Here is a 115,343-nt window from a genome sequence, read left to right as displayed (position 1 = left end):
CGGGCCTGGCTGAACTTCCAGGACGCGGCGTCGTCGAAGCCGGCCACCGGCACGTCGGTCAGCCCGACGGTCACCGGCAGCACCGTGGTACGCGTGCCGACCCGTGCGGTGACCAGCGCGGACCCGGTGTCGCCGAGCGCCTTGACGGCCAGGTTGCCGTCGGCGGTGGGGGTGACCGAGAGCAGGTCGTGGTCGTACTCTAGCCGCAGGTCGGCCGGCTCGATCGGCGCGGTGTTCCCCTCGGCGTCGTAGCCGACCACGCCGAACAGGCCGGTGGCGCCGGCGCGGTCGAGGCCGACCCGGTCGACGGTGGCGTCGACCCGCTCCAGCGGGCCGAGCACGGTCAGGTCGAGCGTGCCCCGGGCCCGTCCCCGGGCGGCGGTGACGGTGCTCGGGCCGGGGCTGCCGGCCCGGAACACGCCGTCGGCGTCCACCCGGCCGTGCGTGGCCCGCCAGCGCGGCTCGCCCGCCGCCGGCCCGTACGTCTCGTCATAGCCGGCGGCGGTGAGCCGGCGGGTCAGGCCCGGGAAGACCCGGTCCGGCCGGCCGCCGCGCACCGGGGCGACACCCGGCGCGGCGGTCGGGTCGCTGGCGGTCTCCAGCCAGTAGCCGGTGAGCCGGCCGCTGCCCTTCGGCGCGAAGATTGCCAGCCCGTTCGGCACCGGCCGCTCGCTGCCGTCGGAGGGGCTGTTCTCCACCTGGACCGCCGCCGCGCCCGGCTCGCGGGCGAGCAGGGTGGACGAGCCGCCGCCGTCGAGGTTGAGCGCGTTCGCCGCGCCCAGCTCGGCCATCATCCGACCCATCTCGGTCTGGGTGACGCCCCGGCTGTCGACCTGCCGGCCGTCCACCGTCAGCATGATCATCTTGCGACCGTCGGCGGAGAACCCCACCGAGGTACGCGGGGCCAGCGACTGGTCGGCGATGCTCTGCACCACCCCGTCGCGGACCAGCACGTTGCCGCCGCCGACCGCCGCGCGCAGGTCGCCGCCGTCGGAGGCGCGCGGACGCCAGGACACGTCCACCGCGTCGCCGGGACGCAGCGCGGCGAGCGCGTCCGCGCCGGCCTCGCGGCCGAGCAGCACGGTGCTGCCGGCCGGGATCGGCCCCTCCCCCGCGCTGGTGGCCACCGCGGCCACCCGGCCACCGGTCAGGGTCACCTCGACCACCCGGGCGGCGCCGTCCACCGCCCGCTGCCGGGTGTACGTCCCCCAGAGCGGGGTGAAGACGCCGACGCCGTCGCGCTGCACCATGTTGTTGAACTGGGTCAGCGGCACCGGCCCGGCGGGCAGCGCCGCGGTGCCCTCGAAGCCGACCTGGACCACCCGGCCGATGCCCTGGGCGCTGATCCCGACCGCGTTGGGGTGCCCGGCGACCGGCGACTGGACCAGCTCGCCGGAGCGGATGCCGACGCCCTGCGCCGCGCCGGAGTTGTTGATGTCGAAGAAGTCGCCGTTGACCGCCGCCACCGCGCGGGACCGGTCCACCGCGGCGCGCAGCGGCTCGTCCCGGGTGACCGCGCCGGAGTTGACGTAGTCGACGCCCAGCCCGCCGGACAGGTCGGCGGTGAGCGCGTCGGCGCGCAACCAGCCGGCCGCGTCGTACCTGTCGAAGGAGGTCAGGTCCAGGCCGGGCGCGACCGGACGGGTGGTATTCGCGGTCTCCAGGCCGTCGGCGGGCTCGACGCCGGCCAGCGCGACCGAGGGGTCGGGGCGGGAGGACGCCGCCGGCGCGTCCTCGGCCGGGGTCGCCGGGACCGGCCTCGCGGAGGCCGGCCCGGCGGCGGCGGGGGCCACCGGAGCGGTGAGGGTGAGCAGCGGCGTCAGCAGCAGGACGCCGGCGAGTCGGGCGGATCGCATGGACGACAGTCAACCCGACGGTGAACAGAAGTTTCAATACCCAGCGACTGAACTGTAGAAAAACTTCACCGCTGCCGGCACCCGGAACCAACGACGGGGGGCACGGCCGCCGGCCGTGCCCCCCGTCGTCGAACCCTCAGGTCACTCGCCCGGAGTGGACTTCGCGATCTGCATCAGGAACTCGATGTTGGTGCGGGACTGCTTGAGCCGGTCCAGCAGGAGGTCGAGCGCCGCCTGCGAGTCCAGCGAGTGCAGCACCTTGCGGAGCTTGTGGATGATCGCCAACTCCTCCGGCGCGAACAGGACCTCCTCCTTGCGCGTGCCGGTGGGGTTGATGTCGATGGCCGGGAAGACGCGCTTGTCGGCGATCTTCCGATCCAGCTTCAGCTCGGCGTTGCCGGTGCCCTTGAACTCCTCGAAGATGACCGTGTCCGCCATGGACCCGGTCTCCACCAGCGCCGTGGCGATGATGGTCAGCGAGCCGCCGTTCTCGATGTTGCGGGCGGCGCCGAGGAATCGCTTCGGCGGGTAGAGCGCGGTGGAGTCGATACCACCCGACATGATCCGGCCGGAGGCCGGCGCCGCCAGGTTGTACGACCGGCCCAGCCGGGTCACCGAGTCGAGCAGCACGACCACGTCGTGCCCCAGCTCGACCAGGCGCTTGGCCCGCTCGATCGCCAGCTCGGCCACCGTGGTGTGGTCCTGCGGCGGACGGTCGAACGTGGCCGCGATGACCTCGCCCTTGATCGACCGCTGCATGTCGGTGACCTCTTCGGGCCGCTCGTCCACCAGCACCACCATCAGGTGGCACTCCGGGTTGTTGCGGGTGATCGCGTTCGCGATCGCCTGCAACACCATCGTCTTGCCCGCCTTGGGCGGCGACTGGATGAGCGCACGCTGACCCTTGCCGATCGGCATCACCAGGTCGATGACCCGGGTGGTCAGGATGTGCGGCTCGGTCTCCAGCCGCAGCCGCTCCTGCGGGTAGAGCGGGGTGAGCTTGTAGAACTCCGGCCGCCGGCGCGCCTCCTCCGGCTCCATGCCGTTGATGGTGTCCAGCCGGACCAGCGGGTTGTACTTGTCGCGCCGCTGCTCGCCGTCCCGGGCCGCCCGGACCGCGCCGGTGATCGCGTCACCGCGGCGCAGGCCGTACTTCTTGATCTGGGACATCGAGACGTACACGTCGTTCGGGCCGGCCAGGTAGCCGGTGGTCCGGACGAAGGCGTAGTTGTCGAGCACGTCGATGATGCCGGCGACCGGGACGAGCACGTCGTCCTCGCCGACCTGCGGCTCGCGGCCGCCGCCACCGCCGCCGTCGCCGCCCTCGCCACGCTCACCGCGCCCACGCCGACGGTCCCGGAACCGGCTGCGCCGACCCCGCCGGCCGCCGCCCTCGTCGTCGTCGTCGTCCCGGTCCGCACGCGGGCCCCGGTCGTTGCGGTCGCCGCGATCGTTGCGGTCACCCCGGTCGTTCCGGTCACCCCGGTCGTTGCGGTCGCCCCGGTCGTTGCGGTCACCGCGCTCGGCGCGCTCGCCCCGGTCGTTCCGCTCGCCCCGCTCGGTGCGGTCGCCCCGCTCGGCACGCTCGCCCCGGTCGTTGCGGTCACCGCGCTCGGTGCGGTCACCCCGCTCGGCACGCTCGCTGCGGTCGCCCCGGTCGGTGCGGTCGGCACGGTCACCCCGGTCGTTGCGGTCGCCGCCGCGCTCGGCCCGCTCACGGCCCCGCTCGTCGGTGCGCTCGGCCCGGTCGCCGCCGCGCTCCGCCCGGTCGGCGCCGCGCTCGGCCCGGTCGCCGGTCTCGGCGGGAGCCTCCTCGGCACGCGTCTCGGCCGGGCGCGTCTCGGCGCTCGCGGCGGTGGCCCGGCTGCGGCGACCCCTGGTACGACCCTCGGTCACCTCGGCGGCCGGCGCCTGCTCGGCGGTGCGACGCTCACCCTCGGCCCGGTCCTTGGAGACCTCGGCGTGCACCTCCTCACGGGCGGGAGCAGCCGCGGCAGCGACCTCGGCCCGCGGTCGAGGGGTTCCGGCGGCGGCGCCGCCCTGCCGCTCGGTGATCGCACTGATCAGCTCGCCCTTGCGCATGCGAGCCGTGCCGGAGATGCCGAGCGACGCGGCCAGGCTCTGCAGCTCCGGCAGCAGCATCGCCGACAGGCCGGTGCCGCTGCGCCGACGACGCGTGGGGGCGGCGGTGGTGGCATCGCCAGCGACGTTGGAAACATCCGACGTCACGTCGGTGGTGTCGCTCAATGGATTCCTTCCCTCGATAGGCCGGGACTGCCCGGAGTCGTGGAGCCAGGTGGCCGGGCGGCCTCGGTGCACCCGCCTCGCATGGACGCGTCGCGGGAGTCTTGAACACAGCAGCCGGGCGGTCTCCCGACTCACCAACATCGGTGAGCAGGTCTCGCCGTCTGCGGCGACCTGTGGAAACTGCGGTGCGGCGTAGGCCTTGGGCAGGGGTGACGGGCTTACCGCCGAGAGCTTCGGGGGTGCGCCGAACCGCAGGAAGATCGCATGCTTCGCGGCTGTGCTCGGTCTAGAGCGTAATCAACTCTTCCGACCTGCGGCAACAGGGTCCCGCTCGGCGTGTCAAAGTCTACCCCGGAAAACCCGGGCCCCGCTGACATCTGTCGGCAACTCTCGACGGCGCCAATCTGTTCCCGCCTCGAACCCCGCCGGCACGCCGGACAGCGCCAGCACGGTCGGACCGGCCCCGCTGACCACGGCCGCCACACCAGCCTCACGCAGCTCAGCGACCAGTTTCGCGGTGCCCGGCATCCCCGGGGCCCGCTGGTCCTGGTGCAGCCGGTCGACCGTCGCCGGCAGCAGCAGCGCCGGGTCGGCGGTCAGCGCGTGCACCAGCAGCGCGGCCCGGCCCGCGTTGGACGCCGCGTCCGCGTGCGGCACCACGGCCGGCAGCGCGGCCCGGGCCACCGAGGTCAGGCCACGCTCGCCCGGCACGAAGACGGTGGGCCGGACCGCCGGCGCCACCGGCAGCGACACCGCCCGGGCACCGGTCGGCTCGGTCCAGGCGATCGTGAAGCCGCCGAGCAGGCAGGGCGCCACGTTGTCCGGATGCCCCTCCAGCTCGGCCGCCAGCCGCAGGACCGCGTCGTCGTCCAGCCGTTGCCCGCCGTCGACCACCAGTGCGCGGGCCGCCAGCACCCCGGCCACGATCGCCGCCGAGGACGAGCCCAGGCCCCGGGCCTGCGGGATCCGGTTGGCGCACTCCAACGCCAGGCCGGCGGGCTGCGCGCCGAGCACGTCGAAGGCGGCCCGCATCGCGGTCACGACCAGGTGCCGCTCGTCCGACGGCAGCTCGCCGGCGCCCTCTCCGGTGACCTCCACCCGGACCCCGCCGCCGGTCACCTCGGCGGTGACGTCGTCGTGCAGGCCGAGGGCCAGCCCGAGCGCGTCGAAGCCGGGACCGAGGTTGGCGCTGGTCGCGGGCACCCGGACCCGGACCGGGCCGGAGGCGAGAGTGGTCGGCACCGGCTCATGCTAGGGCCTCGGTACGACGCCGCACCGGACCCGTCCGGAGCCTGGGAAGCCCGCCGTCAGCCGACCCGCCCGGGAGCCGGGGCGCCGGCCGGGTCGGTCAGCGACAGGCGCCGGGTGGCGAAGCGCCAGCCGATCGCGTAGACCACGGTGACCAGGCCGCAGCCGGCCAGCACGGTGCGCTCGTCCACCCGGTCCACCACCAGCGCCACCACCAGTTGGCTGACCGCGATGGCCAGCGTGGCCAGCATCATGTCGGTGGCGAAGACCCGACCCCGCAGCCGGTCCGGCACCTCGCCCTGCAGGGCGTAGTTGGACAGCACCCAGTTGCTGCCGCCGCCCAGGTGGGCCAGGAACACCAGGGCCAGCACCAGCGGGAACCACGACACCGCCGAGGCGCCCAGATAGGCCAGGCCGTAGGTCGACATGGACAGCGCGAGCCCGGTGAGCAGCCAGCGCCGGTTGCTGAGCACCCGGCGCATCAGGATCGGGCCGACCAGCGCCCCGGCGCCCCGGGCGGCGAAGAGCAGCCCGGCGCCCACCGCGCCGACGGAGTAGACGCCGGCGAGCAGCGGGAAGACGGTCAGCACCCCGTTGCCCAGGCCGACCGCCGACTTGACCGTGACCAACGCCAGCACGCGCGGCCGGTGGGCGATGTAGCCGAGCGCCTCGCGGATCGCCGCCAGCGTGCGCGGCACCGTCGCCGCCGGGTCCCGGGGCGCCTGCAGGGGCCGGCGGATCAGCGCGGCCAGCACCGCCGCGCCGGCCAGGCCCGCGGCGGCCACCCAGAAGCTGGCGTACGGCCCGGACGCGGCGCTGAGGATGCCGCCGAGCGAGGCGCCGACCACGGTCATCGTGCCCCAGGCCGAGCCGGCGACCGCGTTCGCCGCGGCCAGGTCCGCCGGGTCGACCACGTTGGGCAGGGCGGCCTGGGCGGCGGGCGAGTAGAACGCCTTCGCCACCGCGACGATCGCGATCGCCGCCAACGCCAGCCACGCCGTCGCGCCGGAGCGGACGCCGAGCAACAGCAGGACTCCGACGAGCGCGGCCACGTTGGCCGCCATCATGACCTTGCGGCGGTCGAACCGGTCGGCGATGGTGCCGGCGTACGGCAGCAGCAGCGCGGTGGTGCCGGTGTCCACGGCCAGCACCAGCGCGCCCCAGACCCCGCTGCCGGTCAGGTCCGGCAGGAGCACCAGCAACGGCACCATGACGAACCAGTCGGCGCCGAAGACCACCAGCTCGGCGAGGAACAGGTTGCGGAAGTCGCGGTTGCGGACGAGGACCGAGAGGGTGGGCGGCACGCCGGCACCCTACCGGGCGGCTCCCGGGCCGGCAGCGCGACGCAGCAGGTCGGAGACCGTGACGAAGGTGTAGCCCCGGGCCCGCAGCCCGGCGATCATGTCGGGCAGGCCGCGCAACGCGACCAGCCGCCGCTCGTCGCCGACGTCGTGACCGAGCAGGATGGTGCCGGGCCGCACGTCGGCGACGATGCGCCGGGCGTGCCCGGCCGGGTCGTGCGGGTATTCACCCTCGACCATCTGCAGTGTCCAGAGCACCACCCGGTAGTCCAGCCGGGCGGCGGCGTGCAGCACCGCCCCGCCCAGGTGGCCCCAGGGCGGACGGAGCAGGCGCGGCGTCGCGCCGGTGGCGGCGACGATCGCGTCGTGGCTGCGGCTCAGGTCGTCGTGCACCGTGTCGGCGTCCATCCGGGCCAGGTCGTGGTGCGCCCAGCTGTGGTTGCCCACCTCGTGCTCGCCCATCCGGCCCCGCACCAGCCCGGCGTGCCGGCGGGCATGCTCACCGACCAGGAAGAACGTCGCCGGCACCCGGTGCTCGGCAAGCGTGTCCAGCACCATCGGCGTCCACTGTGGCCGAGGGCCGTCGTCGAACGTCAGCGCGACCAGCGGCGTGTCGGCCCGGACGCCCCAGACCACCTGCACCCCGCCCCCGCCGACGTCCTGGCGGCGGTTGCCGAGCGTGGCGCTGGCCGGGCCGCCGGCCAGCGGGAGCCGGCGGTCGGCCACCCAGGTGCTCTCCAGCGTGGCCGCGGACCCGAGTGCGGCGCCGCCGAGCACCAGCGCGGACCGGCGCAGCAGTGTGCGCCGATCCCACCGGCCCGCGCCGTCCGCCATCGCGCCCCCGCACCCCGAGTAGGCACCAGCTCACCGAGCGTACCGCCCGATGCGCTCAAGGTGGAGGTGTTAAGCGGGGCCCCCGCCTATGCAGAATGCGTTAAGCGGGGGCCCCTCCTTTCACTCGGTCGGGGGGAGCGGGGAACGGCGGCTCTTCGGGAGGCGGAGCACCTCGAACTGGTCCGTACCGTCGACCAACGCGCCGGACGGGCGGGCCGGCGGCTCGGCCCGGCCCTCCCCACCGCCCACGGTCACCGGCACCGGGGCCTCGGCCGGCTCGACCGGCTCGGTCGCCTCGACCGGCGCCGGCACGCCCCGGCGGCGGTCCCGGCGGGCCCGCAGCGAACCCTTGGTGCGCTCCACCATCGTGTAGAGCGTCGGCACCAGGACCAGCGTCAGCAGGGTCGAGCTGAGCAGGCCGCCGATCACCACGATCGCCAGCGGCTTCGAGATGAAGCCGCCCTCACCGGTCAGGCCGAACGCCATCGGCAGCAGCGCGAACACGGTGGCCACCGCGGTCATCAGGATCGGCCGCAGTCGCCGCCGGCCGCCCTCGACCACCGCCTCGGTGACGCCCATCCCCTGCGCCCGGTACTGGTTGATCAGGTCGAGCAGCACGATCGCGTTGGTCACCACGATGCCGACCAGCATGAGCACGCCGATCAGCGCCGGCACGCCCAGCGGTGTCCCGGTGGCCAGCAGCAGCGCGATCGCCCCGGTCGCCGCGAACGGCACCGAGATCAGCAGGATCAGCGCCTGGGTCAGGCTGCGGAACGTGGCCACCATGATCAGGAAGGCGATCGCGATGGCGGCCAGCACGGCCAGCCCGAGATCCGCGAACGCGTCCGCCTGGTCGGCGCTCACCCCGCCGATCACGGACGTGGCGCCCGGCACGTCCAGCGCGTCCAGCTTCTTCTGCAGCTCCTGGGTGGTGGCGCCGAGGTTCGAGCCGGTCGCCGTGCCGGTCACCGAGACGCTGCGCTCCCCGTCGATCCGGGTCACCTGCTGCGGGCCGTCGACCTGGTTGACGTCGGCGATCGCGTCCAGCGTCAGCGGCCCCACCCGCAACGCCCGCAACTCGGCCACGCTCACCGGCGGCCGGGCCCCGGTGCTCAGCACCACGTCCTGCGCGGCGCCGTCCAGCGTGACCTGACCCAGCGGCGCCCCCCGGTACGTCTGCGCCACGAGCTGCCCCACGGCCGCCTCGGTCAGACCGGCACGGGCCGCCGCGACCCGGTCCACGCTCACCTCCACCCGGGGCACCCGGGTGGCCAGGCTGGTGGTCACGTCCTCGACGCCCGAGGTGCCGGCCATCGCGGCCCGGACCTCCTCCGCCGCCCGGGTCAGCGTCTCCTGGTCGGCGGCCTGCACCACCACCTCGACCTGGTTGGCGGAGGCGTTCTGCCCGCCGCCGAAGGTCAGCTCGCCGACCTCCGGGCCGAGCGCGTCGAACTCCTTGCGCAGCGCCTCCCGCACCGTCTTGGCGTCGGTGTCGTCGGCGAGCGCCAGCGACCAGGAGGCGCGGTCGCTGCCGCCACCCCCGGCGAACGGGTTGTCCCCGCCACCGGCGCTGACCTGGTAGGTCTCCACGCCCGACGTGCGCCGCAGCACCTCCTCGACGCGGGCGGCGGCCCGGTCGGTGCCGGCGAGCCCGGTGCCGGCCGGCATCTCCTGCCGGATGGCGAGCGTGTCCTGACCGGAGTCGTCCAGGAAGTTCGTCTCCAGCTTCTGCGCCAGGCCGAACGTGCCCAGCAGCACCAGCAGGCCGAGCGCCACGGTCGCCCACCGGCTCCCGCGGGACCGGGTGGCGAACCCGATCACCGGCAGGTACGCCCGCTGCAACGGGCTGCGCAGCTCCTTCTCCTCGGCGGCCCGGCGGGCGGCCTCGTCGTCCGCGCCGGCGCGCGGCCGCAGGAACCAGTAGGCCAGCACCGGGATGACGGTCAGCGACACCAGCAGCGAGGCGAGCAGGGCCACCGTCACGGTGATCGCGAACGGCGCGAAGAGCTGCCCGACGAAGCCGCCCACCAGGGCGATCGGCGCGAACACGGCGACCGTGGTGAGGGTGGAGGCGGTCACCGCGCCGGCCACCTCGCGGACCGCCGCCAGGATCGCCGCCCGCTTCTCCTCGCCGTACTCCAGGTGCCGTTTGATGTTCTCCAGCACCACGATGGAGTCGTCCACCACCCGGCCGACCGCGATGGTCAACGCGCCGAGCGTGAGCAGGTTCAGCGAGTAGTCGCCGGCCCAGAGCACGATCAACGCGACCAGCACGGACAGCGGGATGGAGACCGCGGTGACCACCGTGGACCGGATCGAGAGCAGGAAGACCAGGATCACCACCACCGCCATCAGCAGGCCGAGCAGGCCCTCGGTGGTGAGGCTCTCGATGGACCGCTCGACGAACGGGGCCTGGTCGAAGACCACGGTCAGCTCCGCGCCGGAGGCGGCCTTCAGCTCGTCGAGCCGGTCCCGGATGTCGTGCGAGATGCCGACCGCGTTGCCGTCCGGGCTGGCGGTGACCGCGATGCCGAGGCTCGGCTTGCCGTTGGTGCGGGTGAACGACGTCGCCGGGGCGAGCTGCTGCTCCACCCGGGCCACGTCACCGAGGCGGACCGGCGCGGCCGGCGCGGTGCCGAGCACGATGCCGCGCAGGTCGTCCACGGTGCGGATCGGCGTGCCGACCTGCACCGGCAGCGACCGGTCGCCGTCGGCCAGCGCGCCGGCCGGCACGGCCACCCCGTTGGTCTTCAGCGCCTGGGCGATCGCGGTCGGCGCCACCCGCGCGGCGGCCAGCTTCGCCGGGTCCGGCGTGATCGTCACCACCTGGTCCCGGGCGCCGGTGACGTCCACCGAGCGGACCCCGTCCAGCCCCTCCAGCTCCGGGACCACGGTGGCGCGCAGCTTCTCGGCCAGCGCCCGCTCGTCGCCGTCGCCGGTCGCGGCCACCACCACGGCGGGCAGGTCGTCGGTGCTGCCGGCGATCACCTGCGGGTCCACGCCCTCGGGGAGCTGGGCCCGGTTGATCGCGGTCTCCATCTTGCTGACCACGTCGTCCAGGTCGGTGCCGAACTCGTACTGCACCTGGACGGTGGCCGCGCCCTCGCGGGACGTGGAGGTGACCTTCTCCAGCCCCGGGATGCCCTGGAGGCTGTTCTCGATCGGCTCGGCGACCTGCGACTCGACGATCTCGGGCGCGGCGCCCGGATACGGCGCCACGATGAACGCGGCGGGAAACTCCAGCGACGGCAGGAGCTGCTGCTTGAGCGACGGCACGGCGAACACGCCGAACACCGTGGTCACCAACGCGATCAGGGCGATCAGGCCCCGGTTGGCAAGACTGAATCTGGCGAGCAACGACATGGGCGTTGGTCACTCCTGAAGAGGGGTCTGCGGGGTGCCCTGAGTCTGCCGCACCCGCTCGCGTCGCCCGCTGTCGGGGCGGGCGGGTTCAGGCCAGGTCGAGGGCGCGGGCGGCGGCGATCGGGTCGTTCGCCACGGTCAGCGGCGCGGGAGCGGTCGAGATGGCCCACTCCGGGTCCTTCAGGCCGTGCCCGGTGACCGTGCAGACCACCCGCGACCCGGCCGGCACCCGACCGGCGTCGGCCTGCTGGAGCAGACCGGCCACGCTGGCCGCGCTGCCCAACTCGACGAAGACCCCCACCTCGCGGGCCAGCAGCCGGTAGGCCGACAGGATCTCCCGGTCGGTGACCGCGGAGATCAGCCCGTCCGAGGCGTCCCGCGCGTCGACGGCCTTGGTCCAGCTCGCCGGGTTGCCGATCCGGATGGCGGTGGCGATGGTCGACGGCTCGGGCACCATCCGGCCGGTGACGATCGGGGCCGCGCCGGCCGCCTGGAAGCCGTACATCCGGGGCGCCCGGGTGGCGTTGCCGGCGTGCAGGTCCTCCGAGTAGCCCATCCAGTAGGCGGAGATGTTGCCGGCGTTGCCGACCGGCAGGCAGTGGATGTCGGGCGCGTCGCCGAGTGCCTCGACGATCTCGAAGGCGGCGGTCTTCTGCCCGTGCAGCCGGTAGACGTTGACGGAGTTGACCAGCCCGACCGGGAAGTCCTGGGCGAGCTTGCCGGCCAGCGCCAGGCAGTCGTCGAAGTTGCCCTGCACCTGGAGCAGCTTCGCGCCGTGCACCAACGCCTGGGCCAGCTTGCCCAGCGCGATCTTGCCCTGCGGCACCAGCACCGCGCAGGTGATCCCGGCGCGGGCCGCGTACGCGGCGGCCGACGCGCTGGTGTTGCCGGTGGAGGCGCAGATGATCGCCTTGTCGCCGGCCTCGACGGCCTTGGAGACCGCGACGGTCATGCCCCGGTCCTTGAAGGATCCGGTCGGGTTCGCGCCCTCGACCTTGAGCCACACGTCGGCGCCGACCCGGGCGGAGAGCACCGGCGCCGGCAGCAGCGGCGTGTTCCCCTCGTGCAGGGTCACGACGGGAGTGGCCTCGGTGATCGGCAGCCGGTCCCGGTACGCCTCGATCAACCCTCGCCACATGTCGCGCTCCTCGCCTCCGTCGCCCCGGTCACGGGCCCGCCACCAGCGTGGCCCAGCCTGCCCCGCCGGTCACCGCCACACCCTGCCTTAACCATCAGGCGGGACGGCGGGGTTACGCGTCGCCCTCGACCCGCAGCACGCTGGTGACCGAGCGGACGGTCTCCAGCCCGCGCAGTTCCCGCACGGTGGCCGCGAGCGCGGCGTCCGGTGCGACGTGGGTGACGATGACCAGCTCGGCGTCGCCGCCGGCCGGCCCCTGCCGCACGGTGGCGATGGAGACCTCGTGCCGGGCGAACACCCCGGCCACCGCCGCCAGCACACCCGGCCGGTCGGCCACGTCGAGGCTGATGTGGTAGCGGGTGAGCGCCTCCCCCATCGGCCGCACCGAGAGGCCCGCGTACGCCGACTCGCTGGCCGCGTGTACCCCGGCGATGCGGTTGCGGGCCACCGCCACCACGTCGCCGAGGACCGCGCTGGCGGTGGGCGCGCCGCCCGCGCCGCGGCCGTAGAACATGAGCTGCCCGGCCGCGTCGGCCTCGACGAAGACCGCGTTGAACGCGTCACCCACCCGGGCCAGCGGATGGGTCAGTGGGATCATCGCCGGGTGCACCCGGACGTTGACGGTCTCGCCGCCGGCGGCGTCGACGCCCCGGGCGGCGATGCAGAGCAGCTTGATCGTGCAACCCATCGCCTTGGCGCTGGCCACGTCCGCCGCGGTCACCTCGGTGATGCCCTCGCGGTGCACGTCGGCGGCGGTGACCCGGGTGTGGAACGCCAGCGAGGCGAGGATCGCGGCCTTGGCGGCGGCGTCGAAGCCCTCCACGTCGGCCGTCGGGTCGGCCTCCGCGTACCCCAGCTCGGTGGCCTCCTCCAGCGCCTCGGCGAAGCCGGCGCCGGTCGCGTCCATGGCGGAGAGGATGAAGTTGGTGGTGCCGTTCACGATGCCGGTGACCCGGGTGATCCGGTCGCCGTGCAACGACTCCCGCAGCGGGCGCAGCAGCGGGATGGCCCCGGCGACGCTCGCCTCGTAGTAGAGGTCGGCGCCCCCCTCGGCGGCCGCGTCGTGCAGCGTGGCGCCGTCCTCGGCGAGCAGCGCCTTGTTGGCGGTGACCACGCTCTTGCCGGCACGCAACGCCTCGACCAGCCAGCCACGGGCCGGCTCGATGCCGCCGACGACCTCCACCACCACGTCCACGTCGTCCCGCTTGATCAGCCCGAGCGGGTCGGTGGTGAACAGGGCCGGGTCGACCGGCAGGTCGCCGCGGTCACGCCCGAGCCGGCGTACGGCGATGCCGGCGATCTCCAGCGGCGCGCCGATCCGGGCGGCGAGGTCGGCCGACTGCTCGTGCAGCAGGCGCACCACGTCGCCGCCGACCGTGCCGCAGCCGAGAAGTGCCAAGCGAACCGGTGAGGTCATCCCACATCCAATGCGAGCAGGTCGTCTTCCGTCTCCCGACGAACGATCACCCGGGCCGAGCCGTCACGTACGGCGACGACCGGTGGGCGCGGCACATGGTTGTAGTTGCTGGCCATGCTCCGGCAGTAGGCGCCGGTGCCGGGCACCGCGACAAGATCTCCGGGCTGCACGTCGGCGGGCAGGAATTCATCCTTCACCACGATGTCCCCGGACTCACAGTGCTTTCCCACCACGCGGGCCAGCATCGGCTCCGCGTCCGACGCCCGGTTGGCCACCGTGGCCGAGTAGGACGCGTCGTAGAGGGCGGTGCGGATGTTGTCGCTCATCCCGCCGTCGACGCTGACGTACGTCCGCAGGCCGTCCAGCTCCTTCACGGTCCCGACCTGGTAGAGCGTGAGCACGGCCGGGCCGACGATCGCCCGGCCGGGCTCGACGGACAGGTGCGGCACGGCCAGGTTCTCCGCCGCGCACTCCCCGTCGACGATCTTGCGGAGCCGCTTGGCCAGGTCGTGCGGCGAGGCCGGGTCGTCCTGGGTGGTGTACGCGATGCCGAAGCCGCCGCCCAGGTCCAGCTCGGGCAGCTCCACGCCGCGGGCGTCGCGGATCTGCGCCTGCAGGGCGAGCACCCGGCGGGCGGAGACCTCGAAGCCGCTGGCGTCGAAGATCTGCGAGCCGATGTGCGAGTGCAGCCCGCGCAGCTCCAGCGCGTCCTCGTCGAGGATCCGGAACGCCGCCGCGGCCGCCGCGCCGCCGGCCAGCGAGAAGCCGAACTTCTGGTCCTCGTGCGCGGTGGCGATGAACTCGTGGGTGTGCGCCTCCACGCCGACGGTGACCCGCAGCAGCACCCGGGGGCGGACGCCCCGCTCCCGGGCCAGCGCGGTGAGCCGGTCGATCTCGGTGGACGAGTCCACGATGATCCGCCCGACCCCGGCGTCCACCGCCCGGGTCAGCTCGGCCACCGACTTGTTGTTGCCGTGGAAGCCGATCCGCTCCGGGGGCATCCCGGCGGACAGCGCGGTGGCCAGCTCGCCGCCGGTGCAGACGTCGAGGAACATGCCCTCCTCGGCGATCATCCGGACCACGGCGCGGCAGAGGAACGCCTTGCCGGCGTAGTAGACGTCCGCGTCCGGGAAAGCGGCCCGGAACTCGCGGCAGCGCTCGCGCAGGTCGTCCTCGTCCAGCAGGTACGCCGGGGTGCCGAACTCGGCGGCCAGGTCACGGACGTCGAGGCCGGCCACGGTCAGCGCGCCGGCCGGGCCGCGCGCCACGTGCCGCGGCCATAGCTGCGGCACCAGGGAGTTGACGTCGACCGGGGTACGCAGCCAGGCCGGCCCCCGGTTGCCGATGTCGCCGTGCAGCGCACCGGCCTCATGGGCGCGCATGTTTACATCCGCTCCGGCGCGGAGACGCCGAGCAGGCGCAGGCCGTTGGCGATGACCACCCGGGTGGCGTCGTTGAGCCAGAGCCGGGCCCGGTGCAGGTCGGTGACCTTCTCGTCGCCGCGCGGCAGGATCCGGCAGTTGTCGTAGAACCGGTGGTAGGCCTGCGCCAGGTCCTCCAGATAGTGGGAGAGCCGGTGCGGGGCCCGCAGCTCGGCCGCGGCGGCCACCACGGACGGGAACGCGGCCAGCGCCTTGAGCAGCTCGTTCTCCTTCTCGTGGTCGAGCAGCTCGGCGTGGAAGTCGGCGGCGTCGCCCCGGGTCAGCCCCACCTCGGCGGCGTTGCGGTTGACGCTGGCGGTGCGGGCCGCGACGTATTGCACGTAGTAGACCGGGTTGTCGCGGGTGGCCCGGGTCCACAGCTCCACGTCGATGTCGATCGGCGAGTCGCTGGAGTAGCGGGCCAGCGCGTAGCGGGAGGCGTCCACGCCGATCGCGTCGACCAGGTCCTCCAGGGTGACCACGGTGCCGGCCCGCTTGCTCATCCGCACCGGGGCGCCGTCGCGGACCAGGTTGACGAGCTGGCCGATGAGGATCTCCAGGTTGCGGGCCGGGTCGTCGCCGAAGCAGGCGGACATCGCCTTCATCCGGCCGATGTAGCCGTGGTGGTCGGCGCCCAGCATGATCACGACCCGCTCGAAGCCGCGCTCCCGCTTGTCCAGGTAGTAGGCGCAGTCGGCGGCGAAGTAGGTCCACTCGCCGTTGGACTTGCGCAGCACCCGGTCCTTGTCGTCGCCGAAGTCGGTGGTGCGCAGCCAGGTCGCCCCGTCGGACTCGTAGAGGTGGCCCTGCTCGCGCAGCCGCTCCAGCGCCTGGTCCAGCTCGCCCCGGTCGTGCAGGTCCTTCTCGTTGAAGTAGGTGTCGAACTCGACGCCGAAGTCGCGCAGCGAGGACTTGATCTCGGCGAACATGAGCTGGACGCCCTCGACCCGGAACACCTCCTGGGCGGCGTCGTCGGGCAGGTCCAGCACGTCCGGCCGGGCCTTGATCACCTCGGCGGCGATCTCCGCGATGTAGGCGCCGCCGTAGCCGTCCTCCGGGGCGGCCTCGCCCTTCGCGGCGGCCAGCAGCGAGCGGGCGAACCGGTCGATCTGGGACCCGGCGTCGTTGAAGTAGTATTCCGTGCCCACGTCGGCCCCGGTGGCGCGCAGCAGCCGGCTGAGCGCGTCGCCGACGGCCGCCCAGCGGACGCCGCCGATGTGCACCGGGCCGGTCGGGTTCGCCGAGACGAACTCGAGGTTGATCCGCTGCCCGGCCAGGGTGTCGCTGCGCCCGTACGCCGGGCCGGCCTCGACGATGACCCTGGCGAGCTGCCCGGCGGCGGCCGCGTCCAGCCGGATGTTCAGGAAGCCGGGGCCGGCGATCTCCACCGACTTGATCCCCGGCGCCCGGCCGAGCTGCTCGGCCAGCGCGGTGGCCAGCTCCCGCGGGGGCACCCCGACCTTCTTGCTGAGCTGCAGCGCCAGCGTGGAGGCGTAGTCACCGTGATCGGGGTTACGGGGTCGCTCGACGGTGGTCTGCGCGGGCAGCGCGGCGCGGTCCAGACCCCGCTCGTCGAAGACGGCGTGGGCTGCGGCGAGGACGACCTCGGCGAGTTCTGCGGGAGTCACCGATCCATGTTATCGGGGGTAGACTCGGGCACCGCGGCGGCGACCCAGCATGTGAACCGGCCCCGCGCTCCCCTGACCGACCGACCTGACGAGGCACGATGAGCATCAGCACCCCGGGCGGCCCGGAACGCCGTCCCACCGTGGTCAGCACCGGCAAGAAGCCGGCCGCCGGCCGACCCGCGGCCGGCGACAAGCCCGCCGCCAAGGCCGGTGCGGGCAAGCCGGGCGCCGGCAAGGGCGGGCCACGGCCGGGCGCCGGGGGCAAGGGCCGCAAGCCGGTGACCCCGGTGAAGGTGAGCCAGGGTCGCTCGTGGGGTCCGATCGCGCTCTTCGCCGCGGTCGGCGTGCTCGCCGTCGCCATCATCGGCATCGGCGCCTGGTCGGTCTACCAGGGCGCCCAGCCGTGGCAGAAGCGGGCCGACGCGATCAACGGCATCGTCGACCTCCGCAAGAAGGACAAGGACCTGCTCAAGGGCGGCCAGCACCAGCCGGGCACGCTCAAGTACGAGCAGTCCCCGCCGGTCGGCGGCCCGCACAACCAGGCCTGGCAGAACTGCATGGGTGACGTCTACGACGCCCCGATCGCCAACGAGCACGCGGTGCACAGCCTGGAGCACGGCACGGTCTGGATCACCTACCGCCCGGACCTGCCCGCCGACCAGGTGGCGAAGCTCAAGAGCAAGGTGCAGGGCAAGGAGAAGCTGATGCTCAGCCCGTACGAGGGGCTGGACAAGCCGATCTCGCTGCAGGCCTGGGGCTTCCAGCTCAAGGTCGACAACGCCGACGACGGCCGGATCGACGACTTCATCAAGACGCTGCGGGTGAACGCCTCGATCGAGGGCCCGAACGCGCTCTGCGACCAGGGCATCACCGCCACCGGCACCACCCCGCGGGACAACGTGCAGCAGAACATGCCCGAGCAGCCCACCCAGTGAGGACGCGATGACCGCTCCGGTGACCACCGACAGCGAGTTCGACGACGACGCGCCGGCCGCCGACCAGGGCGGCCGGCCGGCGGCGCGCCGCTACGGCCTGCTGGCCCTGGCCGCCGCCGTCGTGGTGGGGCTCCTCCTCGGGTACGCCGGCGGCCTGCTCACCCCGACGCTGACCCGCCCGGGTGACACCTCGGCCGAGGCCGGTTTCGCCCGGGACATGACCGCCCACCACAACCAGGCGGTGGCCATGGGGCTGCTGGCGTTCCGCCAGGGCCAGGACCCGGAGGTCCGGCAGGTCGGCGTGGACATCGCCACCGGGCAGCAGGGTGAGATCGGCACCATGCAGACCTGGCTGCGCTCCTGGAAGCTGGACCCGACCGGCGAGCAGGCCCCGATGGCGTGGATGTCGGACGGCGCCGGGCTGGTGAAGGACGGCCTGATGCCGGGCATGGCCACCCCGGAGGAGATGGCGAAGCTCAAGGCGGCGAGCGGTCGCGAGTTCGACGTGCTGTTCCTCCAGATGATGATCCGGCACCACCTCGGCGGGGTGCACATGATCGACGGGATCCTGGCCGAAGGGCACGACGACGACGTGCTGGCGGTCGCCCAGGTCATGAAGAACACCCAGCAGAACGACCTGGCCAACCTGAACGCGGCGCTGAAGCGCCTGGGTGGCACGCCCTGACGTCCCGGTTGTCCATTTCAGGAGTTTTCTCCATACATATCGTGACCGGTTATGGTTCGGGCTCGTTGCGCAGGACGTGGGGGTTGCACTCAGAGACGCAGGGCGGTCGGTGACCAGCTGGTGCCGACGCCACACCATCGGCGGTGACGGAGCGGTGGCAGCCGTCCGTCGCGGACTGCGGCAGGGCGAGCCGGGAACGCTCAGCCGCGAACAGGAACTCGAACTCATCGACGTGCTGCGGGGCGTGCACCCGGACGAGTTCGGCATCGACGAGGAACTCTGGACCCGGCAGAGCCTGAGCACGCTCATCGAGCGCCGGTTCGCGCTGGCCATGGACGCCGGCGTCGTCGGGGCGTACCTCCGGGCCTGGGGGCTCGGGCCGCGCGAGCCGCGCGAGCGGGCCTGCGGCCTGTGCGTCGGCGCGGTCGAGCGGTGGGTGCGCAGTGAGTACCCGGCGATCACGCGGGCGGCGCAGGAGCACGCCGCGGAGGTCTACTGGATCGGCCGGGTGCGGCTGCGCGGCACGATGCCCGCCGCGGACGTGGTCTCGGCGGTCTCCTCCCGGGGGCGGGTGCGGTTCATGGTCACCACGCCCTCGGTGGACCCGCCGCTGCCCCGGGACTTCGTGCTGCGGCTCAGCGGCGCCGAGGAACGCAGCGTGCACCTGATCGTGGACGGCTCCTGGCCGCGCAACGAGTGGCCCCGCCGGCTGCCCCGCCGCATCGCGCTGCACCCGCTGCCGAGCTGCGGTCGTACCGTCGCCGCCGCCTGACCGGTGAAGATCGACTCCCCGGCGATACCGATTCGGTGATCCGGGAAGGGGTTTGCTACTCTTCTCGGGTCGCTGAGCCCCCGTAGCTCAGGGGATAGAGCACCGCCCTCCGGAGGCGGGGGCGCAGGTTCGAATCCTGCCGGGGGCACCAGACAGACGTCGAAGCCCGGGCCTCGTGCCCGGGCTTTCGCGTCGGCTCAGCCGGCCTCGCGGCGCGCCTTCGCCCGCCGCTTGCCCTCGTGCATCGCCTGCACCCGGGCCACCGGGATGCCGCGCCCCTCCTCGACCAGCTCGGCCGGCAGCGGCTGCGGATCGGGCAGCGCCTCCGCCCACGGGTCCCGCTCCCCCAGCAGCGCGGGCACGGTCCGCACGGTGAAGTCGGCCGGGGTCGCCGACTCCAGGTCGGCCCAGCCGACCGGGTACGACACCGGCGTGCCGGGCCGGATCCGGGGGCTGTACGCGGCCACCACGGTCGCCCCGTAGGCGCGGGTGGAGTCGACGAAGACCCGGCCGCCCCGGTCGGCCACGATGAACGCGGTGGTGGCCAGCGCCGGGTCGAGCCGTTCGGCGCGGGCCGCGAGCGCCCGGGTCGCGGCGGCGGCCTCCTCGGCCGTGGTCGACGACGCCACCGGCACGATCACGTGCAGCCCCTTCGCCCCGCTGGTCTTCACCGCACCGGCCAGCCCGGCGTCGGTGAGCGCCTGCCGCACCAGCAGCGCGACCCGCACCGCCGCGCCGAACGAGTCGCCCTCCGGCGGGTCCAGGTCGAGCACCAGGTGGGTCGGGTGCTCGGCCTGCCCGGCGCGGGCCAGCGGGGCGTGGTATTCCACCGCCCGCTGGTTGGCGAACCAGAGCAGCGTGCGCCGGTCGTCGCAGAGCGCGTACGAGATGCGCCGGTGCGACGCCTCCGCCCAGACCTCGGTGCGGCGCACCCAGTCCGGCGTGTACTTCGGCAGGTTCTTCTGCATGAACGGCTCCTGGCCGGGCCGGACCCGCAGCACCGACAGCGGCCGGTCGCGCAGCTCCGGCAGGATCCGACCGTGCACCGCGTCGAGGTAGTCGACCAGGTCGCGTTTGGTCGCGCCGGCGGAGTCGAACAGCGGCTGGTCCAGGTTGGTCAGCGACACCCCGTCGCGGGTCTCGTCAGCGGCGCCCATCCGCCCACCCTCCCGGTCCGGGCGCGCCGCGGCAACCCCGACACGGCGGCGGGCGCCGGTGGCGGATGATGGTCGCCGTCGGTCATCGAGCGGAAGGAGGGCGCGGTGACGTCGCAGGACGACCGGTGCGGGTCCGGCCCGGCGGACGGGGCGCGGGCCTGCACGGTGCGGGAGGCGCTGGACCGGGTCGGCGGCAAGTGGAGCATCGGCATCCTGATCGCCGCCTCGACCGGTCCGGTCCGTTTCACCGAGCTGGAGCGGCGGGTGGAGGGGATCAGCCGGCGGATGCTCACCCTGACCCTGCGCAACCTGGAGCGCGACGGCCTGCTGGTCCGGCACGTGCACGCCACCGTGCCGCCGAAGGTCGAGTACACCGCCACCCCGATGGCGCGGGAGCTGTACGAGTCGCTGGTCGCGCTCACCCGCTGGGCGGAACGGCACCGCGACGCGATCAGCGGGGCCCGGGCGGCGTACGACCGGGAGCATCCTGTGGCGAAGCCCACGCAATCCGTCTGACCGATCGGTCAGGTGCTGACCGATCGGTCAGGCATGCTGGAGGGCATGGCGCGCGCTACCCCGGCCACCCACGACGAGCTGCTCACCGCGGCGGCCCGTCGGTTCGCCGTCACCGGTTACAAGGGCACCTCACTGCAGGACATCGCCCGCGAGGTGGGCTGCTCCAAGGCCACCGTGCTCTACCACTTCGCCACCAAGGACACCCTGCTCTGCGAGCTGATGGCACCTGCCATCGCGGTGCTGGAACAGCTCGACGCCCGACTCGCCGACCTCACCGGCGCCGAGGCCCAGCGGGTCGCCGCCGAGGGCTTCGTCGACCTGGCGGTCCGGTTCCGCCGGGAGATCGCGCTGCTGAGGGGCGAGTTCCCGGACCTGCTCCAGCAGCCGGCGTTCGCGCACATCCAACAGATCTCCGAACGGCTGATCGCCGCGTTCGCCGGCTTCTCCGACCGGCCGCCCGCCCGCATCGCGGCGCTCGTCGTCCTGGCCGGCATCGCCGAGACCTGCGGCGAGTTCCTGGACATCCCCGACGAGGAGCTGCGACCCGCGCTGCTCGCCGTGGCGCACCGCGCACTCGAACCCACCACCTGATCCCACTGTCGCAATCCCGAGGACGAAGGAAGGTCCATGGCGACCCTGCTGTACCGGCTCGGCCGGGCATCCCTGCGCCGGCGGCGACTCGTCGCCGTCGTCTGGCTCGTCGTACTCGTCGGTCTCGGTCTGGCCGCGGCCACGCTGCGCGGCCCGACGGCGAGCAACTTCACCATGCCCGGCACCGAGTCGCAGAAGGCGATCGACCTCCTCGCCGACCGGTTCCCGGCGGCCAGCGGCGCCACCGGCACCATCGCGGTCAAGGCGCCGCAGGACGGCGCGCTCACCACGCCGGCCGGCCAGGCGGTGGTCAAGCAGGTCACCCAGGAGGCGGCCACGCTGCCCGGGGTGGTCGGCGCGATCGACCCCTACCAGGCGCAGGCGCTCACCCCGGACGGCCGGTACGCGCTGATCCAGGTGCAGTTCGCCGGCCGCGCCGACGACGTCACCACCGAGCAGCGCGACGCGTACGAGAAGGTCGGCCAGCAGGCCGAGACGCAGGGCTGGCAGATCGCGCCCGGCGGCGAGGTGCTCAACGGCGAGCCGGAGGTCGGCTCGACCGAGGCGCTCGGCGTGCTGGTCGCGGCGATCGTCCTGGTCATCACGTTCGGGTCCCTGGTGGCGGCCGGGATGACCATGCTGAACGCGCTGATCGGCGTCGGCGTCGGCATGGCCGGCCTGTTCGCGCTCAGCGGCGCGGTCGAGCTGACCAGCACCGCGCCGATCCTGGCGCTGATGCTCGGCCTCGCGGTCGGCATCGACTACTCGCTGTTCATCACCTCCCGGCACCGGCAGAACCTGCTCGACGGGCTTTCCCCGGAGGAGGCGGTCGGCCGCGCGGTCGGCACCGCCGGCTCCGCCGTGGTCTTCGCCGGCGCGACCGTGGTGGTGGCGCTGGCCGGCCTGGCCGTGGTGGGCATCCCGTTCCTCACCGTGATGGGCCTGGCCGCCGCCGGCACCGTCACCGTGGCCGTGCTGGTGGCGATCACGCTGGCCCCGGCGCTGCTCGGCTTCGCCGGCCGCAAGGTGCTGCCGCGCAAGCTGCGCAACCGGGAGGCGGTCGCCGACCCGGGCACCGGCTCCGAGGATCGCTCCGGCTTCGGCTTCCGCTGGGCACACTGGGTGACCCGGTTCCGCATCCCGGTGATCCTGGTCGGCCTGCTCGGCCTCGGCCTGCTCGCCATCCCGTCGCAGGACATGCGCCTGGCGCTGCCGGACGCCTCCACCGCCGCCGAGGGCACCCCGGCCCGGGTCAGCAACGACCTCATCCGGGAGGGCTTCGGCCCCGGCTTCACCGGCCGGCTCGCGGTCGTCGTCACCGCCGACTCGCCGCAGGCCACCCAGGCCGCCGTGCCGCAGGTCGCCGCGCTGATCCAGAAGACCGACGGGGTGCTGGCGGTGGCCCCGCCGCAGCTCGACCCGTCCGGCCGCACCGCGTTGCTCGGCGTGATCCCGAAGACCGGGCCGACCGACGAGAAGACCGAGGACCTGGTGCACGACATCCGCCGGCAGGTCGGCGGCATCGGCAACGCCGAGGTCCTGCTCACCGGCGTCACCGCGATCGGCATCGACGTGTCGGAGAAGCTCTCCGACGCGCTCCCGGTCTACCTGCTGCTGGTGGTCGGCCTGTCCGTGCTGCTGCTGATGCTGGTGTTCCGGTCGATCCTGGTGCCGGTCAAGGCGGCGCTGGGCTTCCTGCTCACCGTGGCCGCCACGTTCGGCATCACGGTCGCGGTGTTCCAGCAGGGGCACCTGGCCGGCCTGCTCGGCGTGGACACGCCGGCGCCGCTGGTCAGCTTCCTGCCGATCCTGCTCATCGGCATCCTGTTCGGCCTCGCCATGGACTACGAGGTCTTCCTGGTCTCCCGGATGCGGGAGGACTTCGTGCACGGGGACACCGCCCGCCAGGCCACCATCAACGGCATGGGGCACGGTGCCCGGGTGGTCACCGCGGCGGCGCTCATCATGATCTCGGTGTTCGGCGGCTTCGTCTTCCTGGACGACCCGATCATCAAGTCGATGGGCTTCGCGCTCGCGATCGGTGTCGCCATCGACGCGTTCGTGGTCCGGATGACCATCGTGCCGGCGGTGATGTCGCTGCTGAACAACGCCGCCTGGTGGCTGCCCCGCTGGCTGAACAAGCTGCTGCCCAACGTGGACGTCGAGGGCGAGGGCCTGCGCGCCCACCTGGCCGCGCGCGAGCCCGCCCAGGTGAAGTGAAAGGAGGGGCCCCCGCTTAACGCCTTCTGCATAGGCGGGGGCCCCGCTTAACACCCCGGCTCACACCCCGGCCGGGTACGTCTCCATCTCGCCCGGAGTGACCAGCGCGGGCAGCGGGTGCAGGGCGGTCGTCTCGTCGCACCAGAGGAACGCGTCGTACCGCTCCCCCAGCCGCGTCGGCACATAGTTGCCCCACGACTCGAAGCTCGGGTCGTACACCACGCCGATGGCCCGATGGTCCACCTCGCCGGTCACCCAGTCCGGCTCGTCCGGGCCGCCGAAGACCAGCACCGCCCGGTCCGGCATCAGCTCGTGCAGCCGGTGCTCCAGCGACCCGTCCCGGGCCGGCGGCACCGCCATCGTCTCCGCCGGAGAGCCCCAGCGCGGCGCCGCGACCACCGTCCCCCGCCAACTGCCGAGACCGATCAGCGCCACCGCGTCCCGGCCGTGCCGCTCCCGGGCGAGTTGCCCGATGTTGACCATGCCGTCCGCCGCCATCTCGGTGGCCCGCGCGTCGCCGACGTGCGTGTTGTGCGCCCACACGACACCCCGCGCGTCCGGCCCGTACCGGTCTAGCAGGCGGTCCAGCGTGTCGGCCATGTGCACGTCGCGGACGTTCCACGACTCCGGCCCGCCGCCGACCATCGCCCGGTAGTACCGCTCCGCGCCGGCCACCACCTCCGCGTTCTGCCAGGCCGCGAAGCGGTCCGGGCCGTCCGCGGCGGCCTGTTCCCGGGTACGCGCCAACAGCCGCACCACCTCCTCCTCGCACCGGGCGGAGACGAACCGGCTGGCCATCCCGTACTCCTCGACCTGCTTGCCGTACGGCTCGAAGCAGCGGTAGGCCTCCTGGGCCGCCTCCAGCGAGGCCGGGTCCTCCTCGCCCAGGTAGTCGAAGATGGCCTGCATGGACTCCCACAGCGAGTAGACGTCGAGGCCGTGGAAGCCGGCGCGCCCGCCCTCGGCGCGGTCCAGGTTCCACGCCCGCAGCCAGCGACAGAAGCGGGCCACCTCGGCGTTGGCCCACATCCAGGTGGGCCAGCGCTCGAACCGTTCCAGCGCGGTCAGCGGGTCCGCCGCCCCGCCGGGCGCGCCCACCACCGAGCGGTGCACCCGGTCGCAGTCCGGCCAGTCCCCCTCCACCGCGACGAAGTCGAAGCCCTGCTCGGCGATGAGCCGGCGGGTCAACTGCTCCCGCAGCCGGTAGTAGTCGTAGCTGCCGTGCGTCGCCTCGCCGATCATCACGATCCGGGCGTCCCGAACGCGTTCCAGCAGCGGGTCGAAGTCGCTCGGCGCGCCGAGCCGCTGTACGAGCATGTCCGCGGCTACCCGGGACCCGCCGGGGCAAACCGCGGCCGTACGGGCATGCCCGGCCGGTCAGCGGGTAGCCGCGCGGCATGACCGTCACCGGCGCGCAGTTGCAGGAGTTCCTGGCCGGGCTCGACTACCCGGTCTCCCGGGAGGACCTGGTCCGCTGGGGGCAGGAGAACGGCGCCAGCACGGAGGCGCTTCAGGCGCTCCGGACGTTGCCGGCCGAGGAGTTCGACACTCCCGCCGAGCTGGGCGAGGCCCTGATCACCGTGACCGGTTAGCCGGGCCCCCCGCTTAACACCACCGGTTAAGCGGGGCCCCCGCCTCTACCAAAGGCGTTAAGCGGGGGCCCCTCCTTGCACCGTCACCGTGGTGGTGTGGTGGCCGGTGGCGCCGTCGGGGAACGGGGGACGCCGCTGTTCGGGCTGCACGGCGCCGGTGCCGTCGGTGGCGCGTACCCGCAGGCTGTGCGGGCCCGGCGGAGCGGTCCAGGCGTACCGCCACTGCACCCAGGTGTCGACCGAGGCGGTGGGCAGCAGCTCGGCGGCCCGCCACGGCCCACCGTCCACCGAGACCTCCACCGCTGCGATGCCCCGGTGCTGCGCCCACGCCACCCCGGCCACGGTGACCCGTCCGGCGGGAAGCCGGGCGAACGGCGCGGGCCGGTCGATCCGGGACGCCGTCTTCACCGGCGCCTCCCGCGCCCACCCCCGCCGCACCCAGTACGCGTCGAAGGCGTCGAACGTGGTCACCTCCAGCTCGGTGACCCATTTGCACGCGCCCGCGTACCCGTACAGGCCGGGCGTGAGCATCCGGACCGGGAAGCCGTGCGTGAACGGCAGCGGCGCACCGTCCATGCCGACCGCGAGCATGGCGTCCCGGCCGTCGAGGAGCGTCGCGATCGGCGTGCCGATGGTCATCCCCTCCTGCGAGCGGGCCACCAGTTGGTCGGCGCCGGCCCGGACACCGGCGTCGCGCAGCAGCGGGGCGAGCGGCGCGCCGAGCCACCGGGCGGTCCCCACGTACGGGCCACCGACCTCGTTGGACACGCAGCTCAACGTGACGTCCCGCTCGATCAGCCCACGGTCGAGCAGGTCGGCGAAGCTCAGCTCGACCGGCCGTTCGACCAGGCCGTGCAGCCGCAGCCGCCAGGCGTCCACGTCCAGCCGGGGCACGGTGAGCGCGGTGTCGACCCGATAGAAGTCCGCGGTCGGGGTGCGGAACCCGGGCGCCACCCCGGCCGGCGTGGGCCGGGCGGGCGAGGCCGGCGCGGGCAGCCGGACGGCCTCCCGGGACCGGGCCGCGTCGGCCACGTCGAGCCGGCGCAGTGTCGACGCGCCGACGCCGGCCAGCGCGGTGCCGGCCGCCACCAGTGCCGCGTTGCGCACCACCGCCCGCCGCGTCGCCCCACCCGCCGACCCGGCCCCGGACGCCGCCCGGCCCACCCCCACCGGGTCGGGGGCGGCGTCCGGGAGATCGGGTGCGGCGGCCGGCAGGCCGGGCAGGGGCAGCCAGCGCAGGAGGGCGGCGGCCACGGCGGCGCCGGCCAGGGCCGGCAGGGCGTCGACCGGGCGGGCGTCGGGGCGGGTCAGCGCGGCGGTGGTGGCGGCCACGCCGAGCACCGCGGGTCCGAGCAGGCCCAGCGCCGGGCGGCGGCGGGCGACGGCCCCGGTCAGCGCGGCCAGCAGCGCCAGCACCAGCGCGATGCCGCCGAGCAGCAGTGGCTTGTCGTACGTGCCGAACGTGCGGACCGCCCATTCCTTGACCGCGGTGGGCGCGCCGTCCACGACGGTGCCGCCGACCGCGACAAGTGGCGCCGCCTGCGGGCGGACGGCGGTGGCGAGCAGCTCCGCGACCGCCACCCCGGCGGCCGCCGCGAGCAGGCCCGTTCCGGCGGCCGCCAGGGTACGGCGGGTCATCGGTTCCTCCCCTCACCGGCGGTGGCGACGTCAGGACTTCGGCATCAGGACCGAGTCGACGATGTAGACGGTCGCGTTGGCGGTCTGCACGTTGCCGCAGACGACCATGGAGTTGCCGTTCACGGTGAACTCGGTGCCGCTGCCGGCGACCGTCACCTCGCCGCCCTGGAGCGTCTTGTGCGCGCCGGCGAGCTGGTCCGGGCCGAGCTTGCCCTCCACCACGTGGTAGGTCAGCACGTCGGTGAGCATCTTCTTGTCGGCGAGGACCTTGTCCAGGTCGGCCTTGGGCAGCTTGCCGAACGCGTCGTTAGTCGGCGCGAAGACGGTCAAGCCCTGGGCGCTGTTCAGCGAGTCGACGAGTCCGGCCTGCTTGACGGCGGTGACGAGCGTGCTGAGCAGCGGGTTGCCGGAGGCGGCGGTGGCCACCGGCACCTGGGCCATGGCGGCGAAGCTGCCGGGGTTCGACGCGTCGGTGGGCACCGCGGCGCAGCCGGGACCGAACTGGCCGTCGGCCATCGCGGGCGCGCTGCTGGCCGGCGCGGACGTCATCGGGGCGCTGCTGGCCGGCGCGGCGGCGTCCATGTCGTCGCCGTTCCCGCCGCAGGCGGCGAGGCCGAGGCCGAGGGTGGCGGCGAGCGCGACGGCGGTGAGCTTCATGGGGCGCATCGGGGAAATCCCTTCAAGTGGTGAACTGTCGGTCTGAAGGGGATTCGGTGCTCACCGCCGCCCGGATGGGTCGCTCGCCGAAAGAGATCAGGTGAGCGCGAACGCCACCAGCGGCGTCATGGTCGGCTGCGCCGATCCGCTCGACGGCTCCTCGGTCACGCCGAACACGCCCTTGCCGCGGACGCCGGAGAGCAGCTTCGTGCCGCCGCCCTGACCGGCCGGCAGCACCCCGGCCGAGGTGGCCGTGGTGCCCTCGATCAGCCAGAGCTGGTAGGCCCGCCCCGGTGCGGGTGCGGCCAGCCCGTCCACCAGGGCCACCCCCTCGTCCCGGCTCGCCGACGCCACCACGGTGACCCGGCCGCCGGCCGGCACCGCCTCGGTGCGGACCACCGCGTCGGGCGCGGCCAGCACCGCCCGGATCCGGCCCGCCTCGTTTCGGGCCGCGCCCGCCTCGTTTCGGGCCGCGCCGGCCTCGGTGCGCGCGTCGCGTACCCGCTGCTCCTGGGCCACCCAGGTGGCCGCGCCCGCGCCACCGGCCAGCAGCACGGCGGCGGCCGCGACCGCCAGCCGGCGCCGCCAGGTCCCGGCGCGGGCCGAACCGGACCGGCCCGCCGGGCGCGGCCGTTCCTGCGGGGTACGCCGGATCTCGGCCAACACCGCCTCGCGCACCGCGGGCGGGGGCACCGACCAGGTCGAGTCGGCCAGCCGGGCGGCCGTCTCGCGGAACTCGGCCAGCTCCAGCGCGCAGCTCTCGCAGCCGTCCAGGTGCCGGGCGAACGCGGCCCGCTCGACGTCGTCCACCGCGTCGAGCACGTACGCCCCGGCGAGCGCGTGGATGTCGGTCATCGGGTCAGCTCCACTCCCAGGCAGTCGCGCAGACGGATCAGCCCGTCCCGCATGCGGGTCTTGACGGTCGGCAGCGCGGTGTCCAGCAGGCCGGCCACCTCGCGGTAGCTGTGCCCGCCGTAGTAGGCCAGCGTGATCGCCTCGCGCTGCACCTCGGTGAGCGCGTCCAGGCAGTGGCGCACCTGCTGCCGTTCCAGCCGGGCCGCCGCCTCCTCGGCCACCTCGTCGTACGGTGTCTCCGAGGATCCGGCGGCGACCCGGCGGGTGCGTTCGGCGCCGGCCTGCTCGGACCGGACCCGGTCGACCGCGCGGCGGTGGGCGATGGTGAAGATCCACGAGGTGGCCGACCCCAACGCCGGATCGAACCGGGCGGCGGTGCGCCACACCTCGACCAGCACCTCCTGGGCGACCTCCTCGGCCTGGGCCGGGTCGCGCAGCACCCGCCGCGCCAGTCCGTAGACGCGCGGCGAGACGAGGCCGTAGAGCCGCTCGAACGCCGCCTCGTCGCCGCGCGCCACCGCCCGCAGCAGGTCGTCGGTCTCCGCCCGCTGGTCCGGGGCGGCCGAGGGCACGGCGTGCAGCCTCGACCGCCCCGGCACGTCACCGGCGCTGTCGCCGTGGGTCATCCGGTCCCGCCCTCCGCCCGCTCCCTCTGCCAGCACGGTAGGCATTCGGCGCCGGCGCCGCTCCGGATGGCCGCGATTTTCCGGCCCGTCCGGGATCGCCGGCGTGCAGCAGCCGGAACAGCACCAGCCACTGTTCGGGCCAGACCAGCCCGACCGGGGTGTCCGGCGCGATCCGCGCGGCGCGCAGCGCGCCGTCGACCCGCCGGCCCGGGTGGGCGGCGCGCAGCGAGGCCGCGAGCGAGCCGCCGACGCCGCCGAAGCCCGACTCCACCATCCTCCGGTACGCCGGCAGCACGGCCGGCGCCAGCAGCGGCTCGGTCCGGCGCTCCAGGCGCAGGATGCCGCCGTCGACGGCCGGCACCGGCCGGAACGCCTCCCGGGGCACCCGCCCGGCCAGCCGCCAGTGGTGCTCCGGCCAGGTGAGCACCGTGAGCCGGCTCCACCGGCCGTGGCCGCCGGTGCGCTTGCGCGCGTAGTCGAGCTGGGTGAGCAGCGTCGCCGCGCGCAGCGAGGGCGCGGCCAGGCACCAGCGGACCACCGCCGCGGTCAGCGACCAGGGGATGTTGCCGGCCACCGAGAACGGCTCGCCGGGCGGGGACGCGGCGAGGAAGTCGGCGGCCCGCACCTCGACCGCCGGCAGGGGCGCGCAGGCGGCGGCCAGGTCCGGCAGCACGGCCGGGTCGATCTCGTACGCGATCAGCCGGCGGCAGCGCGCGGCGAGCGGCCGGGTCAGCCGGCCTCGTCCGGCGCCCACCTCCAGCAGCAGGTCGTCCGGGCCGGTGCGGACGGCGGCGACCATCCGGGCGACGGCGGCCGGGTCGGCGAGGAAGTTCTGGGACAGTACGCGACGGGACCGGTCGCGTGCGGTGGGTCGGCGGGGCGCCACGGGTTCGTCCTGTCTGTCGCCGGCGTGGCGACGGGTACGGACCGCTGCGCAGGTGTCACCGCCACGCCGGCCGGGGGCCGACGTGGTCGTGCGGACGGGCGGGCGGTCCGAGCGGATCGGGACTCGGACGACCCTGGAAGGTGGGACGCGGGGCGTCAGGCGCGGTGGGCGTCCCGGCCGGCCAGGGCCGGGCGCCGGAACCGCGGGCGGGCGACCTGGAGGTGCCCGTACGCGGCCGGCGCGACGGCCGCGTTGATCAGGGCATGCGTGAACATGCCGGCCAGGCTAGCGGCGGGTCGCCGCGCCCGCGACGGGATTACCGGGGGTCGACCGTGCGGCCCTGGGTGCGGGCGGTCTCGGCGGCGTCGAGCACCGCCACCACCTCGCGGCCGAACCGGACGTCGCAGCGGTGGTCGCGGGTGCCCGCGTCGACCTCCTCCAGAAGCTGGTCGAGCGCGGCGCCGAACGCCTGGAGCACGCTGCCGTCGCCGGGCGGCGCGGTCTCGGTGCCGTTCTCGCCGAAGAAGACGAAGTCCCGGGTGACCGCCTCGGCCGGCGCGTCGAGGGTGAGCGAGAGCGAGCTGGTCGCGCCGCCGTCGTGGGTGAGCAGCAGGTGCACCAGGCCGCTCGGCCCGTCCATGGCGGCGACCCGGGTGGCCCGGCCGAGCACCGGCAGGATCAGCGACAGCGCGTGCGGGCCGATGTCCCACAGCGCGCCCCGGTCGCGCCGCCACTGCGAGTCGCCGTACGGGTTGCCGGGCTGGTAGATCGAGGCGAACATGGTGGCTCGGGCGTGCTGCCAGCCGCCGGCCGCCGCGGTCGAGGCGAGAAAGCCGGTGACGTTCGGGTGGAAGCGCTGGGTGAAGAACACCACCGAGGCCACGCCGGACGCCTGGGCCGCGTCGACCACCCGGTCGGCGTCGGCGAGGTTCAGCGCCAGCGGCTTGTCCAGCAGCAGGTGCCGCCCGGCGGTGGCGGCCCGCACCGCGATGTCGGCCTGCACGTCCGGCGGGAGTGCCACGGCGACCGCGTCGGACGCGTCGAGCAGCGCGTCCACCTCGGTGAAGGCGGGCACGCCGTGCCGTTCGGCCAGCGCCTGCGCCTTCGCCGGGTTCCGCCCCCAGACGCCTGCGAGCCGGGCCCGCGGGTGGGCGTCGATGGCGGCGGCGTGCGTCTCCGCCGCCCAGTGACCGGTGCCGAACAACCCGAACCGCACCGCGACCCCCTGCCGTCGTCGTCGGCCGCCGGCGTCCGCCGGGACCGTGATCCACGCTAGTCGCCCGGTCCGGCCGGCGCGCCCCGACCCGCGCGCAGAGCCACTACTACGAGCATTAGTAGGCTGGGCCGGTGAACGACACTGCGTCGATGACCAGCGCGGCGGCGGCCGGGTCGCCGGTGGACGGGTGGCTCGCCACGCTCGCGATCGTGCTCTCGCTGGCGGTGGCGGTCTGGGCGCTGGTGGCAGCGGTACGCCACCGCCCGCCGGACCGGGTCCAGTTCGCCGGCCTGGCCGTGGTGGAGGTGGCGCTGCTGGCGCTGACCGTGGTGGCGCTGGTCGCGCTCGGCGGCGGCGACCGGCCCGGTGAGCCGGGGGCGTTCTTCGGCTACCTGGTGACGCTCGTCTGCCTGCCACCGCTGGCCTGGGTGCTGGCCCGGATGGAGCCGACCCGGTGGGGCTCGGCCATCGTCTGCGCGATCTGCCTGGTCACCCCGGTCGTGGTGGTGCGGTTGCAGCAGACCTGGGAGGTCGTCGGTGGCTGAGACGCGGGCGCCGGAGCGCGCCACCAACGCCGGGCCGGGCCGGCTGCTGATCGCGGTCTACATCCTGTTCGCCATCGCCGCGACCTCGCGGGCCGGGTTGCAGATCGCCACGAAGTTCGACGAGGCGCCGGTGGCGTACCTGCTCTCCGCGCTCGCCGCGCTGATCTACATCGTGGCGGCGGTCGGGCTGGCCCGGGCCGGGCACGCCGGCCGCCGGGTCGCGCTGGCGTGCTGCTCGGTCGAGCTGGTCGGGGTGCTCGCGGTGGGCGTGCTGAGCATCGCCGACAGGGAGCTGTTCCCGGACGAGACGGTCTGGTCCGACTTCGGCGGTGGCTACGGCTACGTCCCGCTGGTGCTGCCGGTGCTCGGCCTGCTCTGGCTCTGGCGCACCCGGCGCGACCCCGCCTGAGGCGGGGCCGCACCCGGCACCGGTCAGTCCTTGGGGCCGCCGGCGACGTAGATGACCTGGCCGGAGACGAAGGACGCGCCCTCGCTCGCCAGGAACGAGATGGTGTGCGCGACGTCCTCCGGGCGGCCGGCGCGGCGTACCGGGATCTCGGCGGCGGCGTGTTCCTGGAGCGCGGCGAAGTCGACCTTCATCCGGGCCGCGGTGGCCGCCGTCATGTCGGTGACGATGAAGCCCGGCGCGACCGCGTTGACGGTCACCCCGTACGGGCCCAGCTCGATGGCGAGCGTCTTGGTGAAACCCTGGAGGCCGGCCTTGGCGGCGGCGTAGTTCGCCTGCCCCCGGTTACCCAGCGCCGAGGTGCTGGAGAGGTTGACGATCCGGCCCCACTTCCGCTCGACCATGTGCTTCTGCGCGGCCTGGCTGAACAGGAACGCGCCGCGCAGGTGCACGGCCATGACCGTGTCCCAGTCGGCGTCGGCCATCTTGAACAGCAGGTTGTCGCGGAGCACGCCGGCGTTGTTGACCAGCACGGTCGGCGCGCCCAGCTCGGCGGCGACCCGCTCGACGGCGGCCTCCACCTGGGCCCGGTCGGCCACGTCGGCGCCGACGCCGAGCGCCCGGCCACCGGCGGCGGCGATGGCGTCAACGGTCTCCTTGGTGGCGGACTCCTCGATGTCGACCACGGCGACGGCCATGCCGTCGGCCGCCAGCCGCCGGGCGGTGGCCGCGCCGATGCCGCGCGCGGCTCCGGTCACGATGGCGACGCGGGGCTCCTCCGACATGATTACCTCCCGGTAACTTGGGCTCGATCGAAGGAGCCTAACCCGCCGTCGCGTCCGCCTACAGGGCCCCGCCCCGGCAGAGCCGGATCCACCGGTAGCCGTGGCCGGCGAGCTTGAGCCGGTCGAGCTTGCCCACGTCCTCGTAGTTGCGGTCGCTGAGCACGTCGATCGGCAGGTCCGCCTCGGGCGCCAGCGTGCTCAGGTCCACCTCCACGTCCTCGGTGCCGAGGTTGTGCAGGAAGACCATGGTCCCGGTCCGCCCGTCGGCGCGGTGCGCGAGCACACCGGCCGGCACCGGCACGTCGATGTGGGTGGTGCTGCCGGAGCCGACCTCCGGCGCCTCCCGCAGGGTCCGGATCATCCGCTCGAACCAGCCCAGCAGCGAGCGCGGGTCCTTGCGTTGCGCGGTGACGTTGACCTGCTGGTAGCCGTACTCGCCCTTGTCGATGACCGGGCGGACCAGCTTCTCCGGCTCGGCGGTGGAGAAGCCGGCGTTGTCCTTGTAGGACCACTGCATCGGGGTGCGGATCGCGTCGCGGCCCTTCAGCGACAGGTCCTCCCCCATGCCGATCTCCTCGCCGTAGCGCAGGACCGGCGTGCCCCGCAGCGAGAACTGCAACGCGTACGCCAGCTCGATGTGCCGGCGGTCGTTGCCGAGCATCGGGGCGAGCCGGCGGCGGATGCCCCGGCCGTAGAGCTGCATGTTCTCGTCCGGCCCGAACTTCGCCAGCACGTCGTTGCGCTGGTCGGCGGTGAGCCGGGACAGGTCGATCTCGTCGTGGTTGCGCAGGAACGTGGCCCACTGCCCGCCGGTGGGCAGCTTCGGGGTGTCCCGCAGCGCGTCGATGATCGCCTCCGGGTCCTCCCGGGCGAACGCCAGCATCAGCCGGCCGTTGAGCATGAAGTCGAAGAGCATGTGGATCCGGTTGCCGGAGCCGCTGCCGTCGCCGAAGTAGACCGGCAACTGGTCCGGCTCGACGTTCGCCTCGGCCAGCAGGACCGCGTCGCCGCGCCGCCACTGCACGTGCTGGCGCAGGTCGGTGAGGTAGTCGAAGTCCTTGGGCGCGTTCGGGTTGCCCGGCTCGGTCTTCTCGATGATGAACGGCACCGCGTCCATCCGGAAGCCGGAGACGCCGAGCTGGAGCCAGAACGAGGTGATCTTCTTGATCTCCGCGCGGACCTTCGGGTTCTCGATGTTGAGGTCCGGCTGGAACTTGTAGAACCGGTGGTAGAACCAGGCCTTGGCGGTGCGGTCGTAGGACCAGGTCTCGTGCTGCTCGCCGGGGAAGACCATGCCCTGGTGGCGGTCGTCCGGCTCGTGGTCGGACCAGACGTACCAGTCGCGGTACGGCGAGTCGGGCGAGGAGCGGGCGGACTGGAACCACGGGTGCTGGTCCGAGGTGTGGTTGACCACCAGGTCGATGATCACCCGGATGCCGTGGTTCTGCGCCTGGTGCAGCAGCTCGGCGAAGTCGCCGAGGGTCCCGAGCCGCGGGTCGACGTTGTAGAAGTCGGTCGCGTCGTATCCGTCGTCCTTGTTGGGCGAGGGATGGATCGGGTTGAGCCAGATGCAGGTCACCCCCAGCCGGGCCAGGTAGTCGAGCCGGCCGATCAGCCCCTGGAAGTCACCCACCCCGTCGCCGTCGGAGTCCGCGTACGTGTCGACGTCGAGGCAGTAGACGACCGCCTCCTGATACCACCTGTCACCCATGCGACGACTACTTCTCCGGCCGCGTCGATCGGCAAACCCGGTACCGTGCCCCCATGAGCGAGGACGCGTCCGGCACCGACTGGTCCCTCGGTGACTGGCTGAACCCGCCGGAGCGGGCGGACGCCGTCGACGGCGGGCTCCTGGTCGAGCCGCGTGGCGGCAGCGACTTCTGGCGGCGCACCAGCTACGGCTTCGTGCACGACGACGGCTCGGCGCTGCTCGCCCCGTTCGCGGTGGACACCGCCGTGGAGGTGTCCTTCCGGCTCGACTACGCGGCCCAGTTCGACCAGGCCGGCGTGCTGGTGCGGGTGAACGAGCGGCGGTGGACCAAGGCCGGCGTCGAGGTGAGCGACGGCGCGCCGCAGGTCGGCGCCGTGGTCACCGACGAGTTCTCCGACTGGTCGGTGGCGCCGGTGCCGGACTGGTCGGGGCGGGAGGTGACGGTCCGGGTGAGCCGGGCCGGCGACGCGCTGACCGTCCGGGCCCGGGTGGACGACGAGCCGTGGCGGCTGGTGCGGGTCGCCCCGCTGGACCCGGCGGCGGAGGCGACGGCCGGGCCGTACTGCTGCTCGCCCAGCCACGGTGGCCTGCTGGTCCGCTTCACCGGTTGGCGGCGCGGGCCGGCGGACGCGGCGCTGCACCCGGAGGGTTAGCCAGGTCACCGGCGGGTGTGAGCACCGCTCACACGGGTACTAGTGCCGGATCCCCGGCCCCCGTGTGGAAGGACCGCCCATGGCCCTGGCCCAGAACGTCGACCCGAACCAGTTCACCGGGCTGACCGGGTGGGTGGCGAGCGTGATCGACTCGCTGGGCGCGGTGGGCGTGGCGCTGCTGGTGGCGCTGGAGAGCATCATCCCGCCGATCCCGAGTGAGATCGTGCTGGCGATGGCCGGCTACCTCTCCGCCGAGGGCCGGTTCAACGTGGTGGTGATCGTGCTGGCCGCGACCGCCGGCTCGCTGCTCGGCGCGCTGGTGCTCTACTGGCTCGGCGCGGCGCTCGGTGAGGACCGGCTCAAGCGCTGGCTGGACCACATTCCGCTGGTGGACCTGGAGGATCTGGAGAAGGCGGACCGCTGGTTCGAGCGGCACGGCCGCTGGGCGGTGCTGATCGGCCGGGTGGTGCCGGTGGTGCGCAGCCTGGTGTCGATCCCGGCCGGCGCGAACCGCATGCCGCTGGGCGAGTTCATCCTGCTCACCACGCTTGGTAGCGGGGTCTGGAACACGCTGATCGTGGGCGCCGGCTTCCTCCTCGGGTCGCGCTGGGAGGACGTCGACCGCTACAGCCAGTGGTTCAACTACGCGATCTTCGCGGTCTTCGCCGTGATGATCGTGAGCTGGGTGGCGAAGAAGGTACGCCGGCGGCGCGCCCGGCAGTCGGTGACCACCGGGCGCTGACCGCCGCGCGGGTTCAGGTGTTAGGCGGGGCCCCCGCCACATCCGAATGCGTTAAGCGGGGCCCCCGCCTTACATCTCAGCGGCGGAACGTGAACCAGTTGACGTTGACGAAGTCGGCCGGCTGGCCGCTGCTGAACGTGAGATAGACGGTGTGCCGGCCGGTCACCGCGCCGACGTTGCCGGGCACCGAACGCCAGCTCTGCCAGCCACCGGTGTTGCCGACCGCGAAGCTGCCGATCGGGGTCGCGGTCGGGCTGTCCACCCGCACCTCCACCAGGCCGCTCACCCCGGCCGCCGCGCCGGAGGCGACCCGGGCCACGAAGTCACGCGGCGGCGTCGAGCCGAAGTCCACGTTGTCGTAGCGGGCCCAGTCGCCGTTGGCCAGGAAGCCGATGTCCTGCCCGCCCTCGGCGCACGTCTCCACCTGCACGCCGTTCTGCCCGTTGAACGACTCGGCCTCGATGGTCGCGTACGCGTTGCGCACGCCGCCCGGCGGCGGGGTGGTGGGCGTCGGCGACGGGTTGCCCCCGCCGCCCCGGGAGTAGACCGCGACGTAGTCGACGAGCATCGGCCGGCCGGACACGGTCGACGCGGTGGGCGTGGTCGAGCCGGCCACCCCGTTCGGGAAGCCACCGCCCATCGCCACGTTGAGCAGCAGGAAGTAGCCGGCGTGGCCGGTCATCTGCGTCCAGTACGGCTCGCCGACCTGGCTCTGCGTGACGGTGTGGAAGAGCTGCCCGTCGACGTACCAGCGCAGTTGCTGCGGGCTCGCCGAGGCGTCCCACTCGAACCGGTAGGTGTGGAACGCCGACTGGCAGGTGCTGCCGGGGCAGGCCCGGGACGCGCCGCGGCCGTTGAACTCGTCGCACGGGCCGCCCGGCGCGACGCCGCAGTGCAGCACGCCCCACACCGAGTTGATCCCGTTGACGTTCTCCATCACGTCGAACTCGCCGATGCCCGGCCAGTTCTGGTAGTTGCCCCGGTAGGGGGAGCCGAGCGCCCAGAACGCCGGCCAGTAGCCGGCCGCCGCCGCGCCGGTGACGTTGGGCATCTGGATCCGGCCCTCGATCGCCAGCACGCCGCCGCTCGGCGGCTTGAAGTTGCTGCGTACCGTCTCGATCCGGGCCGAGGTCCAGCGGCCGGCGCCGTCCTTGAGCGGGGTGATGCGCAGGTTGCCGGCGCCGTCCTGGGCGAGGTTGGCGGTGCTGGAGGTGTAGGTCTGGATCTCGCCGGTGCCCCAGTTGGCCGGGCCGCCGGGATAGCTGGTGCCGGTGTCGACGATCCAGTTGGCCGACGAGGGCAGCGAGCCGGACGCGCCGGTGAAGTCGTCGCTCCACACCAGACTCCACCCGGCGGGCGGCGCGGGGACGGCGGCCTGCGCGGTCATCGAGACGCCGGCGAGCGCGGTGGTGGCGGCGACCAGGGCCGCGGCCAGGCCGAGCCGGCGGCGGGACCGGGACGTGGTGGTGGGGGCGGCCGCAGCCGCCGGGTTCGGGTCCATTTGGGGTGCCTCTCTGCGGGGACGGGGCGGAGAGCGCTCTCTGAGAGCGATTTCTACGCGCCCGCCCCCGCATTTGTCAACGCTTGTCGATGGCTACCGGCTGCGGGCGGCGCAGCAGGCCCTGCTCCAGCGCCGTCCACGCGGTGGTGGTGACCAGATAGAGCACCGCCGCGAGCGGCACCACCAGCGCCACCAGCACGGTCCCGAACGGCAGCAGCGGCACCAGCCGGCCCAGCACCGCCGCGCCCGGCCCCTCGGCCGGCGCGCCGCCGACCGTGCCGCTGGCCGCCGCCAGCCGGCGCGCCCGCCGCGACGACCACCACGCCAGCGCCAGCAGCGCGGCCAGCAGCACCCCGAACACCACCGGCACGCCGCCGGCCAGCCCGTCGCCGAGGTGCCACCCCAGCGGTACGCCGGCCAGCCGCTGCCCCAGCAGCTCCGGCGCGCCGTCCCCGGTCGCGAAGACGCGGTACATGACCAGGAAGAACGGCGCCTGCAACAGCGCCGGCAGGCAACCCGCGACCGGGCTGGCCCCGGCCCGCCGGTAGAGCGCGAACAGCTCGCTCTGGAGCGTGGCCGGATCGTCGGCGTACCGGCGCCGGAGTTCCCGGACCTCGGGGGCGAGCGCCGCGCGGCGCCGCTCCCCGCGGACCTGGGCGAGCGTGAGCGGCGAGATCAGCAGCCGGACCCCGACGGTGAACAGGACGATGGCGGCGGCCGTCGCGGCGCCGCCGGCGAGCGGGACGAGCGCGTCGGCGAGCCAGGTGACGACGGACGCGGCGGCCGAGGCCGCGGAGTGCAACGGTGCGAAGGCGAACATGGGCAGACCCCTCGGAGGATTCCGGATGCCCCGGGCGCGCGACGGCGCGGCACGGCGGGACGGATGACGACGGAACCGACCGCGAACCACCCGCGACGGTCGCCCCCGGGCGCGTCCGTGACGCGAGCGGGGTGCGGCCCGGCGGGAGTGGTCAGGCGGCCGAGGAGCGCAGTCCGGGTGCGCGCGGGCGCGGACGGCCCGGCGCGTCCGGGTCGACCTGGCGGGGCATCCGCCGGCTCCGGGCGCGGGCGCGCACCGAGGCGGCGTGCCGCGCGCCCGGCGGGGTGGGCAGCGCCCGCACCCGCAGCGCGAGCACCGTGGCCAGCAGCAGCGCGGCGGCCACCGCGGCGCCGGCCAGCAACCCGGCCGGCCGGTCCGCGACCAGGGCGAGGGCGTACGCCCACGGCCCGGTCAGCAGCCCCAGCATCCCCACCACACGCCCACCCTAGAACCCCGTGTCACGCCCGGCGGTCAGGACGACTCGCGGACCAGCGGGAACGGCAGCGTCTCCCGGATCGACCGGCCGGTCAGCAGCATCACCAGCCGGTCCACGCCCAGCCCCAGGCCGCCGGTCGGCGGCATCGCGTATTCCAGCGCGGTGAGGAAGTCCTCGTCCAGCTCCATCGCCTCCGCGTCGCCGCCGGCCGCCTGCAACGACTGCGCGGTCAGCCGCCGCCGCTGCTCGGTCGGATCCACCAGCTCGGTGTAGGCGGTGCCCAACTCCATCCCGTACGCCACCAGGTCCCAGCGCTCGGCCAGCCGCGGGTCGCGTCGGTGCTGGCGGGTCAGCGGTGAGACCTCGGTCGGGAAGTCCAGGTAGAACGTGGGCGCCTCGGTGCGCGCCTCCACCAACCGCTCGTACAGCTCCAGCAGCACCGCGCCGGCCGCCCACCGCGGGTCGTACGGCACCCCGGCCGCGTCGCAGTGCTTGCGCAACGTGGCCAGCTCGGTGTCGGCGGTGACCTCCTCGCCCAACGCGGCCGAGATCGCCTCGTGCACCGTGACCGCCCGCCACGCGCCACCCAGGTCGACCAGCTCACCGCCGGGCCGGCGGACCACCGGCGCACCGTGCACCGCGGTGGCCGCCGCCACGATCAGCTCCCGGGCCAGCTCACGCATGTCGTGGTAGTCGGCGTACGCCTGGTAGGCCTCCAGCACGGTGAACTCGGGATTGTGGGTGGCATCCACGCCCTCGTTGCGGAACGCCCGGCCCAGCTCGTAGACGCGCTCGATGCCGCCGACCGCGAGCCGCTTCAGATACAGCTCCGGCGCGATGCGCAGACTCAGCCGCAGGTCGTAGGCGTTGATGTGGGTGACGAACGGGCGGGCGTTGGCGCCGCCGTGCACCCGTTGCAGGATCGGCGTCTCGACCTCCAGGAACTCCCGCCCGGCCAGCCCGGCGCGCAGGCTGTGCAGCGTCGCGCCGCGCGCCCGCACCATCGCCCGGGCCTCCGGGTCCAGCGCCAGGTCGAGGTAGCGCTGCCGGACCCGCGCCTCCGGGTCGGCCAGCCCGTGGTGCTTGTCCGGCAGCGGACGCAGGCACTTGGCGGTCAGCTCCCAACCCGCCACCCGCACCGACAGCTCGCCGCGCCGGGTCGCGTAGACCTCGCCGGTCGCGCCCACGTGGTCGCCTATGTCGACGGTCGAGCGCCACCGGTCCAGGTCGTGCTCCAGCAGGAGCTGGAGGTCGCCGCTGCCGTCGCGCACGGTGACGAAGAGCAGCCGCCCGTGGTCACGGACCAGCAGCACCCGACCGGCCACCCCCACCGTCTCACCGGCGCCGGTGTCCGGGGCCAGCCCGGCGTGCCGTGCCCGCACCGCCGCGCAGCTCGCCGTGCGCGGATAACCCACCGGGTACGCCTCGACGCCCTCGGCGCGCAGCCGGTCCAGCTTCGCCAGGCGTACCCGGATCTGCTCCGGCCGGCGCGCGGCGGGCGGCTCCGGCGGGACGGCCCGGACCGCCGCGGCGGCCGGCGGCACGTAGCCGACCCCACCGCCGGCCGGCGGCACCCCGTGCAGCGGGGTGGGCCGGCCACCGGGCAGGGCCAGGAAGCCCTCGGCGGCGGCCGCCGCGAGACCAACCCGGGCCAGCTCCCGGCGCTCGGCGAAGCAGAGGTAACGCGGGGTCCAGTGCGGCTGGTACTTCGCGTTGGAGAGGTAGAGCGACTCCAGTTGCCACCAGCGGGAGAAGAACAGCAGGGTGTGCCGCCAGGCCCGGATGACCGGCCCGGCGCCGATCCGCGCGCCCTGCTCGAACACCGCGCGGAACGCGGCGAAGTTGAGCGACACCCGGTCGACGCCGAGGCGCCCGCCGGCGGCCAGCAACGCGGCAACCATGAACTCGGTGACCCCGTTGTCGGCGGCCCGGTCCCGGCGCATCAGGTCCAGCGACACCCCGCGCGTGCCCCACGGGCTGAACGACAGCAGCCCGCGCACCCGGCCGTCGCGGTCACGCGCCTCGACCAGCACGCAGTCGCCGTCGGCCGGGTCGCCGAGGCGGCCCAGCGCCATCGAGAAGCCGCGCTCGTGCCCGGTGTCCCGCCACGACGTGGCCAGCGCGGCCACCTGGGCCATCTCCTCCGGCGGGATCTCGGCGTGCCGGCGCACCAGCGCGGTGTAGCCGGCCCGCTCCACCCGGTGCACCGCCTGGCGCACCGGCCGCATGTCCCGCCCGTCCAGGTCGAACTCCCGGGTCAGCAGGATCGCCTCGTCACCGAGCTGGAGCACCTTGAGCCCGTGCCGGCGGTACGCCCGCGCGCCGGCCTCGCTGGCCCCCAGCACCGCGGGCGTCCAGGCGTAGGCCCGGGAGTGCTCCAGCCACGCCTCGATGGCCGGGCCCCACGCCTCCGGGTCGCCGACCGGGTCGCCGCTGGCCAGGCTGACGCCGTTGACCACCCGGTAGGTCAGCGCGGCCTTGCCGCTGGCCGAGAAGACGGCCGCCTTGTCCCGCCGGGTGGCGAAGTAGCCGAGCGAGTCCCGCTCGCCGTGCCGGGCCAGCAGCTCCCGGATCCGTTCCTCCTCGCCGGCGTGCAGCACCGCGTTGGCCCGCTGCGAGCGGACCAGGGTGAACAGGGCGGCCAGGAACGCGGTCGCGCCGAACGCGCCGAGCAGCAGGTTGACCCACCCGGGCGCCTGCCCGCGCCGGGTCACGTCCAGCGTGACGGCGCCACCGAAGACCTTCTCCACCGCGTAGCCCAGCCGGTCGGACCAGGTGTGCAGGCTGCCCGGCTCGACCAGGACCAGCAGGTAGCCCAGGCCGACGAAGGCGGCGGCCAGGCCGGCGAGGACGCCCAGCGCCTGCCAGGTGCTGCCCGGCCGGACCCGGGCGTAGAACTCCCGCCGGGCGGCGACCAGCAGCGCCACCGCGGCGGCGGCGAACGCGATGCCGACCCAGACGCCGATCGTCTCCAGGGTGCCGAAGAGCCGCTGGCCGGCGGCGTGGTTGAGCCGGTTGGCGCCCACCATCAGCAGCAGCCCGCCGGCCGCCAGCCCGACCACCAGCGTGAGGCTGAAGTAGACCAGCAGCACCCACCAGGCCAGCCGCTTGCGCCGCCGGGCCGCGGCGGCCAGGACGCCGAGGAACACCGCGTACGCCAGGTTGGCCGGCGCCGGCACCAGCAGCGCGTCGATCGCGGTGCGGACCGGCTGCACGTCGGCGGCCACGGCGCTGCTCAACGCCGCGAGCGCGCACACCGCGGCGACCACCGCGAGCAGGATCGCGAACCCGCGCGGGACCTGGGCACGCACCCCGGTCACCGTCCGCGACGTGCCGTTCCCCGTCACCGCGACCTCCTCAGCCGCCGGCGGCGGCCCGCCGGGCCGGCTCATCGTAGACCCGCGTTCCCGGTGCGCGATGGCCCTCGGCGGCCAGCCGGCGGTCGAACGCGAGCGGGCGAATCGGGCCGACACGCCGTCCGGGGCGTTTCCGGGCGTCGACACGGTGGGTAACAGGGCGTCGACCACGCGGCACGGTGCCGTGGCCGGTCGGGAGGAGACGGTGGTGACGATGAGCGGCCCAGTGGCGGAGCGGGAACGGGACGCCGCGCCGGGCGGGACGGACCTGCTGACGGTCGGCGTCGAGGAGGAGTTCCTGCTCGCCGACCCGCACACCGGCACCGCCGTGCCCGCCGTCGAGCTGGTCATGGACCAGGTGCCGGCCGAGCTGCGGGGTCAGGTGGAACGCGAGTTCCAGACCAGCCAGATCGAGATCGGCAGCCCGCCCGGGCTGGACCTGTCCTCGATCCGGCACTCGCTGGGGATGCTCCGCGCCGAGCTGTCCGACGCGGCCGAGCGGGCCGGCGTACGGCTGTTGGCGATCGGCACCGGCCCGGTCGACGGGCCGGTCCCGCCGGTGGTGGACAAGCCCCGCTTCGACCGGATGATCGAGCGGTTCCGGCTGCTGGTACCCGGTCCCGGCAACAACGGCATGCACGTGCACGTCGGGGTGCCCGACCCGGACACCGGCGTGCAGGTGCTCAACCACGTCCGGCCCTGGCTGCCGATCCTGCAGGCGGTCACCGTCAACTCCCCGTTCGCCCGCGGCGAGGACACCGGCTACGCGAGCTGGCGCTCGATCGAGTGGGAACGCTGGCCGTCCGTCGCGCCCACCCCGTTCCTGGCGTCGCACGAGCACTACCAGCGGCTGATCCGGCAGCTCATCGCCAGCGGCGTGATGCTCGACGAGGGGATGCTCTACTGGTACGCCCGGCTCTCCGCCAAGTACCCCACGGTGGAGCTGCGGATCGGTGACGTCTGCCCGTCGGTGGACGACGCGGTGCTGGTGGCGGCGCTGGTGCGCGGGCTGGTCGCGACCGCCCTGACCGACATCGAGGCCGGCCGGCCGGCCGTCAACACCGACCACCACCTGCTGGTCGCCGCGCACTGGCGGGCCGCCCACGACGGGCTGGAGGGCCAGGGCGTCGACCTGACCGACGGTGAGCTGCGCCCGGCGTGGGAGCTGCTGGACGGGTTGGTCGACCGGATCCGCCCGGAGCTGGACCGGCACGGCGACCTCGACCGGGTGACCGAGCTGCTGGGCGGGCTGCGCCGGCACGGCAGCGGTGCGGCGCGGCAGCGGGAGGTGTTCGCGCGTACCGGCAAGCTGGTCGACGTGGTCGCGGACGTGGCGCGGCAGACCCGTGGCTGAGCTGCCCCGCGGCGGGCGGAGGGCGTGACAGGATGAGCGGCGTGGCGGAGCGGATGATCGTCATCGGCGGGGACGCCGCCGGCATGTCGGCGGCCTCCCAGGCACGGCGTCGCCGGGGCCGGGCCGAGCTGGACATCGTCGCGTTCGAGCGAGGGCACTTCACCTCCTACTCGGCCTGCGGCATCCCCTACTGGATCAGCGGTCTGGTGCCGGAACGCGACCAGCTCGTCGCCCGCACCCCGGACGCCTTCCGCGACGACTACGACATCGACGTGCGCACCCGCCACGAGGTCACCGCGATCGACCTGGACCGTCGCGAGGTCGTCGCCCGGGACCTGGACGGCGGCGGCGAGGTCCGCGCCGGCTTCGACACGCTGGTGTACGCCACCGGCGCCACCCCGGTGCAGCCGGAGTGGGCGCGCGACGAGGTGGCCGGGGTGTTCGGCGTGCAGACGCTCGACGACGGCGCCGCGCTGCTCGACTGGCTCGAACGCGAGCCCCGGCCCCGGCACGCGGTGGTGGTCGGCGGCGGCTACGTCGGCGTCGAGATGGCCGAGGCGCTGGTGCAGCGCGGGCTCTCGGTCCAGTTGGTCGAGCAGGCCGACCAGCCGATGGCCACCGTCGACCCGGACATGGGCGAGCTGGTGGCCGAGGCGATGCGCCGGGTCGGGATCAGCATCCGCACCGGCGTGACGGTCACCGGCCTCGACGAACGCGACGGCCGGATCGCCGCGGTGGTCACCGAGGAGGGGCCGATCCCGGCCGACGTCGTGGTGCTGGGTCTCGGCGTACGCCCCAACACCGCGCTCGCCGAGGCCGCCGGCCTGCCGCTCGGGCCGTCCGGCGGGATCCGGGTGGACCGCCGGATGCGGGTGACCGGCCTGCCCGGGGTGTGGGCGGCCGGCGACTGCGTGGAGTCCCTGCACCGGGTCAGCGGCATGCCGGTGCACGTCCCGCTCGGCACGCACGCCAACAAGCAGGGCCGGGTCGCCGGGATCAACATCGGCGGCGGCTACGCCACCTTCCCCGGCGTCATCGGCACCGCGGTCACCAAGGTCTGCGAGCTGGAGGTGGGGCGCACCGGCCTGCGCGAGCGGGACGCCACCGAGTCCGGCTTCGAGTTCGTCACGGTGACCGCCGAGTCCACGAACCGGGCCGGCTACTACCCGGGCGCCCGGCAGATGACCGTGAAGCTGATCGCCGAGCGGCCCAGCGGGCGGCTGCTGGGCGCGCAGATCGTCGGCTGGTCCGAGGCGGCCAAGCGGATCGACGCGCTGGCCGTGGCGCTGTGGAACGGCATGACGGTGGACGAGATGACCGCGCTCGACCTGGGCTACGCGCCCCCCTACGCCCCCGTCTGGGACCCGGTGCTCATCGCCGCCCGCAAGGCCGTCGACGCCCTGTCGAGGTAAGGAGGGGCCCCCGCTTAACGCCTTCTGCATAGGCGGGGCCCCTTGTTAACACCTGCGCCCGCGCCGGAGCAGCAACAACCGCACCCGAAGCCGTCGGGCAGGATGGGCGGATGCGGTGGGAGATCCCGGACGGGCTGCGGTGGGTCGAGCGGACGCCGGTCGGGCGGGCCTGGCTGGCGGAGCTGCCGACGCGGCTGGCCGAGGTCGTCGCGCGGTGGGAGCTGACCGGCGTCGGCCCGCCGTTCGCCTACGCGTTCGCCTCGCTGGCCCTGCCGGCGCACCTGCCGGACGGGAGGCGGGCGGTGCTGAAGCTCCAATACCCGGACGACGACAGCCGCCACGAGGCGACCGCGCTGGCGCACTGGGCCGGCCGGGGCGCGATCCGGCTGCTCGCCCACGACCCCGAACGCCGCGCGCTGCTGGTCGAGCGCTGCGACCCGGGCACCCCGCTGCACTCGCTGCCGGCCGACGCCGCGCTCGACGTGGCGGTGGACCTGCTGCCCCGGCTCGGGGTGCCGGCCGGTGCGCCGTTCACGCCGCTCGCCGAGGAGGCGGCCGGCTGGGCCGAGCGGATGCCCGGCAACTGGCGGCGGGCCAACCGACCGTACGAGCGGCGGCTGCTCGACGCCGCGCTCGGCTTCCTCGCCGACCTCGCACCGGACCAGGGTGAGCAGGTGCTGGTCAACCAGGACCTGCACGCCGGCAACGTGCTCGCGGCCGGCCGGGAGCCGTGGCTGGTGATCGACCCGAAGCCGCTGGTCGGCGAGCGCGAGTTCGCGGTCGTCCCGCTGGTACGCGGCGCGGAGCTGGGTCACTCCCCCGCGGCGGTACGGCACCGGCTGGACCGGCTCAGCGCCGAGCTGGGCCTGGACCGGGACCGGGTGCGCGGCTGGGCGGTCGGGCAGACGGTGGCCTGGAGCGTCGGCGGCGACCAGGTCTTCGAAGGCAACGTCGAGGCGGCCCGCTGGCTGCTCGACGCGGGGTGAGTCAGCCGGCCTGGCAGGTGGGGCACCAGTAGAGGTTGCGTCCGGCCAGCACACCCCGGCTCACCTCGGTGCCGCAGACGTGGCACGGCGCGCCGGGGCGGCGGTAGACGTACACCTCGCCGCCGTGCCGGTCGACGCGCGGCGCGCGGCCGGTCGCCTCCGGCAGGTCCGCGTCGCGGACGGTGTCGATCCGGCCGCGCTCGACCGCGACGGTCATCAGCGCCACCAGGTCCGCCCAGAGTTCCGCCCAGCCGGCCGGAGTCAGCTCCCGGCCGGGCAGCAGCGGCGGCAGCCCGGCCCGGAACAGCGCCTCGGTCACGAAGATCAGCCCGGTGCCGGCCACCACGGACTGGTCGAGCAGCAGCGCGGCGAGCGGGGTGGGGCTGCGTCGGATCCGCGCGTACGCCCGGTCCGGGTCGGCGTCGGCGCGCAGCGGGTCGGGGCCGAGCCGGCCGCGCAGCGCCGCCACCTCGGGCGGGGTGAGCAGCTCGCAGGCGGTGGGGCCGCGCAGCTCCAACCAGTTGCGGTCGCTGCGCAGCCGCAGTCGCACCTGGCCGACCGGGTCCGGCGGCTCCCCCGGCCCGTCGGCGAACTTCCCGTACACCCGAGGTGGACGTGCAGGGTGAACTCGCCGGCGTAGTGGTGCAGCAGGTGCTTGCCGTAGGCCTCGGTGCCGTCCAGGACGGTGCCGGTGAGCCGCGCGGCGCCCTCGGCGAAACGGCCCTGCGGGCTGTCCGCGTGCACCTTGTCGCCGGCGAACAGCTCGGCGTGGCGGGCGGCGAGGCGGTGGATGGTGTGTCCCTCTGGCACGGGTACCAAGGGTAGCCAGCCGGTCCGACCGCAGCGCGGGACGCCGTTGAATCGACGGTTGTCGACTGACAGACTGTGTCCAGCCGCGCCCGGGAGCCGGTGCGAGCCGTTCGATCCCAGCAGGAGAGCGACGCGCGGGGCGCTCCGGCGCCCGGTGCCGGGCAGTCCTCTCCGGCAGTCCGCCGTGCCGCCGTGACGCCGCCCGGGCGGCCGAACGCCGCCCACCGCCGCCGCGGGGCCCGCAGCTCAGTTCAGGAGCGCAGGATGATCCGTACCCTCGGCGTAGCTCTGACCGCCGCCCTCGCCCTCACCGGCCTCGCCACCTCGGCCGGGGCCGCCCGGTCGCCCGTCACCCCCGCCATGACGCCGGCGCCCACCCCGACGCCCACGCTGGCGTGCCCGCCGGCGCTGCCGGTCAGCGGCCAGGTGACCGGCAGCACCGCCACCAGCCTGACCGTCAGTTACTCGATCCTGCTCAGCCCGCCCTGCGGCTACGACCCACCGATGGTGGTCACGCTCTTCACCAGCCGCGAGGACGCCACCGGGTGGCGCAACCCGGCGGCCGAGGCCGTCTCCGGGCCGGAGCGCTACGGGGCGGTGACCGTCACGGGGCTGGCCCCCGACACCGACTACTGGTTCCGGTTCAGCGACACCCAGGGCCATCGGGATCCGTACGTCGTCGGCGGGCCGGCGCGGACGCTGCCCACGTCGACGTGCGCCGCGACGGTCCGGATCGACAGCCGGTGGTACGGCGGCTTCATCGCCACGGTCACCGTGCGCAACACCGGCACGGAGTCGACCCACGGCTGGCTCGTCTCCTGGCGGTGGACCGCTGACGAACGCATCGAGTCGATCTGGGGCGGGGTGGCCGAGCGCGCCGGCGAGAACGTCACGGTCCGCAACGCCTCCTGGAACGGGACGCTGGCGCCGGGCGCCTCGACGACGTTCGGCGTACTCGTGGCGGCCGGCAGCGCGTCCGCCGGCATCACGCCGATCTGCGGCCGGTGAGCGGCATGCGTTTCCCGGGGGATCGGACGGGCGGACGCGGACGTGTGCCGGCGGGCCTGGCGGCGCTGACCGTGGCCGTCGCGACGGTGCTCGGGCCGGGCTCTGGCGCGGTGGCGGCGCCGGTGACCGTCACCAACGGCACGCAGTTCACCGACACGAGCGGCGCCGTGGTGCACGCGCACGGCGGCGGCGTCCTCAAGGTCGACAACTACTACTACTGGTTCGGCGAGAACCGGAACCCGGACAACACGTTCCGGGCGGTCTCCGTCTACCGCTCCACCGACCTGCGCACCTGGGAGTTCCGCAACAACGTGCTCACCCAGTCGTCGGCCGCCGAGTTGCAACGGGCCAACATCGAGCGGCCGAAGGTCGTCTACAACGCGGCCACCGGCCGGTTCGTGATGTGGATGCACAAGGAGAACGGGTCCGACTACACCGAGGCGCGGGCCGCGGTCGCCTCGTCGGCCACCGTGGACGGCGCCTACACCTGGCACGGCAGCTTCCGGCCGCTCGGGCAGCACATGTCGCGCGACATCACGCTCTACAACGACAACGGCACCGCGTACATGATCTCGGCCGCCAACGAGAACCGTGACCTGAACATCTACCGGCTCACCTCGGACTACCTGAACGTCGCCGGCCTGGTGGGCAACTTCTGGCCCGGCGCGACCCGTGAGGCGCCCGCGATGTTCAAGCGGGGCGGCACGTACTTCCTGCTGACCTCGGCGGCGACGGGCTGGAGCCCGAACCAGGCCCGGTACGCCACCGCGCCGAGCATCTCGGGGCCGTGGACCGGCTGGACCGACGTGGGCAACGGCACCACGTTCACCTCCCAACCGGCCTTCGTGCTGCCGATCCAGGGCACGTCCACCACCAGCTACCTCTACCTGGGCGACCGTTGGGCGGGCGCCTGGGGCGGCCCGGTCAACGACTCGCAGTACGTGTGGCTGCCGATCACGTTCCCGACCGCCACCAGCATGAGCCTGACCTGGTACCCGTCGATCACCGTCGACACGGCCACCGGGACGGTCACCGGCAGCTCGCCCACCTCCTACCGGGTGACCGCCCGGCACAGCGGGCGGGTGCTGGACGTGATGGACAGCTCCACCGCGAACAACGCCGAGGTCAAGCAGTGGTCGTGGAACGGCGGCGGGAACCAGCGGTGGGAGTTCCAGGACGCCGGCGGCGGCTGGTTCCGGCTCGTCAACGCCAACAGCGGCAAGTGTCTCGACGTCGCCGGCGCGTCCACCGCGGACGGCGCCAACATCATCCAGTACACCTGCGGCAGCGGCGCCAACCAGCAGTGGCAGTGGGCCGCGACCGGCAGTTGGTACCAGCTCCGGGCCCGGCACAGCGGCAAGTGCCTGGACGTGGTCAACGCCGGTACCGGCGACGGCGCGGACGTCCAACAGTTCACCTGTGGCAGCGGCACGAACCAGCAGTGGTCGCGTACCCAGTCCTGACGGTGGTGGCGGGCACCGGGCCCGCCACCACCGCACCACGACGACGGGTGTCGAATTCCGCCCGTCTGGGTACCTCACCGACTGTCATGCGCGGCCTCCGCGCCTGCATCAGGAGGTGCCAAGGTGAACATTTTGTCCCGCCGGAAGTCTCCGGCGCGCAGTACCGATGTGAACGGCGACGGAGTCGTGGACGCCCGCGACGAGAACCCGGTCGCGGACGGAACAGCCGGCCAACCGGTGGTCACCGACCGCGACGCGGCGCGGACCACGTACCGCAGCGACGCGACCGCCACCGAGGCGGAGCGTGCCGCCGACACCGGCCGGGTCGGTGAGGCTGCGCAGGTCACCGAGGCGGGCCGGGTTCCGGCCGCCGGGCCGGTCGATGACGGGCACGTCGAGACCGTGCCGCGGACCGGTGAGGCGGAGCGGCGGGCGGCACAGCGGGCCGCCTCGGCCCGGGCGGCGACCAGCCGGCCGTTGGGCCGGAACGTGCGGACCGTCGACCCGGAGCCGGCCCGGGACCGCGCCGTCGACCTGGACGGGGACGGCCGACCGGACCGTCCCGTCGACCTGGACCGCGACGGCCGCGCCGACCGCACCGTCGACCTGGACCGGGACGGCCACGCGGACCGCCCGGTCGACCTGGACGGGGACGGCCGACCGGACCGCCCGGTCGACCTGGACCGGGACGGGCGCCCCGACCGGGAACTCGACCCGGAGCTGACGAAGAAGCCGCGGGCCAGCCTGCTCGCCACGCTCGGTCTGATCGTGTCCGTGGCGGGCGCGCTCTTCGTGCTCTCCGGCACGCTGGCCGGCTACGGCATCGGGCTCGGCGCGCTCGGCGCGGTGCTGGCGGTGCTGGGCCTGATCGCCACCCGACGCCGGCACGTGGCCGGGAAGACCGACGCGCTGATCGGCATCATGGTCGGCCTGGCCGCCGTGGTGCTCGGCGTGGTGGCGATGACCGGCCAGTTCGACTGGCCGACCACGGACGGCGAGTGGGTGGGCCGGTTCCGTGAGTGGCTTGATTCACAGTTTGTCGACCGATTCTGAGGGCACTGTTCGACTCGCCGGCGGCGACCGGCCAGCCCGACAAGCTCCGGTGGTTCACCGGGCGGCACCGGTGGTTCACCGGCCGGGCACACCTCTTTCGGGGGGCGGCGATTCGCCGCCCCCCGAAGTACGTCCGGGGGCAAAACGCAACGATCCTCCGGCGGCAGCCGGCGACACGCAACAATTTGCTGCTCCACGCAAGTTCTCGCGGTGGAAGTCGACGCACCGGGGCGCATACGGTTGAGGCACGGCGCCAGCCCGTGGGCCGACCGTGGCCGGGCGCGCCCGACCCTGGGAGCACCACATGACGATGGACGCCACCCGCCAGCGCCTCCTGATGTGCCGGCCGACGTACTTCGCCGTCGACTACGCGATCAACCCGTGGATGGACCCCACCGCCCCGGTCGACCCCGACCTGGCGATCCGGCAGTGGGAGCAGCTCCACCAGACGTACGTCGACCTGGGCCACGAGGTCGAACTGATCGACCCGGTCCCCGGCCTGCCCGACATGGTCTTCGCGGCCAACGGCGGCACGGTGATCGACGGCAAGGCGATGGCGGTGCAGTTCCGCGACCCGCAGCGCGCCGACGAGGCGCCCGCCTACCGCGCCTGGTTCGAGGCCGCCGGCTTCGAGATGTACGACCCGAAGCACGTCAACGAGGGTGAGGGCGACGTCCTGCTGGTCGGCGACCACCTGCTCGCCGGCACCGGGTTCCGCACCGCGCACGCCTCGCACGCGCAGCTCCAGGAGGTGTTCGGCTACCCGGTGGTGACCATGCAACTGGTCGACCCCCGCTTCTACCACCTGGACACCGCGCTCACCGTGCTCGACGAGCGGACCGTGGCCTACCTGCCGGAGGCGTTCTCCCCGGGCAGCCGGGCGGTGCTGCGCCGGCTCTTCCCGGACGCGATCCACGCCACCATGGCCGACGCCGAGGTGCTGGGCCTGAACGCGGTGAGCGACGGCCGGCACGTGGTGCTGCCGGCGCAGGCCGCCGACCTGGCCGCGAAGCTGCGCGACCGGGGCTACGAGACCATCGGGATCGACCTGTCCGAGCTGCGCAAGGCCGGCGGCGGACCGAAGTGCTGCACGTTGCGACTCCGTCAGGGAAAGGCATTCAAGTGATCATCGACGACATGCTGCGGACGCCCTCCGCGGTCCGGGACGCGGAGCGCCACACGGCGCACAACTACCACCCGCTGCCCGTGGTGATCTCGTCGGCCGAGGGCGCCTGGCTGACCGACGTGGACGGCCGCCGCTACCTGGACTGCCTGGCGGGCTACTCGGCGCTGAACTTCGGCCACCGGCACCCGAAGCTGATCGAGGCCGCGCACGCGCAGCTCGACCGGCTCACGCTGACCAGCCGCGCGTTCATCCACGACCAGTTCGCCGACTTCTGCCGGGAGCTGGCCGCGCTCTGCGGCAAGGAGCTCGTGCTGCCGATGAACACCGGCGCCGAGGCGGTGGAGACCGGCATCAAGGTCGCCCGCAAGTGGGGCTACCAGGTCAAGGGCGTGACCCCGGGCCAGGCCAACATCGTGGTGGCGGAGGGGAACTTCCACGGCCGCACCACCACCATCGTCAGCTTCTCCACCGACGAGGACGCGCGGGCCGACTTCGGGCCGTACACGCCGGGCTTCACCGTGGTCCCCTACGGCGACCTGGACGCGCTGGCCGCCGCGATCGACGAGAACACGGTGGCCGTGCTGCTCGAGCCGATCCAGGGCGAGCAGGGCGTCGTGGTGCCGCCGGCCGGCTACCTGCCGGGCGTGCGCGAGCTGTGCACCGAGCGCAACGTGCTCTTCGTCGCCGACGAGATCCAGTCCGGCCTGGGCCGCACCGGCGCGACGTTCGCCTGCGACCTGGAGGGCGTCGTCCCGGACATGTACCTGCTGGGCAAGGCGCTCGGCGGCGGCATCGTGCCGGTCTCCGCGGTGGCCGCGAACGCCGACGTGCTCGGCGTGCTCCAGCCGGGCCAGCACGGCTCGACGTTCGGCGGCAACCCGCTCGCCTGCGCCGTCGCCACCGAGGTGGTCCGGCTGCTCGCCACCGGCGAGTTCCAGCGCCGCTCGGCCGAGCTGGGCGAGCGGCTGAGGGCCGGCCTGGAGTCGCTGCTCGGCAAGGGCCTGGTCGCCGTCCGGGTCCGCGGCCTCTGGGCCGGCGTCGACATCGACCCGGCGCTGATGAGCGGCCGGCAGGCGTGCGAGCGGCTGATGGAGCGCGGCGTGCTGGCCAAGGACACCCACGGCTCGACCATCCGGCTCGCCCCGCCGCTGGTGATCACGGAGGACGAGATCGACCACGCGGTCGCGCAGCTCGCCGCCGTGCTGGCCGGCTGACCCCGTACCCGAAGAAGGGCGCCGGGACCACGACGGTCCCGGCGCCCTCTCGCGTGTGCGGTCAGGGACGCGGCAGCCGCATCGCCATGGTCGGCGCCTCGGCCATCACCGAGTTCGGGGTGTACGTCGCGTCGCTCGTCGTCTCGGCGGCCCGCCCGATCTGCACGCCCGGGTAGAGCTCGATCAGGTCCCCCTCGCCGAGCGTCCGGGACTGCTGCGGCGGCAGCGGGATCCGCTCCGTCTCGACCATCGACCCGCCCGGGCGTACGCCGGAGCCGTTGGTGCTGGTGTCGGTGACCACCACCTCGCCCGCGCGGCCCAGGTCGAAGCGGACGTGGCTGCGGCTGACCCAGCGCCGCGCCTCGTCGTTGAGCCACTGGCCGAGCTGCACCGCGCCGGGCCCGTCCGGCGCCCGCCCGACCGCCACCGGGTCGGCCTCGGTGAGCACGAACCGCCGCCGCACCAGCCCGCCGATGCGCACCGCCAGCACCTCGCTGCGCGGGCGCTGGCCGGCGTCGGAGAGGCGCGAGCCGTGCCGGGGGCAGGTCGGCGCGCCGGTGCGCAGCGTGGGCGGCGGCTGCTCGGACGGTGCCCGGTCGATCCCGGCCAGGTCGGCGAAGGCGCCGCCGCCCCCGCCGCCACCGAAGAGCGCGCAGCCCGGCTCCGGGCAGCGCCACTGCCGGGAGAGCAACTTGACGCCGGCCGGCGAGCGGCTGCCGCTGACCGGGTCCTGGCCGCCGCCGACGTGCGCGATGAAGACCGGCCCGCCGGCGCCGGGCACCGGGGCGAGCACCCGGCCGGCCTGGCCGACCCACGGGTACCGGCCGACCAGCCCGTCGAGCCGGGCCCGGGTGAGCACCGGCAGGCCGAGCAGGTCGGCCACCTCCAGCATCCGGTCCCCGGGCTGGTCTAGCACCTCGACCAGGCCGTCGTCGGCCCAGCGGCGGACCACCATCCGCTCGTTGGAGGTGAGGTCGGCGTCGGAGAGTAGCGCCCGGTGCACGATCGCGTAGACCTGGACGCTGTCCTCACCGATCTGCCGGGACAGCGCGTCGATGACCATCCCGAGCCGCAACAGGCTGGCCGGCCGGCCACCGTCCAGGTTCTGCCAGCGGATCACCTCGGCCAGGTCGACCACCGCCCGCGCCAGCGAGGGGTCGGTGCAGACCCGCCCCTCGATGGCGTCCAGCACCTTGCTGATCTCGAATCTCATGCCGCGCTCCGCACCATGTCGCGCCCGTCCACCATGCGACGACCCTACCGGCCGCCCTCGCCGGCGGCCTCCGGCGCACACCCACACCGGGCGGGGACGTCCCCCCGACGCCCCCGCCCGGCCCGCCGCGCTCAGCCCGCGCGCAGCGGTCGCCCCACGTCGTGCAGGTGCGCCAGCGCCTGCCGGTACGACTCGACCAGCCCGGTCTCCGCGTACGGGACGCCCTGCTCGGCGCAGTACGCCCGGACCAGTGGCTGGGCCCGGCGCAGGTTGGCGCGGGGCAGGTTCGGGAACAGGTGGTGCTCGATCTGGTAGTTGAGGCCGCCCAGCGCCAGGTCGACGAACCGGCCGCCGCGCACGTTGCGGGCGGTGAGCACCTGCTTGCGCAGGTAGTCGAGCCCGTCGTCGGCGGTGGGCATCGGCATGCCCTTGTGGTTGGGGGCGAACGCGCACCCCATGTAGAGGCCCCACAGTCCCTGGTGCACGGCCGCGAAGAGCAGCGCCTTGCCCGGTGACATCACCGCCAGGAGCAGGCCGACGTAGCCGGCGCCGTGCGCCGCGAGCAGCAGCGCCTCCACCCCCCGGTGCCGCATCGGGACGCGCCACCGGCCGTCCGGCTCGCGGCCGGTCAGCGCCCGGACGCTCGCCACGTGCAGCGCCAGCCCCTCCAGCAGCAGCATCGGGAAGAACAGCCACGCCTGCCGGCGGGCCATCCAGCGGCCCAGGCCACGGGTCGCCATCGCCTGCTCGTACGTCCAGACCAGCGCGCCCGCGCCGACGTCCGGGTCCTCGTCGGCGTGGTTCGGGTTGGCGTGGTGCCGGTTGTGCTTGTCCACCCACCAGCCGTAGCTGAGCCCCACGGCGAGGTTGCCGGCGACCAGCCCGGCCGCCTCGCTCGGCCCGCGCCGGCGGAACATCTGCCGGTGCCCGGCGTCGTGCCCGAGGAACGCGACCTGGGTGGTGGCCACCGCCATCACGACCGCCATCGGGAGCTGCCACCAGGAGTCGCCGACGGCCACCACCAGCGCCCACCCGGCCAGGAAGGCGCCCAGGGTGAGCGCGATGCGGATCGCGTACCGGCCGGGCCGCCGGTCGAACAGCCCCGCCTCGGCGACCCGGCGGGACAGGCGCGCGTAGTCGCTGCCGCGCCGGGCGTTCGGTGCTGTCAACGTCGATGAACTCATGTCGCCCCCGGTGCCGCGAGCCGCGCTCCGGTAGGCGACTCTCCGTCACCAATCTTGGCGAGAGGAGTAGCGCTGGGTAATCCCGTCAGCCCCCTTGTCCGGGGTGGTGCTGGCCCTACCCCCGGCCGCCCAAGGCGGTCAGGACGCCTGGCGGGCGGGCACGTCGGCCGACCAGACGTCGGCCAACTCGGCGAGCGGGACGTCGAGGGCCCGGCTGAGGCCGACCACGGTGCCGAACGCCGGCGCGGGCAGCCGACCCGCCTCGATCTTGCGTAGCGTCTCCGGGGAGATGCCGGCCGCCAGCGCCACCTCGACGAGGCTGCGGCCGGCCCGCGCGGACCGCAGGGCGGTGCCGAGACGCCGGCCGGCGGCGATCTGTTCGGGCGTCAGTGGCTGGCGAACCATGGCAGCAGGATATCCCTTCGAGGCGGCCCGACACGGCGTGGTATAAAAATACCGTGATTGAGCTCAAGTCCACCACCGAGATCGACCGGATGGCGGTGACCGGCCAGTTCGTCGGGGAACTGCTCGCCGAACTGAGCGGCGTCGCCGCCGTCGGCGTCAACCTGATGGACATCGAGCACCACGCCCGCCGCCGGATCGCCGAACGTGGTGCCGAATCCTGCTACTGGGACTACTCCCCCTCGTTCGGCCGCGGCCCGTTCCGCAACGTGCTCTGCCTGTCGGTCAACGACGCGGTGCTGCACGGCCTGCCGCACGACTACGTGCTGCGCGACGGCGACCTGCTCAGCATCGACATGGCGGTCACGATCGACGGCTGGGCCGCCGACTCCGCGCTCTCCTTCGTGGTCGGGACCCCCGACCCGGCCGACCTGACACTGATCGAGGCCACCGAGGTCGCGCTGGAAGCCGGCATCGCCGCCACCCAGCCCGGCGGCCGGCTCGGTGACGTCTCGGCCGCGATCGGCGAGGTCGCCCACTCCTACGGCTACCGCGTCAACGGCGAGTTCGGCGGCCACGGCATCGGTCGCACCATGCACGAGGCCCCGCACGTCGCCAACAGCGGCCGGCCCGGCCGGGGCATGAAGCTCACCCCCGGCCTCACCATCGCCATCGAGCCCTGGCTGTGCCGCTCCACCGACGAGATCCGGGTCGACGACGACGGCTGGACGATCCGCTCCGCCGACGGCTCCCGCACCGCCCACTCCGAACACACGGTCGCGGTCACCGAGGCCGGACCGCGGGTGCTGACCCGCCGCCCGACCCCCGCAGCCCGGGCCGACGGACCGGTGGCGGCGGCGTCCTGAAGCGACCCAGAACAGGTACGCCTCAGGCGAAGTAGCGGTCGCCGACAAAGCTGCGCATGTCAGGGGACTCTTCGAGAAGCGGACTCGACATGCCTGGACGTATCGCGACTTCAGCCCAATAGACCCGTCCGGCCACCACGTACTCGCTGTGCTTATCGGGGGAAATCAGCCACATCGGTGATTCATCCCAGTTCGCGCCCAATCGCACCATCTCAACGGCCTTCACGGGCTCCGGCGCCGACCTCAGTTCGAGAGCAGCGCTCTGATCAGAGAGGCAGATCCGCGAGACATCCTGGAAGAGAACATCGACCACCCTGAGCGGCTCGTCCCCTTCCGGGTCACCCACGAGCACCCGCACGAGGAGTTTGCTGTGACCCACCGAGATCGCCCAGGGCCTGACCACGCCGGGCATGGAGAACGGCAGCGAACCGCGAACAATCTTCGACTCAGCCAACTCTGCCCCGATCCCCCGACCCTGGTGTTCCATCGGTAGAAGTCGACCGATCCCATCATCCCGAGCCGGTCTACCTCCAGCAACTGCCACTGGGTATCAAGCAGGTCGCCTGGGCGAGCCCCCTTGGCTCTGGCGAGTGCCACCTACAGCGTGCCGGCAAAGGCGCCTTCGCCCACCCCCGACGCCTTCGACCTCCCACGCGGCGGCGTCCTCCGCGAACTCATTGACGTCTCGCGCCGTTGGAAATACATCTTGTCGCTGGGACGACCGGTTGCTCATCAGGTGACCGGTGGAGGCGCCCGAAACCTTTGGACGCCTCCACCATCTGCAAAGAATCACACACCGAGAAGCGATCCGCCGCCCCAAGCACTCGAAGAAGAGCCCGACGGCCGATAGGACCGGGCCATGCTCTCATCGAACAACAGCAGCAGAGAGTCCGGATGGTAGGTCGGCCGACCCAGTTCGTCGAGTTCACCCAAAGCGATCACCACATGCAGCTCAGGGCCGAAGGACACTCGCATGGACCACATACTCTCAGGACAGCCGGCCTCACTCACCTGCCAACTCGCGTGCACGTCGGTGATCGTACGTCCGATGAGTCTCGGCCAACTCTCGCCGTCGCTTACGGGAACAGCGGCCACTCCCTCCGAATCTGCCAGCTCCTCCCAGCCGATATCAAGTCCTTCTGTTAGATCCTCTCTTCCCCAGGCCACTACGAAAGCACCTGACGAGAGCGTTAGAGCGACCTCCAAATCCACCTCATGGGCTGAACCGAGCGGCGGAAGAGTCAACCCGCCGTGTTCGGTTTGTCGATAGACGACTCGAAGGATGCTCGCTCCAATGATTCGTTGCTTGATCTCCGTCAACAACTCCGCACATGTTTTCAAGATCAGCATACTCATCCTGGATATCTGAAGTTGCCGAAGTACTGGAATGCGCCACCTTGATCGAAGACTGCCCCCACCCCATCCGGCCGGACAATTCGCGTGCCACCGTTGAATCCACCGCCAGTTACCGGTTCCTCGACGCCACGCGGATGAAAAGTAATGTCATCCAACAGCATCTGACCGGCTTGATCGAGGTCAGCTTTCTTACTGCCGACGCGTGGGAGGAACCGCTTCGGCGAAACCTGACCCGGATTGAGTTGGTGCTTGTCGTATTCCAGCCCAGCTTGACTCGTCTCCGCCTTACCGTTCCTACCCGGCCGAATACCGCTAGCTGCCATGTCATTGCGGGCCTGCAGGTTCGGCCCACAGTTGTGGACCAACACCGGACTGTCGCCAACGAGCACATAGTACGTGTGAATGTCCTCGACGGTGAGGTTGTAGACCGCGGCGTTCGCGGTCCGCTGACGCGTCCGCACCACAGTCAGTTCGCGGCCGTCGTCGGTGATGACCTGGTCACCGCCGAGCAGTTGCCTGGCCTCGATGTACCGCTGCTCGTCATCCACCCAGAACGGGTGACCCGCGGTCGCGGTGATGTCGGCAGTCTCGTCGCCGGCGGCGCCGTCCACGTCGACCGTGACGGTTACCAGATCCCGCTGGCCCTCACCCTCGATCAGCCTGGTCACCGGCTTGGCCGCGGTCTCTCCCGTCTCCGGGGAGCTGGCCAGCACCAGGTCGCCGAGGGCGACGTCCTCGATTGCCTTGGTGCTGCCGTCGGCCATCAACACCTGGGTGCCCGGCACGAAGCTGTTAGACAGGCAGTCTCCGCCCGCACGTGAGGCGCCCTTGCCGGCGCCGGTGCGTACGCCGCCCTTGGCGACGTCACCCGCGCCGGCCCGGGCAGCGCCCTTCGCCGCGCCGCCACCGCCACCGCCGGCCGCGATGCTGAACGCGTCGAACAGCAGGTGACCGGCCGCCTTGCCGGGATGCCCCGACTTGACGTCGTTGGTCAGCCCGTCCGCCCAGTCCTGAACGGCCTGGCCGGGGTTGCTCAGCGTCTTCTTCAGCGCGTCGCCGCGGGCGTTGCCCCGGCTCTTCGCCGCCTCACTGGTGTCCTTGTCGACCAGCGGGTTGCCACCCACCGCGGTGTCGTAGCCGACCTGCGCGATGGCCTCGGCAGTCCCCTTGGCATCCGAGCCGATCGCCGAGGCGGCGTCCTTGACGAAGTCACCGACCTCGTCGGCGGCATCCGAGAGCCAGTTGTGGCCGTCCAACTCCACGTTGCTGATCGGATTACCACCGGCGAACGCGTACCGGTTGCCCGTGTACGGGTCGACGGCCAGCCCCAGGTCGTCCAGCGCCCCGTTGTACGAGTCCCGGGACAGGAACTGGTTGATCCCCGGGTCGTAGTCGCGGAAGCCCATGTCGTAGTCGCCGGTGGACTGGTCGAAGCGCTTGGACTGGAACCGGTACGAGTTGTACGGGACCTTGTCCGGGTTCTCCGGGTTGCCCGCGTCCGGCTTGTCCACCCCGGTGAACTGACCGGCGTCGTTCTTGCCGTACGCGGTGTAGCCGTACGTCGCCCGCCCGTCGCCCTTGTCGTCGGTGATCTGCCCGATGTCGGAGGAGCCGTCGTACCCGGCGTACGAGTCCTCCTGGCTGTTGTCGGTGTTGGTCTTGACCTGGGACAGCAGGTCACCACCGGGGCCGCGCTGGTAGGACTTGACGACCTTGGTGCCCTCAAGCTCGGCGGAGATGTCCCCGGTCAGTCCCAGATAGGCGTACGTGGTGGTCTTGCCGCCGTACGTCCGCTCGACCTGCCGGTCCAACGGGTCGTACTTGTAGGTCGTGGTCTTGCTACCCGGGTTCTTGGTGTTGCTGACCACGTGGTCGAACCCGTCGTACGTGTAGCTCTCCACAGTGGTGCCGGCGGCGGTGACCGTCTTCAGCCGACCGTACGGGTCGTACGCATAGGACGCGGACGCCCCGCTCGTGGTGGCCGTGGTCAGCCGGTTCTTGTCGTAGGTGAAGGTGGTGGGTAGGCCGCCGACGGTCTGCGAAACGACGTTGCTGTTGGCGTCGTGCGCGTAGCTCTCGGTCCCGGCGCCGCTGCCGGTCTTGGTCACCGACCGGACGCGGTCCTGCGGGTCGTACGTGAAGGTGCTCGTGGTGTCGACGTACGCGGTGCGGTTGTCCGCGTTCTGCTTGTGCGAGACGTCCTTCGACTTCTGCCCGTTGGCCGTGTACTCGTAGGTGTGCTGGTTGACCACCGCACCGCCGGACTTCTTCTCCACCTGACTCTGGGTCGAGCCGTTCAGGAAGTAGTCGGTGGTGACGACGTTGCCGTTGCCCTTGGTCTCCGTCGCCGTCTGCCCGCGCTTGGTGTAGCTGTAGCGGGTGTACTTGGGCTTCGGATCGGTCGGCGAGGTCATGTTCTTGATCTCGGTAGCCAGGTCCCGCTCGGCCTCGTACGTGTACTCCGAGATCTGCGTGTCGTGGGTGCGCTTCTTGAGCAGGTCGTTCGGCTCGTACCCGAAGGTCGTGGTGTTCTTGACCGTCGAGCCGTTCTTCTCCTCCACGCTGGCGACGCGGTTGAGCGGGTCGTAGGAGACGACGTAGGCGTCGATGGCCGCCCCGGTGCTGGTGTCCAGCATCTTGACCAGGTTGGCGTTGACGTCGTACTCGTAGGCGAAGTTCTTGCTGGGCGTGCCGGAGCCCGCGCCGTTGTCCGACTGGCTCTTCTTCTTCCCGTCCGGGAAGTAGGTCCAGTTCATCTGGCGGGGCGTGCCGCTGGAGCCGGTGACCTTACGCGACGTCTGGGCGCCGTTGTCGTCGTAGTCGTAGCTGGTGGTGATGTTCCAGCCGGCGTCCTGCGAGGTGCGGATCCACCCGTTGTCGAAGAACGTCTGCACGGTGTCGTTGCGGGTCGACTGGCCCTTCGACGGCGGCGCCGAGATGCGCTCCAGGTTGCCGATGTCGTCGTAGCTGTACCTGGTGACCGGCGCGGTGGTGAACTCCGAGTCGTCCCGGTCGTACGGCTGCTGGACCTCGCGCACCCGGTTGAGGGCGTCGTAGAGCGTGACGGTGGCGAAGTCGTCCGGGTCGTCGGTGCTCTCCACGCCGCGCGGGCTGATCTGCCGGCTGAGGTTGCCGACCTCGTCGTACTCGTACTTGGTGGTGCGGTAGGTGGTCGTGCCGCTGACCGACTGGTACGGCACCTTCTCCTCGGTCAGCGCCGACCGCTCGTCGTAGGTCATCTGCGCGCGGTTGCCGTCCTGGTCGATCGAGACGGTCGGGTTGCCGTCCCGGTCGTACTCGACGCCGGTGGTGTTGCCCTTGGCGTCGATGGACGTCTTGATCCGGTGGTTGAAGTCGTAGGTGAACTTCGCCGTGTAGTCGGTCGACTGCGGCGTCGCGTTCTTACGCTGGTCGTTCTGCTGCACGACGTTGCCGGCGAGGTCGTACTCGATGCTCACCCGGCCGTTGAGCGCGTCGGTGGCCTCGACCGGCCGGTTCAGCTCGTCGTAGACGTAGACGGTCGTGTAGTCGAGGGTGTCGGCCGCGGTCAGCACACCCTTGGGTTCGGTGAGCTTGACGACGTTGCCCACCTGGTCGTACTCGTACTTGGTGGTCGGGGCGTCGGAGGTGCTGGTGTCCTTCGGCGAGGTGACCGTCGTCGGGCGGTCGAGCGGGTCGTAGACCGCGGTGGTCACCGCGCCGGTCGGCGACGTCTCCTGGGTGATGTTGTCGTTCTTGTCGTAGACCGGTGCGGGCGTGGTGATGTAGACGCCGTTGGCGGCGTCCTTCGGCACCTTCCGGGTGAGCGGGCGGCCGAGGCTGTCGTAGGCGAAGGTGCTGGTGTGCTGCTTGGGGTCGGTGACGGTGAGCACGCTGCCGATCGACGAATAGGTGTACTTCGTGACCTTGGTGAGCGGGTCGGTGATCGTCTTCGGGTACCCGACCGGGTCGTAGTCTGCGTAGCGGGTGAGGTTGTCGTTCGCATCCGTCCCGGTCAGCATCCGACCGACCCCGTCGTACGTGTAGCTCGACGTGTAGTCGCCGGCGGTGCTCGTCGCCGTGCCCTTGGGGTCGGTCACCGAGGTCAGGTTGCCGACCGCGTCGTAGCCGAAGTTCCAGTGCCGCCCCTCGGGCGAGTACTTGTCGGTCAGCTCGGCGGTGTGCCCGGACAGCCCGTACCGGTAGTCCATCCGCAGGCCGGAGGTGTTGTTCTTGTTGGCCTCCGGATCCTTGATCTCCAGCGGGTAGCCGGTCACCTGGTCGAACCGCCAGGTGCTGATCGCGCCGTTCGCCTCCTCCAGCCGGCTGACGTTGTTGTCGGCGTCCCAACCGAGGATGGTCGCCTGGTTCTTGGCGTTGGTGATCCGGGTGGCGCGGCCGAAGCCGTCGATCATGCTCTCGGTGGCCCGGCCCTTGGGGTCGGTCACCGTGGTGATCACCGCGTTGCTCGCCGAGCCGTCCGGATCCTGGTAGTCGACGTAGGTGACCTTGTTGAGCCGGTCGGTGATCGCGTTGACCTTGCCCTGCTGGAACGGGTCGCCGGGATCGTTGTAGGCGATCTTCGTGTTCGCCGCGCGCGGGTCCGTCACCCGGGTCAGGCGGGCGTTCTGCGGCCCCTGCGACTCGTCGTAGGCGAAGCCGAAGACCTTGGCCTCGGGCGTGCCGGAGCCGTCCGTCACCTCTCGCAGCAGGCCGCCGTCGCTGTAGACGAAGGACAGTGTCCGCCCGCTGACGTCGGTGATCGACTTGACCTGGTCGATGATGCGCGGGTTCTGCAGGTTCGTCAGGGACTGCTTCGTGCCGTTGACGAACGCGGTGTAGCTGTCACCGGCGGCGTAGTAGTCCAGGCTCAGCGTCCGCCGGTTGTCCGGGTCGGTCAGGTAGCGCAGGACCGAGGTGTCCCGGTTGTCGACCCGCATCCGCTCGTACGTGAACAGCAACTGGTTGCCGTTGCGGTCCTGCACGGCGCTCTGGTAGCCCTGCTCGTCGAAGACGAACTGGCTGCGATCCGGCCGGGTCATCGTCCAGGCCTGGCTGGTGTCGCCGCTGTTGGTGCGTTGCAGATAGAGGTGGACCCCGGCGGGCTGCACGTACCGCCAGTCGGCCGGATTGCCGCTGCCGTGCTTGTCGAGGTTGAACAGGTGGGTGGTGCCGTCCCCGTCGGTCATCGCCACCTGCTGCGGCCAGGTCGCGTCGCCGCCCCGGAACTGCAGCGGCGAGCCGAGCCGAACCGTGCTCGACGTGGACAGCGACCAGCCCTGGCCCATCGACGAGGTGGACGTGTCCTGGCTGTTGTAGGTCAGCCGCACGAAGGTCGACACTCCGCGGCTCGGATTGGCCAGCGGGTTGTAGCCCACGACCGCGTTGCCGGAGAACTGGTTGACCATCAGCGAGGCGCCGGAGCCGGCGCTGCCGCCGGTGTACTGGTAGAACTTCTCCAGGCCGAGCTGGTCGGAGGTCGGGTCCTCGACCGCGACCGACTGGTCCAACGGGTCGATCTGGGCGCTCTGCGACAGCCACTGCCCGGTGGTCTTGTTCCGCAGTTCCCACTTCAGCACGTACGGCTCCCGGCGGTCACCGTCGCTGCCGGAGGTGGGCGCCTTGACCGTGCCGTTGATGGTGACCACGCCACCGGGCGCCTGAGCGGACGGCAGGGGCGTCTCGATCTGGTTGCCGGCGGTGGTGACGTCGGTGCCGTCCCGACGCGTCCAGTGGTAGGACAGCACCCAGTCCGACGGCGACCACACCGACGCGGTCGTGTTCGTGACGGTCACCGGGACCAGGTACTGGTCGCCCGGGATCATCCGGCTCGGCGTGTTCGGCGCGTAGTAGGTGCTCTCGCTGTTCGGCGCGGTGAAGATCACCCGCAGCCGGGGGCGCAGCGACGGCTCCGCCGCCTCGGCGGAGAGGAACAGCATCCGCTGCTCCGCGCCGGCCTCGTCGGCCTGCCGGATCAGCACGCCCTTGTTGGTGCTGGGCGTGTCGATCCAGCGCTGCACCAGCGGCCCGGCCTCCCAGTTGGTCCAGCCCGGGTCGCCGTTGAGGGAACCCACTGTGGACTGCACCGTCGACTCGGCGTCCCCGCCCGCCGTGGTCCAGGCGACGCCGGACTGGGCACTGTTCCAGGTCGAGGTGGTCTCGCTGAAGTCCCGGGTCAGTCCGCGTAGCTGGAACTGCTGCTGGCCGATCCCGGCGCCCTCGGTGTACCAGCCCCAGAGCCCGACCTGGGCGTTGATCACCTTGGTCTTCGCCGGCAACCCGGTCACCGTGGGGAACTTGAGCACCACCCGGCTGGTGCCGTAGATCGAACCCTTGTTGCCGACCTGGAGTTCCCCGCCGGCATCCAGCTTGTCCCAGTTGCTGGTCGGCTTGGCGCTGGTCAGCGTGTTGTCGTCGGCGCCGGTGAAGAACTTGATCACCTGGCCGGCCTTGGGCAGCCGCACCATCTGGGTCTGCGCCGGGAGGACCGTGCCGTCCCGCAGCCGCGCGGCGACCATGTAGAAGTAGGCGTCACCGAACTGGCTCGCCGAGTTCGCCGGGGTCGGCGTGGCGTGGGTGTCCGAATAGGTGGTGCGACCCGGACGGACCGGCGCGACGAGCGTGGCCGCGCTCGGCATGAAGTTCTGCGTCCGGCTGGCGTGCACCTGGTACTCGAGCAGGTCGTCGTCGGTTGACGAGGACGGGTCCGCGTAGGTCGACCAGGACAGGTCGGCGCCGGTCGCGCGGACGGTGTTCACCGGGTTCAGCGCGACCCCGGGGCGGCCCCAGGTCAGCACCAGCTTCGGTCCGTGGTCGTCCTCGCCGCCGTAGGAGAAGTCTCCCGACTCGTAGCGGGGTCCGCCGCCCTTGTTCGTCTCGTCCGTGCCCTTGATCATGAAGCCGTGGTTGGTGCTCTGGTCGGCCAGCCAGCCCTGCACGATCGACCGGACGCTGTAGCTGTGCCAGGCGTTGGTCTGGTGCAGCGGCTTGTTCACCTCGGCGCGCTTGACGAAACGCACCCCGTCCGCGACGACCGTCTTGTTGGCCACGTCGCCCAGGACCACCTTGTGGGTGGTGCCGGCCTTGAAGGCGTACGAGCCGATCGACACCCAGGAGCCGTTGCCGGAGCCCGTGGTCTGGTTGACCGGCTTCACCACCGACCCGCCGTCGTAGTAGACGGTGTACGGCGCGTTCGTCGCCCGGTTGCTGCCGGGCACGTAGTGCACGAACACCTCGTACTGGCCGGTCTCGGTCAGCCGGGGCACCCAGGTGAAAGTCTGCCCGGTGGTGGCGTCGGCGTTGTAGCGGTAGGCGCCGTTGAGCGCCTGGGCACGATCCGTGCCGGTGGCGCCCGGCCACTCGCCGGAGGCGGTGACCTTCGCGGTGTCCGCCTCGTCGACCTGCTCGCGATTCTCGCCCACCTCGGCGAACTTGCTGCCCATGCTGTTCCACGTGGCGGTATTCTCGGTCCACGCCGAGGTGACCCGACGTGCCTCGAAGTTCATCGACGCGTCGTCCGCACCACCGTGGGTCTGGTCGAAGTACATCTCCAACTGGGCCGAGTCGAGCACCGTGTTCGCCGGCACCTTCGACAGGTCGAACTTGGTCAGCGACCGGAACGTGCCACCTGTCGACGCGCCGGCGGAGAGCTTCCAGGTGCTGTCGAAGTTCTCGTCCGGTCCGCCGGAGGCGAGCATGACGTCCTGGGCCTGGCTCAGCGTCGGCTGGACCTTGATCGTGGGGTCGATGACCACCGGGTACTTCCGGTCCTTGCTGCGCAGCCAGTCACCGTCGGCGGTCACCGTCACCGTCGTGCGGCCGGCCTGCTGACCGACCCGCTGGCTGACCCGGTAGCTCACCTTCTTGCCGACCACCGAGTCCGGATCGTCGGCGCTGTCGTACATGTACGGCCGCGGCATGGTGAACAACGCCGGGCCCTCGCGGTCGGTGGCGTGGAACGAGACCGATCCGTCGGGCTGCGGGACCGGCCGGACCTTGTCGACGTCGAGCGTGAACGACCACGTCGCCGGTCCGCTCGGCGGCGCGGCGAGCACGATCTGCTCCTTGACCGCCGAGCGTGTCACCTCGTAGACGAGGTCGGCGTCGCCGGCCGCGTCCGGGTAGGTGACCCGGGTGCCCTTCACGGTCGGCCGCAGGTCACGCCGATCACCGGCCAACCCCAGGGTCAGCCCGTGACCGCCGGTCGAGTAGGACAGGACCCGGTCGCTGCGGTCACCGAACCGGCTGACGAACGAGTTCCGGGTGGCCGCGTACGGGAAACCGGCCGTGGTGGCGGCGGTGACCTCGGGCTGGATGTCCTGCCAGCGGCCCTTCCCGTCGCGGTAGTGCACCGGCTCGCGGCTGACCTCGGCCTGGGTCCGCCCGTCGGCGAGTTGGAAGACCTTCGTGGTCGCGGTGCGTCGGTCGGCCAGCTCGCGGACCCGGCGGGGCGCGGGCATCGCCTCGGCCGGCGCAGGGCGGGCCACCGACGGCAGCACCTTGGCCGGGCCGGGCGGGGTCTTCGGCACGTCGCGGCCCTTGGCCGCGGGCGGGCGGAGCACCGTGCCGGGGCGCGGCGCCGGTTTGCCGTCGCCCGGCGGCCGGGCCTGGGCCGGCGAGCCGGAGGCCACCAGGACGGCGGCGATCACCGCCGCGAGCAGGCGGCGGGTATGACGTGAGCGCATGCGTAGTCCTCCACGCGGAGAGCACGAAAAAGGGCGCGATGGATCCCGGCACGTGATGTGCCGCTCGTAACGCCGCGAGATGGAGAATCCGCGCGCAACTGCGCGCCAGACACCGCGACCAGGGCTCTGGGATGAGTCGGTTCAGCGCCCCCCGTGGGTGCCGGGCAGAATCTAACAACCTTCGATGTGGTTGAACAACAGTTGCTGTCGATCAATTTTTGGCGCAGCGAGATTCCCTCACTACCTTCAGTGAGGGAATCACTAGCGATCAGAAACGGTCAGCCCAGTCGGGCGACCGTCGCCCGGAGCCGGGCCAGGTCGCGTCGACGCCGCTCGTAGGTGGCCGCCAGGCCGATCAGCAGCAGCCCACCCAGCCCCAGGAAGACCCACCGGGGCAGCAGGTCCCACCCTCGGGCCAACTCGTGCAGCGCCAACGGCACCAGCGTCGCCGCGCCCAGCACGACCGGTGCCTGCCACCGCCGGACCGCCCCGCCGACCACCGCGCCGAGCGCCACCACGCCGAGCGCCAGCCGCCGTACCGGCTGCGGGTCCGGCGCGGCCAGCACCGAGACCAGGCTGGGCAGCAGCGCCGCGCCCAGCCCTGGGCCGAGCGCCAGCCAACTGGTCAGTTCCGGTCGGCGGCGCAGCGCCAGCAGGCCGGCGCCGAGGGCGAGCAGCGCCGCCGGCACGGTGTACGCCTCCAGCACCGCCACCCGGCCGGCGGCCAGCAGCAGCCACCCGCCGAGCAGTTCGCTGCCCGCCGCCACCACCGCCAGAACGGTGCGCCCGCCCGGCGCCTCCCCTCGACGCAGCACCCGCACCGCCACCGCCAGACCCCACAGCACGCAGACCACCGCCGCATACCGCAGCGCCCCACCCGCGAGCAGCACCGCGAGAACCGCCCCCGCCTGCGCCACCCCTCCAGCACTCCCAAGGCCCCGCCGCCGCCCCCAACTCGCCGATCTTGGAGTTGTGGCGCCCAGGTTGTCGGGATCACGCCTTTACGACCGACCACAAGTCCAAGATCGACGAGGCGAGGGGTGGACCGCAGGGCCGGGGCGGTGTGGAGGGTGGCCGTGGCGACGGCCAGGACCGCGAACGCGGCGGTACGCAGTGGCAGGCCGGCGGCCAGTGGTGCGGTGACCGCGAAGCCGGTGGCCGCCGAGACCGCGCCCAGCCAGCCGGTGAGCCGGACCGCGGCGGAGCGGCCCGCCGCCCCCACCGCGACGCCGGCCAGCACCAGGGCGCCCAGCGCGACGAGCGTCCCGGCCCGGGTGGCGAGCAGCCCTCCGAACCCGAACCCGCCGAGCACCGCCCCGAGCGGCAGCAGCACCGCCACCGCCACCGGCCCCCGAGCGGCCGTTACCGACACCGCCGCCGGGCCCCGCCCCGCCGCCACCGCCGGCACGCCGACCGCCCCCACCGGGGCGGACACGCTCACACCCGCCGGCCGGAGCGGACCCCAGCCCGCCAGCGCGACGGTCAGCAGCGCGGCGAGCCCGGTCCCGAACGCCACCGCCGGCACCACCGGCCAGGGCGCGCCGGCCGCCGCGAGCAGCACCGGCAGCGCCACCGTTCCGAAGGGCAGCGCGGGCCACCACCAGCCGGAACCCGCACGGGCGTACCCCGCCACCACGACACCGAGGAGCGCCAGCACCAACCCGGCGCGGCCCGCCCCCACCGGAACCGCCGCGTCGGGCACCCCCGACCAGGGCCGGACCGGCAGGCCACCCAGGACCGCCAGCGCGGCCGGGGCGGCGGCCAGCACCGCCAGACCGGCCGACGCGACACCGACCACCCGAGGCGCGACCGGCGGGCGGGCACCGGCGCCGGCGACCAGCGCCAGCAGCGCTCCGGTCACGGCGTAGAGCCCCACCGGCTCCCCGGACACGACGAGCGGCCCGAGACCGACCCCGGCGAGCGCCACCGCGAGCCCCGTCGAGGCGTACCCGCTCAGGTCCGGCCAGCGGCGGCGGACCGCGACGACGGCGACCACCGGCAGCACGACGGCGGCGGTCCCGCCCCGCAGTTGCCACCAGGGCGGCGCGCCCAGGCCGAACAGCGCGACGACCACGCCCGCCGGTACGGCGAGCAGCGCCACGGCCAGCGCGACCCCGGCGACGACCGGCTGCGACCCCGCGCCGCGCCGGCCCAGCGCGGCCGTCGTCACGCCGAGCCCGGCGGTCACCGCCAGCACGGCACCGGCGCCGGCCGGCGCGGCACAGCCGACCAGCAGCGCGTGCCCGGTCAGCAGCGCGGCGGTGGACGCGGCGACCGCCACCGGGACCGGACGCCGGCGCGACCGAAGCACGGCGCCGAGCAGCAGCGCGGCGGCCACCGCGAGGTCGGCGACCAGCACCGCCGGCCAGGGCGTGTCCACCGCGGCCGGCGCGGCGAGCACGGTCAGCCCGGCGGCGAGCACCCCGACCAGCGGCCGGGCGGCCCGGGGTGCCAGCAGCGCCAGCGCACCGGCGACCAGCAGCAACGTCGACGGCAACTGCCAGCCCTCGGGCGGGGCCGGCACCGTCCGGCCGCCCTGCCAGGCCGGGAACGCGGCGATCGCGGTCGCGGCGGCGACCAGGCCGGTCAACACCGTGGCGACCGCCCCCAGGCCGGCCGCCACGGTGAAAGCGCCCCACCGGGGACCGGTGCGCACCCGGGCCGGCAGCACGCGGACCGCGCCGGCCAGCGCCGCCGCCACCAGCCCGGCCGCGATCAGCAGCAGGCCGGGACGCCCGGCGGCGACCGGTCGCACCAGCGCGGCGGCGAGCACCGGCACCAGCAGCCCGGTGGCCGCCGCGCGCCACACCCGGCCGCCGGCCGCGAACGCGCTCGCCACCAGGGCCAGCGCCACCACCAGCAGCGGAGCGCCGGCCAGCAGCGTGGTGCCGGCGGCGCGCCCCACGGCCAGCGGCACCAGCGCGCACCCGGCCGCCAGGGCCAGCGCCACGCCGTACCCGAGCCAGCCGAGCACCAGCCCGGCCCGGGCCGCCACCGGCGCCGCGTCGCCCCCTCGCGACGCGCCGCCGGTGGCCCGGCGCCGCAGGACGACCACCACCACGAGGTCGCCCAGCGCCAGCGCGGTCAGCACCAGCGCCCAACCGGCCGCTGTCGGCCGCGCCGCCGCCACGGCAAGCGGCAGCGCGGGCTGCGCGGCCAGCCACGCCGCGAACCACGGCGCGGTGAGCCGGCTCAGCCGCCCGTACCCGGCCGCCACCGCCGCGCTCCCGGCCGCGACCAGCGCGGCATACCGGCTGCCCGGCCAGCCGGCCACCCCGAACAGGTCCACCGACCAGGCCGCGTACCCGTCCAGGAGCACCAGGAGCAGGCCCACCGCGGCGATCGTCTCGGCGGTGCCGCGCAGCCCGCGCGCCCGGGCCACCAGCGGCGCGGCGAGCGCCAGGACGGTGACGGCGAGCAGGATCAGCGCCCGGCCGGCCACCCCGAACGCGGCCCAGGCGACCGCGGTGAAGACCACCGCGGCGGTGCCGAGCAGCAGTCCACCGAGGACGAAGAGCAGGCCCTGCACCGCGCGGGCGGAGGCCTCCGCGCCGCCCGGGCGCGCCGGCACGGTCACCGGCGGCGCCGGCCGCACCGGCATCGGAACGGCCGCCGGGCGCGGGGCGGGGATCTCCGCCCTTATCCGCGCCGCCAGCGCCGCCCGCCGCTGCCGGACCGTGGACAGCCGGCCGGCCAGTTCCTGGTACGCGAGCCGAGCCGCGTCCACCCGCGGGGTCAGCGCGGTGATCTCCCGGTCCAACCGCACCACCTCGGCGGCGGGCGGGTACGGCGGGCGGCCGCAGGTGCGGCAGCCGACGACGAGGTCGGCCGGTGCGCCGCAGCCGGGACAGGGGTAGCCGGTGTTCTCCACCCCGCCAGCCTCACCGACGGCGCGGCGGGCGGACAGAGTAGGCGTACCTAGGGTCGGGTGTGTTCGCGCACCCAGGCCGTGTAGTCGGGGTTGCCGCTGTCCTCCCGGCTGACCAGGATCTCCGGCACCTCGTACGGGTGGCCGGCGCGGAGCTGGTCGACGAGCGCGTCCACCCGGTCCGGCGTGGTCTTGAACCGTACCCACCACTCGGCGGTGGTCTGGATCGCCGACTCCCACCAGTAGGTGCTGTCCACCGGCCCGCCGACCTGGGCACACGCCGCCAGGCGGCCGGCGACGGCAGTGGCCGCCAACACGTCCGCCACCCGGCGGGCGTCCACCACCGTCGTCACCACGCAGATCTGCTCCACCAGCGCACCCTACGCGGCGACCGGGCCGCCACGCCCGAACCGGGCGCGAAAGCCGCTCAGGCGTCGGCCGTGCCGTCCCGGTTCGCCGCGACCCACCTGTCGATCCGGGCCCACCAGTCGAACAGCCAGTCGATGCGCTCCTGCTTGCCGGTCGGGATCTCCTCCGGCGGCACCGACCAGAACCGCATCACGATCCGCTTGTCCATCGGCAGTTCCCGCCACACGTCGGCGACGGTGAGCATCTGGTCCAGCCCGGTGTGCGCCACGAAGATCACCCCGGCGTCCGGGGCGGCGTCGAGCGCGGCGAGCAGCCCGCCGGGCTGCGGCGCGAGCACGTGCTGCATCCGCTCGGCGCGCAAGGCCATCCGCTCCAGGCCGAGCCCGCGCAGCTTGGCGATCGCGCGCAGCCGGCGCGACGGGGTGAAGTTGCCGCCCTCCGGGAAGATCACGAAGGCGTCGTCGTCGTCGAGCCCGGTGGCCAGGTGCCCGATCTGCCGCACCGCCGAGTCCCGGCCGTCCGGTCCGGGCGCGATGAACCGGTTGGGCAGCCGGTTGAGCAGCACGTCGATGGCCGGGTCCCACTGGAGGCTCTCCTTGAGCACGATCCGGGGCTCCCGGTGGAACCAGTTCACCAGCGCGTGGATCAGGATGAACGAGTCACCCGGCCCGGCGTGCCGGCAGAGCACCAGCTCGGGCCGGCCGGGCAGCGCGGTGTCCGGGTCGGTGCCGACCACGTCGATGCTCAGCCGCAGCGTCCACCGGGCCTGCCAGAACAGCACCCGCAGGAAGCGGCCGGCGACCACGTAGTGGGCCCGCTGGAAGGCCGGTGACCGCTTGTGCCGGCCGAACCCGGAGGCCAGCCAGAGCACGAAGAGGGCGAGCAGGGCGGCGGCGTCCCAGACCAGGTAGACCGCGCCGATCCAGAGCAGCCGCAGCGGGCGCAGCCGCCCCGGCACCAGCGGCGACGCGGCCAGCGCCAGCAGCGCCCAGCCGGGCAGCGTGGTCACCACGACCACGGCGAGCAGGACGACGCCGGGCGCGAGCAGCAGCCGGCGTACCCAGCGGGGTGGCAGCGGCATCAGCGGTCCAGCGCGGTGTCCAGGTAGCGGCGGGAGGCGGTGTACGCCCGGCTGATCCGCCGCCCCACCGCCGCCATGTCCCGGTAGGCCCACGGGCTGTCGTCGCGCGGGTCCAGCCCGCCGGTCGGCAGCACGTGCACCTCGACGCCGTCGGGCAGCGCCGCCATCTCCCGGGCGAACCGGTGCCGCCGGGCGATCTCGAACGCGACCTGGGCGATCTCCCAGGGCCGGCGCGGCGGGCTCAGCTCGCGTTCGATCCGGCCCACCTGGAGGACGAAGATCCGCGTCGCCCCGGCGGTCACCGCCTCACCCACCGGGATCGAGTTGACCACCCCGCCGTCGATGTAGTGCTGGCCGGCGATCTGGGCCGGCGGCAGCAGCCCGGGCACCGAGGCGGACGCGAGCACCGCCGGCACCACCGGGCCGACGGAGAACCAGTGTTCGGCGGCGCGTTCGATGTTCGCCGCGCAGCAGCGGAACGGCACGGCCAGGTCGGCGAACGTGGTCGCCTCGCCCAGCTCGCTCTCCAGCAACCGGCGCAGCGGGCGCGGCGAGTGCAGGTGGGTACGCGCGGCGAACCGGCGCAGTTGCCGGGCGACCGAGTCGCCGTACACCTCGCTCGCCTCCGGGGAGGCCCAGAGCCGGACCAGCCGGTCGGTGACCGCCTCGGTCGGGTCGGCGGCGACCAGGGCGCCGTTGACCGCGCCGATCGACGTGCCGAGCACCAGGTCGGGGCGGATCCGGGCGCGGAACAGGGCCCGCAGCATGCCCACCTCGACCGCGCCCAGCACTCCCCCGCCGCCGAGCACGAACGCCACCGGACCGCCTGCCATGCCGTTCATCCTGGCACGCGACCCGCGGTCGGGCCCGTCCGAGCCACCGGACCGGGCACCCGGTCACGCGGTGCCATCGCGGCGGCGCGCAGCGACACCGCGGATCGACGCCCGTTGACAGGCCGGACACATTCCCGCAACCTGGTAGCGCTCCCGAGCCCAGGGCAGGTGCGAGGTGATGGCGACACTCCAGGCCGGCCGCCTGCTGGCCCGGCGGTACCGGCTCATCGACCGGATCGGCGCCGGCGGCATGTCGGTGATCTGGCGGGCCCGCGACGAGGTGCTCGACCGGGTGGTGGCGGTGAAGGTCCTCGCCCCGTCGCTCGCCGCCGACGCCCGGTTCCGCGACATGGTCCGCGAGGAGGCCCGCTCGGCCGCCCAGCTCGACCACCCGCACGTGACCGCCGTGCACGACTACGGCGAGACGGTGGCCCCGGACGGCTCGATCACCTCGTTCGTGGTGATGGAGCTGCTCAGCGGCGAGGAGCTGGAGCACCGGCTGACCGAGGGCCCGCTGCCCTGGCCGGCGGCGGTGGAGACGGGCGCCCAGGTGGCCGAGGCGCTGGCCGCGGCGCACCGGCTCGGCATCGTGCACCGGGACGTCACCCCCTCCAACGTGATGATGACGGCGATCGGGGCGAAGGTGCTCGACTTCGGCATCGCCACCCGGGTCGGCGCGCCGGACGAGGACGAGGACGGCGGCACGTTCGGCACCCCGGCGTACGTGGCGCCGGAGCGGCTTGACGGCGCGCCGGCCCAGCCGGCCACCGACGTCTACTCGCTGGGCGTGCTGCTCTTCGAGACGCTGACCGGCCAGCCGCCGTACCCGGCGGACACCTGGGAGCAGCTCAGCGCCGCGCTGGCGGAGAGCCCGCCACCCACGCTGGACGGCGTACCCGGGCTGCCCCGGCCGGTCGCGGACGTCTGCCTGCGCTGCCTGGCCCGCGACCCGCGACAGCGGCCCAGCGCGCACCGGGTGGCGGCGGTGCTGCGCGACCAGTTGCTGCCCGCCGACCCGCAGGCGACCACCATGCTGGCGCCGACGATGACGTTGCCCACGCTGACGTCCGCGCCGGCCCGACCGGCGACGGCCACGCCGGCGCGGCGACGGGCACTGGTGCTGGCCGGTGCCGGCGTGGCGCTGGTCGCCGCCGCCGCGCTGCTGGTGCCGGCGCTGACCCCGGACCGGACGACCCACCCGCGGGTGCTGCCCACCGCCGGGCCGGTGGAGGCGCCCACCGAGGCGTCGTCCCCGACCGGGGAGCCGACCGGCGCCGCGCCGGCCGTGCCGACCGGCGGACCCACCGCCGCCGCGCCGACCGCGTCGGCCGGCGAACCCGCCGACGCGGCCGAGCGGGTGGACGGCCTGATCGCGGCGGGGCTGGCGGAGGGCGCGATCCGTGAGGACGTCGGGGTGGACCTGCGCAACCTGCTGCGCAACGCGGTGGCCGCGCCCGACGAGGGGGCGGTGACCGCCGCCGTGGACCGGCTCCGCGGCAAGATCGTCGAGCGTCGGCGCGAGGGCAGCATCACCCCCGGGTACGCGCGACAGCTCGACGCCGCCGCGGCGGCGCTGGTCGCCGGGCGCGCCTGACGCCGGTCAACCGGCGAGCGGGACGGCCGCCCGGGGACCGTCCGCCGTCGCCCGGCCGGCCAGGAACTCCCGGTAGACCGCCTCGTGGTCGGCGGCCATCCGCTCCACCGAGAAGTTCTCCGCCACGTGCGCGACGCAGTCCGCCGGGTCCAGGTCGGCCGCCGCGCGCAACGCCGCCGGCAACTCGTCGGCGTGGTCGCAGACCAGTCCGGTGATCCCGGGACGGACCAGTTCGGGCACCGCCCCGCGGCGCAGCGCCACCACCGGTGTGCCGGTCGCCATGGCCTCCACCATCACCATGCCGAACGGCTCCGCCCACTGGATCGGCATGACCAGGCAGCGGGCGTCGAGCAGCAGCCGCAGCACGGTGTCGCGGTCCGCGTTCACCACCAGGTTGACGTCGTCGCCCAGCAGCGGCTCCACCACCTGTTCGAGATAACGGCGCTCGGCCGGCTCGTGGCACTTGCCCGCCAGGGTGAGCGGCAGCCCGGCCGCGCGGCAGGCCCGGATCGCCACGTCGGGGCCCTTGTCCGGGCTGAACCGGGCCAGCCAGAGCACCGGGCCGGTGCCCGGTGCCCGCTTGCGCGGGAAGTCCCGCAGCGGCATCGCGTTGTGCACCGTGCCGACCCACGGCAGCCCGGGGTTGGCCCGGCGCTGGGCGTGCGAGATCGCGATCAGGCCGACCCCTCGGTCGGTGTTGCTGAGCACGGTGCCGTACTCGCCGACCGGGTTGCCGTGCACCGTGGCCACGGTGGGCACCCGACGCCGGCCGGCCACCAGCGGGCCGATGGTGCTGTGGTCGTGCACCAGGTCGAAGTCCGCCGGGTCGACCAGCCGGTCCACGTGGGCCAGGTGGGCCAGTTCGGGCAGCGACTCGCCCATCCGGTCGTACTGCAGCTCGGCGCAGGTGGAGACGAACTCGGCGGCGGTGCCGTGCTCGGTGCCGGCGCCGAACAGCGTCACCGCGTGGCCGCGGTCGATCAGCGCGTCGACCAGCCCGGCCACCAGGGTCTCCAGGCCGCCGTAGCCGGGCGGCGGCACGGACAGCCACGGCGGGACCACCATCGCGATCCGGAGGGGCCCGGCTCGCACGTGCTCCGGCGGCGGCTGGTTCACGGCCACGAGTCCCTCCCCGCTGGTCCCCCGGCGTACCCGATCGGCGACGGGTTCCCGAGGCGGCCCGCGGTAAACGGCGGTGCGGTCAGGGACGAAGAGGGGCGGCGGGCGGCGGAGCCAACCCCCTTGGCTCCGTCGCCCGCCGCCCGGGAGGGAGGCAGGTCTTGAGGACTATGACGTCTCGGAGAGCGTCACGGTTGCCTTCTCGTCGGATCCGTTTCGCTTGAACTGGATCTCGACCCGGTCGCCGACCTTGCCGGCCTGCACGGCGCCGACCAGATCGTTGGAGTCGTTGATCGCCTTGTCGCCGAACTTGGTGATCACGTCGCCTCGCTGGATGCCGGCCTTCTCGGCGGCGCTACCCGGGGTGACCGCGGCGACCAGCGCGCCGCCGTCCTCGGCCGCGTTCACGCTGACCCCGAGCGACGGGTGGCTGATCTTCTCGCCGCGCTGGAGCTTCTCCGCCACGTCCTTGGCCTTGTTGCTCGGGATGGCGAAGCCGACCCCGATGTTGCCGTTGCTGCCCTGCCCGGCGGTGGCGATCGCGGTGTTGATGCCGATCACCTCGCCCCGGGTGTTGACCAGCGCGCCGCCGGAGTTGCCCGGGTTGATCGGGGCGTCGGTCTGCAGCAGGCCGGAGATCGAGCTGGCGCCCTGCGGGCTCTGCTGCTGCTGACCGCCCTCACCGGCGGAGATGGTGCGGTCGCGGGCGCTGAGGATGCCGGCGGTCACCGAGCCCTGCAGGCCGAGCGGGCTGCCCAGCGCGAGCACCTGGTCGCCGACCTGCATGCCGTCGCTGTCGCCGAACTTCGCCGGCTTGAGGTCGCTCACGCCGCTGGCCCGGACCACCGCGAGGTCGGTCTTCGGGTCGGTCCCGACGATCTTCGCGGAGGCGGTCTTGCCGTCGGCGAAGACCACCTTCACCGTGTCGCCGCTGGCGGAGGCGACCACGTGGTTGTTGGTCAGCACGAACCCGTCGGCGCTGAGGATCACCCCGGAGCCCTCACCGCTGTCCGTCATGATCGTGACGATGCTGTCCTGGACGGAAGCCGCGATCTTGGGCAGGTCGGCGCTGTTGATCACCGGGGCGGCCGAGAAGGTGCGGGTGACCCCGCCGCCCTCGTCGAGGGCCAGCGCCAGCGCGCCACCGGCCACGCCGGAGCCGAGCATCAGGGCCAGCGCCAGCGCGCCCGCGCCGACGAACTTGCCGGCCCGGCTCGGCCGCGCCGGCTGGGGCTGGCCCCACGGCGGGACCGGCTGCCCGGCCTGGTGCTGCTGGTGCTGCTGGTAGGGCTGGTGCCCGGGCTGCGCCTGGTAGGTCGGCACCGGTCCGCCGGGCTGCTGCGGGTAGCCGGTGCCGCCCTGCTGGGCCCAGCCGCCGTGCTGCTGCTGCCCGTACCACGGGTGCGGCTGCTGCCCGGCGGTCGGGTACTGCGGGGCGTACGGGCTGGCCGGGGTCGCGGCCGGCGGGCCGTACGGGCCGGCCGGCGCGCCGGACGCGGGCGCGTACGGGTGGGTCGGGTTCTCGGCGGGGGCGGTGGTTCCGGCGGCCGGGGAGTCGGCCGGAACCGGCCCGGCGGCCGGGGTGGAGTCCGATGTCCCGCTCTGGACGCGGGGCAGCTCGGCGGTGTGGTGCGACGGCTCGGCGTCGGCGGGTGCCGGCGACCGCTGCGGCTCGGTCTCGTGGTCGGTCATGCCTACAGCTTTCCCCGTGGCACTGTCACCAGCCTGGAATCCGCCTGAATGTTTTCTGTAAGTCACTCGCCGGGCTCGCCCGCCTCCGGCAGCAGCGGCAGCTTCACCCGGAACGTCGCCCCGCCACCCGGCGTCTGGACCGCCTCCACCGCGCCGTGGTGCGCCGCCACCAGCGCGGCGACGATGGCCAGGCCGAGACCGGTGCTGGTCGGCCCGCCGGCCCGGCGGGTCCGGGCGGCGTCCACCCGGTAGAACCGCTCGAAGACCCGCTCGGCCTGCTCCGGGGTGAGACCCGGACCGGTGTCGGCCACCTCCACCACGGCCAGGTTCCCCGGCTCCGCCCGCAGCCGCAGCGTGACCGCGGCGTCCGACGGGGTGTGGGTGAGCGCGTTGGTCATCAGGTTGCCGATCACCTGCCGCAGCCGGGCGTCGTCACCGAGCACCACCAGCGGGCCCGCGCCCGGTTCCCGCTCCAGCTCGATCCGCCGGTCCGGGTCGACCACCCGGGCCGCCTCCACCGCGTCGGACGCCAGCACCGGCAGCTCCACCGGGGCCAACGCGATCGGCCGTTCCCGGTCCATCCGCGCCAACAACAACAGGTCCTCGACCAGCAGCCCCATCCGGGACGCCTCGTCCTCGATGCGGCGCAGCAGGTCGGCGGTCTGCTCGGGGGCCCGCGCCGCGCCCTGCCGGTACAGCTCGGCGAAGCCACGGATCGTGGTCAGCGGCGTCCGCAGCTCGTGCGAGGCGTCCGCGATGAACTGCCGCATCCGCTCCTCGGAGCGGCGGGCCCGCGCCTCGGACGCCTGCGCCAGCGCGGCGGCGTCCCGGGCGCCCGTCTCGGCGCTGCGGGCCGCCGCCTCGGAGGCGGCCCGCGCGGTGAACGCGGCCTCGATCTGCGCCAGCATCGCGTTCAGCGCCCGGGAGAGCCGGCCCAGCTCGGAGGTCGGGCAGGCCCGCCCCTCCTCCGGGTCGGGCACCCGCCGGGTCAGGTCGCCGCCGGCGATGGCCGCCGCGGTCCGCTCGATCTCCACCAGCGGCTTCAGGCTGGTACGCACGATGCCCGCGCCCACCGACGCCAGGATGATCAGCACCGCCCCGCCGGCGAGCAGGTCGATCCAGAGCAGTTGCCGCACGGATAGGTCGACCTCGGTGAGGTTCTGCCCGATCACCCGGTACGAGTCCTGGCTGTCCTGCCGGACCATCAACCGCCAGCGGACCCGCTTGTCCGCCCCGCTCTCGGTGAACGCCTCGCCGTTGGCGTGCTCGTCGTACCAGCTCTGGTCGTTCAGCCCGGCCGGCAGGTCCTGGGGGCTCAGCCGCTGGTCGGCCGCGGAGAAGCCGGACTGGTCGTTGCGACTCCACTGGGCCACGAGGTAGTCGGTCGGGAACCTGCTGTTGGTCCCCCCGCTGATGCTCACCCCCCGGTCGAGCTGGTCGTCCAGCTCCCCGTCGATGCGGTCCACGAGGTAGTTGTGCAGGAAGTAGGCGGTCGAGACGCTGATCACCAGCAACGCGCCGGCCACCAGCGCCAGCACGGCGGTGACCAGCTTGAGCCGCAGCGGGATGCCGCGTACCCAGCCCTTCGCGTCGTGGACGAGGTTCACGCCGCCGGCTTGCGCAGCACGTAGCCGACCCCACGCAGGGTGTGGATGAGTCGGGGCTGGGTGTTGTCGACCTTGCGCCGCAGGTAGGAGATGTAGGACTCGACGATGTTGTCGTCACCGCGGAAGTCGTAGTTCCACACGTGGTCGAGGATCTGCGCCTTGCTGAGCACCCGGTTGGCGTTGAGCATCAGGTAGCGCAGCAGCTTGAACTCGGTCGGCGAGAGCTGCACCCGCTGGCCGGCCCGGTGCACCTCGTGGGTCTCCTCGTCCAGCTCCAGGTCGGCGAACGTGAGCCGGGACGGGGCCTGCTCGCCGGTCGCGGTGCGCCGCAGCACGGCCCGGATCCGGGCGGTCAGCTCCTCCAGGCTGAACGGCTTGGTGACGTAGTCGTCGCCGCCGAGGGTCAGCCCGCGGATCTTGTCGTCGGTGGCGTCCCGCGCGGTCAGGAACACCACCGGGGTACGCGTGCCGCCCTCGCGGAGCATCCGGATGACCTCGAAGCCGTCGAGGTCGGGCAGCATCACGTCGAGCACGACCAGGTCGGGCCGGTGGTCCTTGGCGGCGTGCAGCGCCGCGCTGCCGCTGGTCGCGGTGGCCACGTCGAACCCCGCGAAGCGCAGGCTCGCGGAGAGCAGTTCGAGGATGTTCGGGTCGTCCTCGACGACGAGCAGTCGGGCCTCGGTCTGGGTAGCCGCCATGGCTCCCATCATCCGTGCTCCGGCTGCGGTCGCGCTGGGCGGAAGCTGGAAACAAGCTGTGAGATCAGCGGAGCAGTCGGCGCAGCCCGTCGAGCGCGCCGTCGAGCAGCCGGATCGCGGTCCGGAGCTGGTTGTCGCTGAGCCGCCCGGCCCGCACCAGCGCGCCGACCTCGACGGTGAACGCGGCCAGCCGCTTGTCGAACTCGGCCAGCAGCGGCGACTCGGCAGCCCGGCCGCCGCCCCCGTTGCCGGCGGGCCGGACGGTCGGGGGCGGTGGCGACGTCCAGCGGCTCTGCCGGGTCTGCCGGGTCACCTCGCGCAGTTCCCGTTTCAGGTCGCGGGTGGAGCCGCGGACCTCGGTGCGGATCTCGCCGGCCAGCGCGGAGAGGTCCTCCACGGAGGCGCTGATGTCGGCCTCCAGCGTGCTCAACTCGTCGGCGCGCTGCCGCAGCTCGGCGCGCCCGGCCTCGGTGATCTCGTAGACCTTGCGCCCGCCCGCCGCGGTGTGGGTGACCAGCCGCTCCACCTCCAGCCGTTGCAGCCGGGGGTAGATGGTGCCGGCGCTGGGCGCGTAGAGCCCGAGGAAGCGCTCCTCCAGCAGGCGGATCAGCTCGTAGCCGTGCTTCGGTCCGTCGTCGAGGAGCTTGAGGAGGTAGAGCCGGAGCCGCCCGTGGCTGAACACGGCGGTCACGGCAGGTCCTCCAGGTCGTCGGCGTCCGTGACCGGGCGGGCCAGCAGCGCGATGCTGCCGGACGTCGCGGACGCCCAGAGCTTACCCGCGCCCGCGCCGAGCACCCCGTGGCTGTCCTTGACCGCGCCGAAGCCGTGCTGGCCGCCGCAGATCTGCGGGAAGCCGCTGGTGATCCGGCCGGAGGTGGTGTGCAGGTGGACGCTGAGGTCGCTGTCCTCCCGGACCCGGACGGTGATGCTGCCGGAGATGGCGCTGAGCCGGATCTCGCTGCCGCGCGGGTTGTCCAGGTCGCAGGTGATCGAGCCGGAGATCGCGTGGGCGCGGACCCGCTCGGGCGCGCTGTCGGCCAGGATCAGCTCGCCGGAGACCGTCTCCAGGTCGAGGTCGCCGCCGATGCCGAGCGCCTCCACCGGGCCGGAGACCACCTTGGCGCTGGTGCGCCCGCGCAGCCCCATCAGGGTGACCTGGCCGGACGTGACGTCGACCCGGGTGTCACGGCGCAGCCCGGAGGCGACCAGCGCGCCGTCGACCAGGTGCAGGTCGGCCAGCGCCTGGGCCGGCACGGCGACCGACACCTCGGCGCGGAACCGGCGGCGGAGCTGGCCCAGCCACCACAGCACGCCCGGCCAGCGGGGGAACGGCTCGTGCCGGATGCTGAGGTGCCCGTCGCGCAGCTCGACCACGAGCGGCCGGCGGCTGATCCGGGTGACGTCGACCCGCGCCGGGCCGTCCGTGCCGACCACGTTGAGCCGGCCGCTGACCAGCCGGACGTCCAGCCGGGTGACCGGCTCGTCCAGCGTGATCCGCCTGGGCCCGTCCACCGTCCAGCTCCCCATGGGTCCTCCCCTCGAACGACGCGCCGTCCCGACACGCCGAGCACGAGAGAAGCCTAACGCGATACATCGCGACTCATCAAGCCTGTATCGCGTTCCCGTCTCCCACCCCGCCGATCATGGACTTGTGGCACCTCCGATACACCCACCGAGCGGGCATTCCAGGCGCCACAACTCCTAGATCGACGGGGTGGAGTGGCGGGGCGAGGGGCGGGGGCGAGGGTGGGGGTGGATGGCGGACTCGGCGGTGCGGGCCAGGAGGCGGCGGTCGGCGTCGGCGGCGGGGTGCAGTGCGGCGGCCACGGTCACCACCACGGTCAGGTCCCGGGCGGCCAGCACCCGACGGACCGACGCCCAGAGCGTCTCCGCGCCGAGGAACGCGGGCAGCGTGCTCGGGTCGCCCGCGTACCGGTAGGCGACGGTCAGCGGCACCACCGGCGCGCCCGCGACCACCGCGGCCTCGAACATCGCCGGTCGGAAGCCACCGCCGGGGCGGCAGCCGAGCGCCGCGCCGCACCAGGTCGTCCCCTCCGGGAACACCGCCACCGGGTGCCCGGCGCGCAGCGCGTCGGCCACCCGGGCGACCGTGGCCGGCAGCTCACGGGGGCGGGACCGGTCCACGAAGACGGTGCCCGCCGCCGCGGCCAGCGCGCCCACCAGCGGCCAGCCCCGCACCTCCCGCTTGGCCAGCATCCGGGCCGGCGACACCGCGAGCACCGCGAGGACGTCCAGCCAGGAGACGTGGTTGGCGACCAGCAGCGCGCGGCGGCGCGGCGGCCGGCCCCGGACCACCAGCCGCACGCCGAGCGCGCGGAGCGTGCCGCGGGCCCAGCCGCGCAGCGCGGCCCGCCGGTCGGCCGCCGGCAGCACCGGCAGCAGCACGGCCAGGCCGACCCCGGCCACCAGCATTACGAGTACGCCGAGCAGCCGGCCGACGCGGCGCGGCGCGGACACGTCCGGGGCGGCCGGCGGCGGCAGGCACTCCGGCCCGCACCCGGAGGCGGGCCGCCACAGGCCGTCGCCGGCCAGGCTCGGGCGGACGGCGTCCACGAGCAGCGTCACGGTCCCACCTCGCCGAGGAAGTGCCGCAGGTGGCGCGGGTTCATCCGGTCCAGCGAGAACAGCACGTAGAAGTCGGCGCAGCCGAAGTCCGGGTCGTACGCCGGCTCGCCGGCGACCCAGGCGCCGAGCCGCAGGTAGCCGCGGAGCAGCGGCGGGACGAGCGCCCGGCGTGCGGCCGGGGTGAGCGGGGCCGCATCGACGGGCGGGGCCTCGGCGAACCACGGCCGGCGCGGGGTGACCCGCAGCGGCGGCGGCGCGAGGTGCCGGTCGGCGACCTGCGCCCACACCTCGGCGGCGGCGACACCGCGGTCGGCGACCGGCACCGAGGCGCAGCCGCCGAGCCAGCGCGAGCCGCGCAGGTGCAGGTAGCGGCAGATGCCGGCCCACATCAGGTTGATGACGGCGCCGGTGCGGTGGTCCGGGTGCACGCAGGAGCGGCCGGCCTCGACCAGGTCGTCGCGGAGCGGGGCCAGCGGGCGCAGGTCGAACTCACCGTCGGCGTAGCGCCGGTCGGTGCGACCCAGGGGCAGCAGCCGGTAGGTGCCGACCACCTCGCCGGTGTCCTCGCGGAGCACCACCAGGTGGTCGCAGTGCGCGTCGAACTCGTCGGTGTCGAGCCCGGCGGCGCCGGGCGGGAGGGTGGCGCCGAGTTCCCCGGCGAACACCTCGTGACGCAGGCGTTGCGCGGCCGCGACCACTGTCGGGTCGTCGGCGATCAGCAGGGTGTAACCGCTGGTCGTGATGGGTGCGCCAGCGGCGTGCAGAACGGCCATGGGTCCTGTGTAAGGGCCGCGGGTTGCCGCGCCCGGGGTGAGGGATGTCGATCCGGTGAACGCCGGTCGGCGGCGGCGTGCGGCACCAGGCCGGCGGGTGTGCGAGGCTGCCGGGCGACCACCGGCGACGGCGCCGGCGGAACCGAGCCCGGAGGTGCACGTGCTGGTCGAGGCCCGTTTCCACGGACCGGACGGCTCCGGCAACGGCGGCTGGAGCGCCGGGATCTTCGCCGCGCTGCTCGACGACCGGGGGCCGGTGGAGGTCACGTTGCGCCGGCCGCCGCCGCTGGACACCCCGCTGACCGCCGCCGACGGCGAGGTGCGCGACCCGCAGGGCCGGCTGGTCGCCGAGGTACGCCGGGTCGAGCCGGTCGAAGCGGTGGTGCCGCCGGTGGACCCGGCCACCGCCGAGGAGGCCGCGCGGGCGTACCCCGGTCTGGTGGACCACCCGTTCCCCCGCTGCTACGTCTGCGGCCCGGACCACCCGGACGGCCTGCGGATCTTTCCGGGCCGGCTGCCGGACGGGCGGACCGCCGCGCCGTTCCACGCGCCGGCCGAGGTGGTGCCCGCGACGGTCTGGGCGGCGCTGGACTGCCCGGGCGGGTGGGCGGTGCTCTCCGCCGGCCGGCCGTACGTGCTGGGACGGATCGCCGCGCAGGTCACCGCGCTGCCCCGGCCCGGCGACGCGTGCGTGGTGACCGGCCTCGCGGTGGGCGGCGAGGGGCGCCGGGCCGAGGTGCACACCAGCCTGTACGGGCCGGACGGCACGCTGCTGGGCCGGGCCCGCGCCACCTGGGTCGCGCTGCCGACCGGGTGATCTCCTCCCTGAGGAGGACGGCGCGTACGCATCGCGCCTGATTGACCCCCTTGCGCCGGGTTGGAAGGCTGTGCGGGGCGCCCCCGCAACGGCGCCCCCACCGGCGTGCGTCGAGCACGCCGGGGCAGGAGAGGAGAATGATGTCCGACGGGCAGCCACGCCCCAGTGCCGCGACCGGCCAGATCATCGTGTCCGGCTTGACCAAGCAGTACAAGAACGTCCGCGCGGTCGACAATCTGTCGTTCACCGTCGAGCCGGGCCGGGTCACCGGCTTCCTCGGCCCGAACGGCGCCGGTAAGACGACCACGCTGCGCATGTTGCTCAACCTGGTCACGCCGACCGCCGGCACGGCGACCATCGGCGGCCACCGGTACGCCGACCTGACCGACCCGCTGCGCACGGTGGGCGCGGTGCTGGAGGCGTCCAGCGCGCACAAGGGCCGCACCGGGATCAACCACCTGCGGGTGATCTGCGCGGCGGCCGGGCTGCCGAAGGAGCGGGCCGACGAGGCGCTCGCCCTGGTCGGGCTCTCCCCGGCGGCGAAGCGCAAGTTCAAGGGCTACTCGCTGGGCATGAAGCAGCGACTCGGGATCGCCGCCGCGATGCTCGGCAACCCGCAGGTGCTGATCCTGGACGAGCCGGCCAACGGCCTCGACCCGGAGGGCATCCGCTGGATGCGGGGCTTCCTCAAGGGGCTGGCCACCGAGGGCCGGACGGTGCTGGTCTCCAGCCACCTGCTCTCCGAGATGCAGTTGCTCGCCGACGACGTGGTGATCATCGCGGCCGGCAAGCTGGTCCGGCAGGGGCCGGTCGAGCAGGTGATGGGCTCGATGACGCACGGCGCCCGGGTGCGGGTGCGCACCCCGCAGGCGGACGAGCTGGCCGCGGCGCTGCGCGAGCAGTCCGCCACGGTGGATGCCGACCCGCACGGCGCGCTGCTGGTCAGCGGCGTGGACGCGCCGACCGTGGGCCGCATCGCGCTGGCCGGAAAGGTCGAGCTGCACGAGCTGACCACCGAACGTCCCGACCTCGAAGGGGTCTTCCTGGAGCTGACGGCCGGAAAGGCGGAGATCCGATGACGCTGGTCCGATCCGAACTGCTCAAGATCCGCACCACCAGCACCTGGTGGGTCTTCGGGCTGATCAGCCTGCCGCTGTGGGCGCTCGCGCTCGGCTTCAACTGGTTGCAGACCGACGCGCTGGCCAGCGGCAACGTGGGCGACGTGCCGGCCGACCAGGCCGACCAGATCCAGGCGGTGTCGAGCGCCGACAGCATCGCCGCCAACCTCTACACGAACGGCCAGTTCTTCGGGCTGCTCATCGTGATGCTGCTCGGCATCGTGGTGGTGACCAGCGAGTTCTTCCACCAGACGGTGACCACCACGTTCCTCACCGCGCCGCACCGCACCGCGGTGATGCTGGCCAAGCTGGTCGCGGCCGGCGTGTTGGCGCTGCTGTTCTGGATCGCCACCACGGTGCTCAACCTGATCTTCGCGCCGTTGATCCTGAACGCCACGGACGTCGGCTCGCACCTCGACAGCGGGGCGGTGTGGCGCGCGGTGGCCCTCAACGGGCTGGCGTACCTGCTCTGGTCGGTGCTCGGCGTCGGGCTCGGCGTGCTGATCCGCAGCCAGATCGGCGCGACCGTGACCGGCATCCTGCTCTACCTGGGCGGCACCATCGGCGCGGCCATCGCCATCGGGCTGCTCGCGCAGCGGTTCGGCGACTGGATCAACGAGCTGCAACTGCTGGTGCCGTCGCTGGCCTCCTCGCTGATGGTCAGCGGCGTCGACATCCCCGGCAACCCGCCGCGCTGGGCGGGCGCCGCGGTGCTGATCGGTTACGCGGTGGTGACCGGCGTGATCGGCGTGCTGACCATCCGGCGGCGCGACATCTCCTGAGCCACGCGCGACCCGGGCCCCGTCCGGTGACCCTGTGTCACCGGGCGGGGCCCGTCGTCGTCTAGCAGGAGTCGGCGGACCACGCAGCGTTTGCCGAACTTCTGGCATCTTCTGTGAAACGGGCCACCAGCCGGAGGCGAGAATGCCTGCGGCAATCGCACGGCGTAGCCTGGGATCCGTCTCCTGCGCTCCGGCGAACCGGGCGTGGGGGCCACCGCGTGACTATTCACAACCGCGTGAAAGAGGCGATTAGCGGCCGTGTCGACCCAGCAGACATCGCAGGAGAACCCACTGGCGGGTTTCGGCCCGAACGAGTGGATCGTCGAGGAGATGTACCAGCGCTACCTCGCCGACCCATCGAGCGTCGACTCGGCCTGGCACGACTTCTTCGCCGACTACCGGCCGGCGCCCGGCGCCGCCACCCCACGTCCGGAGAAGCCGGCCGCGCCGGCTGCCAAGCCTGAGCCGGCCGAGCAGCAGGAGGCGGTGGCCACGGTCACCGAGAAGCCCGCCGCCAAGGCCGCGCCGGCCAAGCCGGCCGAGAAGCCCGCCGCCAAGCCGGCGGCGAAGACCGCCGAGGCGGCCCCGGCGAAGAAGGCGGCCCCGGCCAAGCCGGCCGCCAAGGCGCCGGCCGCGAGCGCCGCCGGCACCACCCCGCTGCGCGGCGTGGCCGCCAAGATCGTCCAGAACATGGACGCCTCGCTCGCCGTGCCGACCGCCACCAGCGTGCGCGCGGTCCCGGCGAAGCTGCTGGTCGACAACCGCATCGTGATCAACAACCACCTGGCCCGGGGTCGCGGCGGCAAGGTCAGCTTCACCCACCTCATCGGCTACGCGATGGTGCGGGCGCTGATCGAGCACCCGGAGATGAACAACTCCTTCGCCGAGGTCGACGGCAAGCCGGCGATGCTCCGCCCGGAGCACGTCAACCTGGGCATCGCCATCGACCTGGCCAAGCCGGACGGCTCCCGCAACCTGGTCGTGCCGTCCATCAAGGCCTGCGAGCAGATGGACTTCCGGCAGTTCTGGCAGGCGTACGAGGACGTGGTCCGGCGCGCCCGCCGCAACGAGCTGACCATGGAGGACTACTCCGGCACCACCATCTCGCTGACCAACCCGGGCGGCATCGGCACGGTGCACTCGATCCCGCGCCTCATGCAGGGGCAGAGCGCCATCATCGGCGTCGGCGCGATGGAATACCCGGCGCCCTACCAGGGCATGAGCGAGGCCACCCTGGCCGAGAACGCGGTCAGCAAGGTGATCACGCTGACCAGCACGTACGACCACCGGATCATCCAGGGCGCGCAGTCCGGCGAGTTCCTCAAGGTCATGCACGAGCTGATGCTCGGCGAGCGCGGCTTCTACGACGAGATCTTCACCTCGCTGCGCATCCCGTACGAGCCGGTGCGCTGGATGCGCGACGTGGCCGTCGACAGCGAAGGCCAGATCAACAAGACCGCGCGGGTGCACGAGCTGATCCACGCGTACCGGGTGCGCGGTCACCTGATGGCCGACACCGACCCGCTCGAGTTCGAGATCCGCAAGCACCCCGACCTGGACGTGCTCCAGCACGGGCTGACCCTGTGGGACCTGGACCGGGTCTTCCCGGTCAACGGCTTCGCCGGCCAGCAGCGGATGAAGCTGCGCTCGATCCTCGGCGTGCTGCGCGACTCCTACTGCCGCCGGGTCGGCATCGAGTACATGCACATCCAGGACCCGGAGGAGCGGCGCTGGATCCAGGAGCGGGTCGAGCGCAAGTACGAGAAGCCCGGCTCCGACGAGCAGAAGCACGTGCTCAACCGCCTCAACGCCGCCGAGGCGTTCGAGACGTTCCTGCAGACGAAGTACGTCGGCCAGAAGCGCTTCTCGCTGGAGGGCGGCGAGTCGCTGATCCCGCTGCTCGGCGAGGTGCTGGAGTCCTCCGCCGAGGCCGGGCTGGACGAGGTCGTCATCGGCATGGCCCACCGGGGCCGGCTCAACGTGCTGGCCAACATCGTCGGCAAGCCGTACGAGAAGATCTTCTCCGAGTTCGAGGGGCACCTCGACCCGCGGTCCACGCAGGGCTCCGGCGACGTGAAGTACCACCTCGGCCAGAACGGCAAGTTCACCACCCCGGACGGCGAGCACGCGGTCAAGGTGTCGGTGGTGGCGAACCCGTCGCACCTGGAGGCGGTCGACCCGGTGCTGGAGGGCATCGTCCGGGCCAAGCAGGACCGGATCGACCTCAAGCTGGAGGGCTACACCGTGCTGCCGCTGGCGGTGCACGGTGACGCCGCCTTCGCCGGGCAGGGCGTGGTCGCCGAGACGCTCAACCTGTCCCAGCTCCGCGGCTACCGCACCGGCGGCACCGTGCACGTGGTGGTCAACAACCAGGTCGGCTTCACCACCGCCCCGGAATACAGCCGGTCCAGCCTCTACAGCACCGACGTGGCCCGGATGATCCAGGCGCCGATCTTCCACGTCAACGGCGACGACCCGGAGGCGGTCGTCCGGGTGGCCCGGCTCGCGTTCGAATACCGCCAGGCGTTCAACAAGGACGTCGTGATCGACCTGGTCTGCTACCGCCGGCGCGGGCACAACGAGGGCGACGACCCGTCGATGTCCAACCCCCAGATGTACAAGATCATCGACTCGAAGCGGTCGGTCCGCAAGCTCTACACCGAGGAGCTGATCGGGCGCGGTGACATCACCGTGGAGGACGCCGAGGAGCTGCTGCGCGACTACCAGGCCCAGCTCGAACGCGTCTTCAAGGCCACCCGCGACGCGGCCACCACGCCGCGCCAGCTCGGCCGCCCGAAGCGCGAGGAGGAGCCGGAGCCGCAGGTCGACACCGCCACCGACGCCTCCGTGGTCAAGGCCATCGGCGAGGCGCACGTCAACCTGCCCGAGGGCTTCACCCCGCACAAGCGCATCCAGCAGTTGCTGGAGCGGCGTCGGAAGATGTCCGTCGAGGGCAACATCGACTGGGGCTTCGGCGAGATCATCGCGTTCGGCGCGCTGCTGCACGACGGCGTCACCGTCCGGCTCGCCGGGCAGGACTCGCGCCGCGGCACGTTCGTCCAGCGGCACGCCTCGATCGTCGACGCCCGCACCGGCGACGACTACCTGCCGCTGAAGACGTTCACCGCCGACGGCGAGCGGTCCCGCTTCTTCGCCCACGACTCGCTGCTCTCCGAGTACGCCGCGATGGGCTTCGAGTACGGCTACTCGGTGGAGAACGTCAACGCGCTGGTGGCCTGGGAGGCCCAGTTCGGCGACTTCGTCAACGGCGCCCAGTCGGTGATCGACGAGTTCATCTCCTCCGGCGAGGTGAAGTGGGGCCAGCGCTCCGCGGTCACCCTGCTGCTGCCGCACGGCCACGAGGGCCAGGGGCCGGACCACACCTCCGGCCGCCCGGAGCGCTTCCTCCAGCTCTGCGCCGAGGACAACATGCGGGTGGCCATCCCGACCACCCCGGCGAACTACTTCCACCTGCTGCGCCGCCAGGCGCTGTCGCCCAAGCGCAAGCCGCTCGTGGTGTTCACGCCGAAGTCGCTGCTGCGGCACAAGCTGTGCGTGTCGCCGGTGGAGGACTTCACCACCGGCACGTTCCAGCCGGTGCTGGCCGACACCGGCGCCCCGGCGCCGGAGCAGGTGAAGCGGGTGCTGCTCTGCTCGGGCAAGGTCTACTACGACCTGTTCCAGGCCCGGCAGGAGCGGGGCGTCACCGACACCGTGATCGTCCGGATGGAGCAGCTCTACCCGCTCCCGGTGGAGGAGGTGCGGGCCGCGCTCGCGCAGTACCCGAACGCCGAGGACTTCGCCTGGGTCCAGGAGGAGCCGGCCAACCAGGGCGGCTGGTCGTTCGTCGCGCTCAACCTGCTGGAGCACCTGCCCGAGGTGCGGCTGCGTCGCATCTCCCGCCCGTCCGCCGCCGCCCCGGCGGTCGGGTCGGCGAAGATGCACGAGGTCGAGCAGAACGCGCTGATCGAGGCGGCTCTCCCCCGCCCGTGACACACCGCCGGCAGCGGCCCGTCCCGGCCACCGGGGCGGGCCGCTGCCGTAGAACGAGAGGACGACCGTGTACTTCACCGACCGTGGCATCGAGGAGCTGGTCGAGCGCCGGGGCGACGAGCAGGTCAGCCTGGAGTGGCTGGGCGAGCGCCTGCGCGACTTCGTGGACCTGAACCCGGAGTTCGAGACCCCGATCGAGCGGTTCGCCACCTGGCTGGCCCGCCTCGACGACCCCGACGACGAGTGACCCTTCGCATTTGACTAGTGCCGCTGCGTGACGTCCACTGTTGAGGTATGAACCCCGGGAGCCACAAACCGCCGCAGGACGCGGTGACGGTACGCCACCTGCGCCTCGGTGTCGGATCGGTCGGCCTCGCGCTGCCCGTCGTGCTGGTGGTCGGCCACATCGCCGCCACCCGGCGACTCACCCTGCTGGACTCGCTCAGCGGCTACTACCACTCCGAGATGCGGGACGCCTTCGTCGGCTCGATGTGCGCCGTTGGCGTCTTCCTGATCGGCTACCGCTACCGCCGGCCGGAGGACGTGCTCGGCACCGTGGCCGGCGTCCTGGCGGTCACCGTCGCCCTGTTCCCCACCACCACCGGCGCGCCGGTCCCCACCGTCGACGGGCTCGACCGTACCGTCGGCGTGGTGCACCAGGTCGCCGCCGCCGGCCTCTTCGCCCTGCTCGCGGTCTTCTGCCTGGTGCTGTTCACCCGCCCGGACACCGCCGGCGTTCCGCCGCGCCGCTCGGCGGTGCTCTTCTACCGGACCTGCGGTGGGCTGATCGTGCTGGCGATCTCGCTCGCCCTGGCCAGCACGCTGCTGCCCGAGGACGTCCGGCACACCGTCAAGCCGGTGCTGTGGTGCGAGACGCTCGCCGTGTTCGCGTTCGGCGCCGCCTGGGTGGCGAAGTCCGACGCCCTCCTCCGCGCCGCCGACCCCTCCCCTCCCCACCCCACCCACCCCCACTCCCGTCTAACCCCTGCCCGCCCGCCCCGCCCGCCCCGCCCGCCCGCCACGTCGATCTTGGAGTTGTGGTGCCTCGAATGTCCCGTTGACACCTCTTGTCAGGTGCCACAACTCCAAGATCGACGGGGAAAGGGGTGGGGACAACGAGCGCGGGAGAGCGCAGGAGGGCAGGGGCGAAGGACCCGGGCGGGGGTGGGGGCGATCTTGTAGCGTGGGGGCGTGGCGCGCAGCGTGTACCTGACCAGCGTGGGGTCGGGCGGAGGAAAGTCCACCCTGGCGCTCGGGCTGGCCGAGCTGCTGTCCCGACAGGTCGGGCGGATCGCCGCGTTCCGGCCGCTGGTCGCCGGCGACGGCAGTGACCCGATCCTGGCCCTGCTCACCGAGCGCTACCGGGTGGAGCTGCCGGTCGACGAGCTGCACGGCGCGACCTACGCCGAGGCCACCGAGCTGGTCGCGAACGGCCGGCGGGAGGAGCTGATCTCGCGGATCGTGGCCCGCTACCGGGAGGTGGAACGGCGCTGCCCCGCCGTCGTGGTGGTCGGCAGCGACTTCGCCGACGGCGACGGCGCCGGCCCCCGGGAGCTGGCCTTCAACGCCCGCCTCGCCACCGAGTTCGGCAGCGTCGTGGTGCCCGTGGTGGACGGGTTCGGGCAGTCGCCCGAGGCCGTCGCGGCGGCCGTGCGCGGCGCGTACCACGATCTGGCCGACCTGGGCGCGACGGTGGTCGCGGTGGTCGCCAACCGGGTGCCCGAGCCGACGGCGCTGCCCGAGCTGCCGGTCCCCGCGTACGCCATCCCGGAGGTGCCGACCGTGTCGGCGCCGACGGTGGCCGAGGTGGCGGCGGCGCTCGGCGCCACCAGGCTCGCCGGCGACCGGGCCGCGCTCGACCGCGACGTGCTCGACTACGTGGTCGGCGCCGCGCACGTGCCGACCCTGCTCGACCACCTCACCGACGGGGCACTGGTGATCACCCCGGGCGACCGGGCCGACCTGCTGGTGGCCGCCGGCGCCGCGCACGTGGCCGGGCAGGTCTCGCTGGCCGGGCTGGTGCTCACGCTCGGCGAACAGCCCGACCCGCGCGCCATGCGGCTGGTCGAGCGGATGAACACCGGGCTGGCCGTGCTCTCGGTGACCAGCGACAGCTACGACACGGTCGAGGCGTCCAGCCGGATCGAGGGCCGCCCCAGCACCGCCAACCCGCGCAAGGTGGAGGCCGCGCTCGGCGCGTTCGAACGGTGCGTGGACACCGACGACCTGGCCCGCCGGCTGCGGGTCACCCGCTCGGCGCGGGTCACGCCGCTGATGTTCGAGAACGACCTGATCGACCGGGCCCGGGCCCGGCGTCGCCGGCTGGTGCTGCCCGAGGGCGGCGAGGAGCGGATCCTGCGCGCGGCGGAGGTGCTGCTGCGCCGCGGCGTCGCCGACCTGACCCTGCTCGGCCGCCCCGACGAGGTCGCCCGGCGCACCCGGGAACTGGGCGTCGACCTGGGCGACGCGCAGGTGGTCGACCCGGCGACCAGCGAGTGGCGGGACGAGTTCGCCGAGGCGTACGCGAAGCTGCGCGCGCACCGCGGCGTGACGCCGGAGCTGGCGTACGACGTCGTGGCGCAACCCAACTACTTCGGCACCATGATGGTGCAGGCCGGACGCGCCGACGGGATGGTCTCCGGGGCCACCCACACCACGGCCGCCACCATCCGCCCGGCCTTCGAGATCATCCGCACCGTGCCCGGCGTCTCGGTCGCGTCGAGCGTCTTCTTCATGCTGCTCGCCGACCGGGTGCTGGTCTACGGCGACTGCGCGGTCAACCCGGACCCGGACGCCGCCCAGCTCGCCGACATCGCCATCTCGTCGGCCGACACCGCGGCCCGGTTCGGCATCGAGCCCCGGGTGGCCATGCTGTCGTACTCCACCGGCAGCTCCGGCGCCGGCGCGGACGTGGAGAAGGTCGCGGCGGCCACGAAGCTGGTCCGGGAACGCCGGCCGGAACTGCTGGTCGAGGGTCCGATCCAGTACGACGCGGCGATCGACCCGCAGGTCGCCGCCACCAAGCTGCCGGACAGCCCGGTGGCGGGACGGGCCACCGTGTTCATCTTCCCGGACCTGAACACCGGCAACAACACGTACAAGGCGGTGCAGCGCTCGGCCGGCGCGGTCGCGGTCGGCCCGGTCATGCAGGGCCTGCGCCGGCCGGTCAACGACCTGTCGAGGGGCGCCACCGTGCCGGACATCGTCAACACGGTGGCGATCACCGCCATCCAGGCCGCCGCGGAGGCGTCGTAGATGAGCCGCATCCTGGTCCTCAACACGGGATCCTCGTCGGTCAAGTACCGGCTCTACGACGGCGACGACGTCCTCGACAAGGGCACCGTGGAGCGGATCGGCGAGCCGGGCGGCGGACCGGCCGACCACGAGAGCGCGGTCCGGGAGATCATCGACCGGCTCGACCTCACCGGGCTGGCCGGCGTCGGGCACCGGGTGGTGCACGGGGGACGGCGGTTCAGCGCTCCGGTGCTGATCGACGACGCGGTGGTCACCGCGATCGAGGAGCTGGTCCCGCTCGCCCCGCTGCACAACCCGGCAAACCTGGCCGGCATCCGGGTGGCCCGGGAGGCGCTGCCGGACACCCCGCAGGTCGCGGTCTTCGACACCGCGTTCCACCACACGCTGCCCGAGGCCGCGGCCACCTACGCCATCGACCGGGCCACCGCCGAACGGTACGACGTGCGGCGGTACGGCTTCCACGGCACCTCACACGCGTACGTCTCGCGGCGGGCCGCCGAGCTGCTCGACCGGCCGTACGCGGAGCTGAACACCATCACGCTGCACCTGGGCAACGGGGCCAGCGCGTGCGCGGTGCGGGGCGGTCGCAGCGTCGCCACCTCGATGGGCATGTCCCCGCTGGAAGGCCTGGTCATGGGCACCCGCAGCGGCGACCTCGACCCGACCGTCATCTTCCACCTGCGCCGCGAGGGCGGGATGAGCGTGGACGAGATCGACGACCTGCTCAATCACCGCAGCGGCCTGCTCGGGCTCACCGGCGTCAACGACATGCGGGAGGTGCTGGCCCGGCGCGACTCCGGCGACCCGGCCGCGGCGCTGGCGTTCGACGTCTACTGCCGCCGGATCACCGGCTACGTGGGGGCGTACTACGCGCTGCTCGGGCGGGTCGACGCGGTCGCGTTCACCGCCGGGGTCGGCGAGCACGCCGCGGCGGTCCGGGCCGCGTCGCTGGCCGGGCTGGACCGGCTCGGCATCGCCGTCGACCCGGCCCGCAACGAGGGTACGGGCGACCGGGTCGTCTCCCCCGACGGCGCGGAGGTCACGGTGCTGGTGATCGGCACCGACGAGGAGCGGGAGATCGCCCGCGAGACCCGCGACGTGCTCGCCTGATCCGCGCTTCCCGGAGCCCGGCTCAGCCCGGTGCGGCCTTGTCCGGCGGGCCTCAGCCCAACGCGACCTTGCCCGGCAGGCCTCAGCCCAACGCGACCTTGCCCGGCAGGCCTCAGCCCAACGCGAGCCAGGCGACCAGGGCGACGACGACCACGGCGGCCACGCCGGCACCGACGATCAGCGGCAGTCGCGACGGGGTGGACGCCGCCGCCGTGGCCGACTCGGGCGCGTCGACGAAGGCACGAAACTGCGCCGTGTTGCCGCTCGGGTCGGTGTAGTTCTCAGTCATGCGCGTGACCCTAGCGAAACCCGCCGGAGCCGAGTGCCCCGCCAGGCCGGCGCGGACGCACCCGGGCCACCCGCTCCGGCCAACCCGCCCGGTCGGTGGAGGCTCCGCCCGGCCGGCCGGCGTGGGCAGCCGGCCCGGATGGCGGGCGCGGGCGGCCCACTCGGCTGCCTACCGTGCAGGGGTGAGGGGGCAGCGGCTGGTGGCCGCGCTGATGACGGCGCTGCTGGCCGGCTGCGGGCCGGCCGTCGCCACCACCGACCCGGTCCCGGCCGCCGTCCGGCCCGCGCCCGACCGCCCGTACGCGGTGGGGATGCGGCAGTTCACCGTCGACCCGGACGGCCCCCGGCCGCTACCGGTCACCGTCTGGTATCCGGTGGACCCGCCGGCCCCCGCCGGCCCGATCACCGACGTCCCCTCCGACGCGACGCCCGCGCCGTACTCCCCCGGTCCGGCTGCCGACGTCCGCGCCGGCACCACGCCCGCGCCGCACTCCCCCGGTCCGGCTACCGACGTCCCCGCCGGCACCACGCCCGCGCCGCACTCCCCGGTCCGGCTACCGACGTCCCCGCCGGCACCACGCCCGCGCCGCACTCCCCGGTCCGGCTACCGACGTCCCCGCCGGCACCACGCCCGCGCCGCACTCCCCCGGTCCGGCTACCGACGTCCCCGCCGGCACCACGCCCATGCCCACCTCCCCCGGTCTGGCTGCCGACGTTGCCGCCGGCGCGTCGCCCTCTGCCGATCGGGCCGGGTCGGGTCGGCGGGCCGTCGCGCCGGGCCCCGGCACCGAGACCGGGCCGAGGGTGTGGTCGTGGGCGCCGGTGGCCGCCGGACGGTTCCCGGTGGTCGTCTACAGCCACGGGCTACGCAGCCTGCCCGCGCTGCACGCGCCGCTGACCAGCCGCTGGGCGGCAGCCGGCCTGGTGGTGGTCGCGCCGACCTACCCGCGTACCAACCGACGGGCGCGGACCTTCAGCCGCGACGACGTCCGCAACCAACCGGCCGACGCCTGGCGGCTGGTCCGCCACCTCGTCCGGCTGAGCGCCCGCTCCGGTGATCCGCTCGGCGCGCACCTGGCCATGGACCGGCTCGCCGCCGCCGGGCACTCGGCGGGCGGTCACACCACCCTCGGCATGTTCGCGTCCGCGTCACCGGTCCCGTTGCGGGTGGCCATCGTCATCGCCGGTGGGCGGCCGGTCGTCGGCCCGGTCCGGCCGATGGCGCCGGTGCTGTTCGTGCACGGCACCGCCGACCGGATCGTCCCGCAGTCGATCGGCCGGGCCGCGTACGCCCGCTGTCTCGGACCGGCCGCCTTCCTCAGCCTGCGCGGCCAGGGCCACGGTGAGTACCTGGGTCCGGGCCGACCGGGGTTCCCGGAGGTGCTCGCCACCACCACCGACTTCCTCCGCTGGACGCTCTACGGCGACCGGGGGGCCCTGCGCCGCCTCCCCGCCGACGCCACCGTGCCCGGCGTCACCACCTTCACCACCCGCTCCTTCCCAGCCTGAACCACCCCGCCGCCCCATCGGCCGCTGGCCGCTGGCCGTCCGCCGCGTGTTAAGAAGGGGCCCCGCCTCTACCGCAGGCGTTAAGAAGGGGCCCCGCCTTCCACCCGGCGGGCGGTAGCGTTGCCGCGATGGACGAGCTGGCGGGGCGGCAACTGGACGCGATCCGCGAGGTGGTCGAGCTGTCCGGGGCGGCCGGGATCGAGGTCTGGCTGCGCGGTGGCTGGGCGATGGACTTCCACCTCGGCGCGGTGGGCCGCCCGCACGTCGACGTCGACTGGTACTGCTGGCGGCGCGACGCCGACCGGCTGGCCGACCTGCTGGGCGGGCGGGGCTGGGGTCCCGACCCGCGGATGCCGGCCACCACCCAGCTCGACCTGCTCCGGGGCGACGTGGAGCTGAGCTTCGCCTACCTGGACCGGGATGCTGGCGGCCGGGTGGTCGTCGGCGCCGGGCCGTGGGCGGGCACCGCCCTGCCGGAGGGGATGCTGGCCGCCCCGCCCGGCCGGATCGGGTCACTCGTGGCGCCGGTGATCAGTGTCACCGCGCAGATCGAGTTCAAGGAGATGTACCCGGTCTGGATGCCGGAGCGCCCCCGACGCGCCAAGGACGCCGCCGACCTGGCCCGCCTCCGCGCGTCACCGGCCCACCACCCGCCCCGCTGACCCGCCACCCGCCACCCGCCGCCCGCCGCCCGCCGCCCGCCGCCCGCCGCCCGCGCAGGGTGTTAAGAAGGGGCCCCGCCTCTACCGCAGGCGTTAAGAAGGGGCCCCGCCTTCGGAACGCGAGGCAGAATCGGGGGCATGCGCCGTCGTTTTGTCGCTCTGGTTGCCGCCGCGCTTGTCGGCGTGGGTGTGGTTGGCTGTTCCCGGCCGAGCGTGCCGGCCGGGCGGCCCGCTCCCGACAACTCACCGCAGGCCACCACGCCCGCTCCGCGGGTGGCCGCCGGCAAGGCGCCCTCGAAGAGCTTCGCGGTCGGCGTACGCCAGGTGAAGCTGAACCGCGGCGGCGACCGCCCGCTGCCGGTGACGCTCTGGTACCCGGCGACGGGCGCGGCCGGCGGCCCGGCCGAGCGGTCCGCCCCGGCGGCCGGCGGGCGGTTCCCGGTGGTGCTGTTCAGCCACGGCCTGGGCGCCCGCCCGGAGGACTACCAGGTGTTGCTGACGCGCTGGGCGGCGGCCGGGTTCGTGGTCGCCGCGCCGCGCTTCCCGCACACCGGCCAGGGCGGCGACGGCAACCCGCTGGACGTGCTCAACCAGCCGGCCGACGTGTCGTACGTGTTGACCAGGGTGCTCGCGCTCGGCGAGACGGCGGGCGACCCGCTGCGCGGCCGGCTGGATCCGGGGCGGGTGGCCGCGACCGGGCACAGCGCGGGCGGGGTGACCACGATCGGGTTGTTCACCACCGGCCGGGACGAGCGGTTGGACGCCGGGATCGTGTTCGCCGGCACGGCGCTCGGCGTGGGCACCGCGTTCGCCGGTGCCGCCGCGCCGCAGTTGTTCGTGCACGGCGAGGCGGACGAGGTGGTGTCGTACGCCGCCGGGAAGGCGGTCTTCGACGCGGTGCCGTGGCCGAAGGCGATGCTCAGCCTGCCGAAGGGTGACCACGGCCGGGCGTTGCTCGGTGACGGGAAGGCGCTGCGGGTGGTGGCGGACACCACGGTCGAGTTCCTGCGCTGGACGCTCTACGGCGACCCGGCGGCGAAGACCCGCCTCCCCAACGACGCGACTCGCGGCAACCTCGCCACCCTCGACGACCGGTTGTAAGGAGGGGCCCCTTCTTAACGCTTCCGGTAGAGGCGGGGGCCCCGCCTAACACCTCGGCTCACGCCGTGTGGTCGACGACCACCTTGCCGAAGACCTCGCCGGAGTGCAGCCGCGCGAACGCGTCGGAGATGTCGCTGAACGGCACCACCCGGTCCACCACCGGTCGGACGCCGTGCTCGGCGCAGAACGCGAGCAGCTCGGCCAGCTCGTCCGGGGTGCCCATGGAGGTGCCGAGGATCTCCAACTGCATGGCGAAGACACGACGCAGGTTGACCTTGGGCTCGTGCCCGGCGGTGGCGCCGGAGACGACGATCCGGGCCATCGGGGCGGCCGACTTCAGCGAGTGGTCGAACGTGGCCGCGCCGACCGTCTCGATCACCACGTCCACCCGCTCGGGCAACCGGGCGCCGGGCTCCAGCGCGGTGGCACCCAGCTCGGCGATCCGCTCCCGCTTGGCGGCGTCGCGGCTGGTCGCGTACACCCGCTTGCCGAGCGCGACGGCGAGCGCGACCGCCGCGGTGGCCACGCCACCCCCGGCGCCCTGGACCAGCACCGACTCGCCGTCGGCGACCCGGCCCTTGGTGGTGAGCATCCGCCACGCGGTGAGCCAGGCCGTGGGCAGGCACGCCGCGTCGGTGGCCGACAGGCCGTCGGGCAGCGGCAGCAGGTTCATCCGGGGTACGGCGACCAGCTCGGCGAACGTGCCCTGGTAGTGCTCGGAGAGGATGGACACCCCGCGCGGGTCGCCCGGGGTGGGCACCACGGGGTAGATGACCATCTCGTTGCCGTCCGGGTCGGTGCCGACCGCGTCGCAGCCCAGGATCATCGGGAGCTGGTCGGCGGTCAGCCCCACGCCACGCAGCGACCAGAGGTCGTGGTGGTTCAGCGAGCTGGCCCGCACCCGCATGGTGACCCAGTCGTCCTGCGGGTGGGTCGGCTCGGGGCGGTCGCCGACGGCGAGCGCGGCGAGCGGGTTGTCGGCGTCGAAGGCCGAGGCATAGGCAGCACGCATGATCGGCACGGTAACAAGCTGAGCGGCCGTTAAGAAGGGGCCCTTCCTCTACCGGAAGCGTTAAGAAGGGGCCCCTCCTTACCCCCTCAGCGGCGGGCGACCCCGTCGCGGCGGGCGGCGTCGGCCACCGCCGAGGCGACGGCGGGGGCGACCCGCGGGTCGAGCGGGGACGGCACGATCGCGTCCGCGGTGAGCGACTCGGCCACCACGCCCGCGATGGCGTCGGCGGCGGCCACCTTCATCGCGTCGGTGATCCGGGTGGCCCCGGCGTCCAGCGCGCCCCGGAACACGCCCGGGAACGCGAGCACGTTGTTGATCTGGTTGGGGTAGTCGCTGCGGCCGGTGGCGACCACCGCGACGTGCCGGGCGGCCACCTCCGGGTGCACCTCGGGGGTGGGGTTGGCCAGCGCGAAGACGATGCCGCCGGGGGCCATGCCGGCGACCGCCGCCTCGGGGATCTGGCCGCCGGAGACGCCGATCAGCACGTCCGCGTCGCGCAGCGCCTCGGTGACGTCGCCCTGGCGGCCCTCGGCGTTGGTGAGGTCGGCCAGCTCGGCCTTGGTGCCGGTCAGCTCACGGTGCCGGCCGATGATGCCGCGCGAGTCGCACACCACCACCCGGGCCGGGTCGACGCCGCCGGCGATCAGCATCTTGGTGACCGCCACACCGGCCGCGCCGGCGCCACTGACCGCGACCCGTAGGTCGCCCAGCTTGCGGTTGAGCAGCGCCGCCGCGTTGCGCAGGGCGGCCAGCACCACGATCGCGGTGCCGTGCTGGTCGTCGTGGAAGACCGGGATGTCCAGCGCCTCGTCCAGCCGGCGTTCCACCTCGAAGCAGCGCGGGGCGCTGATGTCCTCCAGGTTGATCCCGCCGAACGAGGGCGCGAGCGCCCTGACCGTCGCGACGATCTCGTCGACGTCCTGGGTGTCCAGGCAGACCGGCACCGCGTCCACGCCGGCGAACTGCTTGAACAGCACCGCCTTGCCCTCCATCACGGGCAGCGCGGCGCGCGGGCCGATGTTGCCCAGGCCGAGCACGGCGGAGCCGTCGGTGACCACGGCGACGGTGTGCGACACCCAGGTGTAGGTGTCGGCGAGCGCGGGATCGGCGGCGATGGCCTCACAGACCCGGGCAACCCCCGGGGTGTACGCCAGGGAGAGGTCCTCCCGGCTGGTCAGCGGCACGGTGGAGGCGACGGCCATCTTGCCGCCGAGATGAAGGTGGAAGACGGGATCAGCGGGGTCCGGGGTGGACGCAGACATGGTGACTCCAGGATCTGTCGAGCAGACGGACCGGCGGGCGAGGTCAGCGGTGGTCAGCGACCGGCGGGGCGGCGGTGCGGGGGTCACCCGGGCACTTTTCGAGCATAGTCACGCCCCGACTCCCACGATGTGAGCGGGGTCATATTCGTCGGCTACCCCCGCCGACCCTTGATCCGCCCCGGACGCGGCCACCAGCGGGCCACCACCCGGCCTCGAACGTCGGCCACCCCGTAGGCCCGGGAGTCGTCGGTGACCAGGTCGTTGTCGCCGCGCAGCCACCAGCCGCCGTCGCGGGGCTCGACCGCGCGTTTCACCACCAGCAGGTCCGGGCGACTGCGGAAGACCGCGACCACGACGTCGCCGGGGCGGACCGCCCGGCCACCGGTGCGGACCAGCACCGCGTCGCCGTGGCGCAGCGTCGGCGACATGGACGGACCGTGGATCAGCACGGGCAGCACCGGTTTCACCTCCTGCCCGCTGGAAAGCATCTCCAGGAGTAGTGTCGTCTTGGATCATCGCAAACATCCCGTGGAGGACCCTGATGCGCCTTCCTCGCATCCTCATGCCCCGTACGATCGCCAGCGCCCACTGTGACCTGCCCTGCGGCGTCTACGACCCGGCCCAGGCCCGGATCGAGGCCGAGTCGGTCAAAATGATCTGCGAGAAGTACCAGGCGAACACCGACCCGGAGTTCCGCACCCGCGCCATCCTGATCAAGGAGCAGCGGGCCGACCTGGTCAAGCACCACCTGTGGGTGCTGTGGACCGACTACTTCAAGCCGCAGCACTTCGAGAAGTACCCGCACCTGCACCAGCTCTTCAACGAGGCCACCAAGCTGGCCGGCGCGGCCGGCGCCAAGGGCGGCACCGACCCGGCCAAGGCCGACGAGCTGCTCTCGAAGATCGACGAGATCTCCAAGATCTTCTGGGAGACCAAGCAGGCGTGACGTCGCCCGCCACGGCACCGACGATCCGGCCGGTACGTCCCGAGGACGTGCCGGCCGTCGTCGCCATGGTGCACGAACTCGCCGACTACGAGCGCGCCCCGGAGCAGTGCCACCTCACCGCCGGGCAGCTCCACGCGGCCCTGTTCGCCGACGCCCCGGCGCTGTTCGGGCACGTCGCGGTGGACGCCTCGGACGAGCCGGTGGGCTTCGCCCTCTGGTTCCTCAACTTCTCCACCTGGGCCGGCGTGCACGGCATCTACCTGGAGGACCTCTACGTCCGGCCGGGCGCCCGGGGCACCGGCGCCGGCCGGCGGCTGCTGGCCACCCTGGCCGCGATCTGCGTCGAGCGCGGCTACCAGCGGCTCGACTGGTGGATGATCAACTGGAATCCGGCGGCCCGTTTCTACGCCGCGATCGGCGCCACGCCGATGGACGAGTGGACGCCGTACCGGCTGGCCGGGGCCGCGTTGCGCGACCTCGCCGCGCAGGCGACGCCCGCGCCCACCCGTCCGGCCGCCTGACCGGGTAGAGTCCCGCACCGGGGGGATGAGGCGTGACTCAACTGACCGGACAGCCGACGACGGACGACGACGTCGTGCACCTCACCGTGCCCGCCGACGGTGGTTACCTCGGCGTGCTCCGCACCGCCACGGCCGGGCTCGCGGCCCGGCTCCAGTTCGCCCTCGACGAGATCGAGGACCTGCGGATCGCCGTCGACGAGGCGTGCGCGATGCTGCTCGCCATCGCCACCCGCGACGCCGAGCTGGAGTGCCGCTTCGCGGTCACCGAGGACGCGCTCACCGTCGAGGTGACCGTGCCGACCGTGCGCGGGGCCACGCTGCCGTCCGAGTCGTCCTTCGCCTGGAAGGTGCTGACCGCGTTGACCACCTCGGCCGGCGCCCGGGCGGCCGACGGCCGGGCCACCATCTCGCTGTTGACCCGCCGCTCCAGCGTCTTCTGACCGGGCCCGCCCCGACGGGCGACGGGCGTCGACCGGAGAGGCGCCGGTCAGCGGCCGGCCGGCTCGCCGAAGCCGAGCGCCCGGTTGGTCGGGCCGCTGACCAGCAGCCCGACGACGCCGAGCCCGAGCGCCATCAGCGGCAGCCCGAGCCAGGCCATCCCGCCCTGGATCATGTACCACCCGACGGGCAGCAGCATGAGTTCGAGCACGATGGCCGGCGCGCGGGCGCCCGACCGCCGCCGGGACAGCGCGCCGCCGAGCGCCCAGAGCGCGACCGCGCCGGCGACGGCGAAGGCGGTCACCAGCAGCGCCGAGGTCAGGTCGGTGGTGCGGGCGGTGAGGTCGGACCAGATCAGCCACGCCGCGACCAGCCCGAGCGCCACCGCCTCGGCGCGCAGCAGGAGCACCGCCGCGCGGAGCGTGCCGGGGACCGGGTCGGAGTCGATCGTCACGGCCGCCACGATACCGGTGGGTAGGCGCGGTAATGTGCCGCCCATGCGGGCCGTCCTGGTGGTCAATCCGAAGGCCACCACCACCAGCGAGCGCAGCCGGGACGTTCTGGTCCGGGCTCTGCGCAGTGAAGTCGACCTGTCGGTGCGCTACACCCGCCGACGGGGCCACGCCATGGACCTGGCCCGGGAGGCCGCCCAGGAGGGCGTCGACCTGGTGGTCACGCTGGGCGGTGACGGCACGGTCAACGAGGTGGTCAACGGGCTGATGGCGGCGGAGCCGCCGACGTTCCGCACCGGGGGGACCTCGGCCGAGCGGCTGCCGGCGCTGGCCACCGTGCCGGGTGGCTCGACGAACGTCTTCGCCCGCGCCCTCGGCCTGCCGCGGGAGTGGCCGGACGGCACCAGCATGATCCTGGAGGGGCTGCGGCTGGGCCGGTCCCGCACCATCGGGCTGGGCCGGGCGGACGACCGCTACTTCACGTTCTGCGCGGGTTTCGGGCTGGACGCGGCGGTGATCCGGCGGGTGGAGCAGGCCCGCAAGCGGGGGCGCGTCTCCACGCCGGCGCTCTACTTCCGGTCCACGGCGAGCCAGTACTTCGTCGGCTCGGACCGCCGGCACCCGCCGATCACTTTGGAGCGCCCGGGCGAGGCCCCGGCGACCGAGCTGGCGACCGCCATCATCCAGAACACCGCGCCGTGGACCTATCTCGGCGACCGGGAGATCAACCCGAATCCGGAGGCGTCGTTCGACCTCGGGCTCGACGTGCTCGCCATTCGGCAGCTCAAGGTGGCGAGCACCGCACGGACGGTGACCCAGTTCTTCTCCCGACAGCCCGATCCGCACGGCAAGCAGGTGCTCCGGCTGCACGACCTGTCGGAGTTCACGCTGGTCGCGACGCGTCCGCTGCCGTTCCAGCTAGACGGCGACTATCTGGGCGAGCGGGAAAAAGTCAGATTCACCTCCGTGCCGGCCGCACTGAGAGTAATCTGCTAGGTCTCGGGTATCCCCGTCGGTTGACGCGGGCCCCCCACCGCGAAGGGTGAGGTGGCCGCCACGCCGAGGAAGGGTGCCGGAAATGTCAGCAACGTCACGCAGACCGTACTATATTGATCCTCGACTGTGGCACGCCGGGTAACGAGAGCCTTCGTAAACCGGGACAAATGGGTGGTGAGCCCGCTCACTGTTCGGAGTTTTTCCGAGCGTCACCCTTGACATCGCTGTAGTTCGTGAAAGTATTCACAAGCGAACTCGTGTTACCGGGACATTGCCTGGATATGCTCGTCAGGTTGAGCTGTTCCAGCAGGTCCAGGGGCCCGCAGCCTGCTCACGCAGCGCCGAATTGACGGATGCTGACCGTCACCGATCGGCAATGCGGATGCATATAGGAATAGCAACGAAGCGTTATCTGGCCATCCACTAAGAATGAGGAGTGTTGCCGCCATGGACTGGCGCCACGATTCGGTCTGCCGCGACGAGGACCCGGAGCTGTTCTTCCCGATCGGGACGTCCGGTCCGGCCCTCCTGCAGGTGGAGCAGGCGAAGGCCGTCTGCCGGCGCTGCCCCGTGACCGACCAGTGCCTGCAGTGGGCGCTGGAGTCCGGTCAGGACGCCGGCGTCTGGGGCGGGATGAGCGAGGAGGAGCGCCGCGCGGTCAAGCGCCGCGGCGGTCTCCGGGTGCTGCGCGCTCACTCCGCCTGACCCACATCACACGCGAACGCCCCGGCCGGTTCCTCCGGCCGGGGCGTTCTGCGATCCGGGCCGGTCAGCCCGCCGCCGTCACCCGCTGCCGCACCAGGTCGGCCAGTTCCGGCAGGTCGGTGAGCGGGTCGGCGACCGCCACCGCACCGGCCGCGCGGGCCGCCGCGCGTACCCCGTCGTGGAACCGGCCCGGGGCCAGGAAGTAGGCCGCCACCGCGACCCGGCGGGCGCCCGCCGCGCGCAGCCGCGCCACCGCCGCGCCGACCTCCGGGGGCGCCGCCGACGCGTACGAGACGCGGCAGGGCACGCCCAGGCCGGCGCCGAGCGCCGAGGCGACCCGCCCCACCGAGGCCCGTGCCCCAGGATCGCGGGTGCCGGCCGCGGCCAGCACCACCGCGTCGGCGTCCGCCCCGGCCGCCTCGGCCAACCGGCGTCGCAGCGCGCCCAGCAAGCGGCCGTCGACCACGCCGCCGGTCGGCCCCAGCACCTCCGTCACCCGCACGTCCAGGCCCGCGCCGGCCGCCGCCACCGCCGCCGGGATGTCCACCTTCCGGTGGTACGCGGCGGTCAGCAGCAACGGCACCAGGACCGCCCGCGAGTGCCCCGCGTCCGCGAGCCGCCGCAACACGTCGGCCGGCCCGGGATCGGTGTGGTCGAGCCAGCTCGGCAGCACCGGCCGGCCCGGACAGGTGACCGCCACCGCCCGGGCCAGCGCCCGGGTCGCCTCCGCCGCACGCGGATCACGACTGCCGTGCGCCACCAGCACCACCGGCGGCCCGCTGGTCAGGTGTGCAGGCCGCACTCGGTCTTCTCGAACATCGCCCACCGGCCGGCCCGGGGGTCCTCCCCCGCCTTCGTCCGGCGAGTGCACGGCCAGCAGCCGATCGAGCCGTAGCCACGGGCGAACAGCTCGTTGACCGGGATGTCGTGGCGGGCCACGTACGCGTCCACCTCGCGCTGCGTCCAGGCCGCGATCGGGTTGACCTTGATCTTGCCGCGTCGCGCGTCGAAGCCCACCACCGGCGTGTTGGCCCGGGTCGGCGACTCGTCCCGGCGCAGCCCGGCCGCCCAGGCGTCGTACCCGGCGAGGGCCCGCTCCAGCGGCTCCACCTTGCGGAGCTGGCAGCACTCGTCCGGGGACCGGTTGAACAGGCGGGGGCCGTACTGGCCGTCCTGCTGGCCGACCGTCATCCGGGGGCGGATCGAGCGGACCCGTACCGGCATCCGCCGGGCCACCTCGTCACGGACCCGCAGCGTCTCCGGGAAGTGCAGCCCGGTGTCCAGGAACACCACGTCGACGCCGGGGGCGACCCGGGACGCCAGGTGCGCCACCACACCGTCGGCCATCGAGCTGGTCACGCAGAACCGGTCGCCGAACGTCTGCGCCGCCCAGCGGGTGATCTCCAACGCGGGCGCGTCGGCCAGCTCCCGCCCGGCCTCCTCGGCCAGCGCGCGCAGCTCCTCCGGGTCCCGCCGGGCCGGCTCGGCCGGTGCGGTCGCGCCCACCAGGCCCAGCCCGGTGGCGGAGAGCAGGCCGGTCACCGGTTCACCGCCCGGCTCAGCAGGCCGGTGAACCGCACCGAGAAGACCCGCGCGCAGGCGTGGCACTCCCAGGCGCCGTGCCCGGCCTCGTGCGGGCGCAGGTCCTCCTCGCCGCAGTACGGGCAGTAGAGAGGCGCAGATCGGGCATCACTCACCGGAGTTCCTCCTCGTCGACTCGGATAACCCAGTTGGCGAAGCTCTCGCCGTCGATCCGGCCGGCCAGGTAGCGGCGGGCCAGCCGTTCCACGTACTCCGGAAGCTCGTCGGCGGTGGTCTTCAGGCCGCGCAGCTTGCGGCCGAAGCCGGCGGTCTGCCCGGCGGCCATGCCGAGGCCGCCGCCCAGGTGCACCTGGAAGCCCTCCACCTGCCGGCCGTCCGGGCCGACCACGAGCTGGCCCTTGAGCCCGATGTCCGCGACCTGGGTGCGGGCGCAGGCGTTCGGGCAGCCGTTGAGGTGGATGGAGATGTCCGCGTCGAAGTCCCGCAGCCGCTCCTCCAGCCGGGCCACCAGCTCCTCGCCGCGCCGCTTGGTCTCCACGATGGCCAGCTTGCAGAACTCGATGCCGGTGCAGGCCATCGTGCCGCGCCGCCAGGCCGACGGCCGGGCCTCCAGGCCGATCCCGCGCAGCGCCGTCACCAGCGACTCGGTCCGCTCCGGCGCCACGTCCAGCACCAGCAGCTTCTGGTACGGCGTGAGCCGCACCCGGTCGCTGCCGTGCGCCTCGACCGCGTCGGCCAGCGCGGCGAGCTGGGTGCCGGAGACCCGACCCACCACCGGGGCCGCGCCCACGTAGTTGGCGCCGTCGCGTTGCGGGTGCACGCCGATGTGGTCGACCGGCTTCGCCGGCAGCTCCGCAGCCGGCCCGTCCAGCAGCGTGCGGCCCAGGTATTCCTTCTCCAGCACCTCGCGGAAGCGCTCCACGCCCCAGTCGGCGACCAGGAACTTCAGCCGGGCCCGGTTGCGCAGGCGGCGGTAGCCGTAGTCGCGGAAGATGCCGACCACGCCGGCCCACACGTCCGGCACCTCGTGCAGCGGCACCCAGACGCCGAGCCGCTTGGCCAGCATCGGGTTGGTGGAGAGCCCGCCGCCCACCCAGACGTCGAACCCCGGCCCGTGCTCCGGGTGGTCCACGCCGAGCAACGCGATGTCGTTCGCCTCGTACGGCGTGTCGACCAGCCAGGAGATCGAGGTCTTGAACTTGCGGGGCAGGTTGGAGAACTGCTTGTCGCCGACGTACCGGCGGACGATCTCGTCGATCGCCGGCGTCGGGTCGAGCAGCTCGTCGCGGGCCACCCCGGCGACCGGGCTGCCGAGCACGATCCGGGGGCAGTCGCCGCACGCCTCGGTGGTCTGCAGGCCGACCGCCTCCAGCCGGCGCCAGATCTCCGGCATGTCCTCGACCCGGATCCAGTGGTACTGGATGTTCTGCCGGTCGGTGATGTCGGCGGTGTCCCGGGCGAACTCCCGGGAGATCTCCGCAACCACCCGGAGCTGGGCCAGGCTGAGCTGGCCGCCGTCCACCCGGACCCGGAGCATGAAGAACTCGTCCTCCAGCTCGTGCGGCTCCAGCACGGCGGTGCGCCCGCCGTCGATGCCGGCCTTGCGCTGGGTGTAGAGGCCCCACCAGCGGAACCGGCCACGCAGGTCCTGCGGGTCGATCGAGGCGAAGCCCCGGTGGGCGTAGATGTTCTCGATCCGGTCCCGCACGTTCAGCGGGTCGTCGTCCTTCTTGATCCGCTCGTTGGGGTTGAGGGGCTCGCGGTGCCCGAGCGCCCACTGGCCCTCGCCGCGCGGTCGACGGGGCGCCCGGGCGGCGGGAGCCGGCTGGTCCGGGCGGGTGGGGGTGCTGCTGACCGCCATCGCGGCGTCCTCCGTTTGTCTGCTGCGGTGCCTGGGAGCGCGGACGCGACGGCCGGCCCAGAGGTGGGCCGTGGACGGCGGTGTCGGTGACGGCCGGCGCGGTTACGCGCCCGAGACGGATGGGTCGGGCGTCGTCAGTGGGCCGGACAGATCGCGCTGCGCACGCGGCCGTAGTCGACGTGGCGACGGGCCACGAAGCGGCGGACGACAGCGGCGGTCATGCGCCTCATGCTGCCACACCACGGCAGGCCCGACCACCGCCCGACCCCCTGATCCCACATCACGGGCGCTCCACCCTCTATTGAAACCCGTCCACCCCCACCCCCGTGACCAGCATCACCCCACCCCCACCCCCACCCGTCGCCCCCGCCCCCACCTCCGCCCGTCGATCATGAAGTTGGCGGTGACGAACCGGACGGCGGATGCCGCCAACTTCATGATCGACCGGGGAGGGTGGACCGGGGAGGGTGGACCGGTGGGGGTGGAATCGGCGGAGCGGGGTGGTGGGGGTGGGTGGGCGTGTGAGGCTGCGGGGTGTGAGCGGTCACGCCGAGCCTGCGCCGGACCGGGCCCGCCTCGGGTGGCCGGTGTGGGCGGTTCCGGGGCTGCTCACGCTCGCGGTCACGCTGGTCGGGATCGGGCACGCGCAGCTCTGGCGGGACGAGCTGGCCACCTGGAGCGCGGCCACCCGCCCGCTGCCGGACCTGGTCCGGCTGACCCGCACCATCGACGCCGCCACCGGGCCGTACTACCTGCTGATGCACGCCTGGACCGCGCTGGCCGGCACCTCGCCCACCGCGCTGCGGCTGCCCTCCGCGCTCGCCATGGCCGGCGCCGCCGCGCTGACCGCCGCGCTCGGCGCGCGCCTCGCCGGTGACCGGGCCGGGCTGCTGGCCGGGCTGCTGTTCGCCGTGCTGCCGGCCACCTCGCGGTACGGGCAGGAGGCCCGCCCGTACGCGCTCGCCACGCTGCTCGCCGTGCTCGCCACGCTGTTGCTGGTCGACGCGTTGCGCCGGCCCACGTGGCGACGCTGGGCCGGGTACGCGATCGCGGTCGCCGCGCTCGGCCCGCTCCACCTGGTCGCGCTCACCCTGCTCGCCGCGCACGCCGTGGCGGTGCTGCTGACCGCAGGACATCGACCGTGGGTGGAACGCCATGGGTGTCACAGCGCCCGGGAGACCCCCATGGCGTTCCGGTCACCGGAGACGTCGGCGGCGTGTGGAACGCCACGGGTGTCACGGCAGGTCGTGACCGACGAGCACGAGGCGCACCCGCCCGGCGGCCCTGGAACGGAGCCGAGGGACGTGGCCGGCAGGGATCGGGGCGGGCCACCGGCATCCGGCCGGCGGGTGCTCGGGCGGTGGCTGCTGGCACTGGTGCCGACCGTCGTGCTGGTCACGCCGCTGGCGGTGGTCGCCCGGGGGCAGCGCGGCCGGCAGCTCGACTGGGTCGACCCGGCGCGCCTGCCGGATCTGGCCGCACTGCCCGGCGGGCTGGCGCAGAGCGGCGTGGTGGGCGGGTTCCTGCTGGGGCTCGCCGCGCTCGGTGCGCTCCGGCTGGGCCGGCGGGCGCTGCTGCCCGGGGCCGCCGTGCTGCTGCCGGTGCTGCTGCTCTTCGCCGCCGGCACGGTGGTGCCGCTCTGGGTGACCCGCTACCTGGTCTTCACCGTGCCGTTCGCCTGCGTGCTCGCCGGGGCCGCCCTGGCCGGAGCAGGGCCGCCCCGAACGGCACCGCCCGGAACCGGAACCGGACCGGCCGGAACCGGACCCGCCGGAACCCGGCCCGCCGGAACCCGGCCCGCCGGAACCGGACCCGCCGGAACCGGACCCGCCCGAACGGCACCGGCCGGCGGGCGGCTCGGGGCGGCGGTGGCCGTGGTCGCCCTGGCCGGGCTGCTCGGCCTGCCCGACCAGGCGGCGTTGCGCCGGACCCACGAGTGGCCCCGCAGCGCCCCGGTCGACTACGCGGGCGCGGCCCGGATCGTCGCCGCCGGCCAGCGGCCGGGGGACGCGATCGTCTACTCGCCCCGGGACGGGTGGCTCTTCCCCGACCTGGGTCTGGCGTACCACCTCGGGTCGCGGCAGCCGCGCGACGTGCTGGTGGTCCGCGACCAGCGGGCGGACGCGAGCCTCTGGGCGGTGGAGTGCGCCGACCCGGCCCGCTGCCTGGCCGGCGTGGACCGGGTCTGGCTGGTGGTCACCGGTCGCCGCGCGAACCCGTTGGCGGCGGTGCCCGGCGCCGAGGGCGAGGCGCTGCGCGACCGCTTCACGGTCCGCCAGGTCTGGCTCCGCCCGGGCCTCACGGTGGCCCTGCTCGCCCGGTGAGGCGGTCGGTGGTGCCCCGGGCCAGCGGAACGACGAGGACCGCCTCGGTGCCACCCGCCGCGCCGTCGCGCAACGCGATGGTGCCGCGTAGCTCGCCGGTGACCAGCGCCCGGACGATCTGGAGGCCGAGGTTGCCGCCGCGCTCGGCGTCGAACTGCTCGGGCAGGCCCCGGCCGTTGTCGGTGACCGAGACGTGCAGTTCCTTGCGCAGCCGGTGCACCGAGACGACCACCTCCGGTCGGGGCGCGTCCGGCGCGGCCGGAGCGGCCTCCTCGTCGGCCGGTGGGAAGCCGTGCTCCACGGCGTTGAGCAGCAACTCGTTGAGCACCATCACCAGCGAGGTGGCGATCTCGGCGGGGAGCACGCCGAAGCTGCCCCTGCGGCGCATGCCGACGGTCACCTCGGTGGCGGCCACCTCGGTCGCGGCGCTGGCCACCCGGTCCACGATGCCGTCGAACTCGACCGCCTCGTCGGAGGACATGGAGAGCGTCTCGTGCACCAGCGCGATGGAGGCGACCCGGCGTACCGACTCCTCCAGCGCGACCCGGGCCTCCGGCATGGCCACCCGGCGGGCCTGGAGGCGCAGCAGCGCGGCGACGGTCTGCAGGTTGTTCTTCACCCGGTGGTGGATCTCCCGGATGGTGGCGTCCTTGGTGATCAGGGCGCGGTCGCGGCGGCGTACCTCGGTGATGTCGCGGACCAGCACCAGCGCGCCGATCGGCACTCCGGCGGGCATCAGCGGCAGCGCCCGGGTCAGCATGGTGGCCCCCCGGGCGTCGATCTCGCGGCGGGGCGGGGCCTCGCCGCGCAGCGCGGCGAGCACCGCGTTGCCCGCCTCGGTGCCGTCGAGGGGGTCGCCGGCCAGCCGGCGGTGCAGCTTGGCCAGGTCCTCCCCGACCAGGTGGGAGGCGTAGCCCAGCCGGCGGTACGCGGACTGCGCGTTCGGGCTGGCGTAGGTGACCTTGCCGTTGGCGTCCAGCCGCACCAGGCCGTCGCCGACCCGGGGCGCGGAGGTGGTCTCGCCGGGGTGTCGGGGCGGCGGGAACGTGCCGTCGGCGATCATCTGGGCCAGGTCGTCGGCGGTGGTCAGATAGTTGAGTTCGAGCTGGCTCGGCGTGCGCGCGGTGGAGAGGTTGGTGTCCCGCCCGACCACGGCGATCACCTCGCCGTTCTCCCCGTCGCCGGTACGCAGCCTTACCGGGATGGCCTCGTGCCGGGCCGGCACGTCGCCGTACCAGACCGGGTCGCCCTCCCGCCAGATCCGCCCCTGCCGGTGGGCGACCTCCAGGTGCGCCACCTCGGGGCCGCCGACGATCCGGCCGACCTGGTCGTCCAGGTAGGCGGTCGGGGCGGTGGTCGGGCGCACCTGGGCCACGCAGAGGAAGGTGCCGTCGCCGTCCACCGGCACCCAGAGCAGCAGGTCGGCGAAGGAGAGGTCGGACAGCAGTTGCCAGTCACCGGCGATCCGGTGCAGGTGGTCGATGTCCGCCGGCCGGAGCGCGGTGTGCTCCTCGGCGAGGTCACGGAGGGTGGACACGCCCCACAGCGTGCCACGCCGGGCTCACATCGTCGCCGTGACCTTCTTCAAACCGCGTGGTGCGTCCGGGTCCTCGCCCCGGGCCAGCGCCAGGGACAGGGCGAGCCGTTGCAGCGGAAGGATGTCGAGCAGCGGCGCGTAGCGCTCGTCGACGTCCGGCACCGCCATCCGGGTGGTGCCGACGTCGGCGGAGCCGACCACCACCACGTCGGCGCGGCGCTCGCCGAGCCGGGGCAGCACCTCGCGCATCGACGTGCCACCGGGGCCGGAGCCGACCACGGCCAGCACCGGCACGTCCGGGTCGGTCATGGCGAGCGGGCCGTGCAGCAGGTCGGCGCCGGAGAAGGCGAGCGCCGGCAGGTAGGACGTCTCCATCAGCTTCAGCGCCGCCTCCTGGGCGGTCGGGTACGCGTAGCCCCGACCGGTGGTGACGAGCTGGCCGGCGAACCGGTAGCGCGGGGCGAGCCGGGCCGGGGTGTCGTCGGCGAGCGTACGGGCGGCCAGCTCGGGCAGCCGGGCCAGCGCGGCCCGTTCCTCGGCGGGCAGCGTGCCGTCGCCGGCGCGTACCCCCTCGACGAGCATGAGCAGCGCGAGCAGCTCGGCGGTGTAGGTCTTGGTGGCGGCGACCGCGCGCTCGTGGCCGGCGGCGATGTCCACGCTCAGCTCGGCGGTCTCCACCAGCGGCGAGTCGGGGTTGTTGGTGACCGCGAGGGTGAGCGCGCCGGAGGCCCGCGCCACCCGGAGCACCTCGGCGAGGTCGGGCGAGCCGCCGCTCTGGCTGACGCCGACGACGAGCGCGTCGGAGAGGTCGGGGCGGGCGCCGAAGAGGGTGACCGCGCTGGGCGAGGCCAGTCCGGCGGGGAGGCCGAGGCGGATCTCGGTGAGGTAGGCGGCGTAGAGCGCGGCGTGGTCGGAGGTGCCCCGGGCGGTGAAGACCACGTGGCGGGGTCGCCGCTGCGCGACGGCCGCCGCGACCCGGGCGATCGCGGTGGCGTGCTCGGCGGAGAGCAGGCGCTCGTAGCCGGCCGGCTGCTCGTCGATGTCGGTGGCCATTCCGGCCCCTGGACGCGTCACCCAGCACCCCCTTCTGCGCGATTGCCGCGCGTTCGATGCTCAGTCTTGCACGTTTCAGCCGATCGAAGCAAAGCAACGAACACTAATGCGCAGTGGATCACCATTGGTTGGCAAGATCCCCTACGCTGGCCCGGCTGAACCGACCCACCCGCCGCGACGAGAGGACGACGTGCCCGACGACGACGCCGCGCTCTCCGCGGAGGAGGAGCTCGCGCTGGCCCGGCTGGCGCTGGGCGAGGGCGACCTCCGACACGCCGCCGACCACGTCGCCGCCGCGCTGGTGCGCTCCCCCACGTTGCCCGAGGCGCACGAGACGCTGGCCCGGCTCGCCGCGGCCAGCGGCGGCGACCTGGACCTCTTCCCGCTCGGCCAGCACGCCTTCGTCGGGGCCGTGGTGGCCCGGGCGCACCTGCTCGCCGCCGCCGGCCGCCCCGCCGAGGGGCTCGACCTGCTGGCCGCCGCCACCGGCTACGCACCCGGCGCGCCGTGGGCCGCCGTGCCCTGGGTGACCGCCGCCGACCTGCCCGAACGGCTCGACCCGGAACGCACCGCCCGGATCCTCATGCAGGTCTGCGCGGCCACGCCCGACCCCGTGCCACGCCGGTTGCACGAGCCGCTGCTGCCCTACCTCACCCTGGCCCGCAACGCGATCACCGTGCACCCGGCCCACCCACTGCTGCTCGGGGCGGCGTCCGCGCTGGCCCGGCGCCTCGGCGAGGTCGCCCTCGCCGTCGGCTGGGCCACCCGTGGGGTACGCGCGGAGCCCACCAAACTCGGCGAGGTGTGGCTCGGGTACGCGTACCGCAGCGCCGGCCGCACCACCGACGCGCTCGACGCGCTGGAACGCGCGGTCGCGCTCGACCCGGACGACCTGGCGGTCTACGCGGACATCGCCGGCACGCTCGCCGACCACGGCCGGCTCGACGAGGCACTGGCGTGGGTCGACCGGGCACTGGCCCGGGACGCCACCTTCGACTGCGCCGTGCACACCGCGCACCGGCTGCGCTTCCAGCGCGACGGCGACGTGGACCACCTGGTGGCGCTCGCCGACTTCGTCCGCGACCACCCGGACGACTCGCACGAGCACGGGGACCTCGCCGAGTGCTGCCGTGGCCGCCCGTGGCTCGGCCAGGTGACCCCGGCCGGCCCGGACCCGGTCCCCGCGCCGCCCGCCGACGTCGCCCGCCCGTCCGCGAACGCGGTACGGCGGCTCCAGCAACTGGCCCATCCGGCCTGGCCGCACCCGCCGGCCGCGTACGACGCCGCGGTCGGACTGGCCACGCTGGACCTCGCCGACCTGCGCGGCCTGCTGGCGTACCCGCCGGACGCGCCGTCGACCGCGCTGGGCCGGGTGCTCGGCGACCAGGACCCCGCGCTCTGGGCGCGCTGCGCGCAGGTCTGGGCCTGCCTCGGCCTGCTGCACCATCGCACCGACGAGCCGTGGACGGAGTCGACCCGCCGCCGGGTGCTGCGCGAACTCGCCGCCGGTGAACCCGGCCCGGTCGCCGAGGCAGCCCTGTTCGCCCTGGTCACCGCCGCCTGGGTGGACCCGGCCGTACGCGCCGACGTGGCCTCGGTGGTGGCCGGGCGGCTCGCCGGGGTGGCGACCGGCGCCGCGCGGCGTACCCCGGCGGCGGTGTCGCTGGCACACCTGGCCCGGGCCACCCCGGCCCTCGACCCGGCGGCCCGCGCGGTGGCCGAAGCGGTGGTGGCCGACGCCGGGGCCGGCCCGCTGCGCCGCCTGTGGCGACGCCTCACCGGCCTGTTCCGCCGCCGCACCTGAGCGCGCGCTCGCCGCGCGGGTTGCCCGGCGCGGGCGGGTGTTAGGAAGGGGCCCCTCTACAACGCCAGGCGTTAAGCGGGGGCCCCTCCTTACCTTCAGACCGGGGCTTTGCCGAGGGCGATCTCGGCCTCGTCCTCCGGCGTGGCGCCGGCGGGCGGGACGTCGTTCGTCGCGCGCAGCGGCACCTCCTTGATGAACCAGGCGAGCACCGGGACCGCCACGGTGAAGAAGACCGCCCAGAGGAACACGTGCGAGATGGCGTCGGAGAGCGCGCCGAGCACCAGCTCCCGGGCCGGGCCGGTGAGCTTCCGCAGCGCCTCCAGGTCCAGCGCGCCGCCCTCGCCGCCGCCCTTGCCGGCGAGCGCCGGACCGGCCGCCGAGTCGGCGAGCCGGTTGGCGAAGATGGCGCCGAAGAGCGAGACGCCGAACGAGCCGCCGATGGACCGGAAGAAGGTGGCCGCGCCGCTCGCCGCGCCCAGGTCCTTCTGCTCGACGCTGTTCTGCGCGATCAGCATCGAGGTCTGCATGAGGAAGCCCATGCCGACGCCGAGCACCACCATGTAGAGCGAGGACTGCGCCTTGCTGGTGTTCAGGTCGAGCAGGCTGAGCAGGCCCATGCCGAGCGCCATCACCACGCCACCGATGATCGGGAAGGCGCGGTAGCGACCGGTCTTGGTGATCGCCCGGCCGACCACGAGCGAGACCACGAGCATGCCGAACATCAGCGGGAGCAGCAGCAGGCCGCTGTTGGTGGCCGAGGCGCCCTGCACGGTCTGCTGGTAGAGCGGCAGGAAGTTCATCGCGCCGAACATGGCGAAGCCGAGCAGGAAGCCGATCACCGAGATGAGCGCGAAGTTGCGGTTGGCGAACAGGCCCAGCGGCAGGATCGGCTCGGGCACCCGCCGCTCCACGAGCGCGAACGCGGCCAGGGTGACCACCGCCAGCGCGACCAGGCCGAGGATCTGCGGCGAGGCCCACGCGTACTCGTTGCCGCCCCACGTGGTGACCAGCACGATCGCGGTGATGCCGACGGAGAGCAGCCCCGCGCCCAGCCAGTCGATCTTGTGCTCGGTGCGGTACTTCGGCAGGTGCATGGTGGTGGCGAGGACGAGCAGCGCCACGCCGCCGAGCGGCAGGTTGACGTAGAACGCCCAGCGCCAGGAGAGGTGGTCGGTGATGAAGCCGCCGGCCAGCGGACCGGCCACCATGGCGATGGCCATGATGCCGGCGATCATGCCCTGGTAGCGACCTCGCTCGCGGGGCGGGACCAGGTCACCGATGATCGCCATGACGCCGACCATCAGGCCACCCGCGCCGAGGCCCTGCACCGCCCGGAACGCGATCAGCTCGATCATGCCGTTGTCGGCGCCGCCGAAGACGCCGGAGCCGGACATGCCGCAGAGCGCGGAGCCGACGAGGAAGATGACCACGGCGGTGAGGAAGACCGCCTTGCGGCCGTAGAGGTCGCCGAGCTTGCCCCAGATCGGGGTGGAGACCGTGGTGCCCAGCACGTAGGCGATGACCACCCAGGTGAAGTGGTCGGCGCCGCCGAACTCGAAGACGATCCGCGGCAGCGCGGTGCTGACGATCATGTTGTCGAGCATCGCGAGCATCATCGCGATCATCAGGCCGAACAGGACGACGCGGACGTTGGGTCTCGCGGTGACCGGGGCTGGTTGACTCATGGGTAGGCTCCCCCGCAGATCGGTGATCGACTTACTTGCCGCCCGGCTAGTTTCCTTACCAGCCGCACGGTAAGCTGGTGGCGAGGACAACGTCAAGCGGATTGGAAGGTGTCGGTCGGGTGAGCGAGAGCACAGGCGGCACGCGGCACCGGATCCAGGCCGTCGCGCTGGAGCTCTTCACCGAGCAGGGCTACGAGAAGACCTCGCTGCGGGAGATCGCCGAACGACTCAACGTCACCAAGGCCGCGCTCTACTACCACTTCAAGAGCAAGGACGAGATCGTCGCCAGCTTCGCCGACGACCGCCTTCGCCAGATGGACGAGCTGATCGCCTGGGCCGCCGAGCAACCGGCCACGCTGGCCACCCGACGCACCCTCATCGGCCGCTACGCGGACAGCATGTTCGCCGGCGAGCTGCCCAAGGTGATGCGCTTCTTCGAGCAGAACCAGACCGTGCTCAAGAGCCTCGTCGTCGGCCAGCAGATGC

92 protein-coding genes, 1 tRNA gene and 4 pseudogenes (2 of these 97 running past the window's edge) are annotated in these 115,343 nt (G+C 73.6%); 42 read left to right on the top strand and 55 right to left on the bottom strand.

Going from position 1 to position 115,343, the window contains the following annotated elements:
- From H1D33_RS29800 to argS, 10 genes are all read right to left on the bottom strand, one after another.
- Nucleotides 1–1,856: the 5' portion of a phosphodiester glycosidase family protein gene (locus tag H1D33_RS29800; RefSeq protein WP_181570045.1), read on the bottom strand. It extends 1,582 nt beyond the left edge of the window; the window shows 1,856 of its 3,438 coding nt (coding positions 1–1,856); it begins with the start codon at nt 1,854–1,856; its stop codon lies off the left edge, out of view.
- A gap of 141 nt (nt 1,857–1,997) precedes the next feature.
- Nucleotides 1,998–4,103: a transcription termination factor Rho gene (gene rho / locus H1D33_RS29795; protein ID WP_181570046.1), complete on the bottom strand. Its 2,106-nt coding sequence runs from the start codon at nt 4,101–4,103 to the stop codon at nt 1,998–2,000.
- A gap of 339 nt (nt 4,104–4,442) precedes the next feature.
- Entirely contained in the window at nt 4,443–5,345 is a 903-nt protein-coding gene (gene thrB, locus H1D33_RS29790) for a homoserine kinase (RefSeq protein WP_181570047.1), read from the bottom strand.
- Between the two features lie 65 nt (nt 5,346–5,410).
- The gene (locus H1D33_RS29785; RefSeq protein ID WP_181570048.1) at nt 5,411–6,655 is read right to left on the bottom strand and encodes an MFS transporter; all 1,245 of its coding nucleotides are present in this window, start codon (nt 6,653–6,655) and stop codon (nt 5,411–5,413) included.
- A 9-nt stretch (nt 6,656–6,664) separates the two neighbouring features.
- Nucleotides 6,665–7,486, bottom strand: a complete 822-nt coding sequence (locus tag H1D33_RS29780) for a polysaccharide deacetylase family protein (RefSeq protein ID WP_181570049.1) — start codon at nt 7,484–7,486, stop codon at nt 6,665–6,667.
- Nucleotides 7,487–7,606: 120 nt separating this feature from the next.
- Nucleotides 7,607–10,849: an efflux RND transporter permease subunit gene (locus tag H1D33_RS29775; RefSeq protein ID WP_181570050.1), complete on the bottom strand. Its 3,243-nt coding sequence runs from the start codon at nt 10,847–10,849 to the stop codon at nt 7,607–7,609.
- A gap of 88 nt (nt 10,850–10,937) precedes the next feature.
- Complete coding sequence (gene thrC / locus H1D33_RS29770) at nt 10,938–11,987, bottom strand: threonine synthase (RefSeq protein WP_181570051.1); 1,050 nt, start codon at nt 11,985–11,987, stop codon at nt 10,938–10,940.
- Between the two features lie 112 nt (nt 11,988–12,099).
- A complete protein-coding gene (locus H1D33_RS29765) occupies nt 12,100–13,404 on the bottom strand; it encodes a homoserine dehydrogenase (protein ID WP_181570052.1) in 1,305 nt (434 codons plus the stop codon).
- Complete coding sequence (lysA, locus tag H1D33_RS29760; protein ID WP_181570053.1) at nt 13,401–14,786, bottom strand: diaminopimelate decarboxylase; 1,386 nt, start codon at nt 14,784–14,786, stop codon at nt 13,401–13,403. Before lysA ends, H1D33_RS29765 begins: the two co-directional genes overlap by 4 nt.
- A 2-nt stretch (nt 14,787–14,788) precedes the next feature.
- Complete coding sequence (argS, locus tag H1D33_RS29755; RefSeq protein WP_181570054.1) at nt 14,789–16,453, bottom strand: arginine--tRNA ligase; 1,665 nt, start codon at nt 16,451–16,453, stop codon at nt 14,789–14,791.
- Between the two features lie 98 nt (nt 16,454–16,551).
- Between argS and H1D33_RS29750 the strand changes: the two genes are divergently transcribed.
- The 4 genes from H1D33_RS29750 (at nt 16,552) to H1D33_RS29735 (ending at nt 18,996) form a co-directional block, all read left to right on the top strand.
- Nucleotides 16,552–17,388 carry a DUF3105 domain-containing protein gene (locus H1D33_RS29750; protein ID WP_181570055.1) on the top strand — a complete coding sequence of 279 codons (837 nt, stop codon included), beginning with the start codon at nt 16,552–16,554 and terminating at the stop codon, nt 17,386–17,388.
- 7 nt (nt 17,389–17,395) lie between these two features.
- Nucleotides 17,396–18,073, top strand: a complete 678-nt coding sequence (locus H1D33_RS29745) for a DUF305 domain-containing protein (RefSeq protein WP_181570056.1) — start codon at nt 17,396–17,398, stop codon at nt 18,071–18,073.
- A 76-nt stretch (nt 18,074–18,149) separates the two neighbouring features.
- Nucleotides 18,150–18,845 (top strand): winged helix-turn-helix domain-containing protein, encoded by a 696-nt coding sequence (locus H1D33_RS29740; RefSeq protein WP_181570057.1) that lies wholly within the window; start codon nt 18,150–18,152, stop codon nt 18,843–18,845.
- A gap of 76 nt (nt 18,846–18,921) precedes the next feature.
- Nucleotides 18,922–18,996 (top strand) — tRNA-Arg (locus tag H1D33_RS29735).
- A gap of 46 nt (nt 18,997–19,042) precedes the next feature.
- Here the strand turns inward: H1D33_RS29735 and ligD are convergent.
- Nucleotides 19,043–20,002, bottom strand: a complete 960-nt coding sequence (ligD, locus tag H1D33_RS29730) for a non-homologous end-joining DNA ligase (protein ID WP_181570058.1) — start codon at nt 20,000–20,002, stop codon at nt 19,043–19,045.
- 105 nt (nt 20,003–20,107) lie between these two features.
- Between ligD and H1D33_RS29725 the strand changes: the two genes are divergently transcribed.
- The 3 genes from H1D33_RS29725 to H1D33_RS29715 are packed head-to-tail and all read left to right on the top strand — an operon-like array spanning nt 20,108 to nt 23,329.
- On the top strand, nt 20,108–20,518 hold the full coding sequence (locus H1D33_RS29725) for a winged helix-turn-helix transcriptional regulator (protein ID WP_181570059.1): 411 nt from the start codon (nt 20,108–20,110) through the stop codon (nt 20,516–20,518).
- A 45-nt stretch (nt 20,519–20,563) separates the two neighbouring features.
- Nucleotides 20,564–21,109, top strand: a complete 546-nt coding sequence (locus H1D33_RS29720) for a TetR/AcrR family transcriptional regulator (RefSeq protein ID WP_181570060.1) — start codon at nt 20,564–20,566, stop codon at nt 21,107–21,109.
- 36 nt (nt 21,110–21,145) lie between these two features.
- The gene (locus H1D33_RS29715; protein ID WP_181570061.1) at nt 21,146–23,329 is read left to right on the top strand and encodes an MMPL family transporter; all 2,184 of its coding nucleotides are present in this window, start codon (nt 21,146–21,148) and stop codon (nt 23,327–23,329) included.
- A 60-nt stretch (nt 23,330–23,389) separates the two neighbouring features.
- On the opposite strand, the gene H1D33_RS29710 is transcribed toward H1D33_RS29715, so the two are convergent.
- Entirely contained in the window at nt 23,390–24,646 is a 1,257-nt protein-coding gene (locus H1D33_RS29710; protein WP_181570062.1) for an erythromycin esterase family protein, read from the bottom strand.
- Between the two features lie 80 nt (nt 24,647–24,726).
- Here H1D33_RS29710 and H1D33_RS29705 point away from each other — a divergent pair, with 80 nt between their 5' ends.
- The gene (locus H1D33_RS29705; protein ID WP_181570063.1) at nt 24,727–24,921 is read left to right on the top strand and encodes a DUF2795 domain-containing protein; all 195 of its coding nucleotides are present in this window, start codon (nt 24,727–24,729) and stop codon (nt 24,919–24,921) included.
- Nucleotides 24,922–24,978: 57 nt separating this feature from the next.
- On the opposite strand, the gene H1D33_RS29700 is transcribed toward H1D33_RS29705, so the two are convergent.
- From H1D33_RS29700 to H1D33_RS29675, 6 genes and pseudogenes are all read right to left on the bottom strand, one after another.
- Nucleotides 24,979–26,559 carry a molybdopterin-dependent oxidoreductase gene (locus H1D33_RS29700; protein ID WP_307755282.1) on the bottom strand — a complete coding sequence of 527 codons (1,581 nt, stop codon included), beginning with the start codon at nt 26,557–26,559 and terminating at the stop codon, nt 24,979–24,981.
- A 30-nt stretch (nt 26,560–26,589) separates the two neighbouring features.
- The gene (locus H1D33_RS29695; RefSeq protein WP_181570064.1) at nt 26,590–27,225 is read right to left on the bottom strand and encodes a fasciclin domain-containing protein; all 636 of its coding nucleotides are present in this window, start codon (nt 27,223–27,225) and stop codon (nt 26,590–26,592) included.
- Nucleotides 27,226–27,312: 87 nt separating this feature from the next.
- The gene (locus H1D33_RS29690; protein ID WP_181570065.1) at nt 27,313–28,071 is read right to left on the bottom strand and encodes an anti-sigma factor; all 759 of its coding nucleotides are present in this window, start codon (nt 28,069–28,071) and stop codon (nt 27,313–27,315) included.
- Entirely contained in the window at nt 28,068–28,697 is a 630-nt protein-coding gene (sigK, locus tag H1D33_RS29685; protein ID WP_246411784.1) for an ECF RNA polymerase sigma factor SigK, read from the bottom strand. The genes H1D33_RS29690 and sigK overlap by 4 nt, the downstream gene beginning before the upstream one ends.
- 100 nt (nt 28,698–28,797) lie before the next feature.
- Nucleotides 28,798–29,583, bottom strand: a pseudogene (erm, locus tag H1D33_RS29680) (ErmE/ErmH/ErmO/ErmR family 23S rRNA (adenine(2058)-N(6))-methyltransferase); the annotation flags it as partial.
- A 316-nt stretch (nt 29,584–29,899) separates the two neighbouring features.
- Entirely contained in the window at nt 29,900–30,799 is a 900-nt protein-coding gene (locus H1D33_RS29675) for a Gfo/Idh/MocA family protein (protein ID WP_181570068.1), read from the bottom strand.
- Nucleotides 30,800–30,948: 149 nt separating this feature from the next.
- Between H1D33_RS29675 and H1D33_RS29670 the strand changes: the two genes are divergently transcribed.
- Both H1D33_RS29670 and H1D33_RS29665 read left to right on the top strand, forming a co-directional pair.
- On the top strand, nt 30,949–31,344 hold the full coding sequence (locus H1D33_RS29670; RefSeq protein WP_181572537.1) for a hypothetical protein: 396 nt from the start codon (nt 30,949–30,951) through the stop codon (nt 31,342–31,344).
- Nucleotides 31,337–31,753, top strand: coding sequence for a hypothetical protein (locus H1D33_RS29665; protein WP_181570069.1), 417 nt, complete (start codon nt 31,337–31,339; stop codon nt 31,751–31,753). The genes H1D33_RS29670 and H1D33_RS29665 overlap by 8 nt, the downstream gene beginning before the upstream one ends.
- A 23-nt stretch (nt 31,754–31,776) precedes the next feature.
- On the opposite strand, the gene fabG is transcribed toward H1D33_RS29665, so the two are convergent.
- On the bottom strand, nt 31,777–32,535 hold the full coding sequence (fabG, locus tag H1D33_RS29660; RefSeq protein WP_181570070.1) for a 3-oxoacyl-ACP reductase FabG: 759 nt from the start codon (nt 32,533–32,535) through the stop codon (nt 31,777–31,779).
- Between the two features lie 58 nt (nt 32,536–32,593).
- On the bottom strand, nt 32,594–34,246 hold the full coding sequence (locus H1D33_RS29655) for an alpha-amylase family protein (protein WP_181570071.1): 1,653 nt from the start codon (nt 34,244–34,246) through the stop codon (nt 32,594–32,596).
- 53 nt (nt 34,247–34,299) lie between these two features.
- Here H1D33_RS29655 and H1D33_RS29650 point away from each other — a divergent pair, with 53 nt between their 5' ends.
- Both H1D33_RS29650 and H1D33_RS29645 read left to right on the top strand, forming a co-directional pair.
- Nucleotides 34,300–34,899: a DUF1349 domain-containing protein gene (locus tag H1D33_RS29650; RefSeq protein ID WP_181570072.1), complete on the top strand. Its 600-nt coding sequence runs from the start codon at nt 34,300–34,302 to the stop codon at nt 34,897–34,899.
- Between the two features lie 79 nt (nt 34,900–34,978).
- On the top strand, nt 34,979–35,641 hold the full coding sequence (locus H1D33_RS29645; RefSeq protein ID WP_181570073.1) for a DedA family protein: 663 nt from the start codon (nt 34,979–34,981) through the stop codon (nt 35,639–35,641).
- Between the two features lie 76 nt (nt 35,642–35,717).
- Here the strand turns inward: H1D33_RS29645 and H1D33_RS29640 are convergent, their stop codons facing one another.
- The 4 genes from H1D33_RS29640 to lysX form a co-directional block, all read right to left on the bottom strand.
- Complete coding sequence (locus tag H1D33_RS29640; protein WP_181570074.1) at nt 35,718–37,142, bottom strand: carbohydrate-binding protein; 1,425 nt, start codon at nt 37,140–37,142, stop codon at nt 35,718–35,720.
- A gap of 76 nt (nt 37,143–37,218) precedes the next feature.
- The gene (locus H1D33_RS29635) at nt 37,219–37,962 is read right to left on the bottom strand and encodes a YidC/Oxa1 family membrane protein insertase (protein WP_181570075.1); all 744 of its coding nucleotides are present in this window, start codon (nt 37,960–37,962) and stop codon (nt 37,219–37,221) included.
- 151 nt (nt 37,963–38,113) lie between these two features.
- Entirely contained in the window at nt 38,114–38,389 is a 276-nt protein-coding gene (locus H1D33_RS29630; RefSeq protein ID WP_181572538.1) for a DUF6412 domain-containing protein, read from the bottom strand.
- Between the two features lie 44 nt (nt 38,390–38,433).
- Complete coding sequence (gene lysX / locus H1D33_RS29625; RefSeq protein WP_246411786.1) at nt 38,434–41,745, bottom strand: bifunctional lysylphosphatidylglycerol synthetase/lysine--tRNA ligase LysX; 3,312 nt, start codon at nt 41,743–41,745, stop codon at nt 38,434–38,436.
- 214 nt (nt 41,746–41,959) lie between these two features.
- On the opposite strand from lysX, the gene H1D33_RS29620 reads away from it, so the two are divergent.
- The 3 genes from H1D33_RS29620 (at nt 41,960) to H1D33_RS29610 (ending at nt 45,506) form a co-directional block, all read left to right on the top strand.
- Nucleotides 41,960–43,108, top strand: coding sequence for a carboxylate-amine ligase (locus tag H1D33_RS29620; RefSeq protein ID WP_181570077.1), 1,149 nt, complete (start codon nt 41,960–41,962; stop codon nt 43,106–43,108).
- Nucleotides 43,109–43,149: 41 nt separating this feature from the next.
- On the top strand, nt 43,150–44,520 hold the full coding sequence (locus tag H1D33_RS29615; RefSeq protein WP_181572539.1) for an FAD-dependent oxidoreductase: 1,371 nt from the start codon (nt 43,150–43,152) through the stop codon (nt 44,518–44,520).
- 110 nt (nt 44,521–44,630) lie between these two features.
- Nucleotides 44,631–45,506 carry an aminoglycoside phosphotransferase family protein gene (locus H1D33_RS29610; protein WP_181570078.1) on the top strand — a complete coding sequence of 292 codons (876 nt, stop codon included), beginning with the start codon at nt 44,631–44,633 and terminating at the stop codon, nt 45,504–45,506.
- A gap of 1 nt (nt 45,507) precedes the next feature.
- Here the strand turns inward: H1D33_RS29610 and H1D33_RS29605 are convergent.
- A pseudogene (locus H1D33_RS29605) lies at nt 45,508–46,316 on the bottom strand (Fpg/Nei family DNA glycosylase).
- Between the two features lie 264 nt (nt 46,317–46,580).
- Here H1D33_RS29605 and H1D33_RS29600 point away from each other — a divergent pair.
- From H1D33_RS29600 to rocD, 5 genes are all read left to right on the top strand, one after another.
- The gene (locus H1D33_RS29600) at nt 46,581–47,324 is read left to right on the top strand and encodes a cellulose binding domain-containing protein (protein ID WP_181570079.1); all 744 of its coding nucleotides are present in this window, start codon (nt 46,581–46,583) and stop codon (nt 47,322–47,324) included.
- A 5-nt stretch (nt 47,325–47,329) separates the two neighbouring features.
- Nucleotides 47,330–48,787, top strand: a complete 1,458-nt coding sequence (locus H1D33_RS29595; RefSeq protein ID WP_181570080.1) for an RICIN domain-containing protein — start codon at nt 47,330–47,332, stop codon at nt 48,785–48,787.
- Nucleotides 48,788–48,955: 168 nt separating this feature from the next.
- Nucleotides 48,956–49,840 (top strand): MSCRAMM family adhesin SdrC, encoded by an 885-nt coding sequence (locus tag H1D33_RS29590; RefSeq protein ID WP_246411790.1) that lies wholly within the window; start codon nt 48,956–48,958, stop codon nt 49,838–49,840.
- A 310-nt stretch (nt 49,841–50,150) separates the two neighbouring features.
- Entirely contained in the window at nt 50,151–50,966 is an 816-nt protein-coding gene (gene ddaH, locus H1D33_RS29585; RefSeq protein ID WP_181572540.1) for a dimethylargininase, read from the top strand.
- Entirely contained in the window at nt 50,966–52,180 is a 1,215-nt protein-coding gene (rocD, locus tag H1D33_RS29580) for an ornithine--oxo-acid transaminase (protein WP_181572541.1), read from the top strand. The genes ddaH and rocD overlap by 1 nt, the downstream gene beginning before the upstream one ends.
- Nucleotides 52,181–52,241: 61 nt before the next feature.
- On the opposite strand, the gene H1D33_RS29575 is transcribed toward rocD, so the two are convergent.
- The 3 genes from H1D33_RS29575 to H1D33_RS29565 form a co-directional block, all read right to left on the bottom strand.
- Complete coding sequence (locus tag H1D33_RS29575; RefSeq protein WP_181570082.1) at nt 52,242–53,393, bottom strand: FHA domain-containing protein; 1,152 nt, start codon at nt 53,391–53,393, stop codon at nt 52,242–52,244.
- 131 nt (nt 53,394–53,524) lie between these two features.
- Nucleotides 53,525–54,577, bottom strand: coding sequence for a fatty acid desaturase family protein (locus H1D33_RS29570; protein WP_181570083.1), 1,053 nt, complete (start codon nt 54,575–54,577; stop codon nt 53,525–53,527).
- A 138-nt stretch (nt 54,578–54,715) separates the two neighbouring features.
- Complete coding sequence (locus tag H1D33_RS29565) at nt 54,716–54,982, bottom strand: helix-turn-helix domain-containing protein (RefSeq protein ID WP_181570084.1); 267 nt, start codon at nt 54,980–54,982, stop codon at nt 54,716–54,718.
- A 53-nt stretch (nt 54,983–55,035) separates the two neighbouring features.
- Between H1D33_RS29565 and map the strand changes: the two genes are divergently transcribed.
- Nucleotides 55,036–55,845, top strand: a complete 810-nt coding sequence (gene map, locus H1D33_RS29560; RefSeq protein ID WP_181570085.1) for a type I methionyl aminopeptidase — start codon at nt 55,036–55,038, stop codon at nt 55,843–55,845.
- A 22-nt stretch (nt 55,846–55,867) separates the two neighbouring features.
- Here the strand turns inward: map and H1D33_RS29555 are convergent, their stop codons facing one another.
- From H1D33_RS29555 to H1D33_RS29525, 7 genes are all read right to left on the bottom strand, one after another.
- On the bottom strand, nt 55,868–56,332 hold the full coding sequence (locus tag H1D33_RS29555) for a hypothetical protein (protein ID WP_181570086.1): 465 nt from the start codon (nt 56,330–56,332) through the stop codon (nt 55,868–55,870).
- Nucleotides 56,333–56,634: 302 nt separating this feature from the next.
- The gene (locus H1D33_RS29550; protein ID WP_181570087.1) at nt 56,635–57,201 is read right to left on the bottom strand and encodes a hypothetical protein; all 567 of its coding nucleotides are present in this window, start codon (nt 57,199–57,201) and stop codon (nt 56,635–56,637) included.
- On the bottom strand, nt 57,198–65,864 hold the full coding sequence (locus H1D33_RS29545; RefSeq protein ID WP_181570088.1) for a DNRLRE domain-containing protein: 8,667 nt from the start codon (nt 65,862–65,864) through the stop codon (nt 57,198–57,200). Before H1D33_RS29545 ends, H1D33_RS29550 begins: the two co-directional genes overlap by 4 nt.
- Nucleotides 65,865–66,142: 278 nt before the next feature.
- Entirely contained in the window at nt 66,143–66,679 is a 537-nt protein-coding gene (locus tag H1D33_RS30385; protein ID WP_414685464.1) for an SCO7613 C-terminal domain-containing membrane protein, read from the bottom strand.
- 3,103 nt (nt 66,680–69,782) lie between these two features.
- Nucleotides 69,783–70,103 carry a divalent-cation tolerance protein CutA gene (cutA, locus tag H1D33_RS29535; RefSeq protein WP_181570089.1) on the bottom strand — a complete coding sequence of 107 codons (321 nt, stop codon included), beginning with the start codon at nt 70,101–70,103 and terminating at the stop codon, nt 69,783–69,785.
- A gap of 56 nt (nt 70,104–70,159) precedes the next feature.
- Entirely contained in the window at nt 70,160–71,182 is a 1,023-nt protein-coding gene (locus tag H1D33_RS29530) for a 1-acyl-sn-glycerol-3-phosphate acyltransferase (RefSeq protein WP_181570090.1), read from the bottom strand.
- Nucleotides 71,182–72,015, bottom strand: coding sequence for a patatin-like phospholipase family protein (locus H1D33_RS29525; protein WP_181570091.1), 834 nt, complete (start codon nt 72,013–72,015; stop codon nt 71,182–71,184). The genes H1D33_RS29530 and H1D33_RS29525 overlap by 1 nt, the downstream gene beginning before the upstream one ends.
- A 178-nt stretch (nt 72,016–72,193) precedes the next feature.
- Between H1D33_RS29525 and H1D33_RS29520 the strand changes: the two genes are divergently transcribed.
- Nucleotides 72,194–73,609 carry a serine/threonine-protein kinase gene (locus tag H1D33_RS29520; RefSeq protein ID WP_181570092.1) on the top strand — a complete coding sequence of 472 codons (1,416 nt, stop codon included), beginning with the start codon at nt 72,194–72,196 and terminating at the stop codon, nt 73,607–73,609.
- Between the two features lie 6 nt (nt 73,610–73,615).
- Here H1D33_RS29520 and H1D33_RS29515 read toward each other — a convergent pair whose 3' ends face one another.
- From H1D33_RS29515 to H1D33_RS29480, 8 genes are all read right to left on the bottom strand, one after another.
- A complete protein-coding gene (locus H1D33_RS29515) occupies nt 73,616–74,674 on the bottom strand; it encodes a glycosyltransferase family 4 protein (RefSeq protein ID WP_414685559.1) in 1,059 nt (352 codons plus the stop codon).
- 222 nt (nt 74,675–74,896) lie between these two features.
- The gene (locus tag H1D33_RS29510; protein ID WP_181570094.1) at nt 74,897–76,420 is read right to left on the bottom strand and encodes a S1C family serine protease; all 1,524 of its coding nucleotides are present in this window, start codon (nt 76,418–76,420) and stop codon (nt 74,897–74,899) included.
- Nucleotides 76,421–76,482: 62 nt separating this feature from the next.
- Nucleotides 76,483–78,027, bottom strand: coding sequence for a sensor histidine kinase (locus tag H1D33_RS29505; protein WP_181570095.1), 1,545 nt, complete (start codon nt 78,025–78,027; stop codon nt 76,483–76,485).
- The gene (locus H1D33_RS29500; RefSeq protein WP_091068807.1) at nt 78,024–78,725 is read right to left on the bottom strand and encodes a response regulator transcription factor; all 702 of its coding nucleotides are present in this window, start codon (nt 78,723–78,725) and stop codon (nt 78,024–78,026) included. The genes H1D33_RS29505 and H1D33_RS29500 overlap by 4 nt, the downstream gene beginning before the upstream one ends.
- 64 nt (nt 78,726–78,789) lie before the next feature.
- Complete coding sequence (locus H1D33_RS29495) at nt 78,790–79,416, bottom strand: PadR family transcriptional regulator (RefSeq protein ID WP_181570096.1); 627 nt, start codon at nt 79,414–79,416, stop codon at nt 78,790–78,792.
- Nucleotides 79,413–80,252 (bottom strand): DUF4097 family beta strand repeat-containing protein, encoded by an 840-nt coding sequence (locus H1D33_RS29490; protein ID WP_181570097.1) that lies wholly within the window; start codon nt 80,250–80,252, stop codon nt 79,413–79,415. Before H1D33_RS29490 ends, H1D33_RS29495 begins: the two co-directional genes overlap by 4 nt.
- 174 nt (nt 80,253–80,426) lie before the next feature.
- Nucleotides 80,427–81,311: a lysophospholipid acyltransferase family protein gene (locus tag H1D33_RS29485; RefSeq protein ID WP_307755280.1), complete on the bottom strand. Its 885-nt coding sequence runs from the start codon at nt 81,309–81,311 to the stop codon at nt 80,427–80,429.
- Nucleotides 81,308–82,084 (bottom strand): GNAT family N-acetyltransferase, encoded by a 777-nt coding sequence (locus tag H1D33_RS29480; RefSeq protein WP_181570098.1) that lies wholly within the window; start codon nt 82,082–82,084, stop codon nt 81,308–81,310. The genes H1D33_RS29485 and H1D33_RS29480 overlap by 4 nt, the downstream gene beginning before the upstream one ends.
- Before the next feature lie 160 nt (nt 82,085–82,244).
- Here H1D33_RS29480 and H1D33_RS29475 point away from each other — a divergent pair, with 160 nt between their 5' ends.
- The 8 genes from H1D33_RS29475 (at nt 82,245) to H1D33_RS29440 (ending at nt 93,159) form a co-directional block, all read left to right on the top strand.
- Nucleotides 82,245–82,901 (top strand): hotdog family protein, encoded by a 657-nt coding sequence (locus H1D33_RS29475; protein ID WP_181570099.1) that lies wholly within the window; start codon nt 82,245–82,247, stop codon nt 82,899–82,901.
- 137 nt (nt 82,902–83,038) lie between these two features.
- A complete protein-coding gene (locus H1D33_RS29470) occupies nt 83,039–83,980 on the top strand; it encodes an ABC transporter ATP-binding protein (RefSeq protein WP_414685462.1) in 942 nt (313 codons plus the stop codon).
- Nucleotides 83,977–84,801, top strand: a complete 825-nt coding sequence (locus H1D33_RS29465) for an ABC transporter permease (RefSeq protein ID WP_181570101.1) — start codon at nt 83,977–83,979, stop codon at nt 84,799–84,801. The genes H1D33_RS29470 and H1D33_RS29465 overlap by 4 nt, the downstream gene beginning before the upstream one ends.
- A 258-nt stretch (nt 84,802–85,059) precedes the next feature.
- Complete coding sequence (locus H1D33_RS29460) at nt 85,060–88,794, top strand: multifunctional oxoglutarate decarboxylase/oxoglutarate dehydrogenase thiamine pyrophosphate-binding subunit/dihydrolipoyllysine-residue succinyltransferase subunit (RefSeq protein ID WP_181570102.1); 3,735 nt, start codon at nt 85,060–85,062, stop codon at nt 88,792–88,794.
- A gap of 67 nt (nt 88,795–88,861) precedes the next feature.
- Nucleotides 88,862–89,041, top strand: a complete 180-nt coding sequence (locus tag H1D33_RS29455; protein ID WP_181570103.1) for a DUF6104 family protein — start codon at nt 88,862–88,864, stop codon at nt 89,039–89,041.
- A gap of 47 nt (nt 89,042–89,088) precedes the next feature.
- The gene (locus H1D33_RS29450; protein ID WP_307755279.1) at nt 89,089–89,976 is read left to right on the top strand and encodes a hypothetical protein; all 888 of its coding nucleotides are present in this window, start codon (nt 89,089–89,091) and stop codon (nt 89,974–89,976) included.
- A gap of 9 nt (nt 89,977–89,985) precedes the next feature.
- On the top strand, nt 89,986–92,049 hold the full coding sequence (pta, locus tag H1D33_RS29445) for a phosphate acetyltransferase (protein WP_181570105.1): 2,064 nt from the start codon (nt 89,986–89,988) through the stop codon (nt 92,047–92,049).
- Nucleotides 92,050–93,159, top strand: a complete 1,110-nt coding sequence (locus tag H1D33_RS29440; RefSeq protein ID WP_181570106.1) for an acetate/propionate family kinase — start codon at nt 92,050–92,052, stop codon at nt 93,157–93,159.
- Between the two features lie 112 nt (nt 93,160–93,271).
- Here H1D33_RS29440 and H1D33_RS29435 read toward each other — a convergent pair whose 3' ends face one another.
- On the bottom strand, nt 93,272–93,448 hold the full coding sequence (locus H1D33_RS29435; RefSeq protein ID WP_181570107.1) for a hypothetical protein: 177 nt from the start codon (nt 93,446–93,448) through the stop codon (nt 93,272–93,274).
- Between the two features lie 821 nt (nt 93,449–94,269).
- Between H1D33_RS29435 and H1D33_RS29430 the strand changes: the two genes are divergently transcribed.
- The 3 genes from H1D33_RS29430 to H1D33_RS29420 all read left to right on the top strand — a co-directional run bounded on the left by H1D33_RS29430 (nt 94,270) and on the right by H1D33_RS29420 (nt 96,719).
- Nucleotides 94,270–94,956 (top strand): alpha/beta hydrolase family protein, encoded by a 687-nt coding sequence (locus H1D33_RS29430; protein ID WP_307755278.1) that lies wholly within the window; start codon nt 94,270–94,272, stop codon nt 94,954–94,956.
- A 128-nt stretch (nt 94,957–95,084) separates the two neighbouring features.
- Nucleotides 95,085–95,618 carry a nucleotidyltransferase domain-containing protein gene (locus tag H1D33_RS29425; protein WP_307755277.1) on the top strand — a complete coding sequence of 178 codons (534 nt, stop codon included), beginning with the start codon at nt 95,085–95,087 and terminating at the stop codon, nt 95,616–95,618.
- Between the two features lie 138 nt (nt 95,619–95,756).
- A complete protein-coding gene (locus H1D33_RS29420; RefSeq protein ID WP_181570108.1) occupies nt 95,757–96,719 on the top strand; it encodes an alpha/beta hydrolase family protein in 963 nt (320 codons plus the stop codon).
- Nucleotides 96,720–96,777: 58 nt separating this feature from the next.
- Here H1D33_RS29420 and H1D33_RS29415 read toward each other — a convergent pair whose 3' ends face one another.
- From H1D33_RS29415 to H1D33_RS29405, 3 genes are all read right to left on the bottom strand, one after another.
- Nucleotides 96,778–97,740: a zinc-binding dehydrogenase gene (locus tag H1D33_RS29415; RefSeq protein WP_181570109.1), complete on the bottom strand. Its 963-nt coding sequence runs from the start codon at nt 97,738–97,740 to the stop codon at nt 96,778–96,780.
- A gap of 77 nt (nt 97,741–97,817) precedes the next feature.
- Entirely contained in the window at nt 97,818–98,993 is a 1,176-nt protein-coding gene (locus tag H1D33_RS29410; RefSeq protein ID WP_181570110.1) for an NAD(P)-dependent malic enzyme, read from the bottom strand.
- A gap of 152 nt (nt 98,994–99,145) precedes the next feature.
- Entirely contained in the window at nt 99,146–99,481 is a 336-nt protein-coding gene (locus H1D33_RS29405) for a S24/S26 family peptidase (protein ID WP_181570111.1), read from the bottom strand.
- Between the two features lie 53 nt (nt 99,482–99,534).
- Here H1D33_RS29405 and sodN point away from each other — a divergent pair, with 53 nt between their 5' ends.
- From sodN to H1D33_RS29390, 3 genes are read left to right on the top strand one after another with little or no spacing between them, the layout of a single operon-like run.
- Complete coding sequence (gene sodN / locus H1D33_RS29400) at nt 99,535–99,939, top strand: superoxide dismutase, Ni (protein ID WP_181570112.1); 405 nt, start codon at nt 99,535–99,537, stop codon at nt 99,937–99,939.
- Nucleotides 99,936–100,460 (top strand): GNAT family N-acetyltransferase, encoded by a 525-nt coding sequence (locus tag H1D33_RS29395; RefSeq protein ID WP_181570113.1) that lies wholly within the window; start codon nt 99,936–99,938, stop codon nt 100,458–100,460. The genes sodN and H1D33_RS29395 overlap by 4 nt, the downstream gene beginning before the upstream one ends.
- A 32-nt stretch (nt 100,461–100,492) precedes the next feature.
- The gene (locus H1D33_RS29390) at nt 100,493–100,900 is read left to right on the top strand and encodes an ATP-binding protein (protein WP_181570114.1); all 408 of its coding nucleotides are present in this window, start codon (nt 100,493–100,495) and stop codon (nt 100,898–100,900) included.
- A gap of 47 nt (nt 100,901–100,947) precedes the next feature.
- Here H1D33_RS29390 and H1D33_RS29385 read toward each other — a convergent pair whose 3' ends face one another.
- Nucleotides 100,948–101,352, bottom strand: coding sequence for a hypothetical protein (locus H1D33_RS29385; RefSeq protein WP_181570115.1), 405 nt, complete (start codon nt 101,350–101,352; stop codon nt 100,948–100,950).
- Between the two features lie 43 nt (nt 101,353–101,395).
- Between H1D33_RS29385 and H1D33_RS29380 the strand changes: the two genes are divergently transcribed.
- Both H1D33_RS29380 and H1D33_RS29375 read left to right on the top strand, forming a co-directional pair.
- Nucleotides 101,396–102,346: a diacylglycerol/lipid kinase family protein gene (locus H1D33_RS29380; RefSeq protein ID WP_181570116.1), complete on the top strand. Its 951-nt coding sequence runs from the start codon at nt 101,396–101,398 to the stop codon at nt 102,344–102,346.
- A 447-nt stretch (nt 102,347–102,793) separates the two neighbouring features.
- Nucleotides 102,794–103,051, top strand: a complete 258-nt coding sequence (locus H1D33_RS29375) for a WhiB family transcriptional regulator (RefSeq protein WP_013288358.1) — start codon at nt 102,794–102,796, stop codon at nt 103,049–103,051.
- A gap of 64 nt (nt 103,052–103,115) precedes the next feature.
- Here the strand turns inward: H1D33_RS29375 and H1D33_RS29370 are convergent, their stop codons facing one another.
- From H1D33_RS29370 to H1D33_RS29355, 4 genes are read right to left on the bottom strand one after another with little or no spacing between them, the layout of a single operon-like run.
- Complete coding sequence (locus tag H1D33_RS29370; protein WP_246411798.1) at nt 103,116–103,853, bottom strand: sirohydrochlorin chelatase; 738 nt, start codon at nt 103,851–103,853, stop codon at nt 103,116–103,118.
- A complete protein-coding gene (locus H1D33_RS29365) occupies nt 103,835–104,593 on the bottom strand; it encodes a phosphoadenylyl-sulfate reductase (RefSeq protein WP_181570117.1) in 759 nt (252 codons plus the stop codon). Before H1D33_RS29365 ends, H1D33_RS29370 begins: the two co-directional genes overlap by 19 nt.
- Entirely contained in the window at nt 104,590–104,748 is a 159-nt protein-coding gene (locus H1D33_RS29360; protein WP_181570118.1) for a hypothetical protein, read from the bottom strand. Before H1D33_RS29360 ends, H1D33_RS29365 begins: the two co-directional genes overlap by 4 nt.
- The gene (locus tag H1D33_RS29355) at nt 104,745–106,454 is read right to left on the bottom strand and encodes a nitrite/sulfite reductase (RefSeq protein ID WP_181570119.1); all 1,710 of its coding nucleotides are present in this window, start codon (nt 106,452–106,454) and stop codon (nt 104,745–104,747) included. The genes H1D33_RS29360 and H1D33_RS29355 overlap by 4 nt, the downstream gene beginning before the upstream one ends.
- A 536-nt stretch (nt 106,455–106,990) precedes the next feature.
- Between H1D33_RS29355 and H1D33_RS29350 the strand changes: the two are divergent.
- Both H1D33_RS29350 and H1D33_RS30380 read left to right on the top strand, forming a co-directional pair.
- Nucleotides 106,991–108,166: pseudogene (locus H1D33_RS29350) on the top strand (glycosyltransferase family 39 protein); the annotation flags it as partial.
- Nucleotides 108,167–108,325: 159 nt separating this feature from the next.
- Nucleotides 108,326–108,778: pseudogene (locus H1D33_RS30380) on the top strand (glycosyltransferase family 39 protein); the annotation flags it as partial.
- On the opposite strand, the gene H1D33_RS29345 reads toward H1D33_RS30380, so the two are convergent.
- Together H1D33_RS29345 and H1D33_RS29340 are read right to left on the bottom strand one after the other, a co-directional pair.
- On the bottom strand, nt 108,753–110,315 hold the full coding sequence (locus H1D33_RS29345) for a PAS domain-containing sensor histidine kinase (RefSeq protein ID WP_181570120.1): 1,563 nt from the start codon (nt 110,313–110,315) through the stop codon (nt 108,753–108,755). The pseudogene H1D33_RS30380 and the gene H1D33_RS29345 sit on opposite strands and share 26 nt — an antisense overlap.
- Nucleotides 110,316–110,339: 24 nt before the next feature.
- Nucleotides 110,340–111,368, bottom strand: coding sequence for an SIS domain-containing protein (locus tag H1D33_RS29340; RefSeq protein WP_181570121.1), 1,029 nt, complete (start codon nt 111,366–111,368; stop codon nt 110,340–110,342).
- A 190-nt stretch (nt 111,369–111,558) separates the two neighbouring features.
- Between H1D33_RS29340 and H1D33_RS29335 the strand changes: the two genes are divergently transcribed.
- A complete protein-coding gene (locus tag H1D33_RS29335) occupies nt 111,559–113,172 on the top strand; it encodes a tetratricopeptide repeat protein (protein ID WP_246411802.1) in 1,614 nt (537 codons plus the stop codon).
- Nucleotides 113,173–113,267: 95 nt separating this feature from the next.
- On the opposite strand, the gene H1D33_RS29330 is transcribed toward H1D33_RS29335, so the two are convergent.
- Nucleotides 113,268–114,857 (bottom strand): MDR family MFS transporter, encoded by a 1,590-nt coding sequence (locus tag H1D33_RS29330; RefSeq protein WP_181570123.1) that lies wholly within the window; start codon nt 114,855–114,857, stop codon nt 113,268–113,270.
- A gap of 119 nt (nt 114,858–114,976) precedes the next feature.
- Here H1D33_RS29330 and H1D33_RS29325 point away from each other — a divergent pair, with 119 nt between their 5' ends.
- Nucleotides 114,977–115,343, top strand: partial view of a TetR/AcrR family transcriptional regulator gene (locus H1D33_RS29325; protein ID WP_181570124.1) — the 5' portion only. Its footprint extends 203 nt past the window's final position; only the first 367 of its 570 coding nucleotides appear in the window; the start codon lies at nt 114,977–114,979; its stop codon lies off the right edge, out of view.

The sequence above is a fragment of the Micromonospora ferruginea genome (assembly GCF_013694245.2).
Taxonomy (GTDB): domain Bacteria; phylum Actinomycetota; class Actinomycetes; order Mycobacteriales; family Micromonosporaceae; genus Micromonospora; species Micromonospora robiginosa.
The sequence above is the reverse complement of the archived record's forward strand: the minus strand, read 5'-3'. Positions and strand labels throughout refer to the sequence as shown.

Bases quoted from the DNA above. Each gene is read 5' to 3' on its own strand.
- H1D33_RS29780 (WP_181570049.1), bottom strand. From the start codon at position 7,486: ATGGCGGACGGCGCGGGCCGGTGGGATCGGCGCACACTGCTGCGCCGG.
- H1D33_RS29775 (WP_181570050.1), bottom strand. From the start codon at position 10,849: ATGTCGTTGCTCGCCAGATTCAGTCTTGCCAACCGGGGCCTGATCGCC.
- thrC (WP_181570051.1), bottom strand. From the start codon at position 11,987: ATGTGGCGAGGGTTGATCGAGGCGTACCGGGACCGGCTGCCGATCACC.
- H1D33_RS29765 (WP_181570052.1), bottom strand. From the start codon at position 13,404: ATGACCTCACCGGTTCGCTTGGCACTTCTCGGCTGCGGCACGGTCGGC.
- lysA (WP_181570053.1), bottom strand. From the start codon at position 14,786: ATGCGCGCCCATGAGGCCGGTGCGCTGCACGGCGACATCGGCAACCGG.
- H1D33_RS29750 (WP_181570055.1), top strand. From the start codon at position 16,552: ATGAGCATCAGCACCCCGGGCGGCCCGGAACGCCGTCCCACCGTGGTC.
- H1D33_RS29745 (WP_181570056.1), top strand. From the start codon at position 17,396: ATGACCGCTCCGGTGACCACCGACAGCGAGTTCGACGACGACGCGCCG.
- ligD (WP_181570058.1), bottom strand. From the start codon at position 20,002: ATGGGCGCCGCTGACGAGACCCGCGACGGGGTGTCGCTGACCAACCTG.
- H1D33_RS29720 (WP_181570060.1), top strand. From the start codon at position 20,564: ATGGCGCGCGCTACCCCGGCCACCCACGACGAGCTGCTCACCGCGGCG.
- H1D33_RS29715 (WP_181570061.1), top strand. From the start codon at position 21,146: ATGGCGACCCTGCTGTACCGGCTCGGCCGGGCATCCCTGCGCCGGCGG.
- H1D33_RS29710 (WP_181570062.1), bottom strand. From the start codon at position 24,646: ATGCTCGTACAGCGGCTCGGCGCGCCGAGCGACTTCGACCCGCTGCTG.
- H1D33_RS29705 (WP_181570063.1), top strand. From the start codon at position 24,727: ATGACCGTCACCGGCGCGCAGTTGCAGGAGTTCCTGGCCGGGCTCGAC.
- H1D33_RS29700 (WP_307755282.1), bottom strand. From the start codon at position 26,559: ATGACCCGCCGTACCCTGGCGGCCGCCGGAACGGGCCTGCTCGCGGCG.
- H1D33_RS29695 (WP_181570064.1), bottom strand. From the start codon at position 27,225: ATGCGCCCCATGAAGCTCACCGCCGTCGCGCTCGCCGCCACCCTCGGC.
- H1D33_RS29690 (WP_181570065.1), bottom strand. From the start codon at position 28,071: ATGACCGACATCCACGCGCTCGCCGGGGCGTACGTGCTCGACGCGGTG.
- sigK (WP_246411784.1), bottom strand. From the start codon at position 28,697: ATGACCCACGGCGACAGCGCCGGTGACGTGCCGGGGCGGTCGAGGCTG.
- H1D33_RS29670 (WP_181572537.1), top strand. From the start codon at position 30,949: ATGACCAGCGCGGCGGCGGCCGGGTCGCCGGTGGACGGGTGGCTCGCC.
- fabG (WP_181570070.1), bottom strand. From the start codon at position 32,535: ATGTCGGAGGAGCCCCGCGTCGCCATCGTGACCGGAGCCGCGCGCGGC.
- H1D33_RS29655 (WP_181570071.1), bottom strand. From the start codon at position 34,246: ATGGGTGACAGGTGGTATCAGGAGGCGGTCGTCTACTGCCTCGACGTC.
- H1D33_RS29650 (WP_181570072.1), top strand. From the start codon at position 34,300: ATGAGCGAGGACGCGTCCGGCACCGACTGGTCCCTCGGTGACTGGCTG.
- H1D33_RS29645 (WP_181570073.1), top strand. From the start codon at position 34,979: ATGGCCCTGGCCCAGAACGTCGACCCGAACCAGTTCACCGGGCTGACC.
- H1D33_RS29640 (WP_181570074.1), bottom strand. From the start codon at position 37,142: ATGGACCCGAACCCGGCGGCTGCGGCCGCCCCCACCACCACGTCCCGG.
- H1D33_RS29635 (WP_181570075.1), bottom strand. From the start codon at position 37,962: ATGTTCGCCTTCGCACCGTTGCACTCCGCGGCCTCGGCCGCCGCGTCC.
- H1D33_RS29630 (WP_181572538.1), bottom strand. From the start codon at position 38,389: ATGCTGGGGCTGCTGACCGGGCCGTGGGCGTACGCCCTCGCCCTGGTC.
- H1D33_RS29610 (WP_181570078.1), top strand. From the start codon at position 44,631: ATGCGGTGGGAGATCCCGGACGGGCTGCGGTGGGTCGAGCGGACGCCG.
- H1D33_RS29600 (WP_181570079.1), top strand. From the start codon at position 46,581: ATGATCCGTACCCTCGGCGTAGCTCTGACCGCCGCCCTCGCCCTCACC.
- H1D33_RS29595 (WP_181570080.1), top strand. From the start codon at position 47,330: ATGCGTTTCCCGGGGGATCGGACGGGCGGACGCGGACGTGTGCCGGCG.
- ddaH (WP_181572540.1), top strand. From the start codon at position 50,151: ATGGACGCCACCCGCCAGCGCCTCCTGATGTGCCGGCCGACGTACTTC.
- H1D33_RS29575 (WP_181570082.1), bottom strand. From the start codon at position 53,393: ATGAGATTCGAGATCAGCAAGGTGCTGGACGCCATCGAGGGGCGGGTC.
- H1D33_RS29570 (WP_181570083.1), bottom strand. From the start codon at position 54,577: ATGAGTTCATCGACGTTGACAGCACCGAACGCCCGGCGCGGCAGCGAC.
- H1D33_RS29565 (WP_181570084.1), bottom strand. From the start codon at position 54,982: ATGGTTCGCCAGCCACTGACGCCCGAACAGATCGCCGCCGGCCGGCGT.
- H1D33_RS29555 (WP_181570086.1), bottom strand. From the start codon at position 56,332: ATGGAACACCAGGGTCGGGGGATCGGGGCAGAGTTGGCTGAGTCGAAG.
- H1D33_RS29550 (WP_181570087.1), bottom strand. From the start codon at position 57,201: ATGAGTATGCTGATCTTGAAAACATGTGCGGAGTTGTTGACGGAGATC.
- H1D33_RS29545 (WP_181570088.1), bottom strand. From the start codon at position 65,864: ATGCGCTCACGTCATACCCGCCGCCTGCTCGCGGCGGTGATCGCCGCC.
- H1D33_RS29530 (WP_181570090.1), bottom strand. From the start codon at position 71,182: ATGCCGCTGCCACCCCGCTGGGTACGCCGGCTGCTGCTCGCGCCCGGC.
- H1D33_RS29525 (WP_181570091.1), bottom strand. From the start codon at position 72,015: ATGGCAGGCGGTCCGGTGGCGTTCGTGCTCGGCGGCGGGGGAGTGCTG.
- H1D33_RS29520 (WP_181570092.1), top strand. From the start codon at position 72,194: ATGGCGACACTCCAGGCCGGCCGCCTGCTGGCCCGGCGGTACCGGCTC.
- H1D33_RS29515 (WP_414685559.1), bottom strand. From the start codon at position 74,674: ATGGTGGTCCCGCCGTGGCTGTCCGTGCCGCCGCCCGGCTACGGCGGC.
- H1D33_RS29510 (WP_181570094.1), bottom strand. From the start codon at position 76,420: ATGACCGACCACGAGACCGAGCCGCAGCGGTCGCCGGCACCCGCCGAC.
- H1D33_RS29500 (WP_091068807.1), bottom strand. From the start codon at position 78,725: ATGGCGGCTACCCAGACCGAGGCCCGACTGCTCGTCGTCGAGGACGAC.
- H1D33_RS29490 (WP_181570097.1), bottom strand. From the start codon at position 80,252: ATGGGGAGCTGGACGGTGGACGGGCCCAGGCGGATCACGCTGGACGAG.
- H1D33_RS29480 (WP_181570098.1), bottom strand. From the start codon at position 82,084: ATGGCCGTTCTGCACGCCGCTGGCGCACCCATCACGACCAGCGGTTAC.
- H1D33_RS29470 (WP_414685462.1), top strand. From the start codon at position 83,039: ATGATGTCCGACGGGCAGCCACGCCCCAGTGCCGCGACCGGCCAGATC.
- H1D33_RS29465 (WP_181570101.1), top strand. From the start codon at position 83,977: ATGACGCTGGTCCGATCCGAACTGCTCAAGATCCGCACCACCAGCACC.
- H1D33_RS29450 (WP_307755279.1), top strand. From the start codon at position 89,089: ATGAACCCCGGGAGCCACAAACCGCCGCAGGACGCGGTGACGGTACGC.
- H1D33_RS29440 (WP_181570106.1), top strand. From the start codon at position 92,050: ATGAGCCGCATCCTGGTCCTCAACACGGGATCCTCGTCGGTCAAGTAC.
- H1D33_RS29435 (WP_181570107.1), bottom strand. From the start codon at position 93,448: ATGACTGAGAACTACACCGACCCGAGCGGCAACACGGCGCAGTTTCGT.
- H1D33_RS29425 (WP_307755277.1), top strand. From the start codon at position 95,085: ATGGACGAGCTGGCGGGGCGGCAACTGGACGCGATCCGCGAGGTGGTC.
- H1D33_RS29420 (WP_181570108.1), top strand. From the start codon at position 95,757: ATGCGCCGTCGTTTTGTCGCTCTGGTTGCCGCCGCGCTTGTCGGCGTG.
- H1D33_RS29410 (WP_181570110.1), bottom strand. From the start codon at position 98,993: ATGTCTGCGTCCACCCCGGACCCCGCTGATCCCGTCTTCCACCTTCAT.
- H1D33_RS29405 (WP_181570111.1), bottom strand. From the start codon at position 99,481: ATGCTTTCCAGCGGGCAGGAGGTGAAACCGGTGCTGCCCGTGCTGATC.
- sodN (WP_181570112.1), top strand. From the start codon at position 99,535: ATGCGCCTTCCTCGCATCCTCATGCCCCGTACGATCGCCAGCGCCCAC.
- H1D33_RS29380 (WP_181570116.1), top strand. From the start codon at position 101,396: ATGCGGGCCGTCCTGGTGGTCAATCCGAAGGCCACCACCACCAGCGAG.
- H1D33_RS29375 (WP_013288358.1), top strand. From the start codon at position 102,794: ATGGACTGGCGCCACGATTCGGTCTGCCGCGACGAGGACCCGGAGCTG.
- H1D33_RS29355 (WP_181570119.1), bottom strand. From the start codon at position 106,454: ATGGCGGTCAGCAGCACCCCCACCCGCCCGGACCAGCCGGCTCCCGCC.
- H1D33_RS29340 (WP_181570121.1), bottom strand. From the start codon at position 111,368: ATGGCCACCGACATCGACGAGCAGCCGGCCGGCTACGAGCGCCTGCTC.
- H1D33_RS29330 (WP_181570123.1), bottom strand. From the start codon at position 114,857: ATGAGTCAACCAGCCCCGGTCACCGCGAGACCCAACGTCCGCGTCGTC.